The organism is Enterobacter cloacae complex sp. 2021EL-01169 (assembly GCF_020733125.1).
Classification (GTDB): Bacteria; Pseudomonadota; Gammaproteobacteria; order Enterobacterales; family Enterobacteriaceae; genus Enterobacter; species Enterobacter roggenkampii.
The window spans coordinates 170,392-252,377 of the sequence record NZ_JAJFTC010000007.1 but is presented as its reverse complement, the minus strand read 5'-3'; the positions used below and the strand labels follow the sequence as shown (position 1 = coordinate 252,377).

Annotated in this window: 82 protein-coding genes, 4 tRNA genes and 1 rRNA gene (1 of these 87 running past the window's edge); 49 read left to right on the top strand and 38 right to left on the bottom strand. The window is 56.0% G+C overall.

What is annotated here, in order from left to right; translation table 11 throughout:
* The first annotated feature begins 6 nt into the window (after positions 1-6).
* Positions 7-122, top strand: a 5S ribosomal RNA gene (rrf, locus tag LLF79_RS18040).
* Between the two features lie 244 nt (positions 123-366).
* Here rrf and LLF79_RS18035 read toward each other — a convergent pair.
* The 6 genes from LLF79_RS18035 to aspA all read right to left on the bottom strand — a co-directional run bounded on the left by LLF79_RS18035 (position 367) and on the right by aspA (position 6,152).
* Positions 367-442: transfer RNA gene (locus LLF79_RS18035), tRNA-Phe, on the bottom strand.
* Positions 443-569: 127 nt separating this feature from the next.
* Complete coding sequence (locus LLF79_RS18030; RefSeq protein WP_021240733.1) at positions 570-1,145, bottom strand: transcriptional regulator; 576 nt, start codon at positions 1,143-1,145, stop codon at positions 570-572.
* Between the two features lie 49 nt (positions 1,146-1,194).
* On the bottom strand, positions 1,195-2,886 hold the full coding sequence (locus LLF79_RS18025; protein ID WP_023293470.1) for a protein-disulfide reductase DsbD: 1,692 nt from the start codon (positions 2,884-2,886) through the stop codon (positions 1,195-1,197).
* Positions 2,862-3,185: a divalent cation tolerance protein CutA gene (cutA, locus tag LLF79_RS18020; protein WP_008502950.1), complete on the bottom strand. Its 324-nt coding sequence runs from the start codon at positions 3,183-3,185 to the stop codon at positions 2,862-2,864. Before cutA ends, LLF79_RS18025 begins: the two co-directional genes overlap by 25 nt.
* 113 nt (positions 3,186-3,298) lie before the next feature.
* Positions 3,299-4,600, bottom strand: a complete 1,302-nt coding sequence (locus LLF79_RS18015; protein ID WP_008502949.1) for an anaerobic C4-dicarboxylate transporter — start codon at positions 4,598-4,600, stop codon at positions 3,299-3,301.
* Between the two features lie 115 nt (positions 4,601-4,715).
* A complete protein-coding gene (gene aspA / locus LLF79_RS18010; protein ID WP_003855923.1) occupies positions 4,716-6,152 on the bottom strand; it encodes an aspartate ammonia-lyase in 1,437 nt (478 codons plus the stop codon).
* A gap of 334 nt (positions 6,153-6,486) precedes the next feature.
* On the opposite strand from aspA, the gene LLF79_RS18005 reads away from it, so the two are divergent.
* Positions 6,487-6,951, top strand: coding sequence for an FxsA family protein (locus tag LLF79_RS18005; protein WP_023616652.1), 465 nt, complete (start codon positions 6,487-6,489; stop codon positions 6,949-6,951).
* 36 nt (positions 6,952-6,987) lie between these two features.
* Here the strand turns inward: LLF79_RS18005 and yjeH are convergent, their stop codons facing one another.
* On the bottom strand, positions 6,988-8,208 hold the full coding sequence (gene yjeH, locus LLF79_RS18000) for an L-methionine/branched-chain amino acid transporter (RefSeq protein WP_039265378.1): 1,221 nt from the start codon (positions 8,206-8,208) through the stop codon (positions 6,988-6,990).
* A gap of 179 nt (positions 8,209-8,387) precedes the next feature.
* Between yjeH and LLF79_RS17995 the strand changes: the two genes are divergently transcribed.
* Positions 8,388-8,681, top strand: coding sequence for a co-chaperone GroES (locus LLF79_RS17995; RefSeq protein ID WP_003855929.1), 294 nt, complete (start codon positions 8,388-8,390; stop codon positions 8,679-8,681).
* A gap of 31 nt (positions 8,682-8,712) precedes the next feature.
* Positions 8,713-10,356, top strand: a complete 1,644-nt coding sequence (gene groL / locus LLF79_RS17990; protein ID WP_008502946.1) for a chaperonin GroEL — start codon at positions 8,713-8,715, stop codon at positions 10,354-10,356.
* A gap of 65 nt (positions 10,357-10,421) precedes the next feature.
* On the opposite strand, the gene iadA is transcribed toward groL, so the two are convergent.
* Genes iadA through LLF79_RS17975 form a run of 3 tightly spaced genes read right to left on the bottom strand, consistent with a single transcriptional unit; the run spans position 10,422 to position 12,703 of the window.
* Positions 10,422-11,585, bottom strand: a complete 1,164-nt coding sequence (gene iadA / locus LLF79_RS17985; protein WP_227880074.1) for a beta-aspartyl-peptidase — start codon at positions 11,583-11,585, stop codon at positions 10,422-10,424.
* A 10-nt stretch (positions 11,586-11,595) separates the two neighbouring features.
* A complete protein-coding gene (locus LLF79_RS17980; RefSeq protein WP_023293466.1) occupies positions 11,596-12,057 on the bottom strand; it encodes a YjiG family protein in 462 nt (153 codons plus the stop codon).
* A complete protein-coding gene (locus tag LLF79_RS17975) occupies positions 12,038-12,703 on the bottom strand; it encodes a nucleoside recognition domain-containing protein (protein WP_023345293.1) in 666 nt (221 codons plus the stop codon). The genes LLF79_RS17980 and LLF79_RS17975 overlap by 20 nt, the downstream gene beginning before the upstream one ends.
* A 234-nt stretch (positions 12,704-12,937) precedes the next feature.
* Here LLF79_RS17975 and LLF79_RS17970 point away from each other — a divergent pair, with 234 nt between their 5' ends.
* Positions 12,938-13,291 (top strand): DUF4156 domain-containing protein, encoded by a 354-nt coding sequence (locus tag LLF79_RS17970; RefSeq protein ID WP_008502942.1) that lies wholly within the window; start codon positions 12,938-12,940, stop codon positions 13,289-13,291.
* Positions 13,292-13,356: 65 nt separating this feature from the next.
* On the opposite strand, the gene epmB is transcribed toward LLF79_RS17970, so the two are convergent.
* Positions 13,357-14,385: an EF-P beta-lysylation protein EpmB gene (gene epmB, locus LLF79_RS17965; protein ID WP_008502941.1), complete on the bottom strand. Its 1,029-nt coding sequence runs from the start codon at positions 14,383-14,385 to the stop codon at positions 13,357-13,359.
* Positions 14,386-14,425: 40 nt separating this feature from the next.
* Here epmB and efp point away from each other — a divergent pair, with 40 nt between their 5' ends.
* From efp to ecnB, 3 genes are all read left to right on the top strand, one after another.
* Positions 14,426-14,992: an elongation factor P gene (gene efp, locus LLF79_RS17960; protein WP_008502940.1), complete on the top strand. Its 567-nt coding sequence runs from the start codon at positions 14,426-14,428 to the stop codon at positions 14,990-14,992.
* Between the two features lie 58 nt (positions 14,993-15,050).
* Positions 15,051-15,182 (top strand): entericidin A/B family lipoprotein, encoded by a 132-nt coding sequence (locus LLF79_RS17955; protein ID WP_024907352.1) that lies wholly within the window; start codon positions 15,051-15,053, stop codon positions 15,180-15,182.
* A 108-nt stretch (positions 15,183-15,290) separates the two neighbouring features.
* Positions 15,291-15,437 (top strand): lipoprotein toxin entericidin B, encoded by a 147-nt coding sequence (ecnB, locus tag LLF79_RS17950; RefSeq protein WP_003025482.1) that lies wholly within the window; start codon positions 15,291-15,293, stop codon positions 15,435-15,437.
* 37 nt (positions 15,438-15,474) lie between these two features.
* Here the strand turns inward: ecnB and LLF79_RS17945 are convergent, their stop codons facing one another.
* On the bottom strand, positions 15,475-16,074 hold the full coding sequence (locus LLF79_RS17945; RefSeq protein ID WP_021240725.1) for a LuxR C-terminal-related transcriptional regulator: 600 nt from the start codon (positions 16,072-16,074) through the stop codon (positions 15,475-15,477).
* A 261-nt stretch (positions 16,075-16,335) separates the two neighbouring features.
* Here LLF79_RS17945 and sugE point away from each other — a divergent pair, with 261 nt between their 5' ends.
* Positions 16,336-16,653 (top strand): quaternary ammonium compound efflux SMR transporter SugE, encoded by a 318-nt coding sequence (gene sugE, locus LLF79_RS17940; RefSeq protein ID WP_008502938.1) that lies wholly within the window; start codon positions 16,336-16,338, stop codon positions 16,651-16,653.
* Here sugE and LLF79_RS17935 read toward each other — a convergent pair.
* A complete protein-coding gene (locus LLF79_RS17935) occupies positions 16,650-17,180 on the bottom strand; it encodes a lipocalin family protein (RefSeq protein ID WP_023326541.1) in 531 nt (176 codons plus the stop codon). The two genes, sugE and LLF79_RS17935, sit on opposite strands and share 4 nt — an antisense overlap.
* A gap of 130 nt (positions 17,181-17,310) precedes the next feature.
* The gene (gene blaMIR, locus LLF79_RS17930; RefSeq protein WP_227880068.1) at positions 17,311-18,456 is read right to left on the bottom strand and encodes an MIR family cephalosporin-hydrolyzing class C beta-lactamase; all 1,146 of its coding nucleotides are present in this window, start codon (positions 18,454-18,456) and stop codon (positions 17,311-17,313) included.
* Positions 18,457-18,588: 132 nt separating this feature from the next.
* Between blaMIR and ampR the strand changes: the two genes are divergently transcribed.
* Positions 18,589-19,464 (top strand): LysR family transcriptional regulator AmpR, encoded by an 876-nt coding sequence (ampR, locus tag LLF79_RS17925; RefSeq protein WP_023345297.1) that lies wholly within the window; start codon positions 18,589-18,591, stop codon positions 19,462-19,464.
* 29 nt (positions 19,465-19,493) lie between these two features.
* On the opposite strand, the gene frdD is transcribed toward ampR, so the two are convergent.
* Genes frdD through frdA form a run of 4 tightly spaced genes read right to left on the bottom strand, consistent with a single transcriptional unit; the run spans position 19,494 to position 22,787 of the window.
* Entirely contained in the window at positions 19,494-19,853 is a 360-nt protein-coding gene (gene frdD / locus LLF79_RS17920; RefSeq protein WP_008502934.1) for a fumarate reductase subunit FrdD, read from the bottom strand.
* Between the two features lie 10 nt (positions 19,854-19,863).
* Positions 19,864-20,259 carry a fumarate reductase subunit FrdC gene (gene frdC, locus LLF79_RS17915; protein WP_008502933.1) on the bottom strand — a complete coding sequence of 132 codons (396 nt, stop codon included), beginning with the start codon at positions 20,257-20,259 and terminating at the stop codon, positions 19,864-19,866.
* Positions 20,260-20,269: 10 nt separating this feature from the next.
* The gene (locus tag LLF79_RS17910; RefSeq protein WP_021240721.1) at positions 20,270-21,004 is read right to left on the bottom strand and encodes a succinate dehydrogenase/fumarate reductase iron-sulfur subunit; all 735 of its coding nucleotides are present in this window, start codon (positions 21,002-21,004) and stop codon (positions 20,270-20,272) included.
* Positions 20,997-22,787 (bottom strand): fumarate reductase (quinol) flavoprotein subunit, encoded by a 1,791-nt coding sequence (gene frdA, locus LLF79_RS17905; protein ID WP_227880066.1) that lies wholly within the window; start codon positions 22,785-22,787, stop codon positions 20,997-20,999. Before frdA ends, LLF79_RS17910 begins: the two co-directional genes overlap by 8 nt.
* Before the next feature lie 310 nt (positions 22,788-23,097).
* Between frdA and epmA the strand changes: the two genes are divergently transcribed.
* Both epmA and yjeM read left to right on the top strand, forming a co-directional pair.
* Complete coding sequence (gene epmA / locus LLF79_RS17900) at positions 23,098-24,075, top strand: elongation factor P--(R)-beta-lysine ligase (protein WP_008502931.1); 978 nt, start codon at positions 23,098-23,100, stop codon at positions 24,073-24,075.
* A gap of 177 nt (positions 24,076-24,252) precedes the next feature.
* Entirely contained in the window at positions 24,253-25,752 is a 1,500-nt protein-coding gene (yjeM, locus tag LLF79_RS17895; RefSeq protein WP_039265374.1) for a glutamate/gamma-aminobutyrate family transporter YjeM, read from the top strand.
* Between the two features lie 37 nt (positions 25,753-25,789).
* Here yjeM and mscM read toward each other — a convergent pair whose 3' ends face one another.
* From mscM to rsgA, 3 genes are all read right to left on the bottom strand, one after another.
* Positions 25,790-29,113: a miniconductance mechanosensitive channel MscM gene (gene mscM, locus LLF79_RS17890; RefSeq protein WP_008502929.1), complete on the bottom strand. Its 3,324-nt coding sequence runs from the start codon at positions 29,111-29,113 to the stop codon at positions 25,790-25,792.
* A gap of 19 nt (positions 29,114-29,132) precedes the next feature.
* The gene (gene asd / locus LLF79_RS17885) at positions 29,133-30,101 is read right to left on the bottom strand and encodes an archaetidylserine decarboxylase (protein WP_063453504.1); all 969 of its coding nucleotides are present in this window, start codon (positions 30,099-30,101) and stop codon (positions 29,133-29,135) included.
* Positions 30,102-30,198: 97 nt separating this feature from the next.
* Positions 30,199-31,251, bottom strand: a complete 1,053-nt coding sequence (gene rsgA, locus LLF79_RS17880; RefSeq protein WP_008502927.1) for a small ribosomal subunit biogenesis GTPase RsgA — start codon at positions 31,249-31,251, stop codon at positions 30,199-30,201.
* Positions 31,252-31,358: 107 nt separating this feature from the next.
* Between rsgA and orn the strand changes: the two genes are divergently transcribed.
* From orn to LLF79_RS17860, 4 genes are all read left to right on the top strand, one after another.
* Complete coding sequence (orn, locus tag LLF79_RS17875; protein ID WP_008502926.1) at positions 31,359-31,904, top strand: oligoribonuclease; 546 nt, start codon at positions 31,359-31,361, stop codon at positions 31,902-31,904.
* Positions 31,905-32,100: 196 nt separating this feature from the next.
* Positions 32,101-32,176 (top strand) — tRNA-Gly (locus LLF79_RS17870).
* A gap of 36 nt (positions 32,177-32,212) precedes the next feature.
* Positions 32,213-32,288 (top strand) — tRNA-Gly (locus tag LLF79_RS17865).
* Between the two features lie 36 nt (positions 32,289-32,324).
* Positions 32,325-32,400 (top strand) — tRNA-Gly (locus LLF79_RS17860).
* Positions 32,401-32,670: 270 nt separating this feature from the next.
* Here LLF79_RS17860 and queG read toward each other — a convergent pair.
* Positions 32,671-33,810: a tRNA epoxyqueuosine(34) reductase QueG gene (gene queG / locus LLF79_RS17855; RefSeq protein ID WP_219284245.1), complete on the bottom strand. Its 1,140-nt coding sequence runs from the start codon at positions 33,808-33,810 to the stop codon at positions 32,671-32,673.
* On the opposite strand from queG, the gene nnr reads away from it, so the two are divergent.
* The 14 genes from nnr (at position 33,809) to rlmB (ending at position 49,577) form a co-directional block, all read left to right on the top strand.
* A complete protein-coding gene (gene nnr, locus LLF79_RS17850; protein ID WP_227880082.1) occupies positions 33,809-35,332 on the top strand; it encodes a bifunctional ADP-dependent NAD(P)H-hydrate dehydratase/NAD(P)H-hydrate epimerase in 1,524 nt (507 codons plus the stop codon). The genes queG and nnr overlap by 2 nt on opposite strands.
* Entirely contained in the window at positions 35,325-35,786 is a 462-nt protein-coding gene (gene tsaE, locus LLF79_RS17845; protein WP_008502923.1) for a tRNA (adenosine(37)-N6)-threonylcarbamoyltransferase complex ATPase subunit type 1 TsaE, read from the top strand. Before nnr ends, tsaE begins: the two co-directional genes overlap by 8 nt.
* A gap of 16 nt (positions 35,787-35,802) precedes the next feature.
* Positions 35,803-37,137 (top strand): N-acetylmuramoyl-L-alanine amidase AmiB, encoded by a 1,335-nt coding sequence (amiB, locus tag LLF79_RS17840; RefSeq protein ID WP_227880064.1) that lies wholly within the window; start codon positions 35,803-35,805, stop codon positions 37,135-37,137.
* A 9-nt stretch (positions 37,138-37,146) separates the two neighbouring features.
* Positions 37,147-38,991, top strand: a complete 1,845-nt coding sequence (mutL, locus tag LLF79_RS17835; protein ID WP_227880062.1) for a DNA mismatch repair endonuclease MutL — start codon at positions 37,147-37,149, stop codon at positions 38,989-38,991.
* A complete protein-coding gene (gene miaA, locus LLF79_RS17830; RefSeq protein ID WP_008502920.1) occupies positions 38,984-39,934 on the top strand; it encodes a tRNA (adenosine(37)-N6)-dimethylallyltransferase MiaA in 951 nt (316 codons plus the stop codon). The genes mutL and miaA overlap by 8 nt, the downstream gene beginning before the upstream one ends.
* Before the next feature lie 85 nt (positions 39,935-40,019).
* Positions 40,020-40,331 (top strand): RNA chaperone Hfq, encoded by a 312-nt coding sequence (gene hfq / locus LLF79_RS17825; RefSeq protein ID WP_008502919.1) that lies wholly within the window; start codon positions 40,020-40,022, stop codon positions 40,329-40,331.
* Between the two features lie 74 nt (positions 40,332-40,405).
* Complete coding sequence (hflX, locus tag LLF79_RS17820) at positions 40,406-41,686, top strand: ribosome rescue GTPase HflX (protein WP_008502918.1); 1,281 nt, start codon at positions 40,406-40,408, stop codon at positions 41,684-41,686.
* A gap of 56 nt (positions 41,687-41,742) precedes the next feature.
* On the top strand, positions 41,743-43,002 hold the full coding sequence (hflK, locus tag LLF79_RS17815; protein WP_032675814.1) for an FtsH protease activity modulator HflK: 1,260 nt from the start codon (positions 41,743-41,745) through the stop codon (positions 43,000-43,002).
* A gap of 2 nt (positions 43,003-43,004) precedes the next feature.
* The gene (hflC, locus tag LLF79_RS17810; RefSeq protein WP_008502916.1) at positions 43,005-44,009 is read left to right on the top strand and encodes a protease modulator HflC; all 1,005 of its coding nucleotides are present in this window, start codon (positions 43,005-43,007) and stop codon (positions 44,007-44,009) included.
* Positions 44,010-44,080: 71 nt separating this feature from the next.
* On the top strand, positions 44,081-44,278 hold the full coding sequence (locus tag LLF79_RS17805) for a DUF2065 domain-containing protein (protein WP_003855996.1): 198 nt from the start codon (positions 44,081-44,083) through the stop codon (positions 44,276-44,278).
* A 104-nt stretch (positions 44,279-44,382) separates the two neighbouring features.
* Positions 44,383-45,681: an adenylosuccinate synthase gene (locus LLF79_RS17800; protein WP_006178975.1), complete on the top strand. Its 1,299-nt coding sequence runs from the start codon at positions 44,383-44,385 to the stop codon at positions 45,679-45,681.
* A gap of 192 nt (positions 45,682-45,873) precedes the next feature.
* Positions 45,874-46,299 carry a nitric oxide-sensing transcriptional repressor NsrR gene (nsrR, locus tag LLF79_RS17795; RefSeq protein WP_023293453.1) on the top strand — a complete coding sequence of 142 codons (426 nt, stop codon included), beginning with the start codon at positions 45,874-45,876 and terminating at the stop codon, positions 46,297-46,299.
* Positions 46,300-46,337: 38 nt separating this feature from the next.
* Entirely contained in the window at positions 46,338-48,779 is a 2,442-nt protein-coding gene (rnr, locus tag LLF79_RS17790; RefSeq protein WP_227880061.1) for a ribonuclease R, read from the top strand.
* 66 nt (positions 48,780-48,845) lie between these two features.
* Complete coding sequence (gene rlmB / locus LLF79_RS17785; RefSeq protein WP_008502911.1) at positions 48,846-49,577, top strand: 23S rRNA (guanosine(2251)-2'-O)-methyltransferase RlmB; 732 nt, start codon at positions 48,846-48,848, stop codon at positions 49,575-49,577.
* Positions 49,578-49,668: 91 nt separating this feature from the next.
* Here rlmB and LLF79_RS17780 read toward each other — a convergent pair whose 3' ends face one another.
* A complete protein-coding gene (locus LLF79_RS17780; RefSeq protein ID WP_227880058.1) occupies positions 49,669-50,943 on the bottom strand; it encodes an MFS transporter in 1,275 nt (424 codons plus the stop codon).
* A gap of 195 nt (positions 50,944-51,138) precedes the next feature.
* On the opposite strand from LLF79_RS17780, the gene LLF79_RS17775 reads away from it, so the two are divergent.
* Positions 51,139-52,761, top strand: coding sequence for an isovaleryl-CoA dehydrogenase (locus LLF79_RS17775; protein ID WP_095443083.1), 1,623 nt, complete (start codon positions 51,139-51,141; stop codon positions 52,759-52,761).
* Here LLF79_RS17775 and LLF79_RS17770 read toward each other — a convergent pair.
* The 3 genes from LLF79_RS17770 to bsmA all read right to left on the bottom strand — a co-directional run bounded on the left by LLF79_RS17770 (position 52,758) and on the right by bsmA (position 55,615).
* Positions 52,758-54,689: a methyl-accepting chemotaxis protein gene (locus LLF79_RS17770; protein ID WP_032675817.1), complete on the bottom strand. Its 1,932-nt coding sequence runs from the start codon at positions 54,687-54,689 to the stop codon at positions 52,758-52,760. The two genes, LLF79_RS17775 and LLF79_RS17770, sit on opposite strands and share 4 nt — an antisense overlap.
* Before the next feature lie 172 nt (positions 54,690-54,861).
* Entirely contained in the window at positions 54,862-55,149 is a 288-nt protein-coding gene (gene yjfN, locus LLF79_RS17765; protein ID WP_021240708.1) for a DUF1471 family protease activator YjfN, read from the bottom strand.
* Positions 55,150-55,285: 136 nt separating this feature from the next.
* Positions 55,286-55,615 carry a biofilm peroxide resistance protein BsmA gene (bsmA, locus tag LLF79_RS17760; RefSeq protein ID WP_023616161.1) on the bottom strand — a complete coding sequence of 110 codons (330 nt, stop codon included), beginning with the start codon at positions 55,613-55,615 and terminating at the stop codon, positions 55,286-55,288.
* 137 nt (positions 55,616-55,752) lie between these two features.
* Between bsmA and yjfP the strand changes: the two genes are divergently transcribed.
* The gene (gene yjfP, locus LLF79_RS17755; RefSeq protein WP_206804727.1) at positions 55,753-56,475 is read left to right on the top strand and encodes an esterase; all 723 of its coding nucleotides are present in this window, start codon (positions 55,753-55,755) and stop codon (positions 56,473-56,475) included.
* Here the strand turns inward: yjfP and ulaR are convergent.
* The gene (ulaR, locus tag LLF79_RS17750; protein ID WP_008502904.1) at positions 56,472-57,227 is read right to left on the bottom strand and encodes an HTH-type transcriptional regulator UlaR; all 756 of its coding nucleotides are present in this window, start codon (positions 57,225-57,227) and stop codon (positions 56,472-56,474) included. The genes yjfP and ulaR overlap by 4 nt on opposite strands.
* Before the next feature lie 109 nt (positions 57,228-57,336).
* Positions 57,337-58,401: an L-ascorbate 6-phosphate lactonase gene (gene ulaG / locus LLF79_RS17745; protein ID WP_010427455.1), complete on the bottom strand. Its 1,065-nt coding sequence runs from the start codon at positions 58,399-58,401 to the stop codon at positions 57,337-57,339.
* 359 nt (positions 58,402-58,760) lie between these two features.
* Here ulaG and ulaA point away from each other — a divergent pair, with 359 nt between their 5' ends.
* From ulaA to LLF79_RS17715, 6 genes are read left to right on the top strand one after another with little or no spacing between them, the layout of a single operon-like run.
* A complete protein-coding gene (ulaA, locus tag LLF79_RS17740; protein ID WP_021240705.1) occupies positions 58,761-60,161 on the top strand; it encodes a PTS ascorbate transporter subunit IIC in 1,401 nt (466 codons plus the stop codon).
* A gap of 12 nt (positions 60,162-60,173) precedes the next feature.
* The gene (gene ulaB / locus LLF79_RS17735; protein WP_003856022.1) at positions 60,174-60,479 is read left to right on the top strand and encodes a PTS ascorbate transporter subunit IIB; all 306 of its coding nucleotides are present in this window, start codon (positions 60,174-60,176) and stop codon (positions 60,477-60,479) included.
* Positions 60,480-60,488: 9 nt separating this feature from the next.
* Complete coding sequence (gene ulaC / locus LLF79_RS17730) at positions 60,489-60,956, top strand: PTS ascorbate transporter subunit IIA (protein WP_003856024.1); 468 nt, start codon at positions 60,489-60,491, stop codon at positions 60,954-60,956.
* 12 nt (positions 60,957-60,968) lie between these two features.
* A complete protein-coding gene (gene ulaD, locus LLF79_RS17725; RefSeq protein WP_008502901.1) occupies positions 60,969-61,619 on the top strand; it encodes a 3-keto-L-gulonate-6-phosphate decarboxylase UlaD in 651 nt (216 codons plus the stop codon).
* 9 nt (positions 61,620-61,628) lie between these two features.
* The gene (locus LLF79_RS17720; protein WP_227880056.1) at positions 61,629-62,489 is read left to right on the top strand and encodes an L-ribulose-5-phosphate 3-epimerase; all 861 of its coding nucleotides are present in this window, start codon (positions 61,629-61,631) and stop codon (positions 62,487-62,489) included.
* Positions 62,482-63,168, top strand: coding sequence for an L-ribulose-5-phosphate 4-epimerase (locus tag LLF79_RS17715; protein ID WP_045335503.1), 687 nt, complete (start codon positions 62,482-62,484; stop codon positions 63,166-63,168). Before LLF79_RS17720 ends, LLF79_RS17715 begins: the two co-directional genes overlap by 8 nt.
* A gap of 141 nt (positions 63,169-63,309) precedes the next feature.
* On the opposite strand, the gene yjfY is transcribed toward LLF79_RS17715, so the two are convergent.
* The gene (yjfY, locus tag LLF79_RS17710; RefSeq protein ID WP_008502898.1) at positions 63,310-63,585 is read right to left on the bottom strand and encodes a DUF1471 family protein YjfY; all 276 of its coding nucleotides are present in this window, start codon (positions 63,583-63,585) and stop codon (positions 63,310-63,312) included.
* 343 nt (positions 63,586-63,928) lie between these two features.
* Here yjfY and rpsF point away from each other — a divergent pair, with 343 nt between their 5' ends.
* From rpsF to rplI, 4 genes are read left to right on the top strand one after another with little or no spacing between them, the layout of a single operon-like run.
* The gene (gene rpsF, locus LLF79_RS17705; RefSeq protein ID WP_008502896.1) at positions 63,929-64,324 is read left to right on the top strand and encodes a 30S ribosomal protein S6; all 396 of its coding nucleotides are present in this window, start codon (positions 63,929-63,931) and stop codon (positions 64,322-64,324) included.
* 6 nt (positions 64,325-64,330) lie between these two features.
* A complete protein-coding gene (gene priB, locus LLF79_RS17700) occupies positions 64,331-64,645 on the top strand; it encodes a primosomal replication protein N (RefSeq protein WP_008502895.1) in 315 nt (104 codons plus the stop codon).
* A gap of 4 nt (positions 64,646-64,649) precedes the next feature.
* On the top strand, positions 64,650-64,877 hold the full coding sequence (gene rpsR, locus LLF79_RS17695) for a 30S ribosomal protein S18 (protein ID WP_000135199.1): 228 nt from the start codon (positions 64,650-64,652) through the stop codon (positions 64,875-64,877).
* Positions 64,878-64,918: 41 nt separating this feature from the next.
* On the top strand, positions 64,919-65,368 hold the full coding sequence (gene rplI / locus LLF79_RS17690) for a 50S ribosomal protein L9 (RefSeq protein WP_008502894.1): 450 nt from the start codon (positions 64,919-64,921) through the stop codon (positions 65,366-65,368).
* A 68-nt stretch (positions 65,369-65,436) separates the two neighbouring features.
* Here the strand turns inward: rplI and LLF79_RS17685 are convergent, their stop codons facing one another.
* Positions 65,437-66,081 carry an OapA family protein gene (locus tag LLF79_RS17685; RefSeq protein WP_008502893.1) on the bottom strand — a complete coding sequence of 215 codons (645 nt, stop codon included), beginning with the start codon at positions 66,079-66,081 and terminating at the stop codon, positions 65,437-65,439.
* 233 nt (positions 66,082-66,314) lie between these two features.
* Here LLF79_RS17685 and fklB point away from each other — a divergent pair, with 233 nt between their 5' ends.
* Entirely contained in the window at positions 66,315-66,935 is a 621-nt protein-coding gene (gene fklB / locus LLF79_RS17680) for an FKBP-type peptidyl-prolyl cis-trans isomerase (protein WP_008502892.1), read from the top strand.
* Between the two features lie 312 nt (positions 66,936-67,247).
* Positions 67,248-68,657 carry a D-serine/D-alanine/glycine transporter gene (cycA, locus tag LLF79_RS17675; RefSeq protein WP_008502891.1) on the top strand — a complete coding sequence of 470 codons (1,410 nt, stop codon included), beginning with the start codon at positions 67,248-67,250 and terminating at the stop codon, positions 68,655-68,657.
* 86 nt (positions 68,658-68,743) lie between these two features.
* Here the strand turns inward: cycA and ytfE are convergent, their stop codons facing one another.
* Entirely contained in the window at positions 68,744-69,406 is a 663-nt protein-coding gene (gene ytfE / locus LLF79_RS17670) for an iron-sulfur cluster repair protein YtfE (RefSeq protein WP_008502890.1), read from the bottom strand.
* A 245-nt stretch (positions 69,407-69,651) separates the two neighbouring features.
* Here ytfE and LLF79_RS17665 point away from each other — a divergent pair, with 245 nt between their 5' ends.
* Entirely contained in the window at positions 69,652-71,301 is a 1,650-nt protein-coding gene (locus tag LLF79_RS17665) for a methyl-accepting chemotaxis protein (protein WP_021240703.1), read from the top strand.
* Positions 71,302-71,388: 87 nt separating this feature from the next.
* Here LLF79_RS17665 and LLF79_RS17660 read toward each other — a convergent pair whose 3' ends face one another.
* From LLF79_RS17660 to LLF79_RS17650, 3 genes are all read right to left on the bottom strand, one after another.
* Complete coding sequence (locus tag LLF79_RS17660) at positions 71,389-72,354, bottom strand: DMT family transporter (protein ID WP_227880054.1); 966 nt, start codon at positions 72,352-72,354, stop codon at positions 71,389-71,391.
* Between the two features lie 75 nt (positions 72,355-72,429).
* Positions 72,430-73,254, bottom strand: coding sequence for an AraC family transcriptional regulator (locus LLF79_RS17655; RefSeq protein WP_008502887.1), 825 nt, complete (start codon positions 73,252-73,254; stop codon positions 72,430-72,432).
* A gap of 81 nt (positions 73,255-73,335) precedes the next feature.
* Positions 73,336-74,184 carry an SDR family oxidoreductase gene (locus LLF79_RS17650; protein WP_227880048.1) on the bottom strand — a complete coding sequence of 283 codons (849 nt, stop codon included), beginning with the start codon at positions 74,182-74,184 and terminating at the stop codon, positions 73,336-73,338.
* Between the two features lie 84 nt (positions 74,185-74,268).
* Between LLF79_RS17650 and LLF79_RS17645 the strand changes: the two genes are divergently transcribed.
* Positions 74,269-74,655 (top strand): helix-turn-helix domain-containing protein, encoded by a 387-nt coding sequence (locus tag LLF79_RS17645; RefSeq protein ID WP_008502885.1) that lies wholly within the window; start codon positions 74,269-74,271, stop codon positions 74,653-74,655.
* 91 nt (positions 74,656-74,746) lie between these two features.
* Here the strand turns inward: LLF79_RS17645 and LLF79_RS17640 are convergent, their stop codons facing one another.
* Positions 74,747-76,690 carry a bifunctional 2',3'-cyclic-nucleotide 2'-phosphodiesterase/3'-nucleotidase gene (locus LLF79_RS17640; RefSeq protein ID WP_032655227.1) on the bottom strand — a complete coding sequence of 648 codons (1,944 nt, stop codon included), beginning with the start codon at positions 76,688-76,690 and terminating at the stop codon, positions 74,747-74,749.
* A gap of 190 nt (positions 76,691-76,880) precedes the next feature.
* Between LLF79_RS17640 and cysQ the strand changes: the two genes are divergently transcribed.
* Positions 76,881-77,621, top strand: coding sequence for a 3'(2'),5'-bisphosphate nucleotidase CysQ (gene cysQ, locus LLF79_RS17635; protein ID WP_008501432.1), 741 nt, complete (start codon positions 76,881-76,883; stop codon positions 77,619-77,621).
* Here the strand turns inward: cysQ and LLF79_RS17630 are convergent.
* Entirely contained in the window at positions 77,615-78,172 is a 558-nt protein-coding gene (locus LLF79_RS17630; RefSeq protein WP_023326561.1) for a YtfJ family protein, read from the bottom strand. The two genes, cysQ and LLF79_RS17630, sit on opposite strands and share 7 nt — an antisense overlap.
* 324 nt (positions 78,173-78,496) lie before the next feature.
* Here LLF79_RS17630 and LLF79_RS17625 point away from each other — a divergent pair, with 324 nt between their 5' ends.
* Entirely contained in the window at positions 78,497-78,703 is a 207-nt protein-coding gene (locus LLF79_RS17625) for a DUF1107 domain-containing protein (RefSeq protein WP_008501430.1), read from the top strand.
* Between the two features lie 75 nt (positions 78,704-78,778).
* Here the strand turns inward: LLF79_RS17625 and LLF79_RS17620 are convergent, their stop codons facing one another.
* Both LLF79_RS17620 and msrA read right to left on the bottom strand, forming a co-directional pair.
* Positions 78,779-80,116, bottom strand: a complete 1,338-nt coding sequence (locus LLF79_RS17620) for a hemolysin family protein (RefSeq protein WP_008501429.1) — start codon at positions 80,114-80,116, stop codon at positions 78,779-78,781.
* A 211-nt stretch (positions 80,117-80,327) separates the two neighbouring features.
* Positions 80,328-80,969 (bottom strand): peptide-methionine (S)-S-oxide reductase MsrA, encoded by a 642-nt coding sequence (gene msrA / locus LLF79_RS17615; protein ID WP_008501428.1) that lies wholly within the window; start codon positions 80,967-80,969, stop codon positions 80,328-80,330.
* Positions 80,970-81,193: 224 nt separating this feature from the next.
* Between msrA and tamA the strand changes: the two genes are divergently transcribed.
* Positions 81,194-81,986, top strand: the 5' end (the start) of a protein-coding gene (gene tamA, locus LLF79_RS17610) for an autotransporter assembly complex protein TamA (protein ID WP_008501426.1). The gene runs 941 nt beyond the window's last position; 793 of the gene's 1,734 nt are visible here — the first part of the coding sequence; the start codon lies at positions 81,194-81,196; its stop codon lies beyond the right edge, outside the window.

Below are 81,986 nucleotides of genomic sequence, written 5' to 3'. Positions count from 1 at the left end.
AATTTGCCTGGCGGCTTTAGCGCGGTGGTCCCACCTGACCCCATGCCGAACTCAGAAGTGAAACGCCGTAGCGCCGATGGTAGTGTGGGGTCTCCCCATGTGAGAGTAGGGAACTGCCAGGCATCAATTAGAAGAACCCCGTACCGAAAGGTGCGGGGTTTTTTGCTTTGTGCGCCAGAAATCATGCCGGATGACGGCTTCGCCTTATCCTGCCTGCAAAATCCGTAGGCCCGGTAAGCGCAGCGCCACCGGGCAGACCAGACCGCACGATCTTACTGGAAAGAGATACAGGAATATAAAAACAGGGAAGGTTTTGATAAACGCAGAAAAGCAAAAACCCAGCCATAGGCTGGGTTCTTTAAATAGTGGTGCCCGGACTCGGAATCGAACCAAGGACACGGGGATTTTCAATCCCCTGCTCTACCGACTGAGCTATCCGGGCAACGGAGCGCATTAAACCGCAATCGCGCCTTATCGTCAACATTATTTCGGGAAAAGCTGTTCAATTGCTTAACTTTGCGGCAATCTGATGGTTTACGCGTCGAATACGTCAAATTTAACAGGTTCGCTTACGTTAACGCCCCGCCCATACGGCACTGAGCAAAGCGCAGAATATCTTCTGCCAGTCGGTGCGCCGTATCCACATCGGCCTGGCTACGGTTCACCAGCATGCGGCTCAGGCACCCCTCCAGCACCAGCTCCATCTGTTTCGCCACCATTGCCGGGTCATCCACTTCAAGACGGGTCAGCAGCTCGTGAGTGAAGTCATGCGCAGCCCGTTTTTGCTGATCCGCCAACTGATGGACAGGATGGTCGGGATCGGGATAGAACGTACAGGCCGCAATAAACAGGCAGCCCGGATAGCGGTTGTTGCTGACACATTCCGTTAGGGCGGTATAGCGCGCCAGAAGCTTTTGTTCCGCAGTCAGTTCTTCATTCAGCATCAGCTGCCTGCGCCAGATATCAACCTGCTGGCTGAGATAGCGCAGAGCATCATAAACGAGCGCCTCTTTATCCGGCCAGAAGCGCTTAAGATCATCCAGGGGGTAATCGATACGGTCGGCTACCATCTCAAGCGTGGTGCTGGCGATCCCATAAATCTCAAGTAATTGCAGGGCTTGTCCCAGTACGTCTTCACGTTGCACGGTTATCTCCTCCGCTATTCCCAACGGTATGTTCCGTTTAAAGTGTTGTTTACGGTTGGCGATTGCGCAAATGCGCGCTAAATGCCGCTGCATCCATAAACCCGGTTACACGCTGTTCTGGCTGCTCCTGACCCTGTTGATTGAAGAACAGAATGGTTGGCAGCCCGAGCACGTTAAGCTGTTTTAGCAGAGCCTTATCCTGCGCATTATTGGCGGTTACGTTCGCCTGGAGCAGAACCGTCTCTTTCAGGGCATTTTGCACCTGTGGATCGCTAAAGGTGTATTTTTCAAACTCTTTGCAGGCGACGCACCAGTCGGCATAGAGATCGAGCATCACCGGTTTGCCCTTCGCCTGCGCAAGCGCGCTGTTGAGCTCATCGACGTTCTTAATCTGCATAAAGTTCAAATGCGCCTGCGTCTGGCCGACCGGCGAGCCGAACGCCCAATCCTGCAGAGGACGCACGCTCACCAGCGCGGCGGCGAGCAGGAGAATTTGCACCAGGCGCATCCACGCTTTTTTGGCCCCCAGACTGACGATAAATGCCCAGGAGAAGAACGCTACGCCGAGCATCGCCCACAGGCGAGTGCCCCAGACGTCACCCGTAATGCGTTCCAGCAGGAACACCGGCAGCGCCAGAATCACGAAACCAAATGCGGTTTTCACCGTCTCCATCCACGGGCCGCTCTTCGGCAGCAGGCGGTTGCCGAAAACCGTGACCAGAATGAGCGGCAGGCCCATGCCCAGCGCGTAAAGGTACAGCGTACCGCCGCCGAGCCACAGATTGCCGCTCTGGGCGATATAAAGCAGGATGGCGCTCAGCGGGGCAGTGGTGCAAGGGGAGCAAATCAGTCCGGCGATGGCCCCCATCATAAACACGCCGCCTGCCGAACCACCCTGCTGACGATTGCTCATCAGCGTTAAGCGGGTTTGCAGAGCTGACGGTAACTGCAGCGTGAACAGGCCAAACATCGACAGTGCCAGCAGGATAAATATCGCCGACAGGCCAATCAGCACGTACGGGTGCTGAAGTGCGGCCTGGAACTGCAACCCGGCAGCGGCGACCACAAGGCCGAGCGCCGTGTAGGTCAGCGCCATACCCTGCACGTAAATAAAGGCCAGCAGCAGCGCGCGTGCGGTGGAAAGGCGCTGTTTGCCGCCCAGTACGATGCCAGAGATGAGCGGATACATCGGCAGCACGCAGGGGGTAAAGGCAATGCCAATGCCAATCAGTAAGGCCCACAGCGCGGAGAACGGAAGGTCAGCGGTATCCTCATGCTTCTCGCCTGAAGGAAGAGGTGAAATCGTGGGCGACGCTTTCACCTCACTAAGCGGAACCACCTTTGTTTCCGGCGGATAGCAGAATCCGGCATCCGCGCACCCCTGATAGGTCACCGTCAGGGTCGCGCCTTTATCCGCCTGGTTCACCGTAACTGGCACGCTCAGGCGCTGGCGATAGATTTCGCTTTTGCCGTAAAACTCATCTTCATGCCACTCGCCAGCGGGCATCTGTAATGCGCCCACGCTGGCCTGAGCAGGCGTAATGCTCACCTGCTTGCGATAGAGGTAATAGCCCTCTTTCACCTGCCAGTTGAGCGTAAGGTCGTGCTGGTTTTGCTGGAAATCGAAAACAAACGCCCGATCGGCAGGAATGAAGTTCGAACGGCCGGGCGCGTCAAACAGCCCGGCAAAAACTGATGTGCTGCAAAGCAGCAGGATCAGCGTAAGGAAGCGTTGAGCCATGAGAGATAGTCGTTATCGCCATGAACCACTGGCAAGACCAGCAGTTCCGGGGTTTGGTAAGGATGATGAGATTTGAGGCAGTCCAGGAGTGCCTGCTGATTCGCCAGATTGGTTTTAAGCAACATCTGGACTTCGTACTCTTGCTCCAGCTTACCTTCCCAATAGTAAAGAGAGGTAGCGCCGGGGAGGAGCGTGACGCAGGCTGCCCGTTTTTCGGCCAGCACTTTGGCGGCGAGATCCTGGGCAGAAGCTTCATCAGGAGCGGTGCACAGTACGACAACGGCATCAGGCGTGTTCACAAGTCGACCTCCTCATCACGAAAGTCTTCACTATATCACGCAAGACGACTGGTCATTAATGAAACGGGCCGCTGAGCGGCCCGATTTTAACTATTTTTACAACGGCTAACCGTTTACAGCACAATGCCGCCGATGATAAAGCCGAGGACCACGCAAAGCGTAATCGCCACCACGCCCGGGATGAGGAACGCGTGGTTAAACACGTACTTACCGATACGGGTTGAGCCGGTGTCGTCCATCTCCACCGCCGCCAGCAGGGTTGGGTAGGTTGGCAATACGAACAGGGCAGAAACCGCCGCAAAAGAGGCAATTGCCGTCAGCGGCGTCACACCCAGCATCAGCGCCGCAGGCATCAGCGCTTTGGTGGTCGCCGCCTGGGAGTAAAGCAGAGTAGCCGCGAAGAACAGCACGACAGCCAGCAGCCACGGATAGTTGTGCAGCAGGTCACCAGCGACGGTCTGGATATCACTGATGTGCGCTTTCACGAAGGTATCACCAAGCCACGCCACACCCAGTACGCACACGCAGGCGCTCATACCGGATTTGAAGGTGCTGGCGTTCAGCACTTCGCTGGTATCAATTTTACAGGTGATGCTAATCAGCGTCGCGATGGTCAGCATGAACACCACAATCGCTTCGTTACGCGGCAGGACCGGGTTCTGGATCAGCCCCACGGTATCGCTGATGGCGGTCGCATAGAACATGACGGCGACAATACCAATCAGGAACAGCAGCACGGAGCGTTTCGCATGTGGCTTCAGTTCGAAGACCTGGCTGCCGCGCAGGCTCACTTCACCTTTTGCCAGACGCTCCTGATAAACCGGATCGTCTTTCAGTTCAGCACCGAGGAAGTTACACAGCACGGCGGTAATCATCACCGCAATCAGCGTCACCGGAATGCAGATCGCCAGCAGCGTCAGGTAGCTCACGCCCATCGGCTCCAGGATACCGGCGAAGAAGACCACCGCCGCGGAAATCGGCGAGGCGGTAATCGCGATCTGGGACGCGACGACGGCAATAGAGAGCGGACGCGACGGACGGATGCCCTGTTCTTTCGCCACTTCGGTGATCACCGGCAGCGTGGAGAAAGCGGTGTGGCCAGTACCGGCGAGAATGGTCATAAACCAGGTCACCAGCGGAGCAAGGAAGGTTATGTATTTCGGGTGGCGTCGTAACATGCGCTCCGCCAGGCTCACCAGGTAGTCCATACCGCCTGCCACCTGCATGGCGGCAATAGCGGCAATGACTGCCATGATGATTTCGATAACGTCGAACGGGATTGCGCCGGGTTTAATCTGAAAGATAAGGGTAAGAACGAGCACTCCAAGACCGCCGGCAAAACCGATGCCGATACCCCCGAGTCGTGCTCCCAAATAAATCGCCAACAAGACGATGACGAGTTCTGCTCCAAACATAAGGACCTGCCTTGCTTATTAACAAGTTGATATTGAATTGTTGTATTTTGGTAACGCCTAAAAAGAAAAAAGGCACGTCACAAGTGACGTGCCTTAAGAAGCCTAGCCTGAACGGTTACTGTTCGCTTTCATCGGTATATCGTTTCGCTTTATAGGCCGGGTGCATCAGGTTCTGGGCTGAGAAAATATCGTCCAGCTCGGCTTCGGTCAACAGCCCGCGCTCCAGCACCACTTCACGCACGCTCTTACCGGTTTCGGCGCAAATCTTACCGACGATGTCGCCGTTATGGTGCCCGATGAACGGGTTGAGGTAGGTGACGATCCCGATGGAGTTATAGACATAACCCTCGCAGACTTCTTTATTCGCCGTGATGCCGTTGATGCATTTTTCCAGCAGGTTGTAGCAGGCGTTGGTCAGAATGTGGATAGATTCAAACATCGCCTGGCCAATGACTGGCTCCATCACGTTCAGCTGCAGCTGACCCGCTTCAGAGGCCATGGTCACGGTCGTATCGTTACCGATGACTTTGAAGCACACCTGATTCACTACTTCTGGCACAACCGGGTTCACCTTGGCTGGCATGATGGACGAACCTGCCTGCAGTTCTGGCAGGTTGATTTCATTCAGGCCAGCGCGCGGGCCGGAAGAGAGCAGGCGCAGGTCGTTACAAATTTTGGACAGTTTCACCGCCAGACGTTTCAGCGCGCTGTGTACCATGACGTAGGCGCCGCAGTCGGAGGTCGCTTCAATCAGGTCTTCTGCAGGCACAACCGGCAGGTTGGACACTTCAGCCAGCTTCTGTACCGCCAGCTGCTGATAGCCATCCGGGGTGTTCAGACGCGTACCGATGGCGGTAGCACCCAGGTTCACTTCCAGCAGCAGCTCGGAGGTGCGCAGCAGATTTTTAGTCTCTTCGTTCAGCAGGACGTTAAACGCGTGGAATTCCTGGCCGAGGGTCATCGGCACCGCATCCTGCAGCTGGGTACGACCCATTTTCAGAATGTCCTGGAACTCAACCGCTTTACGCTGGAAGCCATCGCCCAGTTGGTTGATCGCATCCACCAGTTTCACCACGGAGGCATACACCGCGATACGGAAGCCGGTAGGGTACGCGTCGTTGGTGGACTGGCATTTATTGACGTGGTCGTTCGGGTTCAGGTACTGGTATTCACCTTTCTGGTGACCCATCAGCTCCAGGCCAATGTTTGCCAGTACTTCGTTGGTATTCATGTTGACGGAGGTGCCCGCGCCGCCCTGATAGACGTCAACCGGGAACTGATCCATACATTTGCCGTTGTTCAGCACTTCATCGCAGGCTGCGATAATCGCATTTGCCGCGCTTTTAGGAATGGTTTGCAGCTCTTTGTTGGCCAGGGCTGCGGCTTTCTTCACCATCACCATGCCACGAACAAACTCAGGGATGTCGCTGATTTTGCTGTTGCTGATGTAGAAGTTTTCAATCGCTCTCAGAGTGTGGACACCGTAGTAGGCATCCGCTGGAACTTCCCTGGTACCCAACAAGTCTTCTTCGATACGAATGTTGTTTAACATGTGAACCTTCTTTTCAAGCTGCCGATGGATTGTACTAAACACACAGTATTTATGTGGTTTTGAATATTTTCTGACCGACGATTATTCCCTCAATCAGCCAGATGCTCGAGATCATATGCTGATGATAGCGAATTGCCGTAAGCTGGATCACTTATTATCGAGCCGATTCCATGATAATTATTAATCTGTGAAATGGGTCACCGCTTTAATATTTCCAAAAAAAATATCCGTGCAAACTGATTGAATTTTCGCTAACCGTCACCATCTCATACAAACGCGCGTCGCGAACACATTCAGACAGGGGCCGATGGCCTCTGCCACACAGGAGATGCCAGTGCGCTGGATACCGTTTATTGCTTTCTTTCTCTATGTTTACATTGAGATTTCCATTTTCATCCAGGTTGCCCATGTGCTGGGCGTCCTGCTGACGCTGATTCTGGTGATTTTCACCTCCGTCATCGGCATGTCGCTGGTGCGTAATCAGGGTTTCAAAAATTTCCTGATAATGCAGCAAAAGATGGCCGCAGGCGAAAGCCCGGCGGAAGAGATGATCAAAAGCGTGTCGTTGATTATTGCGGGGCTGCTGCTGATTCTGCCCGGGTTCTTTACCGACTTCCTCGGCCTTCTGCTGCTTCTGCCGCCGGTGCAAAAGCACCTGACCATGAAGCTGCTGCCGCATCTGCGCTTTAGCCGTATGCCGGGCGGTGGGTTCAGCACCGGGCCAGGCGACACGTTTGAAGGGGAATATCAGCGTAAGGATGAACAGCACGACCGTCTGGATCACAAAGACGATCGGTGATTTTGTTGCCCGGTGGCGCTTCGCTTACCGGGCCTACTAAAGCGCCAGCCACAACACCGCCAGCATGACGATGGCGTACATACTTTTCCACCCCACCATTGCCAGCAACAGCAGGCACAGTAGCCCCCCGACAAGCGCCAGTGCTTTATAACGACCTTTCAGCAGACGACAACCTGCCAGCATGCACAGCAGGTAGATCATGATGAAAATGCCGTTGGCGTAGACGAGCAGCGTATCCAGATTGACCTTCAGGGCGTAAATGCACAGCGTACTCAGCACGCAGCAGCCCAGTACGGCATTCAGGGCATTCAGCGGCAGCTGGCGTTTAGACAGGCGCGCGAGGCGGTTATCAGGTTTATCCAGCGCCTGCGACCACACCAGACGGGCAAAGCTCTGGATATAAATGTTGAGGCTGGCAAAACAGGCCAGATAGCCGATAACGCAGGCGATCCACAGCGCCTTCACACCAAACAGTTCAACCACGATACCCGGCAGCGATGCCGCGGCGGCGAGATCGGCTCCGAAAGCCTTGAAGTGCAACACCAGCACGGTACACGCCCAGTACACCGTGCCTGCCAGCAGCAGGCCGATCATCAGTGCGCGGGGGAAATCACGTTCAGGCTGCTTAAATTCCGACGCCAGATGAGCAAAGGCTTCCAGACCGACAAAACACCAGAACATGACGGAGAGCGCGGCAAAAAGCTGTGAGTGGTCGACGTCTGTCACGGCCGGAAAGGGAATCTCTTTTACGGTGATATCGCCCGCCCACCAGATAGCGGCAACGAGCGCGACAATCAGCACCGCAACCAGTGTCTGCAGGTTGGCGCTGGAGCGGGCTCCGCGTGAACCCACCCACCAGACGATAGCCAGCGTACCCAGTTCGGCCAACAGCAACTGCTCGTCATGCCAGCCAAACAGCGCCTGGCCAAAGCCGGTTGCAATGTGCAGCGCCGCAGGAAGCCCAACCGGAATAACGGAGAGAAACAGCCAGCCGGTCACACGCTCCAGTCGCGGGCCAAATGCCAGCCCGACAAAATGCGCCACGCCGCCCGCGCTGGGGAAATGCCGCCCCAGGATGGCAAACACAATGGCAATCGGGAAAACCAATACAATCAGAACGGGCCACGCCCACAGACTGTTATTTCCGGCTACCAGTGCCGCCAGTGCAGGTACGGCGAACACGCCCGTCCCTAATAAGGAGGTTGAGAGCAGGCCGACGCCCTGCGCCAGCCCCAACTCCTGCTTGAGTCCACTCATTGACATCGTCCTGCCAATTCCAAAAGAGAGGCGATGGTAACACTTTCGCAAAATTTTTTTTCAACTCCCCCTTGAAGGGGTAAAAAGCTATCCCCATCTCTCAGGGCACTAGTCGGAAAACCGCATGCGGGCCGGCGTCATCCATAACTGATAATGACTTTCTCAAAGGAGAGCTATCAATGAGTATTCGTCCGTTACATGATCGTGTGATCGTCAAACGTAAAGAAGTTGAAACCAAGTCTGCTGGCGGCATCGTTCTGACCGGTTCTGCAGCAGCCAAATCAACGCGTGGCGAAATCATCGCTGTCGGTAAGGGCCGCATCCTGGAAAACGGAACTGTGCAGCCACTGGACGTTAAAGTTGGTGACATCGTAATTTTCAACGATGGCTACGGCGTGAAATCCGAGAAGATCGACAATGAAGAAGTGTTGATCATGTCCGAGAGCGACATTCTGGCAATTGTTGAAGCGTAATTTACGCACGAGAATTTGAGGAAATAAGAACATGGCAGCTAAAGACGTAAAATTCGGTAACGACGCTCGTGTAAAAATGCTCCGCGGCGTAAACGTACTGGCAGATGCAGTTAAAGTGACCCTGGGCCCGAAAGGCCGTAACGTAGTGCTGGATAAATCCTTCGGCGCGCCAACCATCACCAAAGACGGTGTTTCCGTAGCACGTGAAATCGAGCTGGAAGACAAGTTCGAAAACATGGGTGCGCAGATGGTGAAAGAAGTGGCCTCTAAAGCGAACGACGCTGCAGGCGACGGTACCACCACCGCGACCGTTCTGGCGCAGGCCATCATCACCGAAGGTCTGAAAGCCGTTGCGGCGGGCATGAACCCAATGGATCTGAAACGTGGTATCGACAAAGCTGTCGCCTCCGCTGTGGAAGAACTGAAAGCGCTGTCCGTACCGTGCTCTGACTCTAAAGCGATTGCTCAGGTTGGTACCATCTCCGCTAACTCCGACGAAACCGTAGGTAAACTGATCGCGGAAGCGATGGACAAAGTCGGTAAAGAAGGCGTGATCACCGTTGAAGACGGTACCGGTCTGGAAGACGAACTGGACGTGGTTGAAGGTATGCAGTTCGACCGCGGTTACCTGTCCCCATACTTCATCAACAAGCCAGAGACTGGCGCTGTTGAGCTGGAAAGCCCGTTCATCCTGCTGGCTGACAAAAAAATCTCCAACATCCGCGAAATGCTGCCAGTGCTGGAAGCCGTTGCTAAAGCAGGCAAACCGCTGGTTATCATCGCTGAAGATGTTGAAGGCGAAGCGCTGGCGACCCTGGTGGTTAACACCATGCGCGGCATCGTGAAAGTGGCTGCGGTTAAAGCACCTGGCTTCGGCGATCGTCGTAAAGCGATGCTGCAGGATATCGCTACCCTGACCGGCGGTACCGTCATCTCCGAAGAGATCGGTATGGAGCTGGAAAAAGCGACCCTGGAAGACCTGGGCCAGGCAAAACGCGTTGTGATCAACAAAGACACCACTACCATCATCGATGGCGTGGGTGAAGAAGCCGCTATTCAGGGCCGCGTAGGTCAGATCCGTAAGCAGATCGAAGAAGCGACTTCCGATTACGACCGTGAAAAACTGCAGGAGCGCGTAGCGAAACTGGCAGGCGGCGTTGCGGTAATCAAAGTCGGTGCTGCGACAGAAGTTGAAATGAAAGAGAAAAAAGCACGCGTTGACGATGCCCTGCACGCGACCCGTGCTGCGGTAGAAGAAGGCGTGGTTGCGGGTGGTGGCGTTGCGCTGGTGCGCGTTGCCGCTAAACTGGCTGGCCTGACCGCTCAGAACGAAGACCAGAACGTGGGTATCAAAGTTGCGCTGCGCGCAATGGAAGCGCCTCTGCGTCAGATCGTGTCTAACGCCGGTGAAGAGCCATCTGTGGTAGCAAACAAGGTTAAAGCGGGCGAAGGTAACTACGGTTACAACGCGGCAACTGAAGAATACGGCAACATGATCGACTTCGGTATCCTGGACCCAACTAAAGTGACCCGTTCTGCTCTGCAGTACGCGGCCTCTGTTGCTGGTCTGATGATCACTACCGAATGCATGGTGACCGACCTGCCTAAAGGCGATGCGCCTGACTTAGGTGCTGCTGGCATGGGCGGCATGGGTGGAATGGGCGGCATGATGTAATCATGTTGTTCTGAACCTCTCAGAACGAACCCCGGGCAGAAATGCCCGGGGTTTTTTATTGCGTGCTATTCGAAAGTCCCTTTGACACACACGGCACCTTCACGCACCATCTGGCGGCCTTTGGCCCAGACCTCGCAAATCTTCAGATCGTCCGTCAGTACCAGGAAATCCGCGTCGCATCCGGGCGCGAGCCGTCCCTTATGCTCCAGCCCGAGAAACGCCGCCACGTTTCGCGTAAAGGGAAGAAGCGCCTCTTCCAGCGGCAGCTGATGCCGGCTGACCAGCTGCTGCAGCGTTTCGAGCAGGGATTCGAACCCCGCCACGCCCATCCCCACCAGATTGCCGCTCTCATCAAATTTCGGCTGACTGCCGTTGCCGTCCGAACTGAGCGTAAGCCGGTTAAACGGCACCTGCGCCTCGCGGGCCATCACGATGGCGCTGGCGGCGTCAATCGGTTCACTGATGCTGGTCGTGATGTCGATAAAGCCGCCTTCGCGGGCATAGCTCAGCGCGGCAAGGAACAGCGCCTGGGCGCGGTTTACGTGCGTTGGCAGCAGTTTCACGCGCGGAACGTCGGCGTTATTCAGGATGCTAAACAGCGGCTCCAGCAGCTTTGGGCTGTTGCCGAGGTGAAACACGGAAATACCCGCTTTGGCACCCAACAGCCCGCCTACGCGTGACTGGGCAGCCATACTGGCGAGCTGGTCCTCGGCTGGCGCGGAAGAACGATGGTCAGAGATCGCGCATTTCACGCCAATGATTTTATCAATCAGCGCCACGTCTTTTTCGACACTGCCGGTGATGGTCGGCGAAGGCAGCCCGTACGCCCCCGTCAGCATCCATGCGCTGATCCCTTCATGCTCAAGCGCCCGCGTTTTTGCCAGCAGCGATTCAGGATGCCGGGTCACGCCGTCGGTGCCTAGCAGGCCAACAACCGAGGTGATGCCTGCGGCAACGAGTGCAGACAGGCGAACCTCTGGCGTGCGGGTGTGAGGGCCCGCCTCACCGCCGCCACCGATCAAATGCACATGCTGGTCGATAAACCCCGGGCAAACCACCGCCCCAGCCAGATCGCTTTCCGGGCAGTCTGGCCTCGTTGTTCCGTGGTTCGCTTTTTCGATCGCCACGATTTTTCCCGCAGCGATCAGCAGATCGCAACGTCCCTTATCCTCCGGGGCGTAGAGATGTGCGTTGCGGAAAAGGTGAGGGTTCAGCACTGAAAAATCCATTTTTATCTCCTCAGAAGAGTAGCTGCATCACCCACATTGAGAGCAGGGCATTAATGACACAAAGAGTAATAATATGCGGATAATATTTCGGGTTTACGCCGGCGGTACCCAGGCAGCGGCCGGTGTTTTGCACCGGATTGCCCATCAGGTAGATGGCGGGCAGCAGGATGGTGGCATCGTGGCCGTTGAGCGTGCCGGCGGCGACCAGGCTGGCGCAGACGCCCACGCCGCCGCCCATACTCATCACCGAGGCCAAAAGAACCGTTGCCGCCGCACCCGGAAGGCCCCACAGCGCCATAATTGGCTCGCATATCTTGCCGACTATATCCAGCAGGCCGGTGACCTTGAGCGCCTGAATGATGACAAACGCCATGACGACGTTCGGCAACAGGCTGGTGGTGGCGATGGTAAAGCCGCGCCGGGCGCCATCAATAAACATATCCATGATATTTTTACGCGGCTGGGCGATCATGTTCTTCCTCCTGAATGCGGCGATCTTCCATGTGGGCGATCCACAGGCGCAGGACGTTCGCGCCAACGAATTTAAACATCAGAATAACGGCCAGCGGCGTAATCACCGGGATGGTGATAACGGTGAAGAGCGCGGCACCGGAAGAAAAATAGTTGGTAATGATGGCGCTACCGCTGGTCTGAAAGGTGGCGAAAATAGCGCGCTCCTGGTCCGTAATCGCGCCTTCATCGGTTAACTCTTTGGTCATCCCTGCCGCCGCATCGGTGTTTTGCAGGTTGGCTATCAGCGCCAGGGAGCAAACGCCCGGCACACCAAGCAGCGGACGTAAAATGGGGGTCATAAGCTGCTGTGCGGCACGCAGCCCGCCCAGACCTTCGGTGACGGCAATGATACCGAGCGATAAAATGACCGAGGGAGCCAGCTCAAGGGCAAAGAGGAAACCGTCTTTCGCCCCCGTTCCGCCCGTTCCGCGAAACGTCAGAGCGCCGTTGACCGGGCCAAAGCTGCCGTTTAAGACGGTAAAATCCAGCACGCGCCACCATTCGGTGCTTTTGGCGAAAAAGCCCGAGAAAAAAACGATGGTAAGTACAAACGCCACATAACCCACCCATGTCACTTTTTCCTCTCCTGAGGATGATGCACTCATAAAACCTCCTTTTTTAGTCGCGTACAAAAGTTGTACGTTGCATCACTAAAAACGATCGGGGGCTAAAACACGATATCCCAAAGGTTATTATCAGAATTCATTTAAGATGTCGGAGGAGTGCCTCGCGGAATCTGGCTCGCAGAAATGCGCGGGGGTTTTTCTTTTAGTCATCTTTTAGGTATAAGATTTACACACGGACAATTACTGTCCAGCTTATTGAAAACGAGGAATAACATGCGCGTAAAAGTCTGTGCAGGGATTGTAGGGGCAGCATTGCTGCTGGCGGGTTGTAGCTCCAGCAATGAGCTGTCGGCAGCGGGCCAGGGCGTTCGCTTTGTGGAAGATAAGCCTGGCAGTGAATGCCAGCTGTTAGGCACGGCAACCGGTGAACAAAGTAACTGGATGTCGGGTCAGCACGGTGAGGAAGGCGGTTCTATGCGCGGAGCGGCGAATGCCCTGCGTAATCAGGCTGCGGCAATGGGCGGCAACGTGATTTACGGCGTAAGTAGCCCAACGCAGAGTATGCTGTCCAGCTTCGTGCCGACCGCCAGCCAGATGACGGGCCAGGTCTATAAGTGCCCGAACTGATGTAATGTGCTAATGGCGCTGCGCCCGGCCCTGTAGGGCGGGTAAGCGTAGCGCCACCTGCCTTTTTAGTGCTGCCGCAGCTGCAAATCGAGCGGCGTCTTGCTCGGCTCTCCGCCAATCTCGCGTGCCAGCTTCGGCACCATATAGCCTGAAACCAGCGTTAACAGTTCGCGCATAATCTGCCGGGCTTCTTCATCCGTCACCATGAAATGCGCCGCGCCCTGAACGCGATCCAGCACGTGCAGGTAATACGGCATCACGCCCGCATCAAACAGGGCATTGCTCAGATCGGCCAGCACGCGGGCGCTGTCATTCACGCCGCGCAGCAGCACGCTCTGGTTCAGCAGCGTCACGCCCGCTTTACGCAGTCGCGCCATCGCCGCGCGAAACGCATCGTCAATTTCGTTCGCGTGATTAATATGATTCACCAGCAGGACCTGCAGGCGAGATTGCTCCAGGCGTGCCACCAGGCCGTCGGTGATACGTGCCGGAATAACAATCGGTAAGCGGCTATGAATGCGCAGGCGCTTAATGTGCGGGATGGCTTCAAGCTGAGTCAGCAGCCAGTCCAGCTCATGATCTTTCGCCATCAACGGGTCACCGCCGGAAAAAATAATCTCATCCAGCTCCGGATGGGCGGCGATATAGTCCAGCGCGACCTGCCAGTTGCGTTTATTGCCCTGGTTTTCGGCATAGGGGAAGTGCCGACGGAAGCAATAACGACAATTTACCGCACAGCCGCCTTTTACCAGCAGCAGGGCGCGGTTGAGATACTTGTGCAATAAACCCGGCACCACGCTGTTCTGCTCTTCCAGCGGATCGGTGCTGTATCCCGGCGCAGTAATGAATTCATCCTGCGAAGTAAGCGTTTGTTTTAATAGCGGATCGTCGGGGTTGCCTTTCTCCATCCGCGCCACAAACGCACGGGGAACGCGCAGGGCGAAAAGGCGCTTTGCCTCGCGGCCTGCAAGCAACTCTGGGTGCTGATCGAGGTCTAAAAGACGCAGCAATTCATCAGGACTGGTGATTACATCGGCAAGTTGCGATAACCAATCTTCTCTGGACGGGGTGTTTAGGGTTACAATATGCGCCATTTTGTGGCTTAGCTACCAGTTAACAAATTTAGAGGGCCTTATGGCAACGTACTATAGCAACGATTTTCGTGCTGGTCTTAAAATCATGATGGACGGCGAACCGTACGCGGTTGAAGCCAGCGAATTCGTTAAACCAGGTAAAGGCCAGGCATTCGCACGCGTTAAGCTGCGCCGTCTGCTGACCGGTACCCGTGTTGAGAAAACCTTCAAGTCTACTGACTCTGCTGAAGGCGCTGATGTTGTTGATATGAACCTGACCTATCTGTACAACGATGGCGAGTTCTGGCATTTCATGAACAACTCCACTTTCGAACAGCTGTCTGCTGATGAGAAAGCGGTAGGTGACAGCGCTAAATGGCTGCTGGATCAGGCTGAGTGCATCGTGACCCTGTGGAACGGCCAGCCTATCGCAGTGACCCCACCAAACTTCGTAGAACTGGAAATCGTTGAAACCGATCCAGGTCTGAAGGGTGATACCGCAGGTACCGGCGGTAAGCCAGCCAAACTGTCTACCGGCGCAGTGGTGAAAGTGCCACTGTTCGTACAGACTGGCGAAGTGATCAAAGTGGATACCCGCTCCGGCGAATACGTATCCCGCGTGAAGTAATTTACGTATGATTGAAGGCGCAGCGCCCGCTGCGCCCGATTTTTTGCAGGCAGGGATGATGAAACGTACCGTTAAAATTCTGCTTCTGTTAGCGCTCTCCAGTGCATTGCTTTCTGGCTGTAACACCACGCGTGGAATGGGACAAGATATCCAGGATCTGGGTCATATCATTTCTCACGCCGCCAGCTAAGTTCGTCTAATTTTCCTAAAAATGCTTCCTCTTCCGTCAACCGGCGGGATTTTGTCTATTCTTAAGTTGCTATACACAAAACAACTTTGGCTATAAAAGGAAGATATTATGGTTAAGAAGACAATTGCAGCGATCTTTTCAGTCTTGGTACTTTCTTCAGTGTTAACGGCCTGTAATACCACGCGTGGCGTCGGTCAGGATATTTCTGAAGGTGGTAGCGCAATCTCTGGTGCGGCAACAAAAGCTCAGCAGTAATGAATAAACGGTACGGGACCAGCCGGGTTTCGTACCGTCAGCTTTCTGATTCCTGCAGGGATAAGAACGGAGAAAAACGCGTATCCATATGTAATTTCATGCGGATATTGCGTTTATAGGTATAAACCGTTTTTCCGTTGATGCTCAGGTGAGCGGCAATTTTTTGATTGCTCGCGCCGTCCATCCATAACGTCAGCACCTTCTCTTCCTGTCGGGTCAGCAAGGGAGCCGCCGCCGTTGGCCTGTCAGCGCTGGCGCGCGAAATTAACGCGTCGTTGATAACCGTTGCCACCTCTTCGAGACTGGCGTTTTTTAACAGCGACGACCAGACCGGAAACTTCCCAAGCCAGTCGGTCATCCCGCTGTCCTCTCCCGACTGCAGCAAAATAAACGGTAATCGTTCACTGGCGTTAAGCAGGGAAGAGAGCTGCTGAAAATGGTGAATATCCTGCCTGAAGCCGTACAGGTCAGCGATAACCAGCGTTGGTTTCCATTGCAGAATGTGTTCTCTGGCAAGAAACAGATTATTCAGCCCGGTCACAACGTAGTGTCCCGGGAACAAACCGGAATGATTGAGCCATGCTTCAAACCCCGCGCGGGTGAAGTGACAACGGTCAATCAAAAGAATTTTGAACATATTTTATTCGCAGTCGGCTAGTGGTTTGGCTTCCTGCCATCAGAAAGCACATCATCATAGAGAAGTCGGATGAGTGCTAAAAGCCGGAACTCCGCGCCATACTGCGGCTATTTCTTGCCTTAACGTGTTCAGCAAAAAAGGATTGAAAAAAAATAGCACGCTAACCACAATAGGTGGCGTAATCTCTGCCTTACGGGACGACCCGTAAGCGTTTCTTTCACCGGGGACGGCCCCAACTTGCATTAAGTTAAGGAGCCTGACATGTCCTGGATCATTCTTTTTATTGCTGGCCTGCTCGAAGTGGTATGGGCGATTGGTCTCAAGTACACCCACGGATTTACCCGCCTGACGCCCAGCGTCATTACCGTTACCGCCATGATCGTCAGTATTGTTCTGCTATCCTGGGCGATGCGCTCTCTGCCTGTGGGAACGGCTTATGCCGTCTGGACGGGTATTGGCGCAGTGGGGGCCGCCATCACCGGCATTCTGCTACTCGGCGAGTCAGCGAGTCTGGCGCGTATCGCCAGCCTCGCTCTGATTGTGGCCGGGATCGTTGGGCTTAAGCTCAGCACCCACTAATGGGGCTGATTTACCCAGATAAGTTTTGATACATCAAACCCTTGCCGGGTCGCGACGTCCAGCATCTGCTGCTTCATTTCGGGTGAAATAGTTGGCGTGCGGGAGAGTATCCACAGGTAGTCGCGATCCGGCCCACAGACCAGCGCATGGCGATACGCTTTGTCGAGCGCTATCACGTTATAACCGCCATAAAACGGACCAAAGAAAGAGACCTTAAGCGCGGCCCGCCGCGGGTCGCCAGTGAAGTACGCTTTTCCCACCGACTGCTGCCACATCTCCCGATCGGGATTATAGCCCCGGTTGATCACCTGAATACCGCCATCATCCATCGGACTGTAATTCGCCGTGACCTTCTCTAAACCCTGCTCAAACCGATGGTCGAGGCGCGCGATTTCATACCATGTTCCAAGGAAGCGTTGTGCATCAAAAGGCGTGACGACGGTGACGCCAGGAGGCGGGGTAGGGGAACTGCAGGCAACCACTAAAAACGCGGCTGTCACCGCGGCGATAACAGGCAGAATGCGCATAGGAGTTTCCTTACTGTTTTTTGTTAAGTGTAGATGACAGCAGGAAAAATGCGGAAGATTGTGCGGCGAATTTCGCCGCACACCGTGGTTTTGAAGGCCGGGTAAGGCGAAGCCGCCACCCGGCAATGTTTTACTGCAGCGCGTCGAGGATACGGTATGCCGCCTCAACGCGTGCCGGGTTCGGATAGCTTTTATTCGCCAGCATCACAATGCCGAGCTGCTTTTCAGGAATAAATGCCACGTAGCTGCCAAACCCACCCGTCGAGCCTGTTTTATGGACCCAGGAGGCCTTAACCGGCGGCGCGGGTGGATTCACTTCTGCCACGGGCAATGGTGCCAGCGCCACCTTGTTATCACTGCCTCCGACGACGGTTTTGGCATCGACCGGCCAGTTGAGCATCTCCCAGCCCAACCCCTGATACATGGCCCCCACGCGCCAGTAGCGAGACTGCGCCAGAGCAATGCCTTGCTTGAGTGAGGGAGCCTGAAGAGAATCCGGCTTCATGTTGGCTATCACCCAGCTCGCCATATCCTTCACGTTAGTTTTTACGCCATAGGCTTCTGCGTCCAGCATCCCTGGCGAAACGTGGACCGCTTTACCCTCACGGTATCCCCAGGCGTAATGCGCCTCTTCCGCTTTCGGGACGTTAATCCAGGTATGGTCCAGCTTGAGGGGTTTAAAGACCCGCGTCGTCATGGCCTGCTCATAGCTCATGCCGGAAGGTTTAACCGCCAGCGCACCAAAAAGACCGATGCTGGCGTTAGCGTAAAGACGCGTGGTGCCCGGCTTCCACTGCGGCTGCCAGTTTTGATAAAAGCGCAGCAGAGAGGCGGTATCCGTGACCTCATCCGGCACCTGTAACGGCAGACCGCCTGCGGTATAGGTTGCCAGATCCAGCATGCGAATGCCCTGCCACTGCTTGCCCGTGAGCTCAGGCCAGTATTTTGCTACCGGATCGCCCAGCGCTATTTCACCCCGGGCAATGGCTTCGCCGCCCAGTACGCCGGTGAAGGTTTTACTTATAGAGCCCAGCTCAAACAGGGTTTGCGGGGTGACGGGTTTGTTCGCCGCAACATCGGCTTTACCGAAGGTAAAGTAGTGTGGCTGACCCTGATAAATTACCGCCACCGCCATACCCGGAATGGCCTGCGCGTTCATCAGCGGCGTAACGGTACGTTCCACCAACTCAGCCAGCTGTTTTTCGGACATCGGTGCGGCGAATGCAGAGCTGGTGACGCTGAGCAGCAGGGCACAGCTTAGGGATTTTGTCATCATCGGTTATCTTCCGTAATAGCTGTTCAAGGGAGTGTCCGGGCCCGTCAGACCGCTGTAGTCTGTTGGATTTGACTGTGGCTGACAAACGGTTAAATTTAGCATTAGCTGTTAATTTTTCTAACGGATGGGACCATGACCCGCAGCTATCTTCCGCTTAATTCGCTTCGCGCCTTCGAAGCGGCCGCAAGGCACCTCAGTTTTACGCATGCCGCTATTGAGCTGAATGTCACCCATTCCGCGATTAGCCAGCACGTAAAGGCGCTGGAGCAGCATCTTAACTGCCAGTTGTTCGTCCGCGTTTCGCGTGGGCTGATGTTGACCACTGAAGGCGAGAATTTGCTGCCGGTGCTAAATGACTCGTTCGACCGAATTGCCGGAATGCTGGATCGCTTTGCCAGCCAGCGCGCCCAGGAGAAGCTAAAAATTGGCGTGGTGGGTACCTTTGCTACCGGGGTGTTATTCTCGCAGCTCGCTGACTTTCGTCGCTGCTATCCGCATATCGATCTTCAGCTGTCGACGCACAACAATCGCGTCGATCCGGCAGCCGAGGGGCTTGATTACGCCATTCGTTATGGCGGCGGGGCGTGGCACGGCACGGAAGCGACGTTTCTCTGTTCTGCGCCGCTTGCGCCGCTTTGCACGCCTGACATTGCTGCCGCGTTGCACACCCCTGCCGATATCCTGAAGTTTACCCTGCTGCGTTCTTACCGGCGCGACGAGTGGACCGCCTGGATGCAGGCCGCGGGAGAAAACCCGCCTTCACCGACGCACCGGGTAATGGTATTTGATTCGTCCGTGACCATGCTGGAAGCCGCGCAGGCAGGTACGGGCATCGCGATTGCCCCTGTCGATATGTTCACCCATCTGCTGAACAGTGAGCGCATTGTGCAACCCTTCGCGACGCAGATTGACCTTGGCAGCTACTGGCTCACGAGGCTGCAGTCACGCGCAGAAACGCCCGCAATGCGCGAGTTTGCCCAGTGGCTGGTGGGGAAGATGCAGAAATAAAAGGCCCGCCGGATGGCGGGCCAGAGGCGTCAGATAGTGATCACGGCAATCAGCGTGACCACGGTCAGGATGGTCGCCAGACCGTAGAATACCCATTTCCCGCTCGGTACATGGATTTTCAGGTCATGCATCGCATGGTGAATACGGTGCAGGCCACACCACAGCGGCAGGACGATCATCAGGAAGATGAACACGCGGCCGATAAAGCTGCTCGCGAACGCCAGTACGCGTTCGTAGCTCAGCGCATCGCCCGGGAACAGCCCCAGCGGCAGCATAATGCCCACCAGCAGAATGATGACGGGGGCAATGATGGCACTCCACATGCCGCCTGCGCCAAAGAGGCCCCAGAAGACCGGCTCGTCAGAACGTTTTGGATTTGGATTGATCACAGTAGTCTCCTTACCAGAACAGTGCGACAAACAGAATGACCACAGTGACCAGAATCGTCACCGCCCAGAGCCCCTTAATCACCGGCTCTGGCCCCATTTTCTCGCCTTTTACGATGATGTTCGCCGCTTTTGGTGCCAGTTCAAACCAGGTTTTGGTATGCAGCAGCGCGGCCGCAAGCACGATCAGGTTCAGAATGACAATGATCGGGTTTTGCAGGAAACCGACAAAGCTGGCCCAGGTTTCCGGGCCATGCTTGAGGGCAAAAACGCCGTACATCAGCTCAAGGCTGAACCAGACCGCCGGTACCGCTGTGCCTTCACGCAGCATGTAGAAGCGATAAAACGGCAGGTTTTTCCACCAGGTGGACGGCACAGGCCGCACATAGGCTTTGCGTTTAGTCGTCATCATGCACTCCTTAGCGTGGTTTCAGGGTAGCGATAAGAAAGTCTTTCGAGCTTTCCACTTTACCCTGCTGAATGGCGGCGGCCGGGTCGACGTGCTTCGGACAGACTTCGGAGCAATAACCCACAAAGGTACAGGTCCAGACGCCGTTCTGGCTGTTAAGCTGCGCCATACGTTCTTTTTTACCGTGGTCGCGGCTGTCTTCGTTATAGCGGTGCGCCAGCGTAATGGCGGCCGGGCCGATGAACTCGGGGTTCAGGCCAAACTGCGGACAGGCGGCGTAGCAAAGACCGCAGTTGATGCAGCCGGAGAACTGATGGTATTTCGCCATCTGAGCTGGAGTCTGGTTGTTTGGCCCCTGATCCGGCGTGCGCGGGTTGCCAATAATGTAAGGCTTAATGGCTTCCAGGCTTTCGATAAAGTGGGTCATATCGACCACCAGATCGCGCTCGATAGGGAAGTTGCCCAGGGCTTCGACCTTGATGCCTTTGGTGTAGTCACGCAGGAAGGTCTTACAGGCCAGCTTCGGCACCTTGTTGACCATCATGCCGCAGGAGCCGCAGATCGCCATGCGGCAGGACCAGCGGTAGCTCAGGTCTGGTGCCAGGTTGTCTTTGATATACCCGAGCGCGTCCAGCAGGGAGGTTTGCTCGTCGTAAGGAACTTCATAGAAAGCGCTGTGCGGTGCGGCATCCACTTCCGGGTTGTAGCGCACCACTTCAACTTTCAGTTTTTGCATCTCAGCCATTCGCCTTCTCCTTCTTCTCGGCGGCTTCTGCTTCTGCACCGTACACGCGTTTAGCCGGCGGCAGCGTGGTGATTTTCACGTCGCTGTAGTCCAGACGTGTGGTGCCATCCGCATCGCGCCAGGCGAGAGTGTGTTTCAGGAAGTTGACGTCGTCACGTTCGGTACAGCCTTCATCAAGACGCTGGTGCGCCCCACGCGACTCTTTACGCGCCAGCGCAGAGTGCGCCATACATTCCGCCACGTTCAGGCCGTGGCCCAGCTCGATGGTATAGAGCAGGTCGGTGTTGAAGACGCTGGAGGTGTCGGTGATGCGCACGCGCTTGAAGCGCTCCTGCAGTTCCGCCAGCTTATCGACGGTTTTTTGCATCAGCTCAGGGGTACGGTAGATACCGCAACCTTCTTCCATCGACAGGCCCATCTCGTCGCGGATCTTAGACCAGTTCTCGTTACCTTCCTGGTTCACCAGATCTTTCAGGCGTTTTTCAACGTCTGCGACCTGCGCATCCACCGCGGCACCGTTAGCTTCGCCTGCGGTTGCCGCGCGTTCCATCGCGCGCTCGCCCGCCATGCGGCCAAAGACCACCAGCTCGGCCAGCGAGTTTGAGCCGAGGCGGTTGGCACCGTGCAGGCCCACGGAGGAACATTCACCGACGGCGAACAGACCCTTAATACGGGTTTCACACTGCTGGTCGGTTTCGATCCCGCCCATGGTGTAGTGCGCCGTTGGGCGGACTGGAATCGGCTCTTTCACCGGATCGACGCCGACGTAGGCTTTCGCCAGCTCGCAGATGAACGGCAGACGCTCCAGCAGCTTTTTCTCGCCCAGGTGACGCAGGTCGAGGTGAACCACGTCGCCGCGCGGCGTGGAGATAGTGTTGCCTTTGCGCCACTCGTGCCAGAAAGCCTGAGAGACTTTGTCGCGCGGGCCGAGCTCCATGTACTTGTTCTTCGGCTCGCCGAGCGGGGTTTCCGGGCCCATGCCGTAATCCTGCAGGTAGCGGTAGCCGTTTTTGTTGACCAGGATACCGCCTTCACCGCGGCAGCCTTCCGTCATCAGAATGCCGGAGCCCGGCAGACCGGTTGGGTGATACTGCACGAACTCCATATCGCGCAGCGGCACGCCGTGGCTGAGCGCCATACCCATACCGTCGCCGGTAACGATGCCGCCGTTGGTGTTATAACGATAAACGCGGCCCGCACCGCCCGTCGCCATCACCACCGCATTGGCGCGGATCTGGACGAGCGTGCCTTCCATCATGTTCATCGCCACCAGGCCGCGCGCGTGTCCATCATCCACCAGAATGTCGAGGACGAAATGCTCATCAAAGCGCTGGATTTGTGGGAACTGAAGGGAGGTCTGGAACAGGGTGTGCAGCATGTGGAAGCCGGTCTTATCGGCGGCAAACCAGGTGCGTTCGATCTTCATGCCACCGAAGCGGCGGACGTTGACGCTCCCGTCCGGACGGCGGCTCCACGGGCATCCCCACTGTTCCAGCTGGGTCATCTCCGTTGGGCAATGATGCACGAAGTAATCAACGACATCCTGTTCGCAAAGCCAGTCGCCCCCTGCAACCGTGTCGTGGAAATGGTATTCAAAGCTGTCATGATCCTGCGCAACGGCGGCGGATCCTCCTTCTGCGGCCACCGTGTGGCTGCGCATTGGATAGACTTTTGAAATCAATGCGATTTTAGCGTTGGGATTAGCTTGCGCTGCAGCAATCGCAGCACGTAATCCAGCCCCGCCAGCGCCTATTACGGCAAGATCGGCCTGAAAAGTTTGCACGACATTCCTCCAGATTTTTGTTATTTCGCAACGCGACAAACTAAAGGTAGTTCACCCGTCCAAAAGGACGATTGCGAAAGCGTTTCCACTGCTCCTTTATGGGTAAAACAGTATAACCGTGTAGATGTCAGGGAAATTTGACGTGTTCGATTTTTTTGCTGTTCTGTCCGGCGATTTATCATTGAGATTGATGAATTGCATCACGCAATTGTTCACCTAAATGAAATGCGCTTTTTTACTGCGCAAAATTTGTCTCTGTCCCTGCTAACGAGTAGACTTCGTGCCCTTGTCTGAAATCGGAGAACAACTCATGAGCGAAACGGCCACCTGGGAGCCGAGCGCATCCATCCCTAATCTGTTAAAACGCGCTGCAATTATGACGGAGATCCGCCGTTTCTTTGCCGACCGCGGCGTCCTGGAGGTGGAAACCCCGTGCATGAGTCAGGCAACGGTAACGGATATTCATCTGGTCCCGTTTGAAACCCGTTTTGTTGGCCCCGGCCACTCTCAGGGCATGAATTTGTATCTGATGACCAGCCCGGAATACCACATGAAACGCCTGCTGGCGGCGGGATGTGGTCCGGTCTATCAGCTGTGCCGTAGCTTCCGCAACGAAGAGATGGGTCGTCACCACAATCCGGAATTCACCATGCTGGAGTGGTACCGCCCGCATTATGATATGTACCGCCTGATGAATGAGGTGGACGATCTGCTTCAGCAGGTTCTGGATTGCTCAGAAGCGGAAACGCTCTCTTATCAGCAGGCCTTCCAGCGCCATCTGGAAATCGATCCGCTGTCGGCGGACAAAACCCTGCTGCGCGAAGTGGCGGCAAAACTGGATCTGAGCAACGTGGCAGATACCGAAGAGGACCGCGACACGCTGCTGCAGCTGCTGTTCACCTTCGGCGTGGAACCGCAGATTGGCAAAGACCGTCCGACGTTTGTCTATCACTTCCCGGCAAGCCAGGCGTCACTGGCGCAGATCAGCACCGAAGACCACCGTGTGGCAGAGCGTTTTGAGGTCTATTACAAAGGCATTGAGCTGGCGAACGGCTTCCACGAATTGACCGACGCGCGCGAGCAGGCGCAGCGTTTCGAGCAGGATAACCGCAAGCGCGCCGCGCGCGGCCTGCCGCAGCAGCCTATAGATGTTAATCTGCTTGAAGCATTAAAAGCAGGTCTGCCGGATTGCTCCGGCGTGGCGCTGGGTGTTGACCGTCTGGTCATGCTGGCTCTGGGCGCAGAGCAGCTTGGCGATGTGATTGCCTTTACGGTCGATCGCGCTTAAAGAATTGCCGGGTGGCGCTGTCGCTTACCCGGCCTGCTCGGTCATTGGCCCTGCCACATTAAAAACTGCCATATTATTAATATACGGGTCTTTTTCTTAATTTTCCCCTTATAGCCACAATATTAGTCTGGTCATCTGCTACCATCCGCGCAGTTTAATTCCTTTTCGGATGGTTCTATGTCCCAGTCACTCAAAAAGATGACCCTCACCGGGCTCATCCTGATGATATTTACCTCAGTCTTTGGTTTTGCCAACAGCCCGTCAGCGTTCTATCTGATGGGTTACAGCGCGACGCCGTTTTATATCGTTTCGGCTCTGTTCTTCTTTATCCCGTTTGCGCTGATGATGGCGGAGATGGGCTCGGCTTACCGGAAAGAAGAGGGCGGGATCTACTCATGGATGAACAACAGCGTCGGCCCGCGTTATGCCTTTATCGGCACGTTTATGTGGTTCTCCTCTTATGTCGTCTGGATGGTCAGCACGGCGGCCAAAGTCTGGGTGCCATTCTCCACGTTTCTTTTCGGTGCCGATAAAACGCAGGTCTGGTCTCTGGCGGGGCTGAGCTCCACGCAGGTCGTCGGGATTCTGGCGGTATGCTGGATGGTGGTGGTCACGCTGGTGGCGTCAAAAGGCATCAACAAAATTGCCCGTATCACTGCCGTTGGCGGTATTTCCGTGATGTGCCTGAACCTGGTGCTGCTGTTGGTGAGTATTGCCATTCTGTGTCTGAACGGTGGTCATTTTGCGCAGGAGGTGAACTTCGTTTCCTCGCCTAATCCAGGTTACCAGTCCGGGCTGGCCATGCTCTCCTTCGTGGTGTTTGCCATCTTCGCCTACGGCGGTATTGAAGCGGTGGGCGGGCTGGTCGACAAGACCGAGAACCCGGAAAAGAACTTTGCCAAAGGGATTATTTTTGCCGCTATCGTGATTTCCATCGGCTATTCACTGGCGATTTTCCTCTGGGGCGTCAGCACCAACTGGCAGCAGGTATTGAGTAACAACACCACCAACCTCGGGAACATTACCTACGTGCTGATGAAAAGCCTGGGGATGACGCTGGGTAACGCCATGCACCTGACGCCGGAAGCATCGGCCACCATGGGGATCTGGTTTGCGCGCATTACCGGCCTGTCGATGTTCCTTGCTTATACCGGCGCATTCTTCACGCTGATCTACTCGCCGCTGAAAGCGATCATCCAGGGTACGCCAAAAGCGCTGTGGCCGGGACGCATGACCCAGCTCAATACCGCAGGCATGCCTGCCAACGCCATGTGGATGCAGTGTCTGCTGGTGTGCATGTTTATTCTGCTGGTGTCATTTGGCGGTGATACCGCATCGGCGTTCTATAACAAGCTGACCCTGATGGCGAACGTGTCGATGACGCTGCCGTACCTGTTTCTGACCCTGGCATTCCCGTTCTTTAAGGCAAAGCAGGATCTTGAGCGTCCGTTTGTGATCTTCAAAACCCGCGCGGCAACGCTGTTGGCCACCACGGTGGTGCTGCTGGTGGTGGCGTTTGCCAATATTTTCACCATCATTCAGCCGGTGATTGAGGCGAACGACTGGAACAGCGCGCTGTGGATGGTGGGCGGCCCAATCTTCTTCTCGCTGCTGGCGATGGGGATTTATGAGAATTACCGTCGACGCGCGACGGCGTACATCGCAGAAGTGGCGTAGCGGGAATATTCCCCTCCCGAAAGGGAGGGGAGACGCGTTATAAGCTGCCCGCCGGGCGCGTACGCGCCGCTGACGTCAGCGTTCTTCCCGTTTTACGCCCGTCCAGGCTTTCCAGACGCATCTGGAACGGTGGGAACGGCATATCAATACCGTGCTCGCGGAAGCCCGCCAGAATCAGCTGGTGGATCTCATGGCGCAGCGGCATACGGTGGCCCATTTCGGCGGCGTAGATACGCAGCTCGAAAATCTGAATCCCCTGCTGTAAATCCACAAGGAAGACTTCCGGCGCCGGGTTGTCGATGACCAGCGAGCAGCGCTCCGCGGCAGTGTAGAGGATCTGGGTGACCTCTTCGCTGTTCGCGTCCGACGGTGCCGGTACCGTCAGCACCACACGGGTAACGGAGTCTGAGAGCGACCAGTTGATGAACTGCTCGGTAATAAACGCCTTGTTTGGCACGATGATCTCTTTCCGATCCCAGTCGCTGATCGTCGTCGCTCGGGTGTTGATCTTCGTGATGCTGCCGGTCAGATCGCGGATGGTGACGGTATCGCCAATGCGGATCGGCTTTTCGAACAGAATAATCAGGCCCGAGATGAAGTTGGCGAAGATCTCCTGTAAACCAAAACCTAATCCAACGCCGAGCGCTGCGACGAGCCACTGGAGCTTCGACCACTCAATGCCGATCATCGAGAAGCCAACCAGACCGCCAAACAGCATGATCAGATACTTGGTAATGGTCGTGATTGCATAGCCCGTACCCGGCGTTAAATCCAGATGCTGCAGCAGCGCCAGCTCCAGCAGTGCCGGGAAGTTGCGCACAAGTTGGGTGGTGATGATCAGCACCAGAATGGCAATCAGCACCGCCCCTAAGGTGATCGGCTCCAGGCTTTCAACGCCCTGCACCGTAGAGGTCACGTCCCACAGCGAGATGTTCTCCAGGAAGCCAAATGCCGAGTGGATCTCCGACCACAGGAAGATGACCGACAGGAGGGCAATCAGCATCAGGATGGAGCGAACCAGACGCAGGGACTGGGTACTGATGGCATCCAGATCCAGTTCGACCTCATCCGCCTCCGTCGTACCTTCCGTACTGTTAACGTGGTTTGGCTCTTCCTCACCCCGCGCGCGCTGGGCGAGGATCTCCGCCCGGCGATGCTTGGCACGGTCAAACGCCAGACGGCGGCGCTGGATCAGCATCCAGCGGCGGATAACGTGATACACCACCAGCAGCAGGAACCAGATGGCCACCGAGGTTTCGAGACGTGCCAACAGCGCCTGCGACGTCGCCAGGTAACCCACCGCGGCTGCCAGCATCGCAATCAACGGTGCGCTGAGCAGCAGGTTCCAGAGCAGCCGGTTGAACATATTGTCGCCGCTGCCGGTTTTATCCAGATAGAGCGGAATACCCGCGCGCTTCAGGCTGAGCGTGACGATGGCCAGCGCTCCGCATATCAGCATAAAGCAGAGGCGGCCCAGCGAGCCTGAAAACTCCCGGTCGTTGAGATTATCGAACATGATCAGCGCCATAATCAGCGGCACAATCAGACCGATGCTCATCAGATAGTAACGCATGGCGCGCGCCACGCGATTACGCGGCCAGCCAAAGTGGGCGATGAACAGGCCATTGGGTCGCGCAAAGGTGGCGCAAATCATTACCACCCACAGCAGCGGTACCGTGGCGGTGACGCCATCGCCAATCGCTACCGCGAGCGGATAGGGCCAGGCTTCCCGCAGGCCATAGCCCAGCGTCATCCACAGCACCGGCAGCGGGGAGGCGACGAGAATCGACCAGAATACGGTGCGCAACGTCAGCCAGAAGTGATCCTGGGTAACCTTCCCCACTCGGGAGCTGGAACGCTCGAGGAAGCGGGTGAAATGTCTGCGCGAGTAAATGCTGAAGCCCACCAGAATTAACGCCCCCAGCAGCGGGAAAATGGTCTCTTTGCTGGTGAGCATCATCACGCTGGCCTGTCCCAGCTGGCTGAAGGTATCGAGCGAAATCAGACGACGCAGATCCTGGACAATCTCAATTGGCCACGAGAAGGTCATCGGACGCACGTCGGACGTCCAGAAGAGATAACGGTGCGTCGCCTCGTTCACCTCTTTCAGGGCATCTTCCAGCTGGCTGTTGGACACTTTTAGCTTGGTCAGCTCAAGAATCAGCGTATCCCCGCCCTGGAGCAGAGAGTTCAGCAGTTCACGCTGGGTACGCAGCTGGGCTTCCAGAATGCGGCTTTGCTCGCTGGTCAGAGGCTGTCCGTCAGCCTGACGGATCTGGCGGATTTGCGGCTGCTTATTGAGAAGATCTTCAAAATGCAGTCGCTGAACGCGTAGCTGGGCCATTTCGGTATCCAGCTGCTGCGGCTTCGGCATCTCCGGCAGGCGCGCGACCTGGGCGCGTAGCGCTTCGCCCAGCAGGTTTGACGATCCGAGCCACTGGGACTGTTCGCGCAGGGTGTTGAGCGCCTGGCGAACCTGAAGGGTTTGATTAGTGGCTTGACGCTGCTGCGAGGCCACCAGATCCATACGCTGCGCCTGTTGATTCAGCGCGGCCGAAAGCTCACGGTTGACCTTAAACTGCTCGACGATGCCGGCAGGCAGGTTATCGCTATTTTCTGCCAGCAGCTCGGTACTTTCCAGCGCGCGCTCCGCTTCACGCTGGCGCTGGCTATTGAGCTGGTTGCGCAAGGCCTGAAGATAGGCGTCCAGCTGCTCGCTCTGCTTTTGAGCGAGTTCTGAGCGCATCCGCGACAGCTCCTGGCGGTTATTGGCGGAAAGCTGCGCCAGCTCGAGCTCATCGACAAGGGCCTTCAGGCGAGCTGATTCTGCCTGCAGGCCCAGATTTTGGGCCTGCGCCTGTGGCGTGTTGCCGTTTTGTGTCCCCACGCGGCGCTCAACTTCATTAAGCTGGCGGCGGGCGTCGGTTTGCTGCTGCGGAAGCTGGCTGAGGGAGTCGGCAATTTCGCGCGCTCGCTCCTGCTCCTGCTGAGCAAGGCGGCTCTTTTCCAGAAGCTGGCTGCTGACCTGCAGGATCTCCTGGTTCAGCGCGTCGGAGGTCATCCCTGCCGGCACATCGCGCGGTTCGTCGCGCAAGTTATTGAGCTGCGCGCGCAGCGTCTGCGAGAGTTTGGGGAAGTTGTCGATAACCTGCTGATACTGCTGAGCGCGCTCAAGCGAGCCTTTCCGCTCCTCAAGCGCGTTCAGTGCGGACTGGAGCGACTCGACGGTCTCTGGCTGAGCGGGTTTGGCCGCTTTTGCCTGCTCCAGTTCCTGGGTTATCTGTTTGGCGTCGGGGGCTGTCGCTGCGTACGCCCCCATGCTGAGGCACCAGGCCATCAGTAGAACGATAATCGGGCGCACGTCAGCGATCCTTCTGTTGTTAGCCTTCGTCTTTTTTGTCGTCAACCAGTGGGCTGGCGTCGTGCTCGGCGTGAATCTCTTCTTGTGACAGCGGAGCCGGTTCTGCCTCCGGCGTCACGAAGGTTTCGGTAGAGACCGCCAGCGGCTGGCCCAGCTTTGTCACCGACAGGCTTTCAAGCTGTTCAGCCAGCTTCACTTTGCCCGGCGCAAACAGGTTGATCACGGTGGAGCCCAGCTTAAAGCGGCCCATCTCCTGACCTTTGAGCAGGGCCACGGAACCTTCCGCTTCACCGGCAGGCCAGGTCCAGCGTTTGATCACGCCTTCGCGCGGCGGGGTGATGGTGCCTGCCCAGACGGTTTCGATGCTGCCGACGATGGTCGCACCGACCAGAATCTGGGCCATAGGGCCAAATTCAGTATCGAACAGGCAGATGACGCGCTCGTTACGGGCAAACAGGTTTGGCACGTTCTGCGCGGTCAGGTGGTTCACGGAGAACAGATCGCCCGGGACGTAAATCATTTCACGCAGGATGCCGTTACACGGCATGTGCACGCGGTGGTAGTCGCGCGGTGACAGATAGGTGGTGGCAAAGGTACCGTTGCGGAACAGATCCGCCATCAGGTAGTTACCCGCCAGCAGCGCTTCCAGGCTGTAGTTATGGCCCTTCGCCTGCAGAATTTTGTCGTCTTCGATGTTACCCAACTGGCTGATCACGCCGTCTGCCGGCATCACCAGGACGTTAGGGTCGGTGTTCACCGGGCGCACGTCGTCACGCAGCGGGCGCACGAAGAATTCGTTGAAGGTGCGGTAGCTGGCGGTATCCGGCTTCTGCGCCTCTTTCATGTCGACCTTGTAATATTTTACGAAAAGGTCGATGACCAGTTTGGTCAGCCAGCCTGCGCGTTTGCTCGCGCCCCAGCCCGCCAGGCGAGTGAGCCACAGTTTTGGCAGAATGTATTGAAGCGAAAGTTTAAATGCGTTTAACAAGGTAGCCTCCAGGCCATTGTTTTGTCGTTCCTGATCCGGCGGTAAGCCACCGGAACCTGAAAAAAGGGGACGATTTTAGCGATGCTTAGCTTAGTTGTCAGTTATCAGAATCAGAAAAGTTTTTACGCGTTTTTACCTGATCCATGCTCTCAAGAATGCGGTGATAATTCTCGAAGCGGGTCTCCGCGATTTCGCCTTTCTCAACCGCTTCACGGATAGCGCAGCCTGGGTCGTTATCGTGTTTACAGTCGCGGTACTTGCAAGCGCCTAAATAATCATGGAATTCGACAAATCCGTTAAAGATTTGTTCCGGCTCAAGGTGCCATAAACCGAACTCTCGCACGCCCGGGGAGTCGATCACGTCGCCGCCATGTGGGAAGTGATACAGGCGTGACGCGGTGGTGGTGTGCTGGCCGAGGCCCGAGACGTCAGACACATCGTTGGTGAGGATCTCTTGCTGAAGGCCAAGCAGGTTGTTCAGCAGGCTCGATTTACCCACGCCGGACTGGCCCGCAAAGATGCTGATGCGGTCGGTCAGTGCCTCTTCAAGCGGTTTCAGGCCATCTTTGGTGTAGCTGGAGACCATCAGGACGCGATAGCCAATTTTGCGATAGATATCCATCTGCTCATTGACGAAGGCCATTCCGTCGTCGTCCAGCAGATCGATTTTGTTCAGCACGATGATCGGTTCAACCTGCAGCGTTTCGCAGGCGACGAGGTATCGGTCGATAATATTGAGCGACAGTTCGGGCAAAATCGCCGATACGATAACAATCTGGTTAATGTTGGCGGCAATCGGTTTGACCCCGTCGTAGAAATCGGGACGGGTTAACACGGACGTACGCTCATGGACCGCTTCAACAATACCTTTTACCGTTACGCCTTCCGCCGCCTCTTTACCCGGTCGCCAGACGACCCGGTCGCCGGTCACCAGAGAACGAATGGTCCGGCGGATGTTGCAGCGGTGAATCGCACCATCGGCGGATTCCACGTCAGCGTGCATACCGAAACGGCTGATGACTACGCCTTCCGTTGGGTCGCCAAACAGGTTGTCGTCGTAATCGACCTTCTCCGCAGTGGTTTTAAGACGGCGCTGGTGATTGGCATTCACGCGGCGCTGCTGCCCTTTGGAGAGTTTATTTTTACTCAATCGCACTGGCTCCTGGTCGCCCGTAGGGGGCAAAACCTCTATGATACACTCTAATTAATACTAGTTAACCTGCTACTGCCGGTTATGCGAGAAGGGTGGAAAATAACATGAGCGCGGATGAAAACAACCTGATTTGGATCGATCTCGAAATGACCGGGCTGGATCCCGAGCGCGATCGCATCATTGAAATTGCAACCCTGGTGACGGACGCCAACCTGAATATCCTGGCGGAAGGGCCTACGATTGCGGTGCATCAGTCTGATGACCAGCTGGCGTTGATGGACGAGTGGAACGTGCGTACCCACACCGGCAGTGGCCTGGTGGAGCGCGTGAAGGCGAGCACCATGGGTGACCGTGAGGCGGAGCTGGCGACGCTTGAGTTCCTGAAACAGTGGGTTCCGGCGGGCAAATCACCTATTTGTGGGAATAGCATCGGCCAGGATCGTCGTTTCCTGTTTAAGTACATGCCGGAGCTGGAGTCTTACTTCCACTACCGCTATCTGGATGTCAGCACGCTGAAAGAGCTGGCGCGTCGCTGGAAGCCTGAAATCCTCGACGGCTTTAAAAAGCAGGGGACGCACCAGGCGATGGACGATATCCGAGAGTCCGTGGCGGAGCTTTCTTACTACCGCGAAAACTTTATTAAGCTGTGATTTTGAGATCCGGCGCCTTGCGTGGCCGGGTTTTTGTCGTTAAATTGTGCAGCTTGCCGATTAAATAAGCATTTGAACTGAATTTCGAAAAAATCGCTTTAAGGGGGGTTGCAGCTAAAAGGATTTCTCGTATAATGCGCCTCCCGTAACGACAGAGAATTACACGTTACGACAGCAACAAAAGCAGTGCAGATTTGCGGGAATAGCTCAGTTGGTAGAGCACGACCTTGCCAAGGTCGGGGTCGCGAGTTCGAGTCTCGTTTCCCGCTCCAAAATTTGAAAGTGCTTTCACAGCACAGACTGCCCAAGCGGGAATAGCTCAGTTGGTAGAGCACGACCTTGCCAAGGTCGGGGTCGCGAGTTCGAGTCTCGTTTCCCGCTCCAAAATTTGAAAGTGCTTCCACAGCACGGACCACCCAAGCGGGAATAGCTCAGTTGGTAGAGCACGACCTTGCCAAGGTCGGGGTCGCGAGTTCGAGTCTCGTTTCCCGCTCCAAATTCTTCTTCATCTCTAAAATATCCACAGCGAAAAGAATCGCTGGGGACGTTTTCTGTTTTCTCTGAAATACTCTTGTGAACAGAGTTATCCACAGAAACTGCGCTTAACCGAAACAGGGTTAAAACTTAGCAGGGTGAATAATATCTTCATAAGATACTGTATTTACTTAATAAAATTTGATTTCAAAATGTTATTGAGATCACTTGAACTCTTCTCCAGCCCTGATGGCGCTTGAGTTTGTAATTTTATTCACAGGCTGTGAATAGTTCAGGCATCCCGCGGAAGCCCTTTTTCAATCACCCTCACCAGACGCTGTTTCTTCGGTAGCTGCACCTCGACCACACAGGCATTACGTTTCTCAACTTGCTGCGCAATCGCCCATTCTATGTGTTCATCAAGAAGTGGGTGCTCACCTCTACGGCTTTCAAGCGCCCGAATATTCGCTTCATCCCACGGGGCATTCCCCAGCGCGACGGCCACATTTCGCAGCCAGCGCAGATGGCCGATACGGCGGATGGCCGAACCCTCCGTCACTTTCAGGAACCAGGCTTCGGTCCAGGCGAACAGTTCAGCGAGCGGCGGGGCATGGAGCGCCTTGCGCGGGCTGAAATCCTCTTCGTCGGTGAGCTGTGAATAGCGGTTCCACGGGCAGATGAGCTGGCAATCGTCGCAGCCGTAGATGCGGTTGCCGATAAGCGGTCGGAACTCCTCTGGAATGGCGCCTTCCAGTTCGATCGTGAGGTAGGAGATACAGCGGCGCGCATCAACGGTGTAAGGCTCAACGATGGCGCCGGTGGGGCAGATGGTCATACAGGCCACGCAGCGGCCACAGCCTTCCTCTACCGGGCCGTCTACCGGCAGCGGTAAATCAATCAGCAGTTCACCGAGGAAGAAGAACGATCCGGCGTCGCGGCTAAGAATAAGTGAGTGCTTACCTGTCCAGCCAAGCCCGGCTTTTTCGGCGATCGGACGCTCAAGAATAGGCGCGGAATCGACAAAGGGTCTAAAATTCAGCGAAACACAGTGCTGCTGAATAGTTTCCCCGAGTTTTTTTAAACGGTTACGCAGAAGCTTATGGTAATCACGACCGAGGGCGTACCGGCTAACGTAACCCAGCGAGGGGTCTTTGAGCGTGCGCGCAAAGGCCGCGTTGGCGGGCAGGTAGTTCATGCGCACGCTGATGACGCGTAATGTGCCCGGCAAAAGCTCGTGTGGACGGGCGCGCATCATGCCATGACGCGCCATCCACTCCATTTCGCCGTGGTATTGTTTGTCCAGCCAGGCCTGCAGTTTGGGCTCGCTGGCGGAGAGGTCGGTATCGGTAATGCCTACCTTCTGGAAGCCAAGCTCAGCACCCCACCGTTTGATTTTTTGCGCTAATTCATTGAGATCGAGGGGCTGTGACATAACGGACCATACGGTGAAGAAAAACCCCGCAAGTATACCACATTCCATCTGGCATGCGGATGACCTCCGGCGCGCCGAAAAAGAGGCTGCAGACAGCCTCGGGATTACCCTGTATGAACTGATGCTCCGCGCGGGTGAGGCAGCGTTTGACGTTGCCCGTAGCGCCTGGCCGCAGGCCGCCCACTGGCTGATTCTGTGCGGGCACGGCAACAACGGCGGTGACGGCTACGTCGTCGCCCGTCTCGCGGTCGCTGCGGGTATCCGCGTGACCTTGCTGGCTCTCGAAAGTGATAAACCGCTGCCGGAAGAGGCCAGCGCGGCGCGGGAGGCATGGCTGAACGCCGGCGGTGTGATTCATGCGCCTGATATCGTCTGGCCAGAGGATGTTGATCTGATTGTTGACGGACTGCTGGGCACCGGGCTGCGCAGCGCGCCGCGCGAAAACGTTGCCGCGCTTATTGAACGCGCTAACAGACATTCCGCGCCGGTAGTCGCCCTGGATATTCCCTCTGGCCTGATTGCACAAACCGGCGCGACGCAGGGGGCAGTGATTCAGGCGGCACATACGGTAACCTTTATTGCCCTCAAGCCAGGATTACTGACCGGCAAAGCGCGGGATGTCGTTGGCGTGTTGCACCACAGTGCGCTGGGGCTGGAGAGCTGGCTGGCCGGGCAGGAAACGAAACTGTCACGCTTTGACGCCTCGAAGCTCCCAGCGTGGCTCCCGCCGCGCCGGTCGACCTCCCATAAGGGCGATCACGGCAGGCTGGTCATTGTGGGCGGCGACCACGGTACGGCAGGTGCGATTCGCATGACCGGTGAAGCAGCCCTGCGCAGCGGCGCCGGATTAGTGCGAGTGCTCACTCGCATTGAGAATATTGTGCCAATCATCACCGCCCGACCGGAGCTGATGGTCCATGAGCTTACGCTCCAGACGCTGGAGGAAAGCCTCGAATGGGCGGACGTGGTGGTGATCGGTCCCGGGCTTGGGCAGCAGGCGTGGGGTAAACAGGCCCTGCAAAAGGTCGAGAATTTTCGCAAACCGATGCTGTGGGATGCCGACGCGCTTAACCTTCTGGCAATAAACCCGGATAAGCGTCACAATCGCATTCTGACGCCACACCCCGGCGAAGCCGCGCGGCTGCTTAACTGCAGCGTGGCAGAAATTGAAAGCGATCGCTTACTTTCTGCTCAGCGTCTGGTAAAACGTTACGGAGGTGTTGCCGTTTTAAAAGGGGCGGGAACCGTTGTCGCCTGTGACGAGACGCAGGGCATTATTGATGCCGGAAATGCGGGCATGGCGAGCGGCGGCATGGGCGATGTGCTTTCCGGCATCATCGGCGCATTGCTTGGACAGAAACTTCCCCTTTATGATGCAGCCTGTGCGGGCTGCGTGGCCCACGGCGTTGCGGCAGATAAACTGGCTGCGCGTTACGGTACGCGCGGTATGCTGGCCACCGATCTCTTTTGCACGCTGCGGCGTGTAGTTAACCCGGATGTGATTGACGTAGAAAATGACTAATCGAGCGATTCCTTTACCTGATGAACAAGCCACTTTAGATCTCGGCAAGCGCGTGGCGCAGGCCTGTCAGGGGGCAACCGTCATTTATCTGTATGGTGATTTAGGGGCGGGTAAAACCACCTTCAGCCGGGGTTTTTTGCAGGCGTTAGGGCATAACGGGAATGTGAAAAGCCCAACCTACACGCTGGTAGAACCGTACACCCTTGAAAATCTCATGGTGTACCACTTCGATTTATACCGCCTTGCGGATCCTGAGGAGCTGGAATTTATGGGGATCCGTGATTATTTTGCCAACGACGCCATTTGCCTGGTGGAGTGGCCGCAACAAGGTGCGGGTGTGCTGCCTGACCCGGATGTCGAAATTCACTTAGATTACCAGGCTCAAGGGCGTGAGGCACGCATCAGTGCTGTTTCCTCATCAGGCAGTTCCTTACTGGCGCGTCTGGCCGGTTAAGCGTAGGGATGACGGGATGATAAATCGCGTTAAAGGTTGGTTGTTGGCTGCCACCGTGCTGCTGTGCGCGCAGGCCGGGGCGGCAAATCTTTCAGATATTCAGGTATCGAACGGCGAAAGCCAGGCCCGGATCACGTTCAGCTTTATGGGCGATCCTGAGTATGCGTTTTCACAGCCAGACAGCCACAGCGTGGCGCTGGATATCAAACAGACAGGCGTGATCCAGGGACTCCCGCTGCAGTTCAGCGGCAACAACCTGGTGAAAAGTATCCGTTCTGGTACGCCGCAGGATAGCCAGTCGTTACGCCTGGTGGTCGATCTGACCGAAAAGGGCAAAACGAAGGCGGTGAAGCAGCAAAACGGGGCGAACTATACGGTGGTCTTTACCATCAATGCCGATGTCCCGCCTCCACCGCCGCCTGTCGTTGCCAAACGCGTGGAAGAACCGGTGTATACGCCGCGTCCTGCTGAACCCGCGCGTAATCCGTTTAAATCGCAGAACGATCGCATCACTGCGGCAACCAGCAGCAATACGGTGACCCGTCCGGCGGTGAGTACGCGCCGTGCTGCGACCAGCGGTGACAAAGTGATTATCGCCATTGATGCCGGTCACGGTGGACAGGACCCGGGTGCGATTGGCCCGGGTGGGACGCAAGAGAAAAATGTCACCATCGCCATTGCCCGCAAATTGCGTGCACTGCTCAACGACGACCCTACGTTCAAAGGCGTGTTGACCCGCGACGGGGATTACTTCATTTCGGTAATGGGGCGTTCGGACGTCGCGCGCAAGCAGAATGCGAACTTCCTGGTCTCCATCCACGCGGATGCTGCGCCAAACCGTAACGCGACCGGCGCCTCGGTATGGGTACTCTCGAACCGTCGCGCCAACAGCGAAATGGCCAACTGGCTGGAAGAGCATGAGAAGCAGTCTGAACTGCTAGGCGGCGCGGGCGATGTGCTGGCAAACAGCCAGTCAGACCCGTATCTCAGCCAGGCGGTGCTGGATTTACAGTTCGGTCATTCTCAGCGCGTCGGGTATGATGTGGCCACTAACGTATTGAACCAGCTGCAAAGCATTGGTGTGCTGCATAAGCGTCGTCCTGAACATGCCAGCCTCGGCGTTCTGCGCTCGCCGGATATCCCGTCCATCCTTGTAGAGACGGGCTTTATCAGTAACAACGGTGAAGAGCGTCTGCTGGGAAGCGACAGCTATCAGCAGCAAATTGCCGAAGCGATTTATAACGGTCTGCGTAAATACTTTGATGCCCATCCGCTGCAGTCTGCGCCACAGAGCGGCGCTGCCCAGACGGCCAGCGCAGCGCTACCGGGTGAGATGACCGCGACCAACTAAGGAGAATTCATGCCGATTCAGGTTCTGCCGCCGCAGCTTGCGAACCAAATCGCCGCCGGTGAGGTGGTGGAACGTCCCGCGTCGGTTGTGAAGGAGCTGGTGGAAAACAGCCTCGATGCGGGCGCGACCCGCATCGATATTGATATCGAGCGCGGTGGCGCGAAGCTTATCCGCATTCGCGACAACGGCTGCGGCATTAAAAAAGAGGAGCTGGCGCTGGCGCTGGCCCGTCACGCCACCAGTAAAATTGCTTCTCTGGATGACCTGGAAGCGATTATTAGCCTCGGCTTTCGCGGTGAAGCGCTGGCCAGTATCAGCTCGGTTTCGCGCTTAACGCTGACCTCCCGTACCGCCGAACAGCAGGAAGCCTGGCAGGCTTACGCCGAAGGGCGCGATATGGATGTGACGGTCAAACCCGCGGCGCACCCTGTCGGCACGACGCTTGAAGTATTAGATCTCTTCTACAACACCCCCGCCCGACGCAAGTTCATGCGGACCGAGAAGACCGAATTCGGACACATCGACGAGATCATCCGCCGTATCGCGCTGGCGCGTTTCGATGTCACTATCAACCTCAGCCACAACGGCAAGGTGATGCGCCAGTATCGCGCGGTGGCAGAAGGTGGACAGAAAGAGCGACGGCTGGGCGCCATTTGCGGGACCCCGTTTCTGGAACAGGCGCTGGCCATTGAGTGGCAGCACGGCGATCTGGCGCTGCGCGGCTGGGTAGCCGATCCGAACGCGAGCAGCGCTGCGTTTGCGGAGATCCAGTATTGCTACGTCAACGGCCGCATGATGCGCGACCGTCTCATCAATCACGCCATTCGCCAGGCCTGCGAAGACAAGCTCGGGGCCGATCAGCAGCCTGCTTTCGTGCTTTATCTGGACATCGACCCGCATCAGGTGGATGTGAACGTCCATCCTGCCAAGCATGAAGTGCGGTTCCACCAGTCGCGACTGGTGCATGATTTTATCTATCAGGGCGTGCTGAGCGTGCTGCAGCAGCAGGGTGAAACGCCGTTGCCGCTGGAACACGCAGAACCTGCGCCGCGCCCAATTCCTGAAAACCGTGTCGCTGCGGGCCGCAACCATTTTGCGGAGCCTGCCGTTGCGCGTGAACCGGAAGCGCCGCGCTTTTCCTCCGCAGGGGCCGCGCCGCGTCCAACGGGTGCCAACTACCCGAATGCCCAGCCTGGCTATCAAAAGCAGCAGGGCGCGTTGTACCGCAAACTGCTGGAGACGCCAGCCGTAGAGCGTAAAGAACCCATTCCGGCACCTCAGCCTTCTCTGGACGGCCATAGCCAGAGTTTTGGCCGGGTGCTGACGATTATCGCGCCGGATATGGCACTGCTGGAACGTGACGGCAAATTGATGCTTCTGGCTCTGCCGGTTGCCGAACGCTGGCTTAAACAGGTGCAGCTCACGCCGGGCGAAAATGCCGCCTGTGCGCAGCCGCTGTTAATTCCGGTTCGCCTGAAAATATCCACAGATGAAACAAGGATATTGCAGCGTGCCGAAGCACAGCTGGCGCAAATGGGTATTGAAATTGTGCTCGAACCACAACATGTGACAATTCGTGCAGTGCCTTTACCCTTACGCCAACAAAATTTACAAAACTTGATTCCTGAACTGATAGGCTACCTGGCGCAGCAAACATCGTTTGATGCCGCTAACACCGCGCAGTGGATCGCCCGCCATCTGGCCAGCGAACACTCGCCGTGGAGCATGGCACAGGCCATCAGCGTGCTGGCGGAGGTTGAACGCCTCTGTCCGCATCTGGTGAAAGCGCCGCCGGGTGGGTTATTACAACCTGTTGATTTAAAAACGGCGATGAACGCCCTGAAACATGATTGATGTAAGTAAGGCGAGCCTGCCTAAGGCAATTTTTTTAATGGGCCCAACGGCCTCCGGCAAAACGGCGCTCGCCATTGAGTTGCGTAAAGTTTTGCCTGTAGAGTTGATTAGCGTCGACTCCGCCCTCATCTACCGAGGGATGGACATCGGCACGGCGAAGCCTGACGCAGAAGAACTGCGCGCGGCACCGCACCGTTTGCTGGATATCCTCGATCCGGCTCAGGCTTACTCCGCAGCGGATTTTCGCCGGGATGCCTTAGCCGAGATGGCCGAGATAACGGCGGCGGGGCGTATACCGCTGTTGGTTGGCGGAACCATGCTCTACTTCAAGGCGCTGCTGGAGGGGCTATCACCTCTGCCATCCGCGGACCCGGAAGTAAGAGCGAAAATTGAGCAGCAGGCGGCAGAGCAGGGGTGGGACGTTTTGCATCAGCAACTGGCGGAGATTGACCCGGTTGCCGCAGCGCGGATCCATCCAAATGATCCGCAAAGGCTTTCCCGGGCACTGGAAGTTTTTTTCATTTCGGGTAAAACTTTAACGGAACTGACGCAAACGTCAGGAGACGCTCTGCCGTATCAGGTGCATCAGTTCGCCATCGCCCCGGCGAGCCGTGAACTGCTCCATCAGCGAATTGAGCAGCGTTTTCATCAGATGTTAGCTTCAGATTTTGAAGCAGAAGTGCGGGCGCTATTTGCCCGTGGAGATTTGCATACGGACATGCCTTCCATTCGTTGTGTGGGATACCGCCAGATGTGGTCGTACCTTGAAGGTGAGATTTCATACGATGAAATGGTTTATCGAGGTGTTTGCGCCACGAGACAGTTAGCGAAGCGCCAGATCACCTGGTTGCGCGGTTGGGAAGGGGTTCACTGGTTAGACAGTGAAAAACCACAACAGGCGTTAAGCGACGTGATTGAGGTTGTTGGTGATATCGCTCACTGAATGTGTACAATTGAGGCGTATCGTGCGCAATTTTTCAGAATCGCAAGGTTCTAAGTACAAAACAAGCATATAAGGAAAAGATAGAATGGCTAAGGGGCAATCTTTACAAGATCCGTTCCTGAACGCATTGCGTCGGGAACGTGTTCCAGTTTCTATTTATTTGGTGAATGGTATTAAGCTGCAAGGTCAGATTGAGTCTTTCGATCAGTTCGTGATTCTGTTGAAAAACACGGTCAGTCAGATGGTCTATAAGCACGCTATTTCTACAGTTGTTCCGTCCCGTCCGGTATCTCATCACAGCAATAACGCTGGCGGCGGCACAGGTAGTAACTACCATCATGGCAGCAACGCGCAGGGTTCTTCAACGCCAGCGCAGGACAGCGACGAGACCGAATAAGGTTTCGCACTGTTATCCACACGGGGAGCCAGGGATCCTGCGTTCCCCGCTGATCTTTTTAGAGAGGTTTACGCTTGTTTGACCGTTATGATGCCGGTGAGCAGGCGGTGCTGGTACACATCTATTTTTCGCAAGACAAAGATATGGAAGACCTCCAGGAGTTTGAATCTCTGGTCTCTTCCGCCGGTGTCGAAGCAATGCAGGTGATTACCGGTAGCCGTAAAGCGCCGCACCCAAAGTATTTTGTTGGTGAAGGTAAAGCAGTCGAAATTGCGGATGCCGTAAAAGCAACCGGCGCGTCAGTCGTGTTGTTTGATCATGCGCTGTCTCCAGCCCAGGAGCGCAACCTGGAAGCTCTCTGCGAATGCCGTGTTATCGATCGCACGGGATTGATTTTAGACATTTTTGCTCAGCGTGCACGTACCCACGAAGGGAAACTGCAGGTTGAGCTGGCGCAGCTGCGTCATCTGGCAACGCGTCTGGTGCGTGGCTGGACCCACCTTGAAAGACAAAAAGGCGGGATTGGTTTGCGCGGCCCGGGTGAAACCCAGCTCGAAACTGACCGTCGTTTGCTGCGTGGCCGAATTACCCAGATCCTCTCACGTCTGGAAAGGGTCGAGAAACAGCGTGAGCAGGGGCGTCGGGCACGCACCAAAGCCGACATCCCGACGGTGTCGCTGGTGGGGTATACCAACGCCGGTAAATCCACCCTGTTTAACCAGATAACCGAGGCCCAGGTTTATGCCGCAGACCAGCTGTTTGCGACCCTGGACCCGACGCTGCGCCGTATTGACGTTGCAGACGTCGGTGAAACGGTGCTGGCGGATACCGTAGGGTTTATCCGTCACCTGCCGCATGACCTGGTGGCGGCGTTCAAGGCCACCCTGCAGGAGACGCGACAGGCGACCCTGCTGCTGCACGTGATTGATGCGGCAGACGTGCGCGTGCAGGAGAACATCGACGCGGTGAACGTGGTGCTCGAAGAGATCGACGCCCACGAAATCCCAACGCTGTTGGTGATGAACAAGATCGATATGCTGGACGATTTCGAACCGCGTATCGACAGAGATGAAGAGAACAAACCGATTCGGGTCTGGCTTTCTGCCCAGACCGGTCTTGGTGTGCCACTGCTTTTCCAGGCTTTGACAGAACGTCTTTCCGGTGAGGTAGCTCAGCACACGCTGCGACTGCCGCCACAGGAAGGCAGGCTGCGCAGCCGGTTTTATCAGCTTCAGGCGATAGAAAAAGAGTGGATGGAGGATGACGGCAGCGTGGGGATGCAGGTGCGTATGCCGATCGTTGACTGGCGTCGCCTCTGTAAACAAGAACCTGCGCTGGTCGACTATATCGTCTGATCAGAAAGGGGATGCCTGAATAATTCGCCCTTGCATAACAAATATGGAGCATATACATGGCGTGGAATCAGCCCGGTAATAACGGACAGGACCGCGACCCGTGGGGAAGCAGCAATAATCAAGGCGGCAACTCTGGGGGAAATGGCAACAAAGGTGGTCGCGAGCAGGGGCCGCCGGATCTGGATGATATCTTCCGCAAGCTGAGCAAGAAGCTTGGTGGTCTTGGCGGAGGTAAAGGTTCTGGCTCAGGTGGAAATTCCACCCAGGGGCCGCGCCCGCAAATGGGTGGCCGCGTAGTCGGTATTGTTGCCGCTGCAGTGGTAATCATCTGGGCTGCTACCGGGTTCTACACCATTAAAGAAGCGGAACGCGGTGTCGTTACGCGTTTTGGCAAGTTCAGCCATCTGGTTGAGCCGGGCCTGAACTGGAAACCGACCTTCATTGACGACGTGACCGCGGTCAACGTGGAATCGGTCCGTGAACTGGCGGCGTCTGGTGTGATGCTGACGTCTGACGAAAACGTGGTGCGCGTTGAGATGAACGTGCAGTACCGCGTGACCGATCCTGAGCGTTATCTGTTTAGCGTGACCAGCGCTGATGACAGCCTGCGCCAGGCGACCGACAGCGCCCTGCGCGGGGTGATCGGTAAATACACCATGGACCGTATCCTGACCGAAGGTCGTACCGTTATCCGTAGCGATACCCAGCGTGAGCTGGAAGAGACCATTCGTCCATACAACATGGGGATTACCCTGCTGGACGTCAACTTCCAGGCTGCACGTCCGCCGGAAGAGGTGAAAGCGGCCTTTGACGATGCGATTGCTGCACGTGAAAACGAACAGCAGTACATCCGTGAAGCAGAAGCCTACACCAACGAAGTTCAGCCACGTGCTAATGGTCAGGCGCAGCGTATTCTGGAAGAAGCGCGTGCGTATAAGACCCAGACCATCCTGGAAGCACAGGGTGAAGTGGCTCGCTTCGCGAAGATCCTGCCGGAATATAAAGCGGCGCCGGAAATTACCCGTGAGCGTCTCTATATCGAGACCATGGAAAAAGTGCTGAGCCACACCCGCAAAGTGTTGGTTAACGACAGTAAAGGCGGAAACCTGATGGTGCTGCCGCTGGATCAGATGCTGAAAGGCAGTTCTGCATCGGCAGCAAAAGACAACAGCGGTGCGAACAACCTGCTGCGTCTGCCACCTGCGTCATCCGGTAGCACAAGCGCAACAACCACGTCTTCTTCGAGCGATGGTGACATTATGGACCAACGCCGTGCTAACGCGCAGCGTAACGACTACCAGCGTCAGGGGGAATAAGGATGCGTAAGTCAGTTATTGCGATCATCGTCATCGTACTGGTCGTGCTTTATACCTCGATCTTTGTGGTGAAAGAGGGCGAGCGTGGGATCAAGTTCCAGTTCAGCAGCGTCGTGCGTGATGGCGACAAACGCCCGGTGATCTACGAGCCGGGTCTGCACTTCAAGGTGCCGTTCATTCAGTCAGTGAAAACGCTTGATGCGCGTATCCAGACCATGGATAACCAGGCCGACCGTTTCGTGACTAAAGAGAAGAAAGACCTGATCGTTGATTCCTATATCAAATGGCGCATCAGCGATTTCAGCCGTTACTTCCTGGCAACGGGCGGCGGTGACGTTTCTCAGGCAGAAGTGCTGCTGAAACGTAAGTTCTCTGACCGTCTGCGTTCTGAGATTGGTCGTCTGGATGTGAAAGACATCGTGACCGACTCCCGTGGCCGTCTGACCCTGGAAGTTCGCGATGCGCTGAACTCCGGCACAGCGGGCACGGAAGATGAAGTTTCAACGCCGGCAGCAGATGATGCGATTGCCAAAGCGGCTGAGCGCGTTCAGGCTGAAACCAACGGTAAAGTGCCGGTGATCAACCCGAACAGTATGGCTGCGCTGGGTATTGAAGTGGTAGACGTGCGTATCAAGCAGATCAACCTGCCGGTGGAAGTGTCCGAGGCGATTTACAACCGTATGCGCGCCGAGCGTGAAGCGGTCGCCCGTCGTCACCGTTCACAGGGCCAGGAAGAGGCGGAGAAGCTGCGCGCTGCTGCGGACTACGAAGTGGCCAAAACGCTGGCGGAATCTGAGCGTCAGGGCCGTATCCTGCGTGGTGAAGGTGATGCCGAGGCGGCGAAGCTGTTTGCCGATGCCTTCAGTCAGGATCCTGACTTCTATGCCTTTATCCGTAGCCTGCGTGCTTACGAGAATAGCTTCCAGAGCAACCAGGATGTGATGGTGCTCAGCCCGGACAGCGATTTCTTCCGTTATATGAAGACGCCGACTAACGCAACGCGATAAACTCAGACTCGTTTGAGTATTCAAACCACCGCTCCCCACGGAGCGGTGGTTTTCTTTTATAAGGAACAAAAATGAATTCAACGATCTGGCTCGCGCTGGCCCTGGTCCTGGTGCTGGAAGGTCTGGGACCGATGCTCTATCCACGCGCCTGGCGTCGAATGATCGCCACCATGAGCCAACTGCCGGATAATATTTTACGTCGTTTTGGCGGCGGTCTTGTGGTTGCGGGCATCGTGATCTACTACATGTTGAGGAAAACGATTGGCTGATCAAAAGGTGGTCGGATTTGGGATATTCTGAGGTCAAAAAGTGCTGTATATCTGAAAAAGCGATGGTAGAATCCATTTTTAAGCAAACGGTGATTTTGAAAAAAATGGGTAACAACGTCGTCGTACTGGGCACCCAATGGGGTGACGAAGGTAAAGGGAAGATTGTTGATCTTCTGACTGAACGGGCTAAATATGTTGTGCGCTACCAGGGCGGTCACAACGCAGGCCATACTCTCGTAATCAACGGTGAAAAAACCGTCCTCCATCTTATTCCATCAGGCATTCTTCGCGAAAACGTCACCAGCATCATCGGTAACGGCGTTGTGCTGTCTCCAGCGGCGCTGATGAAAGAGATGAAAGGTCTGGAAGACCGTGGTATCCCTGTTCGCGAGCGTCTGCTGCTCTCCGAAGCCTGCCCGCTGATCCTGGACTATCACGTGGCGCTGGACGTTGCGCGTGAAAAAGCACGCGGTGCGAAAGCGATCGGCACCACCGGTCGTGGTATCGGCCCGGCTTACGAAGATAAAGTTGCACGTCGCGGTCTGCGCGTGGGTGACCTCTTCGACAAAGCAACCTTCGCTGAAAAACTGAAAGAAGTGATGGAATATCACAACTTCCAGCTGGTGAACTTCTACAAAGCTGACGCTGTTGACTACCAGAAAGTGCTGGATGACGTCATGGCGATTGCAGACATTCTGACCGGTATGGTTGTTGATGTGTCCGATCTGCTGGACCAGGCGCGCAAGCGTGGCGATTTCGTCATGTTCGAAGGTGCGCAGGGTACGCTGCTGGACATCGACCACGGTACCTATCCGTACGTAACCTCTTCCAACACCACCGCGGGTGGCGTGGCGACCGGCTCTGGCCTGGGTCCACGTTATGTGGATTACGTTCTGGGCATCATCAAAGCGTACTCCACTCGCGTGGGTGCAGGTCCATTCCCGACCGAACTGTTTGATGAAACCGGCGAGTTCCTGTGCAAGCAGGGTAACGAGTTTGGCGCGACCACCGGTCGTCGTCGTCGTACCGGCTGGCTGGATGCGGTTGCCGTGCGTCGTGCAGTGCAGATCAACTCCCTGTCTGGCTTCTGCCTGACCAAGCTGGACGTGCTGGACGGCCTGAAAGAAGTGAAAATCTGCGTAGGCTACCGTATGCCTGATGGCCGCGAAGTGACCACCACGCCGCTGGCTGCTGACGACTGGGAAGGCATTGAGCCAATCTACGAAACCATGCCGGGCTGGTCTGAGACCACTTTCGGTGTGAAAGAGCGTAGCGGCCTGCCGCAGGCGGCGCTGGATTACATCAAGCGTATTGAAGAACTGACCGAAGTGCCGATCGATATTATTTCTACCGGCCCGGATCGTACTGAAACGATGATCCTGCGCGACCCGTTCGACGCATAATCTTCGTGACTGCTGGCCTGCGGGGAGACCCGTAGGCCGGATAAGCGTAGCGCCATCCGGCGACCGCTCCTGGATCTCCGCTTTTTCGCCCCGTCTGTCAAATAAATTAGCCGCTAACTATCTGGCTGGTTTATCATCATTAATGAATATCTCTGCGGTTTGTCCGCGATTTCCCTTTTTCCTGAGGTTGATGTGCAGTTAACAAGTTTCACCGATTACGGCTTACGCGCGCTGATCTACATGGCGTCGTTACCCGATGGGAAAATGACCAGTATCTCTGAAGTCACAGAGGTCTACGGCGTATCCCGTAATCATATGGTCAAAATAATCAATCAACTTAGTCGTGCCGGATACGTTGCTGCCGTCCGCGGGAAGAATGGTGGGATCCGTCTCGGTAAACCGGCACAGAGTATTCGTGTTGGCGATGTGGTACGTGAACTGGAGCCGCTGTCTCTGGTGAACTGCAGCAGCGAGTTCTGCCACATCACGCCCGCTTGCCGCCTGAAAAAGGCGCTTTCTAAGGCCGTGCAAAGTTTTCTCAAGGAGCTGGATAACTACACGCTGGCCGATTTGGTTGAAGAGAATCAACCGCTTTATAAATTATTGCTGGTGGAATGAAGAAAATTTCCACCGGAGCTGACAACGGAGGAACCGACATGTCACACGATCCTTTCCAGGAACGCGAAGCCGAAAAATACGCGAATCCTATCCCCAGCCGCGAGTTCATCATTGAACACTTAACAAAACGCGAAAAACCCGCCAATCGTGAAGATCTTGCTGTTGAATTAAACATTGAAGGTGAAGAGCAAATTGAAGCCCTTCGCCGCCGCCTGCGCGCGATGGAGCGTGACGGGCAGCTGGTCTTTACCCGCCGCCAGTGCTACGCGCTGCCAGAACGCCTCGACCTGCTGAAAGGGACCGTCATTGGTCACCGCGATGGCTTCGGCTTCCTGCGCGTGGAAGGCCGTAAAGACGATCTGTATCTCTCATCTGAACAGATGAAAATGTGCATCCACGGTGACCAAATTCTGGCGCAGCCGCTGGGCGCTGACCGTAAAGGTCGCCGAGAAGCGCGCGTCGTGCGCGTCCTAGTGCCAAAAACCAGCCAGATTGTTGGCCGCTACTTTACCGACGCGGGCGTGGGGTTCGTGGTGCCGGACGACAGCCGTCTGAGCTTCGACATCCTGATCCCACCTGAAGAGGTGATGGGCGCCCGCATGGGCTTTGTGGTGGTGGTGGAACTCACCCAGCGCCCAACCCGTCGCACCAAAGCGGTAGGTAAAATCGTCGAAGTGCTGGGCGATAATATGGGCACCGGCATGGCCGTTGATATGGCGCTGCGCACCCACGAAATTCCATACATCTGGCCGAAAGCGGTTGAAGAGCAGATCGAAAGCCTGCGTGAAGAAGTGCCGGAAGAATCCAAAGTGGGCCGCGTGGATCTCCGCTCCCTGCCGCTGGTTACGATCGATGGTGAAGACGCCCGTGACTTCGATGACGCCGTCTACTGCGAGAAAAAACGCGGCGGCGGCTGGCGTCTGTGGGTAGCGATTGCAGACGTAAGCTACTACGTTCGTCCGCATACTCCGCTGGATAACGAAGCGCGCAGCCGCGGTACTTCGGTCTACTTCCCGTCGCAGGTTGTACCGATGCTGCCGGAAGTGCTGTCTAACGGCCTGTGTTCCCTGAACCCGCAGGTTGACCGCCTCTGTATGGTTTGCGAGATGACCATCTCCACCAAAGGGCGCTTAACTGGCTATAAATTCTACGAAGCGGTGATGAGCTCGCACGCGCGTCTGACCTACACCAAGGTCTGGCATATGCTGCAGGGCGACCAGGATCTTCGCGAACAGTACGCGCCGCTGGTCAAACACATCGAAGAGCTGCATAACCTCTACAAAACGCTGGATCAGGCGCGCGAAGAGCGCGGCGGGATCTCCTTTGAGAGCGAAGAGGCGAAATTTATCTTCAACGCCGAGCGTCGCATTGAGCGCATCGAGCAGACTCAGCGTAACGATGCGCACAAACTGATTGAAGAGTGTATGATCCTGGCGAACATCTCGGCGGCACGCTTCGTTGAGAAAGCCAAAGAGCCTGCGCTGTTCCGTATTCACGATAAACCGTCGACGGAAGCCATCACCGCGTTCCGCTCCGTACTGGCCGAGCTCGGTCTGGAGCTGCCGGGCGGCAATAAGCCAGAGCCGCGCGATTACGCCGAGCTGCTGGAATCCATTAGCGATCGTCCTGATGCAGAAATGCTACAGACAATGCTGCTGCGCTCGATGAAGCAGGCGATTTACGATCCGGAAAACCGCGGTCACTTCGGCCTGGCGCTGCAGTCTTACGCCCACTTTACGTCGCCGATCCGTCGTTACCCTGACCTTTCGCTGCACCGTGCGATCAAGTATCTGCTGGCGCAGGAGCAGGGCCATAAAGGGAACACCACCGAAACCGGTGGCTACCACTATTCGATGGAAGAGATGCTGCAGCTGGGTCAGCACTGCTCCATGACCGAACGCCGTGCCGATGAGGCCACCCGCGACGTGGCGGACTGGCTGAAGTGTGACTTTATGCTGGACCAGGTCGGTAACGTCTTCAAAGGCGTGATTGCCAGCGTGACCGGCTTTGGCTTCTTCGTTCGTCTGGACGAGCTGTTTATCGACGGTCTGGTGCACGTATCCAGCCTGGATAACGACTACTACCGCTTCGACCAGGTCGGTCAGCGCCTGATCGGCGAATCTGGCGGCCAGACCTATCGTCTGGGCGACCGTGTGGAAGTGAAGGTTGAGGCCGTGAATATGGACGACCGTAAAATCGACTTCAGCCTGATCTCCAGCGAGCGCGCGCCGCGTAACGTCGGTAAAACCGAGCGCGAAAGAGCGAAAAAAGGCGGAAACGGCAAAACGAGCGGCAAGCGCCGTCAGGCCGGTAAGAAGGTGAACTTCGAGCCGGATAGCGCGTTCCGCGGCGAGAAGAAGCAGAAGCCGAAGGCGGCGAAGAAAGAAGCCCGTTCCGCGAAGAAACCTTCCGCGAAGACACAGAAAATAGCGGCCGCCACCAAAGCGAAGCGCGCGGCTAAGAAAAAGCAGGCGGAGTAAATCCTCCCCTCACCCTGACCCTCTCCCCAACAGGGAGAGGGGAAATACTTATTACGAGAACCATCAATGAGTGAAATGATTTACGGCATCCACGCGGTGCAGGCCCTTCTCGAGCGCGCACCGGAGCGTTTTCAGGAAGTGTTTATTCTGAAAGGGCGTGAAGACAAACGTCTGATGCCGCTGATCCACGCCCTGGAAGCGCAGGGCGTGGTGATCCAGCTGGCTAACCGCCAGTTCCTGGATGAGAAAAGTGAAGGCGCGGTTCACCAGGGGATTATCGCCCGCGTGAAGCCGGGCCGTCAGTATCAGGAAAACGATCTGCCGGATCTGATCGCTGAGCTCGAGAATCCGTTCTTCCTGATCCTCGATGGCGTTACCGATCCGCACAACCTCGGCGCGTGTCTGCGCAGCGCGGATGCGGCGGGCGTGCATGCGGTGATCGTGCCGAAAGATCGCTCCGCGCAGTTGAACGCGACGGCGAAGAAAGTGGCCTGCGGCGCGGCGGAAAACGTTCCGCTGATCCGCGTGACCAACCTGGCGCGCACCATGCGTATGCTGCAGGAAGAGAACATCTGGATCGTCGGTACTGCCGGTGAAGCGGATCATACCCTGTATCAGAGCAAAATGACCGGCCGTCTGGCGCTGGTGATGGGGGCGGAAGGTGAAGGCATGCGTCGCCTGACGCGCGAGCACTGCGACGAGCTGATCAGCATCCCGATGGCGGGCAGCGTGTCCTCTCTGAACGTGTCTGTTGCGACGGGCATCTGCCTGTTTGAAGCGGTGCGTCAGCGCGGGTAGCCTGTTATGCCGGGTGGCGGCTTCGCCTTGCCCGGCCTACAAAGGCACGGTACCGTAGGCCCGGTAAGCGTAGCGCCACCGGGCATTAACCTCATTCCTCCAGTGACCGCAGATGCTCATCCTTCCTCAGCGTCATCAGCGCGAAAATACTCACTACTGCCGTCGCCATCACGTAGTACGCCGGAATATCCAGATTGCCCGTCTGCTTAATCAGCCCGGTTATGATTAACCCTGCGCATCCCGAGAAAATCGCGTTCGATAACGAATAGGCCAGCCCCAGCCCCGTATAGCGCACGCGGGTCGGGAACATCTCAGAGAGCATCGCCGGGCCCGGCCCCGCCAGCATGCCCACCAGACCGCCCGCAATCAGTACCACAACAGCCTTCACCACCAGCGTGCTGGACTCCGCCTGCAGAAGTTTCAGCAGCGGCAGGGCGAGGATCAGCAGCAGCGCGGTGGCGATAATCATCACCGTGCGACGCCCGATCCGGTCGCTCAGGATCCCCGACGGAATGATCGTCAGCGCAAACCCAACGTTCGAAATCACCGCGATCAGCAGCGCCTGATTAAACCCGGTGTGCAGCGCCGACTGCAGATAGGTCGGCATAATCACCAGGTAGGTGTACCCCGCCGCAGACCAGACCATCACGCGGCCAATCCCCATCACGATGGCCCGGAGCGTGGCGGCAATGTCCGCCTGAGCGACGGCCGGTTTGTCCTGCTGCTGCACAAAGCTGGGTGTCTCCTCCATGCTGACGCGAAGCCACAGCGCAACAGCGCCCATGGGCAGCGCCAGGAAGAAAGGAATGCGCCAGCCCCAGTCGTGCAGGGCTTCAGGCGTGAGAAGGGCGGAGAGCAGCGCCACGATGCCGGCACCCGCTAACAGCCCCAGCGCCACGGTAAAGGACTGCCAGGCACCATAGAGCCCGCGCTTGCCTCGCGGGGCGAACTCCGTCATCAGCGAGACCGCACCGCCGTACTCGCCGCCCGCGAACAGTCCCTGCAGGATGCGAAGCAGTGTAATAATGAGCGGGGCGGCAATCCCGATGCTGGCGTAGACCGGCACAATGCCGATGGCGGCGGTAGCGAGCGTCATCAGCACCAGCACAATGATTAGCGTCGGCTTACGGCCAATCCGGTCGCCGATGCGGCCAAACACCACCGCGCCCAGCGGACGGAAGAAGAAGGCGATGGCAAATGAGGCGTAGGTGAGGATCAGGCTGGTAAGCCCCGCTTCCCCTTCAAGCTGAAAGAAGTTCTTCGCAATGACGGTCGCCAGAAAACCGTAGACCGCAAACTCATACCACTCGATAAAGTTACCAATGGAGCCGGCAATTAATGCTCGCTTGTGCGCATCCGGTTGCATAACTTTCCTCACTGAAAGGGGGGGGAGAATAAATTATTCAACAAAAGCGAAGTCATGAAATAGTTTATTCTTATGTTCTGTGAGCTATTTCACGAATGATATCAGCGGGATCGTGAACGTGTGACTCCCCTCCCATGCAGCGTGTGCGCGGTCTGTCCATACTTATCGTCATTGCCACTGAAGGAGGGAGACAGTATGCACTGGCAGACTCATACCGTTTTCAATCAACCTGCACCACTCTCTAACAGCAACCTTTTTCTCTCGGACTGCGCGCTGCGTGACGCAGTCTCGCGTGAGGGTGCCGAGTGGGATATCGAACTGCTCGCCAGCATCGGGCAGCAGTTAGGCACCGCAGAGTCGCTGGAGCTGGGCAGGCTGGCGAACGTGAATCCGCCGGAGTTGCTTCGCTATGACGCCACCGGAGAGCGGCTGGATGACGTTCGCTTTCACCCGGCATGGCACCTGCTGATGCAGGGGCTGTGTGCCAATCGGGTACATAACCTGGCATGGGAAGAGGAGGCGCGTAAAGGGTCGTTTGTCGCCCGGGCCGCACGCTTTGTGCTTCATGCTCAGGTTGAGGCAGGCACGCTTTGTCCCGTCACCATGACGTTTGCCGCGACACCGCTCCTGCAGCAGGCGCTCCCTAAACTATTTCACGACTGGCTGACGCCGCTGCTCAGCGATCGCTACGATCCTCATCTGGCGCCTGGCGCGCAAAAACGCGGCCTGCTGATCGGTATGGGGATGACGGAAAAACAGGGCGGCTCGGACGTGCTGAGCAACACCACCAAAGCGGAAAAATGCAGCGACGGCAGCTACCTGCTGGTGGGCCATAAATGGTTTTTCTCCGTCCCGCAAAGCGATGCGCATCTTGTGCTGGCACAGGCGAAGGGCGGGTTGTCCTGCTTTTTTGTGCCGCGCTTTTTACCTGACGGACAGCGCAACGCCGTCCGGCTGGAGCGCCTTAAGGACAAGCTCGGGAACCGCTCCAACGCCAGCAGCGAGGTAGAGTTTCTTGATGCCTCCGGCTGGCTGCTGGGGGAAGAGGGCGAAGGGGTACGGCAGATCCTCAAAATGGGCGGCCTGACGCGCTTTGACTGCGCGCTGGGCAGCCACGGACTGATGCGTCGTGCGCTGTCCGTGGCGCTGTATCACGCGCATCAGCGTCAGACCTTCGGTAAAAATCTTATCGATCAGCCGCTCATGCGTGAGGTGTTAAGCCGGATGGCGCTGGTGCTGGAGGGGCAAACGGCGCTGCTGTTCCGCCTGGCCCGGGCGTGGGATAAACGCGCGGATCCCCAGGAAGCGGCATGGGCGCGGCTGTTTACCCCGGCCGCGAAATTTAGCGTGTGCAAAGCGGGCATCCCGTTTGTGGCGGAAGCGATGGAGGTGCTGGGCGGAGTCGGGTACTGCGAGGAGAGCGAACTTCCCCGTCTGTATCGCGAGATGCCGGTGAACAGCATCTGGGAAGGGTCCGGCAATATCATGTGCCTGGACGTGCTGCGCGTGCTGGCGAAGCAGCCGGGTATTCACGATCTGCTTGCCGATGAGTTTGCACAGGTAAAAGGGCAGGACAGACACTTCGACCGCAGCTGGCGACAGCTTCAGCAAAAACTGCGTAAACCGCAGGAGGCGCAGGGGCGGGAAATTGCGCAGCAGCTTTTCCTGCTGGGGGCCGGAAGCGAAATGCTGCGGCACGCATCGCCCCCGGTGGCGCAGGCGTGGTGCCGCATGATGCTGGATACCCGTGGCGGTACGCTGATGAGCGAGCAGGTGCAAAATGACCTGCTGCTGCGTGCGACGGGCAGAGTCGGTTAGTCTTTTAGCTGGAACAGACTCACCAGTTGAGCCAGATGTGACCCCTTCTCGCGCAGCGTTTGAGCGGTTTGTTCGCTGCGTGAGATACGATCCGCATTAATATGCGACGCTTCGCCAATGTGGGTCATGGCGAGATTCACCTGGCCAATCCCTGCGGACTGCTCGCGTGAGGCATGGTTAATCTCGGTGACCAGCTGGCTGATGTTATCGATATGAATGATGATGTCATCCATCGCCAGGCGCGTCTGTTCAGACAGCGCATGGCCTTCGCTCACTTTCCTGAGCGTATCGCCAATCAGCTGTTCAATCTCCTTCACCGCGTTAGCGCTGCGTCCGGCCAGGGCGCGAACTTCCTGCGCAACCACCGCAAACCCTTTCCCGTGCTCGCCCGCGCGGGCCGCTTCCACCGCCGCATTCAGCGCCAGGATATTGGTCTGGAAAGCGATGGACTCAATCACACGCGTGATGTCTTCGATGCGTTTTGACGCCTCGCGAATGTCGTCCATGGTCGACACGGCGTGGGTGACCGTCTCACCGCCCTGATGGACCGCGAGGGAGGTTTCACCCACCAGCTGCTGCGTTTGCTCCATGTTGGCGGCATTTTGCTGTACGGTGGCGGCCAGCTGCTCCATGCTGGCGGAGGTCTCTTCCACGCTGCTGGCCTGCTTGTTGATCTGCTCAGAAATCTCGCCGGTATCGGACGCCAGCGCGTTAGTGCCCAAATGGATCTCGCCTGCGGCCTCGCGAACCTGCAGAACAATTTTTTGCAGGCCTCCGCCGATGCCGTTAATGGCGTCGATCAGCTGGCCGACTTCGTCCTGACGCGTCACGGGCAGGCTGGAACGGAGATCCCCTGCAGCATATTGCCGGGCAAGATGGATCACATGGCTCAGCGGCCGGGTCAGCATACGGCGAATAAGGACCACAAACAGACCAGCAAACAGGATAGATAAGACCACGCCGGCCAGCAGGAAGCGATCGCGCATGGCGTTAACGCTTGCGAGCAGCACCGATTTATCCACTTCGCCCACGATAGTCCAGTTCCAGCCTGGCAGCGGGGTATACGCCATTTTAAGCGTGCGGCCGTCGTCGCTTACGCGTTCCAGGGTGCCGGGCTTGTCACCCAGAAGCTGCTGCTGCGTCGCGTCGTCCCACTTCGGCAACTGCCCCTCTTCACCGGCATGGAACAGATATTGCCCGCGCGTTTTGCCGTTGCTGCGATCCAGCACGAAGAAGTGACCGCTCTCGCCCAGGCGGCGGGTGAGGATTTTCTCGCGCATGACGTTCCAGGAGTGCGTAATGTCCACGCCAACAAAGACGATCGCAATGACCTGTCCTTCGGCGTTTTTAACCGGCTGATACTGGGTGATATAGCGTTTGCCAAACAGCAGCGCCAGTCCGCGGTAGACTTCCCCTCTGTTGACGGCGGCAAAGGCCGGGCTGGCGGTATCCAGCACGGTGCCCATCGCCCGCTCGCCATTCTCTTTGCGCAGGGAGGTGGCTACGCGAACAAAGTCATTACCGCTGCGTACAAACAGCGTCGAAATGGCTCCCGTACGGTTCAGGAACTCGTCAGACAGGGTGTTGTTTTGATGCAGTCCGGTGTCACCGCCTTTCAGAAGCGGGACGCTGAGTCCGTTAATCGTCTGAGCCTGGGAAGTATCAATATTAAGTGGCTGCGGTAAAAAAGTGGTAAACAGCCGGGTATAACTCTCAACCTCTTCACTCAGGCTGGTGTTAAACATCTGCACCATGTCGACCATGCCGGTGGACTGATTGTGCAGGTCTTCTACCGCAAGGGCTTCAAGCTGCTGGCTGGCTTTTTGACTGAGCAGAAAAGTGAAAAGCAGAAACAGCGTGGCGACACTGACGCCCGTAAGCAGCGACAGCTTCGCCCCCAGGCCTGCACGGCGAAAAACGTTGATCATAAATTGCTCATCATTGAATAGGTATGGTTCTTCAACGGCAGAGCGGAGATTACGTTTACTGAATTAGTGTAACAAAATGTTATTTTGTTGTTATTGATTGGTTTTTCATAAGATAAAAAATTTGCAAAAGCGAAAAGCCACTAAAAATAAGTGGCTTTTATCAGGAGGGAGTTTACACGTAGAGAATGGCCTGTACCCGCCAGTGGTCGATATGGTTATCTTCCTGCATCTGGATGATGCGATACCAGGAAGCACCCTGCTCATCGGCCTTTAATGCCACGACGCGTTCAACGTCTTGCGGGCTCCCCGAGATATTATTCACGGAGATCTGGCCAATTTCATTCAGGCCAGTTACACAGTCAGCACTGGCGAATTCTGCTGACTGCGCGGTGGTGCTCACCAGGCCTGCGGAGAGCAACAGAGAGGTCAAAGCAAGAGTTCGTTTCATCGTCAGCTCCATTTCACATATTTCCGGTATCCGCCGGGCAATCCTTCGCGAATAAACCCCCATTCCTTGTCGCTGGCATGGAGTTTATTGTGGACAGGAAAATGTCTATGGACGCAAAGCAGTGTAAATGTCGTTCAAAGGTAAACCATTATTTTCGGTACAAAATGGCCTGTGAATACCACTGTCCCGTTATGATGGTTTCGTCGATCATAATAATGACGTAATAATCTGCTTTGGCGGCGACGGCTTGTGCCTTTATTGCCTCTTCTGCGTCATCCGGCGAACCGCGAACCAACGCGGAGACGGTGCCCATTCGTTGTAATCCTTCCGTCTGATTACGACGAATCTCCTGCGGATGATCGGCAACCGGGGGAGCGGGTTGCGGTGTTCCCTGCAGTGCGCTACAGCCGCTAAGCAGAAACACCAGCAATAAAGCAGCAAACCTGTGCATAACCATATCTCGTTTCCTGATAGCCATAGTGTAGTTGTCTGTGAATTTAGTTTTGGGGGAATGTTCCCGAAGTGTTAGCTGGGACGTAATTTTCGAATGAAAATAGCCTGAAACCGTAATCCAGTTCTCAACATTATGAATCATCCATTCGTGCAGGGTCGACAATGATTGAAATTGAAATACGCCATCTCGGCGACCATGAAATTTTACACGCTGTGCCAGCGGGTAAACGTGATAAACCGCTGCCTGTTGTAGTTTTTTATCATGGATTTACCTCATCGAAGCTGGTTTACAGTTACTTTGCGGTCGCGCTGGCGCAGGCAGGTTTTCGTGTGGTGATGCCGGATGCGCCTGACCACGGCGCACGATTTATGGGTAATGAGCAGGCGCGCCTTGGGCAGTTCTGGCACATACTGCACGGGAGTCTGACCGAGTTTGCCGGATTGCGCGATGCGCTTTATGAGGCAGGGCTGGTGGCCGAGCATCGTCTGGCCGTGGCCGGGGCGTCGATGGGCGGTATGACAGCCCTGGGGATCATGACGCACCATCCAGAAGTGAAGTCGGTCGCCTGTCTGATGGGCTCGGGTTATTTTACCTCGCTGGCGAAGACCCTTTTTCCCCCTCAGGATTTAGCGGAAATCACTGCGAGGCTGGAAGAGTGGGAAGTAACCCGGGCATTGCCGCGCCTCGCAGATCGCCCGCTTTTGCTGTGGCACGGTGATGCGGATGATGTAGTGCCACCTGACGGTACCTTCCGCCTGCAGCAGGCGTTAAAGAAGGACGGGCTGGACGATAATCTGACCTGTTTGTGGGAATCAGGCGTTCGCCACCGCATCACGCCAGCGGCGCTGGACGCCACGGTAGCGTTTTTCCGCCAGCACCTTTAAACGCGCAGCACTTTTACTCCCTGATCTTCCAGCTTCTGGAGGATCTCGGGGTTAGCCCCTTTGCCGGTGATCACCAGGTCGATCTGTTCTGCGCGGCTGAACAGCATGCCTGCGCGTTCACCGACTTTACTGCTGTCGACCAGCACCACGAGTTTGCCTACCACGTTGAGCATGTTTTGTTCCGCCATCGCGGTCAGCATATCGGTTTTATACAAACCTTCAGCGGTCAGGCCTTTGCCGCTGGTAAACATCCAGTGTCCGGCGTAGAGACTGTTTTCGCTGTCCTGTGGGCTAAGCGTAATCGACTGACTTTTATTGTACTGACCACCCATGATCACCACGCTCTCATGCTCCTGATCGATGAGATAGTTGGCGAGCGGTAAGTAGTTCGTGATGATTTGCACCGGCTTGCCGCACATCTCGCGGCCCAGCAAAAACGCCGTAGAGCCGCAGTTGATAACGACGCTCTCACCGGGATTCACCAGCTGCGACGCGGCTCTGGCGATCCGCACTTTTTCATCGTGATTCTGCGCCTGATGAATGTTCATCGGCGTCCAGCGGGGGCGCTGCTGGCTAATGGCTTCCGCACCGTTGCGAACTTTTTTCAGCTTGCCGCTTTCATCCAGCTTGTTAATGTCTCGCCGCGCGGTGGCAGGGGAAATCCCTAAACGTTCGATCACTTTCTCGACGGTGATAAACCCTGTTTGCGCCAGGAGTTCCAGTAAAATTTGATGCCGTTGCGCTTCCGTCATGAGCTATTCCGATAAGAATTGATTTGAAAAGATGATATTTGAAATAGCGTGAAATTACTAAAATAAATATGAAATCGCCAGACACAAGTCTGGCGATGTGGCCTCGGAATCAGAGGAAGGACTTAAACGGCAGGTCAGGCTCAATGGTGAAGCAATCATCGAAACCACGCGGGTAGTGGTACTCAAGATTGTCTTTGTCCAGCGGCCAGGTGAACTTGCCGCCTACCTGCCAGATAAATGGCTTGAAGCCGTACTTCAGGCGGTCTTTTTTCATCTCCCACAACACGCGAATTTCCTGCGGATCGGCCTGGAAGTTTGACCAGATATCGTGGTGGAACGGAATAACGACTTTGGTGTTCAGCGCTTCCGCCATGCGCAGCATGTCGGCGCTGGTCATTTTATCCGTAATACCGCGCGGGTTCTCGCCGTAGGAGCCCAGGGCCACGTCAATCTGATGCTCGTTACCGTGCTTAGCGTAGTAGTTGGAGTAGTGGGAGTCACCGCTGTGATACAGGGAGCCGCCCGGCGTTTTGAACAGGTAGTTCACCGCGCGCTCGTCCATGCCGTCTGGCAGTACACCTGCCGCTTTTTGATCGGCCGGCAGCGTAATCAGAGCGGTACGGTCAAAGGCATCCAGGGCATGGATTTCAATGTCTTTGATTTTCACCACGTCGCCCGGTTTCATCACGATGCAGCGCTCTTTCGGCACACCCCAGCCAATCCAGAGATCCACGCAGGTCTGCGGCCCGATAAACGGCACATCGTCCGCGCAGTTTTGCATCACCGCTGCCGCCACGTTTACATCAATATGGTCGTTGTGATCGTGGGTAGAGAGTACGGCATCGATCTGACGAATGGCAAAAGGATCAAGCACAAACGGTGTAGTACGCAGGTTCGGCTGGAGTTTTTCAACGCCGGCCATACGCTGCATCTGGTGGCCTTTTTTCATCAGCGGGTTACCGTGGCTCTGTTTGCCGGTGCCGCACCAGAAATCGACGCAGATATTGGCGCCACCTTCTGATTTCAGCCAGATCCCGGTGCAGCCCAGCCACCACATTGCAAACGTGCCAGGAGCAACCTGTTCCTGCTCGATTTCTTCGTTCAGCCAGCTACCCCACTCCGGAAAGGTGCTCAGAATCCATGATTCACGGGTGATGGTGTTCACTTTACTCATCGTTTTGACTCCTGGTTTTAATCAAAAGTAATCACATTGTGATTCGCTGTGATTAATGCTGGCACCATTTTACGCGCTTTGCAATAGCGAAAATGCGGAATTTTATCTGCTCAACGTCACAGACTCTCTGCTTTTTACTTGTTAGATTATCGCGTAATAAACATTAATTTAATGAATTATAAGGACTAATTTATTTATTTTGTGCGGTAGTGAAAATCATTACTAACTGAAGGGAAATAAATTGCGTGATGCGTCACAAATAATCAAATTCAATCTTGTGGTGATTATTTGTGATTAATAGAGTGATGGCACCAACCGCACAGGGATTGCCCCTCGTGTTCTCATTTCTGGAGAGAGTTATGGAGATCCTCTACAACGTCTTTACCGTTTTCTTTAATCAGGTAATGACCAACGCCCCGCTGTTGCTGGGTATCGTGACGTGCCTGGGATATATCCTGCTGCGTAAAAGCGTCAGCGTGATTATTAAAGGCACCATCAAAACCATTATCGGTTTCATGCTGTTGCAGGCGGGGTCGGGCATACTGACCAGCACGTTTAAGCCAGTCGTTGCCAAAATGTCGGAAGTGTATGGCATTAATGGGGCTATCTCTGATACCTACGCCTCAATGATGGCGACCATCGATCGTATGGGCGATGCCTATAGCTGGGTAGGTTACGCCGTTCTGCTCGCGCTGGCGCTGAACATTATCTATGTTCTGCTGCGCCGCATTACCGGTATTCGCACCATCATGCTCACCGGGCACATTATGTTCCAGCAGGCGGGGCTGATTGCGGTTTCTCTCTATATCTTCGGTTACCCAATGTGGACCACGATTATCTGCACCGCGGTGCTGGTCTCGCTCTACTGGGGTATCACCTCCAACATGATGTACAAGCCAACCCAGATAGTGACCGACGGTTGCGGTTTTTCCATCGGTCACCAGCAACAGTTTGCTGCCTGGATTGCTTACAAAGTTGCGCCGTACCTGGGTAAAAAAGAAGAGAGTGTTGAAGACCTTAAGCTGCCTGGCTGGCTGAATATCTTCCATGACAACATCGTGTCGACCGCGATTGTGATGACCCTCTTCTTCGGCGCCATTCTGCTCTCCTTCGGTATTGATGTGGTGCAGGCGATGGCGGGGAAAACCCACTGGACGGTTTACATCCTGCAGACCGGTTTCTCTTTCGCCGTGGCTATTTTCATCATTACTCAGGGCGTGCGTATGTTCGTCGCCGAACTGTCTGAAGCTTTCAACGGTATCTCTCAGCGCCTGATTCCTGGCGCGGTACTGGCCATCGACTGTGCCGCTATCTATAGCTTCGCGCCAAACGCGGTGGTCTGGGGATTTATGTGGGGCACCATCGGCCAGCTGATTGCGGTGGGTATCCTGGTCGGCTGCGGCTCCTCAATCCTGATTATTCCGGGCTTTATCCCGATGTTCTTCTCCAACGCCACCATCGGCGTATTCGCTAACCACTTCGGCGGCTGGCGCGCGGCGCTCAAGATCTGCCTGGTAATGGGCATGGTTGAAATCTTTGGCTGCGTGTGGGCGGTCAAGCTCACCGGTATGAGCGCCTGGATGGGCATGGCGGACTGGTCAATTCTGGCACCGCCGATGATGCAGGGTTTTGCCTCCATCGGACTGATCTTTATGGCCATCATCATCCTGATTGCTCTGGCTTATATGTTCTTCGCTGGCCGTTCGCTGCGAGCTGAAGAAGATGCGGAAAAACAAACAGCAGAAGTGTCTGCTCATTAAGGAGTTTCGATTATGACCGTACGTATCCTGGCTGTGTGTGGTAATGGGCAAGGCAGCTCCATGATCATGAAGATGAAAGTGGACCAGTTTTTAACCCAGTCCAACATCGACCACACGGTGAACAGCTGCGCAGTGGGTGAATACAAAAGTGAGCTGAACGGCGCGGACATCATCATCGCCTCTACTCATATCGCCGGCGAAATTAGTGTGTCGGGTAATAAATATGTGGTGGGCGTACGCAACATGCTGTCGCCTGCGGATTTCGGACCAAAACTGCTGGAAGTGATCAAAGAACACTTCCCACAAGACGTGAAGTAAGGACGCCACATGAAATTACGTGATTCGCTGGCAGAGAATAACTCCATCCTTTTACAGGCCGAAGCCAGTACCTGGCAGGAAGCGGTGAAGCTGAGTGTGGATCTGCTGGTTAAGGCTGACGTTGTCGAGCCGCGTTACTACCAGGCGATTCTGGATGGCGTGGCGCAGCATGGCCCTTACTTTGTGATTGCGCCAGGCCTGGCGATGCCGCATGGCCGCCCGGAAGAGGGCGTCAAGAAAACCGGCTTCGCGCTGGTGACGCTGAAAACGCCGCTGGTGTTTAACCACGAAGATAACGACCCGGTCGACATCCTTATCACTATGGCGGCTGTCGATGCCAATACCCACCAGGAGGTGGGCATCATGCAGATCGTCAATCTGTTTGATGACGAAGCCAATTTTGACCGTTTACGCGCCTGCCGCACCGCGCAGGACGTGCTGGATTTAATTGATAACGCCACTGCGGCGGCCGTTTAAGAGGAATTGAATATGTCATTACCCATGTTGCAAGTTGCGCTGGATAACCAAACGCTGTCTCACGCTTACGAAACCACCCGCCTGATTGCGGAAGAAGTGGACATCATTGAAGTGGGCACCATTCTGTGCGTGGGCGAAGGCGTTCGTGCGGTTCGTGACCTGAAAGCGCTCTATCCGCATAAAATCGTGCTGGCGGATGCCAAAATCGCCGACGCAGGCAAAATCCTCTCCCGCATGTGCTTCGAAGCCAACGCCGACTGGGTCACCGTGATCTGCTGTGCGGATATCAACACCGCCAAAGGCGCGCTGGACGTGGCAAAAGAGTTTAACGGCGACGTGCAGATTGAGCTGACCGGCTTCTGGACCTGGGAGCAGGCCCAGGAGTGGCGCGACGCGGGCATTCAGCAGGTGGTATATCACCGCAGCCGTGATGCGCAGGCCGCAGGTGTGGCGTGGGGCGAGGCGGATATCAGCGCCATCAAACGTCTGGCCGATATGGGTTTCAAAGTGACCGTCACTGGCGGTCTGGCGCTGGAAGATCTGCCGCTGTTCAAGGGCATTCCGATTCACGTCTTTATTGCCGGTCGCAGCATTCGTGATGCGGCGTCCCCGGTGGAGGCGGCGCGTCAGTTCAAACGCTCAATCGCTCAGCTTTGGGGCTAAGGAGCGGGTATGTTGTCAAAACAGGTCCCGCTCGGCATCTATGAAAAGGCACTCCCCGCGGGGGAGTGCTGGCTGGAGCGGTTACAGCTGGCGAAGCAGCTGGGCTTCGATTTTGTCGAAATGTCGGTGGATGAGACGGACGAGCGTCTTGCTCGCCTCGACTGGAGCCGCGAACAGCGCCTGGCACTGGTAAGCGCCATCGCGGAAACGGGCGTGCGCGTGCCGTCCATGTGCCTGAGCGCTCATCGTCGTTTTCCGCTCGGCAGCGAAGATGATGCCGTGCGCGCGCAGGGGCTGGAGATCATGCGTAAAGCCATCCGCTTTGCGCAGGACGAGGGTATCCGCGTGATCCAGCTGGCGGGTTATGACGTTTACTATCAGGAAGCTAACGATGAAACGCGCCGTCGTTTCCGTGATGGTCTGAAAGAGAGCGTTGAGATGGCCAGCCGTGCGCAGGTCACGCTGGCAATGGAGATCATGGATTACCCGCTGATGAACTCCATCAGTAAGGCGCTGGGCTACGCGCACTATCTGAACAACCCGTGGTTCCAGCTTTATCCCGATATCGGCAACCTGTCGGCATGGGATAACGACGTGCAGATGGAGCTGCAGGCAGGCATAGGGCATATCGTGGCGGTGCACGTCAAAGATACCCGTCCTGGCGTGTTTAAAAACGTACCGTTCGGCACCGGGGTGGTGGATTTCGAACGGTGCTTCGAGACGCTCAAGCAGACAGGCTATTGCGGGCCTTACCTGATTGAGATGTGGAGCGAAACGTCGGACAACCCTGCTGCGGAAGTAGCAAAGGCGCGGGACTGGGTGCGCGAGCGTATGGCGCGCGCGGGATTACTGGAGGCTGAACATGCTTAAGCTTAAACAGCAGGTCTTTGAAGCCAACATGGATCTGCCCCGCTATGGCCTGGTCACCTTCACCTGGGGTAACGTCAGCGCTATCGATCGCGAGCAGGGGCTGATCGTGATTAAGCCGAGCGGTGTGGCGTATGACACCATGAACGCTGACGATATGGTGGTGGTCGATCTTGAAGGAAACGTCGTTGACGGTAAATGGCGTCCTTCTTCGGACACGGCGACCCATCTGGCGCTGTATCGGCGTTATCCGTCCCTTGGCGGTGTGGTGCATACTCACTCCACGCACGCGACCGCCTGGGCACAGGCGGGGCTGGCGATTCCGGCGCTGGGCACGACACATGCGGACTACTTCTTTGGCGACATCCCCTGCACGCGCGCATTAACGCAGGATGAAGTGGAAGGAGAGTACGAGCTCAACACCGGAAAGGTGATTATCGACACGCTGGGAGAATGCGAGCCGCTGCATACGCCGGGGATTGTGGTGTATCAGCACGGCCCGTTCGCCTGGGGAAAAGATGCCCACGACGCCGTCCATAATGCGGTCGTCATGGAGGAAGTGGCACGTATGGCGTGGATTGCCCGCGGCATTAACCCACAGCTTCAGGGCATTGATGATTACCTGATGAACAAGCATTTCATGCGCAAGCATGGCCCGAATGCCTATTACGGGCAGAAGTGAATAAGTGCTCTGGAATACCGAAAAACAGTTGTAACCGGTGGTATTCCGGAGCCATTCACAAAAAAAAGCCCCCGGGCAGGGGGCAACGTCAACTATGGCTATGTTCTCGTTGTTGGCTTTCCTGGTGCTAGCGTTAAGGCGTTATCGGTAAATATCTGCACTGGCGTGCATATTGCCGTTGCTGCCGGGCTCACGGATTAACATCACGTGGTAATAGGTTGCGCCCTGGGCGTCGGTCTCTTCATTTAGTGCCTGATCTGCTTCGCTTTCGGTGGCGAAATTATGATTAATATAGATTACGCCTAAGCTGTGCACATCATCCATGTTTCTGGCCTGTCGGCTGTCTATCTTGATGGCTGCCATCGCGTTTGCACTGAGCAAAAGCGCCGCCATTATGGCTAATGCGATTTTTTTCATAATATGCGCTCCACGACTGCGTGCTGTGAGAGGGGGGGGATGCTCCTTCTTCTGTTTCGGTTATCTCTGATTAAAGTGTAATCACTCATCCGGCGGGGATGCGTGACCATTTCTGATGCAGTTGTTCAAAAAAACACCGCTTACGGATGTGAGTAATTTTAAATCACCCACTTAGACCCGCTTCGCGCTTTGTGCGAATTATTTGTGCAATCAGCTTGAGTTTCCAGGGGCGCGCAAGTATTATGACGCGTCAATTTTTCAGCCGACCTTTAACACGTTCCTTGCCTCCCCGGGCCTCGGCTGACCCAGACAGGAGGCTGAATAATCCGTAAGGAGCAATTCGATGCGTCATTACGAAATCGTTTTTATGGTCCATCCTGACCAGAGCGAACAGGTTCCGGGTATGATCGAGCGCTACACTGGTGCAATCACTGCAGCAGCGGGCACGATCCACCGTCTGGAAGACTGGGGCCGCCGTCAGCTGGCTTATCCGATCAACAAACTGCACAAAGCACACTACGTTCTGATGAACGTTGAAGCGCCGCAGGAAGTGATCGATGAGCTGGAAACTAACTTCCGCTTCAACGATGCCGTTATCCGCAGCATGGTTATGCGTACCAAAAACGCAGTGACCGAAGCATCTCCGATGGTTAAAGCGAAAGACGAGCGCCGTGAGCGTCGCGATGATTTCGCAAACGAAACCGCAGATGATTCTGATGCTGGGGATTCTGAAGAGTAATTTCTGATGACCAACCGTCTGGCGTTGTCCGGCATCGTATGCAGGGCTCCCCTTCGAAAGGTCAGTCCATCAGGAATTCCGCATTGCCAGTTCGTGCTTGAGCATCGTTCTGTGCAAGAGGAAGCCGGGTTTCACCGGCAGGCGTGGTGCCAAATGCCCGTTATTATTAGCGGACACGAAAACCAGGCCATTACTCACAGTTTAACGGTCGGTAGTGCAGTAATCGTTCAGGGGTTCATCTCTTGCCACAAGGCAAAGAACGGTCTGAGCAAAATGGTTCTGCATGCCGAGCAGATTGATTTGATAGATTCTGGAGACTAGCCATATGGCACGTTATTTCCGTCGTCGCAAGTTCTGCCGTTTCACCGCGGAAGGCGTTCAAGAGATCGACTATAAAGATATCGCAACGCTGAAAAACTACATCACCGAAAGCGGTAAGATTGTCCCAAGCCGTATCACCGGTACTCGTGCAAAATATCAGCGTCAGCTGGCTCGCGCTATCAAACGCGCTCGCTACCTGTCCCTGCTGCCGTACACTGATCGTCATCAGTAATCGGGCACGGTCCATTAATACGACTTTAAGAGGATAAGGTAATGCAAGTTATTCTGCTTGATAAAGTAGCAAACCTGGGCAGCCTGGGTGATCAGGTAAACGTTAAAGCGGGTTACGCTCGTAACTTCCTGGTTCCACAGGGTAAAGCTGTTCCAGCTACCAAGAAAAACGTAGAGTTTTTCGAAGCACGTCGCGCTGAACTGGAAGCCAAACTGGCTGACGTTCTGGCGGCTGCTAACGCTCGCGCTGAAGCAATCAACGCACTGGGCACCGTTACCATCGCGTCCAAAGCTGGCGACGAAGGTAAACTGTTCGGTTCCATCGGTACCCGCGATATCGCTGATGCAGTTTCTGCAGCAGGCGTTAAAGTGGCTAAGAGCGAAGTTCGTCTGCCGAACGGCGTTCTGCGTACCACTGGTGAGCACGAAGTTGACTTCCAGGTTCACAGCGAAGTGTTCGCTAAACTGGTTGTTAACGTTGTAGCTGAGTAATTTTTTACTCTGCTCACGTTGAAACGCCGGCCTTGTGCCGGCGTTTTGCTTTTTACAGAACCCTGCCCTTAACGTACCCTGATAAAGCTGCCGTCTGTCTGGCGGGTAAACAGCACCTGTTGTCCATTTCCGGTATCAATCGTTAACCCTGTCACCACCCCGCTGGCATTCTGGCGAATTTGCACCATCTGGCCATTCTGCAGGTTACTGAGCGGTTTACCCGCGCCTTCCACCTTCGCCATGGCATACACGTCTGTCGGCGGCAGGTTGTGGTCACGGAACAGCTGCGCCAGCGTTTTCCCCGGCTCTACGCGATAGGAACGCCACTGTTGCTCAATGCCGGTGGGCTGTTGGGTTTGAGGCTGAGACGGGGCGGCGGCCTGTTCCTGTGGCTGTTCGTCCTGAATCGGCTCTGGCTCAACCGGCGCGACCTGACCCGGATCGTTAGACGGGGTAACGAGCTGCGTCTGCATCGGCTGTGCGTCAGGCTGCGGTCGTGTTTGCGACTGAAGGTCCAGCTGAGCATTGCGGGTGACGGGGGCAGTATCAACATCATCGCCACCGGAAGGAAGCAGGAAGCCCACAATCACCATCAGCGCACCAATGATGATCCCTCTGCGGTGCAGAGGAGGCAGCGGATCCATGATGCGAAAATTGTCCGGCGCCTGCCAGATTTTCGCCAGGGTAGGTTTCAGTTCAAATCGCCCGGGCATGGCACTCCTCCTGCTCCGCGTATTTTTTATCCTGTGCCCCGAAGTATAGTTTGCTAACTGCCTGAACGGCGTAGTAAACCCGACATCCGTGACATCAGTTCGGGATTAATCCTGGTTCTCTCTATTGTTTCTGTTTCGTCGCGGTTTGTCACCTTAACTTCAGACAAAGTTTTACCCATAAGGGCATGGCTGATATGCTGCCCGCTACTTTAAATGTGATGGAAGGAAAACCCATGACCACCCCGACTTTTGACACTATCGAAGCGCAGGCAAGTTACGGTATCGGCTTGCAGGTAGGACAGCAGTTGAGCGAATCCGGCCTGGAAGGTCTGTTACCTGAAGCGCTGGTGGCGGGTATCGCTGACGCGCTGGAAGGTAAACAGCCTGCCGTTCCGGTTGACGTTGTGCACCGTGCGCTGCGTGAAATCCACGAGCGTGCTGACGCCGTGCGTCGCGCGCGCTTTGAAGAGATGGCCGCCGAAGGTGTGAAATATCTGGAAGAGAACCGTGAGCGTGAAGGCGTGAACAGCACCGAGTCTGGTCTGCAGTTCCGCGTGATCAATCAGGGCGATGGCGCAATCCCGGCGCGTACCGACCACGTTCGCGTACACTACACCGGTAAGCTGATCGACGGTACCGTCTTCGACAGCTCCGTCGCGCGCGGCGAACCGGCTGAGTTCCCGGTGAATGGCGTTATCGCGGGCTGGATCGAAGCGCTGACCCTGATGCCAGTCGGTTCCAAATGGGAACTGACTATCCCGCACAACCTGGCTTACGGCGAGCGCGGCGCTGGCGCGTCCATCCCGCCATTCAGCACTCTGGTCTTTGAAGTCGAGCTGCTGGAAATTCTGTAATCGACTTTTCTTATTTCCTCTCCCCGGTTGGGGAGGGGAAAATAGCGTGAAAACCTATAGTTAAGTCGGAATCAATATTTTATCTTGCAAACGAAACTGTGGCGTGTATTTTTGTGAGCTGTTTCGCGCTGCATGAGTGATATGACACTCACTTTCAACATATTATTAACATAATATCTAAATCATAGTATTCATCCCGCCGATTCTTACCTAATATCGATTAGCCCTAACAAGGGAACGTCATTTTTTTGACGTATTTAAAGGCCAGAAGAGCCTTAACAACACAGACAGGCATAAACAGGAAAATATCACATGGTAGATCAGGTCAAAGTCGTCGCCGACGAAGAGGCGTCGTCTGAACAGTCGCTACGGCGCAATCTCACAAACCGTCATATTCAGCTCATTGCTATTGGGGGTGCCATCGGTACCGGGCTGTTTATGGGGTCAGGCAAAACCATCAGTCTCGCCGGACCGTCAATCATATTCGTTTATATGATTATCGGTTTTATGCTGTTCTTCGTGATGCGTGCAATGGGTGAACTGCTGCTCTCGAACCTCGAATACAAATCCTTCAGCGACTTCGCTTCAGACCTGCTCGGGCCATGGGCGGGCTATTTCACCGGCTGGACCTACTGGTTCTGCTGGGTCGTGACCGGTATGGCGGACGTCGTGGCGATAACCGCCTATGCGCAGTTCTGGTTCCCCGGGCTGTCGGACTGGGTGGCCTCGCTGGCGGTTATTGTTCTGCTGCTGAGCCTGAACCTCGCCACCGTTAAAATGTTCGGTGAGATGGAGTTCTGGTTCGCGATGATCAAAATCGTGGCCATCGTTGGGCTCATCGTGGTGGGCCTGGTGATGGTGCTCACCCACTTCCAGTCACCAACCGGCGTTCAGGCGTCGTTTACCCATCTGTGGAATGATGGAGGCTGGTTCCCGAAAGGTATCAGCGGCTTCTTTGCCGGCTTCCAGATTGCGGTGTTCGCGTTTGTAGGGATTGAGCTTGTCGGAACGACCGCTGCGGAAACCAAAGATCCGGAGAAGTCTCTCCCGCGCGCCATCAACTCCATTCCGGTGCGTATCATCATGTTCTACGTCTTCGCGCTGATCATCATTATGTCCGTGACGCCGTGGAGCTCGGTGGTGCCAAGCAAGAGCCCGTTCGTTGAGCTGTTCGTGCTGGTGGGGCTGCCTGCGGCGGCGAGCCTGATTAACTTCGTGGTGCTGACCTCAGCGGCGTCTTCCGCGAACAGCGGCGTGTTCTCAACCAGCCGTATGCTGTTTGGTCTGGCGCAGGAAGGCGTGGCGCCGAGCGCGTTCGCCAAGCTGTCTAAGCGTGCGGTACCTGCGAAAGGGCTGACCTTCTCCTGCATGTGCCTGCTGGGCGGCGTGGTGATGCTCTACGTAAACCCAAGCGTAATTGGCGCGTTCACCATGATTACCACGGTCTCAGCGATCCTGTTTATGTTCGTCTGGACCATCATCCTCTGTTCCTATCTGGTGTACCGCAAACAGCGCCCACACCTGCATGAAAAATCGATCTACAAGATGCCGCTGGGCAAGCTGATGTGCTGGGTGTGCATGGCGTTCTTCGTCTTCGTGCTGGTTCTGCTGACGCTGGAAGATGATACCCGTCAGGCGCTGATCGTCACGCCGCTGTGGTTTATCGCGCTGGGGCTGGGCTGGATGTTTATCGGTAAGAAACGGATGGCTGGCATGCGTTAAGCATGTTGCCGGGTGGCGCTGACGCTTACCCGGCCTACGTTCGAGGACGTTGCAGGCCCGGTAAGCGCTAGCGCCACCGGGCTTTTTTATTCCCCCGCTAGTGCCCGCGGGAACAGAACGTTGTTCTCAAGGCTGATGTGTTCCATCAGGTCGTCAATCATCTCGTTAATGCCGTTGTACATCGCTTTCCACGTTGTGCACGCTTCTGGCGGCGGCGTGACGTTGTGGGTGGTGTGTTTGATCACTTCCAGCAGTTCGCCCGCGTCATCATGCTCGCTTTCCATCACGCTGATGGGCCCCATTGCCTGGCTTCCCATTCCCTGTTTAATCATCGGGAAGAGGATCTGCTCTTCTTTCATCATGTGGCTGGAAAGCTCTTCGTGCAGCAGGGTCAGGTATTTCGCCAGACCGCGCGGTACGGAAGGTTTGTCGGCATGAACGCGCTCGACTTTGGTCGCCTGCAGGATCAGCTCAGGCAGCTGTTCACGGTGACGGTCATGGTAACGCACGATGATATGGTCGATGATTTCCGCGAGCGGAGCGGTTCGCCAGTCTTTGTCGACGGGCTGCTCGGCCAGCTTCGCCAGCTCGGCTTCAATCACCTCAACGTTCAGCTCTTTGCGTAAGGCCGCCCGTGCCAGGGTTTGCTTACCGCCGCAGCAGTAGTCCATATCGTATTTGCGAAACAGCGCAGAAGCGCGAGGAATGGAGAGCGCCAGCTCGCCCAGGGGTTGGTCGCGAAAGGCCATAGCAGTTACCTCATCATCAATAATATAAAGTGCATATTAAATGCATCTTTTAAGCGACGCTATAACCCTTTAGAGGAACGGGTAAAAGTGAGATGCAGATCACAAAAAAAATATCCGATTTAACTCTCTGAATGGGTTCAGGAAAGTGGTTTCGAAACTTTTTAAAGGTGGAGAAACAGTAAACAACCCGCTGCACCTGCCGATATATCCACGTCAGACAAACCTGCATATAACAAAGGCAACGCATGTTTAAACGTATAAAAGTCATTACCCTTCTGATTTCGGTGCTGCTTGTGCTCGGCATCATGCAAGTGATTTCCGCCGGTATCTTTATCAACGCCCTGAATAACGATAAAGACAACTTTACCGTGTCGCAGCTCTCCAGCAAGAACGTGGCGGAGTTTACCGATGCGTGGATCAGTCTGAACCAGGCGCGCGTCACCCTGAACCGCGGAATGCTGCGCCTGCAAAGCAGCATGGCCTCGCAAATTAACGGCGGTCAGCTGAATGAGCTGGTGACCACGGCGAAAAATCTGCTGACTGAAGCCCAGGTTCATTACGATAAATACTATGCCTTGCCGAATACGCCAGGCCTGGATGAGAACCTGACCAACCAACTCGAGGAGCAGTACCGCATTTACTCTGCAACGCTGACGCAAATGAATGTTCTGCTGAGCCAGGGCAATCTGGAAGATATGTTCAAGCAGAATGCCGAACAAAAACAGAATGCGATGCAGACGGTTTATCGTGAATGGCGTGAAGCGCAGGCCGCGCTCACGGATAAAGGCATTCAGGATAACGAAAGTGATTACAAGCGCATCCTGTGGATCCTCTCTGCGGTCATGCTGCTAGTGATCGTGGTGATTATCTCCAGCTGGATTGCGATGCGCCGCGTGCTGCTGCTGCCGCTGGAAGAGGTGATCAACCATATTCGCGCCATTGCGGCAGGCGATCTCACCCAGCCGATTCAGGCAGACGGAAAAAATGAAATGGCCATCCTGGCGCGCAACGTGCAGGAGATGCAAACTTCGCTGGCGAACACCGTGGGCGTGGTGCGCGAAGGCGCAGATACGATTTACACCGGTGCAGGCGAAATCTCCGCAGGCAGTAACGATCTCTCTTCCCGTACCGAGCAGCAGGCCGCGTCTCTGGAAGAGACGGCAGCCAGCATGGAACAGCTGACGGCAACCGTGAAGCAGAACGCCGATAACGCGCGTCAGGCTTCCCGTCTGGCGCTGGATGCCTCCTCAACGGCGAAGAAGGGCGGTCACGTGGTGGAAGGCGTCGTGCGGACAATGGATGAAATCGCCACCAGTTCCAGCAAAATAGCGCAAATTACCAACGTGATCGACGGCATTGCCTTCCAGACGAATATTCTGGCGCTGAACGCGGCGGTGGAAGCGGCCCGTGCAGGCGAGCAGGGCCGTGGCTTTGCGGTGGTGGCAGGGGAAGTGCGTACCCTTGCCCAGCGCAGCGCTCAGGCGGCGAAAGAGATCAAAGCGCTGATCGATGACTCCGGCGAACGCGTGAACGCGGGCTCGCAGCTGGTTAACGAAGCCGGGGCCACGATGGCAGAGATCGTCAATGCGGTCACCCGCGTCACCGATATCATGGGCGAAATTGCCTCGGCCTCTGACGAGCAGAGCCGCGGTATCGACCAGGTGGGCCAGGCGGTAGCCGAGATGGACCGCGTGACCCAGCAGAACGCCTCGCTGGTGGAGGAGTCTGCGGCCGCAGCGGCGGCGCTGGAAGATCAGGCTGCGCGTCTGAACGAAGCGGTGGCGGTGTTCAAAATCACCCGCAACCAGGCGGTCAAAGCGGCGCCGGTGAAAACCTATGTGCCAAAAGCGCAGCCTGTCGCGGCGGCGTCTGAAGCAAACTGGGAAACGTTTTAACATCATGCCGGGTGGCGCTGGCGCTTACCCGGCCTACGAAACGGCTCCTTGTAGGCCGGGTAAGGCGGAGCCGCCACCCGGCAAAAATTACATCTCTGACGCCGGAACAACCCTCGGTTTTTCCGGCTTCGCTCTCACCGCCATCACTACCCCCACAACCAACAGCACGATCCCGCAGGCCGTGAACAACGGCGGCACGCTCTGGCGCATCAGAAAGGTATAAAGCAGTCCGGCCAGGGTTTCGAAGACAATCAGCGGCCCTAAGATCACCGTCGGCAGCTTCTGGCTGGCAATGTTCCAGCACAGCGCGCCCACCCATGAACACAGCACCGCGATCGCCACCATCAGGCCGATAAACACCCAGGGTCTTGGCCCGAAGGGCTGGACGAAGTCCGGCTGCTGATGGCCCAGCCAGAGGCATGCGCCGAAATATCCCACGACGGATACGGGCAGCGTGACCAGCGCCTGCGCCGTCGCCCACATCATCGGGTGCTTGTCCGGGTTCTCACGCAGCCAGCGCGCATTGCGCAGGGCATACCATGCCCAGCACGCTACGGAAATGAACGCCAGCAGAATGCCAGAACCGTACCGCCACAGGTCAACATCGCCCTGCTCATGGCGCAGCTCGGCAATATTAACGCATATCAGCCCCAGGGCGGTGCAGACCAGCGCCGGGGCCATTTTTGACCACGCCAGTTTGCCATCGCGCTGGCTGTAGAGCAGGTTAGCAAAGACGGGGATGACGACCGGCAGCGTGCCGATAATCATGGTCGATACCGGCGCACCGGTACGCTGAATGGCACTCGCGAGGCAAACGTAATAGATAAGATTGCCCATCATGGTCAGCGCCAGCGCGGTCCCCCAGTCCTGACGGCTGAGCTGGCGCAAGCGCGCGCGTCCCAGCCACGCCAGGGGCAGGGCAATCAGCCCCAGCGCCAGATAACGTCCGGTCGACTGTAATATTGCCGGATACTCGGGCACGATCAGCGGGCCGACAAAAATCAGTCCCCACATCATCCCGGCCAGCAGGGCATACAACACTCCACTAATCATTTTTCCATCCACAGGTATTTACGCTGTAGTCAGTGTAGGAGGGGCGAATGCGCGCGTATTGTATGAGATTGCGCATTAGCGCCGTGTAACCTGCTTCTGGTAGCGCACGGGCGTAATGCCGTAGCGGTGGGTAAACGCGCGGGTCAGATGTGACTGATCGGTCAGCCCGGTTGCGGCGGCAACCTCTGCGGCGGGCATGCCGTGGGTGAGAAACGCTTTGGCGCGCCAGAGTCGAATGGCCATCAGCATCTGATGCGGCGTCACGTGAAAATGGGCTTTGAACTGGCGCTGGAAATGATACGGGCTGAGCGAGACGACGCTGGCCAGCTCGTCCAGCGTCAGAGCGCGCATATAGTTGTCGTGCAGGTACTCGCGTACCCGTTCGAAGCGGTGCGCGCCTTCCTGGACCCGTGGCGCGTGGTGGGCAAACGGCTGGAAGGTCTCAATCAGATCCAGCAGTAATCCTTTTTGCGCAAGCGGATCGTCAGTGTGCCACAAGCCGTAAATAAGCCTGCCGATTTGCTGTGAGCGCAACGGGTCATGACGGGTCACGTCGCTGAACCACCAGTGCCGGAGGCCGGTCACCTCTTCCAGCAGGTCGGGTTCGATATAGACCATCCGGTAGCGCCAGCCGCCCTCGGTGGCGGATTCGCCGGTGTGGATCTCGTCCGGGTTCATGGTAACGACGGATTTCTCCGCCGCGAGATGCTGGCTGCCGCGATAGCGAAAGCGTTCGGCACCGGTTTCAATCGTGCCGATGCCGAAGGCTTCATGGGTGTGAGGCTCAAAGGCGTAGTCAGAAATGTGCGCGTGATACAGCTCCAGGCCCGGCAGCTGCGCCAGATGGCGAAAGCGCGCGCTGTCTCTTTCATCATTAAACTGTTCCGGTACGCCTTGCACGGTGAGCCTCCTCGTGGGTCATCTTTTCATTATCAAAGATGACCCGAGGGGATGCCACAAAAAATAACCATCCCGTAACAATTACAGAATGGCTTTAATGCTCTCCGCCAGCGTAGTGGTTGGGCGCCCGATCAGTTTGCTCAGCGTATGGCTGTCGTCAAAGAGCCCGCCTTTGGAGGCCCCGATATCGGAGTCCGCCAGCATATCGGCCAGACCGGCAGGCAAGCCGACGCTCTTCAGCGCGGCAGCAAAATCCGCTTCGCTGAGATTCTGGTAGGTGACCGGCTTTCCGCTCTGTTTGCTGAGTTCAGCCGCCAGTTCGCTCAGCGTCCAGCCTTGGTCGCCCGCCAGTTCATACACCTTGCCCGCATGGCCCTCTTCAGCAATCACTTTCGCTGCCGCCGCGGCATAGTCTGCGCGGGTGGCAGAGGCAATTTTGCCTTCGCCTGCCGCACCAATAAACACGCCGTGTTCCAGCGCAGGCGGCGCGCTCGCCAGATAGTTTTCGGTATACCAGCCGTTGCGCAGCAGGGCATAAGGAATGCCGGACGCCGCCAGCGCTTTTTCAGTGGCAACGTGTTCAACGTGCAGACCGAGCGGCGAGGTATCCGCATGCAGCAGGCTGGTGTAGGCGATAAATTTCACCCCTGCCGCTTTGGCGGCGTTAATCACGTTCTGGTGCTGGGTCGCGCGCTGGCCGACTTCGCTGGACGAGATCAGCAGCAGCTTATCCACGCCGTTCAGCGCGGCGGTGAATGCGGCTTCATCCGTGTAGTCCGCCTGACGCACCACAATTCCCTGCTGGCTTAAGGCTTCAGCTTTTGCCGGGTTACGTACGATAGCCACAATCTGGTTAGCCGGTACGGTGTTCAACAGCTGTTCGATAACGAGATGGCCAAGCTGGCCGGTGGCGCCGGTAATCGCGATCATGATGAATCTCCTTCGTGTTTGTCTGGTGTTGTGGCACACTAGCACCATAGCTAACTTTTAGTTAGTACGTACAAAAAGGTAAGTATGAAAACAACGATACCGACGCTCAGCGAACAATTGCGCGATGGCAATCTCTTCGCGGAACAGTGCCCTTCACGAGAGGTGCTCAAACACGTTACCAGCCGCTGGGGGGTACTGATTCTGCTGGCGCTGCGCCAGGGAACGCATCGCTTTAGCGATCTGCGCCGTAAAATGGGCGGGGTGAGCGAAAAGATGCTGTCCCAGTCGCTTCAGGCGCTGGAGCAGGACGGGTTTGTCGATCGCGTATCGTACCCGGTTGTGCCGCCGCACGTAGAGTATAGCCTGACCCCGATGGGGATCGAGGTCAGCGAGAAAGTCGCCGCGCTGGCGGACTGGATTGAGGTGAATACGCCGAAGGTGATGGCGAATCGGGACGATCGCGCGGCGTAAAAGCCGGGTGGCGGCTTCGCCTTACCCGGCCTACCCATAATCTTCCATCCCGTAGGCCGGGTAAGCGAAGCGCCACCCGGCTTTTACGCCGCTACTTACTTAAATCCAGGTGATAAATCGCGAACCCAATATCATCCGTCGCCACCTGTTTCATCGGATACTGCGCCTTCTCCTTAATAAACGCGGCTGCCTTCTCGGAAGGTGACGTTTCAAAGCGGATATCCAGCGGCGTATCGCTGTGGATCGGCGCCAGACGCCAGTTGTTATCCACCGCCGGATGAATTTCGCCGGCCTTTTTCGACTCGGCGCTGATCCACGCCGCCAGCACAGAGCGGTTCTCGTCCGGCGAGGCAAAGGCGATGTGTCCATCTCCCGTACCGGCAAACTTACCGCCGTAGGCACGGTAGTTATTGGTCACCACCAGGAAAGTGGCATTCGGGTCGATCGCCTTGCCGTTGAAGGTCAGGTTTTTAATGCGCTCCGCCTGCGGGTTGATCGCCTGACACTCGCCGTCATATTTCGCCGGCTGGGTGACGTCAATCTGGTAGTTCACGCCGTCGATCACGTCGAAGTTGTAGGTGCGGAAGCCGTCCCAGTTAATCAGCGACTGCGGCTTGCTGCTGTGTGGGTCAATCTGGTTAAACTGTCCGGCAGAACACTCCAGCCACTCTTTTACCTCTTTCCCGGTGGCTTTAACCACCACCAGCGTATTCGGGTAGAGATAGAGATCGGCGGCATTACGGAAGGTGAGCTGGCCCTTTTCGACCTCCACATAGCTTGCCGGGTCATTCTTACGTCCGCCCACTTTGAATGGCGCTGCGGCGGAGAGTACCGGCAGTTTCGCCAGATCCGGATCGCCCTGCACAAAATGTTCGGCATAGGCTTTCTGCGCCATGTTGACGACCTGAACGGTCGGATCGTCCTGCACCAGCGCCAGGAAGCTGTACATGTTGTCGGCGGATTTGCCGATCGGCTTGCTGACGAATTCGCGCGTGGCGTCGTGATCGTGCTTCAGCACGTCGACCAGTTTTTTATCTTCCGCCGCCAGCGATTTTTTCGCCGCAGCGTCGTAAATTGGGCGCGCTTCGGCTTTTGACTGCGTGACCTTCCAGCGGCCGCCGTCGTTATTCAGCACCAGATCCACCACGCCAAGATGGTCGCCCCACATGCCCGGCATCACCGACGGCACGCCGTTAAGCGTCCCTTTCTCTATATCGGCCCCTTTGATGCTGGCAAAGTCTTTGCCCGGGAAGACCGCGTGGGCGTGGCCGAACAGGATCGCATCGACGCCCGGGACCTCACTCAGGTAGTAAACGGAGTTTTCTGCCATGGCCTGGTACGGATCGGCGGAGAGGCCCGAGTGGGCGACAACGACCACCAGATCGGCGCCTTTTTCGCGCATTTCCGGCACGTATTTACGCGCGGTTTCGGTGATGTCGTTAACGGTCACCTTACCATCGAGGTTGGCCTTATCCCACGTCATGATCTGCGGCGGGACAAAACCGATATAGCCGATTTTCAGCGTCTGTTTTTTCCCGTCCTGATCGACAACCTCAGTCTCTTTAATCAGGTAAGGCGTAAAAAGCGGCTTTTGGGTCTTAACGTCGATGATATTGGCGTTAACGTACGGGAATTTTGCGCCTGCCAGGGCATCATGCAGGTATGTCAGACCGTAGTTGAATTCATGGTTGCCGAGGTTACCGACGGTATAGTCCAGGGTGTTCATCGCTTTATAAACAGGATGGATCTCGCCTTTTTTCAGCCCCCTGGTCGCCATGTAGTCCCCGAGCGGACTGCCCTGAATCAGATCGCCGTTATCGACCAGCACGCTATTTTTCACTTCGCCGCGCGCCGCATTGATCAAACTTGCCGTGCGTACCAGTCCGAATTTTTCCGTCGGGGTATCTTTGTAGTAATCGAAATCCATCATGTTGCTGTGCAGATCGGTCGTTTCAAGAATACGTAAATCGACCGTCGCTGCCTGCACGCTCGCCGCAATCAGCGTCGCCAGGAGCGTTGCGCTAAACTTAATCATCAGAAGAGTCCTTTTTTCGATCCAGGCCACAAAAGAGTATGTATCTATAACGTGTTGCTTACATAAATGTGAATCCTGACAGAAAAAAGCAACCTGAAACCGGAATTGCTTCACAGATAGCGGAATTGTTCACATTACGATATAACTAAAACAAAGAGTTAACCTCACTGCGTTAACAAAGAGGTGGAAAATGCTAGATAAAATTTGTCAGCTCGCACGGGATGCGGGGGATGCCATCATGCAGGTGTATGACGGTAGTAAACCCATGGAGGTTGTCAGCAAAGCGGACGACTCTCCGGTCACGGCGGCAGATATCGCGGCGCATAAGGTGATCCTGAAAGGGTTACAGGCCTTAACGCCGGACATCCCCGTCCTGTCAGAAGAAGCGCCGCAAAGCTGGGAAGAGCGCCAGCACTGGCAGCGCTACTGGCTGGTGGACCCCCTGGACGGGACAAAAGAGTTCATCAAGCGCAACGGTGAATTCACCGTCAATATCGCCCTGATTGAGAAGGGTAAAGCGGTGCTGGGCGTGGTCTACGCGCCGGTCATGAAGGTGATGTACAGCGCTGCAGAAGGGAAGGCGTGGAAAGAAGAGTGCGGCGTGCGCAAGCAGATCCAGGTGCGCGACGCGCGTCCGCCGCTGGTGGTGATTAGCCGCTCGCACAGCGACAGCGAGCTGCAGGAGTATCTGCAGCAGCTGGGTGAACACCAGACCACCTCGATTGGCTCATCGCTGAAATTCTGCCTGGTGGCGGAAGGACAGGCGCAGCTCTATCCCCGCTTTGGGCCGACGAACGTCTGGGACACCGCCGCCGGGCACGCCGTTGCCGCGGCCGCCGGGGCGCACGTTCATGACTGGCAGGGCAAGCCGCTGGACTACACCCCGCGCGAATCCTTCCTCAACCCCGGCTTCCGCGTCTCTCTTTATTGAGCCAGCAGCTTATGCAGCAGGTCGACAACCTGCTGCACCTCTTCCTGGGTCAGCGCCCCGTCTTTCACCCACTGTACGCGGCCGTTCTTATCCAGCACGACAATCGCAGAGCTCTCTTCCTCAAGCTGCCAGGCCTTACGGGTGACGCCGTTGCTGTCGACGATAAACTGCGACCACGGATAGAGCTTTTTATTGCTCTCAAGGCTTGAACGCACAAACATCCCGGAGCCCGGAATGGCGTCATCGGTATTCACGATCGTGGTGGTCTGGTAACGATCGTGTGGGAATTTTGCCGCCTTGATCGCCTCCACCAGGTTGGCATTTTTCTCTTTTGCAGATGTACGACCGGCAATATGTTGTACAACTCTCACTTTGCCCGCGAGCTGCGCGCTATTCCAGGCTTTGTAGCTAAACTTATCATTGTCGAGAATCAATTCTCCCCGGTCAGCAATGCCGACTGGCGGTACACGTTGTCCTTTTTCAATGTTGTGAGCACTCGCCCACAGGGGCAGCAGCAGGCAGGCTGCTGCAAGGATAGTACGTAGGGTCATGGCGTTTCCTTATTGTTTGCAGGTGATCCGACCACTTGGTCATGCACTTTTAATGATAAGTGCGATCAATGTGGTTTTCCCGCAATCCCGATGCCAGTTTGCGGGCGAACGCACATATCCATGAAAAAACGACGGCTTATACTGCTCTCTATCACGCTTTGCAAAGATTATTCTGAATAATTGTAATCAAACGGTAAATAAACTTATGCACACTGGGTAACACCGTAGTTCTGGTCTATAGTCATTGGGCATCAAAATTTGCGCTCAGGACAGTCGGGCCGATTGTGGCACCGCAAGAGCGTATGATTCGCAGGAGATACAAGAATGAAAATTTTCCAACGCTACAACCCGCTTCAGGTGGCGAAGTACGTGAAGATCCTGTTCCGTGGACGGTTGTATATCAAGGATGTTGGCGCTTTTGAGTTTGATAAGGGCAAAATCCTTGTCCCAAAAGTGAAGGACAAACAGCACCTGTCTGTGATGTCCGAAGTCAACCGTCAGGTTATGCGTCTGCAAACTGAGATGGCTTAACCAACGTGCTATGCAGTAAGTAGTTAGAAAAACGGCTCCCGATGGGAGCCGTTGATGTTTGTGGGGGCAGGAACGTTACGCCGACACTTTCTCTTCCGCGTCCGGCAGCTTCGGCACCAGCACGGTCGGTTTGTTGTCGATGCGCGTCACCAGCAGCTGGTCGATGCGGTAGTTATCAATATCCACCACTTCAAACTTGTAGCCGGAGAACTTCACCGAGTCGGTACGTTTCGGGATCTTACGCAGCATAAACATCATAAAGCCGCCGATGGTCTCGTAGTTTCCGGACTGCGGGAACTCGTCGATATCCAGCACGCGCATCACGTCTTCAATTGGCGTGCCGCCATCAATCAGCCATGAATTATCGTCACGCTGAACAATCTGCTCTTCCAGCCCCTGGCCTACCAGGTCGCCCATCAGCGTGGTCATGACGTCGTTCAGGGTGATGATCCCCACCACCAGCGCGTATTCGTTCATGATCACCGCGAAGTCTTCCCCGGCGGTTTTGAAGCTTTCCAGCGCTTCGGAGAGCGTCAGGGTGTCCGGCACAATCAGGGTATTGCGGATTTGCACGCCGCTGTTCAGCGCCAGGCTCTGGTTCGCCAGCACGCGGTTCAGCAGGTCTTTGGAGTCGACGTAACCGATGATGTGGTCAATATCTTCATTACAGACCAGGAACTTGGAGTGCGGATGCTGCGCCACTTTGTTCTTCAGGCTCTGCTCATCTTCATGTAAATCGAACCAGATAATGCTTTCACGGCCCGTCATGGAAGAGGGCACGGTACGGGATTCCAGTTCGAATACGTTCTCAATCAGCTCGTGTTCCTGCTTACGCAGTACCCCGGCCAGGGCACCGGCTTCCACGACCGCATAAATGTCGTCAGAGGTGATGTCATCTTTACGCACCATCGGCAGCTTAAAGATGCGGAAAATGACGTTTGCCAGGCCGTTGAAGAACCACACCAGCGGGCGGAACACAAACAGGCAGAAGCGCATCGGGTTGATGATACGCAAAGCCACGGCTTCTGGCGCAATCATACCGATGCGTTTCGGGGTCAGGTCGGCGAAGAGGATGAACAGCCCGGTCACCAGCGAGAAGGAGAGGATAAAGCTCAGCTGTTCGGCCAGTTCGGCGGACATGTACTGCGCAAAGAGGCTATAAAACGCCGGGGAAAACGCCGCATCGCCCACGATACCGCCCAGGATAGCCACCGCGTTCAGACCAATTTGCACCACGGTAAAGAAGGTACCGGGGTTTTCCTGCATTTTGAGAATGCGTGAGGCGTTGATGTTGCCCTCGTCGGCGAGCAGCTTCAGTTTGATTTTACGGGACGCGGCCAGTGAGATCTCGGATATCGAGAAAAATGCACTGACGGCAATCAGACAAAGTATTACTAAAATACTGTTTAACATAGTTTATCCGGCTTCTCGCCAGATCCTCAGAAGGGGAGTTGATACCATTTGTGTGGAAACACATTGAACATCAGCTCGTAGCGTTGAGCCGATTATTTCAGCGGCTAGTATAGCGTAAAGAGATGTAAATCTGCCAGAGGTCACATTTTTACATAAAACAGACCGGACAGCGGGTGCTGCCCGGTACGGGCGACGATCTAACGGCTGATAATCAGGCCAGCTGTGGTGGCAGGCAGACGCCGATACCTCCGATTCCGCAGTAGCCGTACGGGTTTTTATGCAGATACTGCTGGTGATCGTCCTCGGCGTAGTAGAACGGTTTCGCGGTGGTGATTTCCGTGGTCACCTCGCGCGTATCGCCCGCTTCACGCATGGCCTGCTGGAAACGCTCAAGGCTGGCGCGCGCGGCGGCATCCTGCTCAGGGGTGAGCGGATAGATAGCCGAGCGGTACTGCGTGCCGTGGTCGTTGCCCTGACGCATGCCCTGCGCCGGGTCGTGGTTTTCCCAGAAGACCTGCAGGAGCTGTTCGTAGCTGATTACCGTCGGGTCGTACACTACGCGTACCGCTTCCGCATGGCCGGTTTCGCCGGAGCAGACTTCGCGGTAGGTTGGATTCGGCGTGTAACCGCCCGTGTAGCCGGCTGCCGTGCTGTAAACGCCAGGCAACTGCCAGAAGAGGCGCTCAACGCCCCAGAAGCAGCCCATAGCGAACAGGGCGATTTCCATGCCATCAGGAACGTTAGTCATGGAATGGCCATTGACGGCGTGTAATGTCGCCACAGGCATAGGGGTGTTGCGTCCCGGTAATGCATCAGCTTGTGAAACCAGATGCTTTTTGTCGAATAAACTCACGGTGGGGCCTCCCGGGGTGCGATGTTTCGGTTAAGGTTGTCACGGCGCGTTTAATTGAACACAATAAATGCGCTGAATGAGTCTAGATTTAATCATAAGAAATATTTGGGTGTTACACCCATTTTCAACCCGAGATTCGGGTTTTTGGCCAACAGGCCGTATTTTGCCGCGGAGCGGCACTTCATTTGCTTCCAGGGTGGAAACAGGGATATTCAGGAGAAAACGTGACAAAAATCCGCCAGTTATGTTTAGTCAGTCTGTTGCTGACAAGCGGGATTGCCAGCGCGGCGAATGTCCGTTTGCAGGTTGAGGGGTTATCCGGGGCGCTACAAAAAAACGTGCGTGCGCAGCTATCGACCATCCAGAGTGATGAGGTGACGCCGGACCGGCGTTTCCGCGCGCGCGTCGATGATGCCATCCGTGAAGGACTAAAAGCGCTGGGGTATTACGAACCCACCATTGATTTCGATCTCCGCCCGCCGCCAAAGAAGGGGCGCCAGGTGCTTATTGCCCGCGTTTCGCCGGGCGAGCCGGTGCTGATTGGCGGCACCAACGTCATCCTGCGCGGCGGGGCGCGTACCGACCGGGATTACCTGGACCTGCTCAGCACGCGGCCGAAAATCGGCACCGTGCTCAACCACGGTGACTACGACCACTTCAAAAAAGAGCTGACCAGCGTTTCCCTGCGTAAGGGCTACTTTGACAGCCAGTTCAATAAAAGCCAGCTGGGCATTGCGCTGGCGCGACGTCAGGCCTTCTGGGATATCGACTACGACAGCGGAGAACGCTACCGCTTTGGCGACGTGACGTTCGAAGGTTCGCAAATTCGTGAAGAGTACCTGCAAAACCTCGTGCCCTTTAAAAAAGGGGATTACTACCAGTCGAGCGACCTGGGAGAGCTGAACCGACGGCTCTCAGCCACCGGCTGGTTTAACTCCGTGGTTGTCGCCCCTGAATTTGATAAGTCTCGCAAAACCAAGGTGTTGCCGCTGCACGGCGTTGTTTCGCCGCGCACCG

What these genes read in the sequence shown, in the direction of transcription:
- groL (WP_008502946.1), top strand. Translation starts at nt 8,713, where the DNA reads ATGGCAGCTAAAGACGTAAAATTCGGTAACGACGCTCGTGTAAAAATG.
- LLF79_RS17980 (WP_023293466.1), bottom strand. Translation starts at nt 12,057, where the DNA reads ATGATCGCCCAGCCGCGTAAAAATATCATGGATATGTTTATTGATGGC.
- aspA (WP_003855923.1), bottom strand. Translation starts at nt 6,152, where the DNA reads ATGTTAAACAACATTCGTATCGAAGAAGACTTGTTGGGTACCAGGGAA.
- LLF79_RS17665 (WP_021240703.1), top strand. Translation starts at nt 69,652, where the DNA reads ATGTTTAAACGTATAAAAGTCATTACCCTTCTGATTTCGGTGCTGCTT.
- fklB (WP_008502892.1), top strand. Translation starts at nt 66,315, where the DNA reads ATGACCACCCCGACTTTTGACACTATCGAAGCGCAGGCAAGTTACGGT.
- hflK (WP_032675814.1), top strand. Translation starts at nt 41,743, where the DNA reads ATGGCGTGGAATCAGCCCGGTAATAACGGACAGGACCGCGACCCGTGG.
- LLF79_RS17620 (WP_008501429.1), bottom strand. Translation starts at nt 80,116, where the DNA reads ATGTTAAACAGTATTTTAGTAATACTTTGTCTGATTGCCGTCAGTGCA.
- LLF79_RS17975 (WP_023345293.1), bottom strand. Translation starts at nt 12,703, where the DNA reads ATGAGTGCATCATCCTCAGGAGAGGAAAAAGTGACATGGGTGGGTTAT.
- rplI (WP_008502894.1), top strand. Translation starts at nt 64,919, where the DNA reads ATGCAAGTTATTCTGCTTGATAAAGTAGCAAACCTGGGCAGCCTGGGT.
- LLF79_RS17800 (WP_006178975.1), top strand. Translation starts at nt 44,383, where the DNA reads ATGGGTAACAACGTCGTCGTACTGGGCACCCAATGGGGTGACGAAGGT.
- LLF79_RS17770 (WP_032675817.1), bottom strand. Translation starts at nt 54,689, where the DNA reads ATGATCAACGTTTTTCGCCGTGCAGGCCTGGGGGCGAAGCTGTCGCTG.
- rlmB (WP_008502911.1), top strand. Translation starts at nt 48,846, where the DNA reads ATGAGTGAAATGATTTACGGCATCCACGCGGTGCAGGCCCTTCTCGAG.
- LLF79_RS18015 (WP_008502949.1), bottom strand. Translation starts at nt 4,600, where the DNA reads ATGTTTGGAGCAGAACTCGTCATCGTCTTGTTGGCGATTTATTTGGGA.
- LLF79_RS17650 (WP_227880048.1), bottom strand. Translation starts at nt 74,184, where the DNA reads ATGATCGCGATTACCGGCGCCACCGGCCAGCTTGGCCATCTCGTTATC.
- bsmA (WP_023616161.1), bottom strand. Translation starts at nt 55,615, where the DNA reads ATGGCTATCAGGAAACGAGATATGGTTATGCACAGGTTTGCTGCTTTA.
- iadA (WP_227880074.1), bottom strand. Translation starts at nt 11,585, where the DNA reads ATGGATTTTTCAGTGCTGAACCCTCACCTTTTCCGCAACGCACATCTC.
- rpsF (WP_008502896.1), top strand. Translation starts at nt 63,929, where the DNA reads ATGCGTCATTACGAAATCGTTTTTATGGTCCATCCTGACCAGAGCGAA.
- miaA (WP_008502920.1), top strand. Translation starts at nt 38,984, where the DNA reads ATGATTGATGTAAGTAAGGCGAGCCTGCCTAAGGCAATTTTTTTAATG.
- LLF79_RS17935 (WP_023326541.1), bottom strand. Translation starts at nt 17,180, where the DNA reads ATGCGCATTCTGCCTGTTATCGCCGCGGTGACAGCCGCGTTTTTAGTG.
- efp (WP_008502940.1), top strand. Translation starts at nt 14,426, where the DNA reads ATGGCAACGTACTATAGCAACGATTTTCGTGCTGGTCTTAAAATCATG.
- cycA (WP_008502891.1), top strand. Translation starts at nt 67,248, where the DNA reads ATGGTAGATCAGGTCAAAGTCGTCGCCGACGAAGAGGCGTCGTCTGAA.
- LLF79_RS17805 (WP_003855996.1), top strand. Translation starts at nt 44,081, where the DNA reads ATGAATTCAACGATCTGGCTCGCGCTGGCCCTGGTCCTGGTGCTGGAA.
- epmB (WP_008502941.1), bottom strand. Translation starts at nt 14,385, where the DNA reads ATGGCGCATATTGTAACCCTAAACACCCCGTCCAGAGAAGATTGGTTA.
- LLF79_RS17910 (WP_021240721.1), bottom strand. Translation starts at nt 21,004, where the DNA reads ATGGCTGAGATGCAAAAACTGAAAGTTGAAGTGGTGCGCTACAACCCG.
- ampR (WP_023345297.1), top strand. Translation starts at nt 18,589, where the DNA reads ATGACCCGCAGCTATCTTCCGCTTAATTCGCTTCGCGCCTTCGAAGCG.
- blaMIR (WP_227880068.1), bottom strand. Translation starts at nt 18,456, where the DNA reads ATGATGACAAAATCCCTAAGCTGTGCCCTGCTGCTCAGCGTCACCAGC.
- orn (WP_008502926.1), top strand. Translation starts at nt 31,359, where the DNA reads ATGAGCGCGGATGAAAACAACCTGATTTGGATCGATCTCGAAATGACC.
- hflC (WP_008502916.1), top strand. Translation starts at nt 43,005, where the DNA reads ATGCGTAAGTCAGTTATTGCGATCATCGTCATCGTACTGGTCGTGCTT.
- yjeH (WP_039265378.1), bottom strand. Translation starts at nt 8,208, where the DNA reads ATGAGTGGACTCAAGCAGGAGTTGGGGCTGGCGCAGGGCGTCGGCCTG.
- epmA (WP_008502931.1), top strand. Translation starts at nt 23,098, where the DNA reads ATGAGCGAAACGGCCACCTGGGAGCCGAGCGCATCCATCCCTAATCTG.
- LLF79_RS17625 (WP_008501430.1), top strand. Translation starts at nt 78,497, where the DNA reads ATGAAAATTTTCCAACGCTACAACCCGCTTCAGGTGGCGAAGTACGTG.
- LLF79_RS17715 (WP_045335503.1), top strand. Translation starts at nt 62,482, where the DNA reads ATGCTTAAGCTTAAACAGCAGGTCTTTGAAGCCAACATGGATCTGCCC.
- rpsR (WP_000135199.1), top strand. Translation starts at nt 64,650, where the DNA reads ATGGCACGTTATTTCCGTCGTCGCAAGTTCTGCCGTTTCACCGCGGAA.
- LLF79_RS17640 (WP_032655227.1), bottom strand. Translation starts at nt 76,690, where the DNA reads ATGATTAAGTTTAGCGCAACGCTCCTGGCGACGCTGATTGCGGCGAGC.
- queG (WP_219284245.1), bottom strand. Translation starts at nt 33,810, where the DNA reads ATGTCACAGCCCCTCGATCTCAATGAATTAGCGCAAAAAATCAAACGG.
- yjfY (WP_008502898.1), bottom strand. Translation starts at nt 63,585, where the DNA reads ATGAAAAAAATCGCATTAGCCATAATGGCGGCGCTTTTGCTCAGTGCA.
- ulaD (WP_008502901.1), top strand. Translation starts at nt 60,969, where the DNA reads ATGTCATTACCCATGTTGCAAGTTGCGCTGGATAACCAAACGCTGTCT.
- sugE (WP_008502938.1), top strand. Translation starts at nt 16,336, where the DNA reads ATGTCCTGGATCATTCTTTTTATTGCTGGCCTGCTCGAAGTGGTATGG.
- LLF79_RS18025 (WP_023293470.1), bottom strand. Translation starts at nt 2,886, where the DNA reads ATGGCTCAACGCTTCCTTACGCTGATCCTGCTGCTTTGCAGCACATCA.
- cysQ (WP_008501432.1), top strand. Translation starts at nt 76,881, where the DNA reads ATGCTAGATAAAATTTGTCAGCTCGCACGGGATGCGGGGGATGCCATC.
- ulaC (WP_003856024.1), top strand. Translation starts at nt 60,489, where the DNA reads ATGAAATTACGTGATTCGCTGGCAGAGAATAACTCCATCCTTTTACAG.
- LLF79_RS17955 (WP_024907352.1), top strand. Translation starts at nt 15,051, where the DNA reads ATGAAACGTACCGTTAAAATTCTGCTTCTGTTAGCGCTCTCCAGTGCA.
- LLF79_RS17780 (WP_227880058.1), bottom strand. Translation starts at nt 50,943, where the DNA reads ATGCAACCGGATGCGCACAAGCGAGCATTAATTGCCGGCTCCATTGGT.
- LLF79_RS17720 (WP_227880056.1), top strand. Translation starts at nt 61,629, where the DNA reads ATGTTGTCAAAACAGGTCCCGCTCGGCATCTATGAAAAGGCACTCCCC.
- LLF79_RS17995 (WP_003855929.1), top strand. Translation starts at nt 8,388, where the DNA reads ATGAGTATTCGTCCGTTACATGATCGTGTGATCGTCAAACGTAAAGAA.
- yjeM (WP_039265374.1), top strand. Translation starts at nt 24,253, where the DNA reads ATGTCCCAGTCACTCAAAAAGATGACCCTCACCGGGCTCATCCTGATG.
- frdC (WP_008502933.1), bottom strand. Translation starts at nt 20,259, where the DNA reads ATGACGACTAAACGCAAAGCCTATGTGCGGCCTGTGCCGTCCACCTGG.
- ulaB (WP_003856022.1), top strand. Translation starts at nt 60,174, where the DNA reads ATGACCGTACGTATCCTGGCTGTGTGTGGTAATGGGCAAGGCAGCTCC.
- rnr (WP_227880061.1), top strand. Translation starts at nt 46,338, where the DNA reads ATGTCACACGATCCTTTCCAGGAACGCGAAGCCGAAAAATACGCGAAT.
- LLF79_RS17660 (WP_227880054.1), bottom strand. Translation starts at nt 72,354, where the DNA reads ATGATTAGTGGAGTGTTGTATGCCCTGCTGGCCGGGATGATGTGGGGA.
- ytfE (WP_008502890.1), bottom strand. Translation starts at nt 69,406, where the DNA reads ATGGCCTTTCGCGACCAACCCCTGGGCGAGCTGGCGCTCTCCATTCCT.
- ulaG (WP_010427455.1), bottom strand. Translation starts at nt 58,401, where the DNA reads ATGAGTAAAGTGAACACCATCACCCGTGAATCATGGATTCTGAGCACC.
- hfq (WP_008502919.1), top strand. Translation starts at nt 40,020, where the DNA reads ATGGCTAAGGGGCAATCTTTACAAGATCCGTTCCTGAACGCATTGCGT.
- LLF79_RS17945 (WP_021240725.1), bottom strand. Translation starts at nt 16,074, where the DNA reads ATGTTCAAAATTCTTTTGATTGACCGTTGTCACTTCACCCGCGCGGGG.
- LLF79_RS17775 (WP_095443083.1), top strand. Translation starts at nt 51,139, where the DNA reads ATGCACTGGCAGACTCATACCGTTTTCAATCAACCTGCACCACTCTCT.
- ecnB (WP_003025482.1), top strand. Translation starts at nt 15,291, where the DNA reads ATGGTTAAGAAGACAATTGCAGCGATCTTTTCAGTCTTGGTACTTTCT.
- ulaA (WP_021240705.1), top strand. Translation starts at nt 58,761, where the DNA reads ATGGAGATCCTCTACAACGTCTTTACCGTTTTCTTTAATCAGGTAATG.
- LLF79_RS17630 (WP_023326561.1), bottom strand. Translation starts at nt 78,172, where the DNA reads ATGACCCTACGTACTATCCTTGCAGCAGCCTGCCTGCTGCTGCCCCTG.
- LLF79_RS17645 (WP_008502885.1), top strand. Translation starts at nt 74,269, where the DNA reads ATGAAAACAACGATACCGACGCTCAGCGAACAATTGCGCGATGGCAAT.
- yjfN (WP_021240708.1), bottom strand. Translation starts at nt 55,149, where the DNA reads ATGGAGCTGACGATGAAACGAACTCTTGCTTTGACCTCTCTGTTGCTC.
- tsaE (WP_008502923.1), top strand. Translation starts at nt 35,325, where the DNA reads ATGACTAATCGAGCGATTCCTTTACCTGATGAACAAGCCACTTTAGAT.
- amiB (WP_227880064.1), top strand. Translation starts at nt 35,803, where the DNA reads ATGATAAATCGCGTTAAAGGTTGGTTGTTGGCTGCCACCGTGCTGCTG.
- mutL (WP_227880062.1), top strand. Translation starts at nt 37,147, where the DNA reads ATGCCGATTCAGGTTCTGCCGCCGCAGCTTGCGAACCAAATCGCCGCC.
- LLF79_RS17970 (WP_008502942.1), top strand. Translation starts at nt 12,938, where the DNA reads ATGCGCGTAAAAGTCTGTGCAGGGATTGTAGGGGCAGCATTGCTGCTG.
- priB (WP_008502895.1), top strand. Translation starts at nt 64,331, where the DNA reads ATGACCAACCGTCTGGCGTTGTCCGGCATCGTATGCAGGGCTCCCCTT.
- yjfP (WP_206804727.1), top strand. Translation starts at nt 55,753, where the DNA reads ATGATTGAAATTGAAATACGCCATCTCGGCGACCATGAAATTTTACAC.
- ulaR (WP_008502904.1), bottom strand. Translation starts at nt 57,227, where the DNA reads ATGACGGAAGCGCAACGGCATCAAATTTTACTGGAACTCCTGGCGCAA.
- LLF79_RS17685 (WP_008502893.1), bottom strand. Translation starts at nt 66,081, where the DNA reads ATGCCCGGGCGATTTGAACTGAAACCTACCCTGGCGAAAATCTGGCAG.